Source organism: Chryseobacterium sp. MEBOG06, from assembly GCF_021869765.1.
In the GTDB taxonomy this organism is placed as follows: Bacteria; Bacteroidota; Bacteroidia; order Flavobacteriales; family Weeksellaceae; genus Chryseobacterium.
The window spans coordinates 3,343,462-3,458,804 of the sequence record NZ_CP084580.1 but is presented as its reverse complement, the minus strand read 5'-3'; the positions used below and the strand labels follow the sequence as shown (position 1 = coordinate 3,458,804).

The 115,343-nt window shown below is 34.4% G+C and carries 109 protein-coding genes and 2 pseudogenes (2 of these 111 only partly in view); 69 read left to right on the top strand and 42 right to left on the bottom strand.

What is annotated here, in order from left to right; translation table 11 throughout:
• A protein-coding gene (locus tag LF887_RS15915; RefSeq protein ID WP_236855231.1) for a thiamine pyrophosphate-dependent enzyme crosses the window boundary here: on the top strand, positions 1-962 show its 3' end. 1,471 nt of this gene lie to the left of the window's left edge; the window shows 962 of its 2,433 coding nt (coding positions 1,472-2,433); its start codon lies off the left edge, out of view; it ends in the stop codon at positions 960-962.
• Between the two features lie 133 nt (positions 963-1,095).
• Here the strand turns inward: LF887_RS15915 and LF887_RS15910 are convergent, their stop codons facing one another.
• The 3 genes from LF887_RS15910 to LF887_RS15900 form a co-directional block, all read right to left on the bottom strand.
• A complete protein-coding gene (locus LF887_RS15910) occupies positions 1,096-1,476 on the bottom strand; it encodes a carboxymuconolactone decarboxylase family protein (RefSeq protein WP_236855230.1) in 381 nt (126 codons plus the stop codon).
• Between the two features lie 100 nt (positions 1,477-1,576).
• Positions 1,577-2,185, bottom strand: a complete 609-nt coding sequence (locus tag LF887_RS15905) for a hypothetical protein (protein WP_236855229.1) — start codon at positions 2,183-2,185, stop codon at positions 1,577-1,579.
• A gap of 91 nt (positions 2,186-2,276) precedes the next feature.
• Entirely contained in the window at positions 2,277-2,660 is a 384-nt protein-coding gene (locus LF887_RS15900; RefSeq protein WP_236855228.1) for a winged helix-turn-helix transcriptional regulator, read from the bottom strand.
• Positions 2,661-2,827: 167 nt separating this feature from the next.
• On the opposite strand from LF887_RS15900, the gene LF887_RS15895 reads away from it, so the two are divergent.
• The gene (locus tag LF887_RS15895; RefSeq protein ID WP_236855227.1) at positions 2,828-3,889 is read left to right on the top strand and encodes an NADH:flavin oxidoreductase; all 1,062 of its coding nucleotides are present in this window, start codon (positions 2,828-2,830) and stop codon (positions 3,887-3,889) included.
• 185 nt (positions 3,890-4,074) lie between these two features.
• On the opposite strand, the gene LF887_RS15890 is transcribed toward LF887_RS15895, so the two are convergent.
• Together LF887_RS15890 and LF887_RS15885 are read right to left on the bottom strand one after the other, a co-directional pair.
• On the bottom strand, positions 4,075-4,236 hold the full coding sequence (locus LF887_RS15890; protein WP_236855226.1) for a bacteriocin-like protein: 162 nt from the start codon (positions 4,234-4,236) through the stop codon (positions 4,075-4,077).
• Positions 4,237-4,434: 198 nt separating this feature from the next.
• The gene (locus LF887_RS15885) at positions 4,435-5,637 is read right to left on the bottom strand and encodes an aminopeptidase C (RefSeq protein ID WP_236855225.1); all 1,203 of its coding nucleotides are present in this window, start codon (positions 5,635-5,637) and stop codon (positions 4,435-4,437) included.
• A 166-nt stretch (positions 5,638-5,803) separates the two neighbouring features.
• Between LF887_RS15885 and LF887_RS15880 the strand changes: the two genes are divergently transcribed.
• The 11 genes from LF887_RS15880 to LF887_RS15830 all read left to right on the top strand — a co-directional run bounded on the left by LF887_RS15880 (position 5,804) and on the right by LF887_RS15830 (position 20,257).
• On the top strand, positions 5,804-6,322 hold the full coding sequence (locus LF887_RS15880) for an RNA polymerase sigma factor (RefSeq protein WP_236855224.1): 519 nt from the start codon (positions 5,804-5,806) through the stop codon (positions 6,320-6,322).
• 12 nt (positions 6,323-6,334) lie between these two features.
• Positions 6,335-8,716, top strand: a complete 2,382-nt coding sequence (locus LF887_RS15875; protein ID WP_236855223.1) for a vWA domain-containing protein — start codon at positions 6,335-6,337, stop codon at positions 8,714-8,716.
• Between the two features lie 64 nt (positions 8,717-8,780).
• Entirely contained in the window at positions 8,781-11,549 is a 2,769-nt protein-coding gene (locus LF887_RS15870; protein ID WP_236855222.1) for a hypothetical protein, read from the top strand.
• 3 nt (positions 11,550-11,552) lie between these two features.
• Entirely contained in the window at positions 11,553-16,070 is a 4,518-nt protein-coding gene (locus LF887_RS15865) for a TonB-dependent receptor plug domain-containing protein (RefSeq protein ID WP_236855221.1), read from the top strand.
• 156 nt (positions 16,071-16,226) lie between these two features.
• The gene (locus LF887_RS15860) at positions 16,227-16,730 is read left to right on the top strand and encodes a GbsR/MarR family transcriptional regulator (protein ID WP_236855220.1); all 504 of its coding nucleotides are present in this window, start codon (positions 16,227-16,229) and stop codon (positions 16,728-16,730) included.
• Positions 16,731-16,806: 76 nt separating this feature from the next.
• Complete coding sequence (locus tag LF887_RS15855; protein ID WP_236855219.1) at positions 16,807-17,151, top strand: hypothetical protein; 345 nt, start codon at positions 16,807-16,809, stop codon at positions 17,149-17,151.
• 7 nt (positions 17,152-17,158) lie between these two features.
• Complete coding sequence (locus LF887_RS15850; protein ID WP_236855218.1) at positions 17,159-17,560, top strand: hypothetical protein; 402 nt, start codon at positions 17,159-17,161, stop codon at positions 17,558-17,560.
• Between the two features lie 77 nt (positions 17,561-17,637).
• Positions 17,638-18,009, top strand: coding sequence for a hypothetical protein (locus tag LF887_RS15845; protein WP_236855217.1), 372 nt, complete (start codon positions 17,638-17,640; stop codon positions 18,007-18,009).
• 108 nt (positions 18,010-18,117) lie between these two features.
• On the top strand, positions 18,118-18,594 hold the full coding sequence (locus tag LF887_RS15840) for an SRPBCC family protein (protein WP_236855216.1): 477 nt from the start codon (positions 18,118-18,120) through the stop codon (positions 18,592-18,594).
• 17 nt (positions 18,595-18,611) lie between these two features.
• Positions 18,612-19,316, top strand: coding sequence for a YqjF family protein (locus tag LF887_RS15835; RefSeq protein WP_236855215.1), 705 nt, complete (start codon positions 18,612-18,614; stop codon positions 19,314-19,316).
• Positions 19,317-19,357: 41 nt separating this feature from the next.
• Positions 19,358-20,257 (top strand): TIGR01777 family oxidoreductase, encoded by a 900-nt coding sequence (locus LF887_RS15830; RefSeq protein ID WP_236855214.1) that lies wholly within the window; start codon positions 19,358-19,360, stop codon positions 20,255-20,257.
• A gap of 179 nt (positions 20,258-20,436) precedes the next feature.
• On the opposite strand, the gene LF887_RS15825 is transcribed toward LF887_RS15830, so the two are convergent.
• The 3 genes from LF887_RS15825 to LF887_RS15815 form a co-directional block, all read right to left on the bottom strand.
• Positions 20,437-20,910 carry a hypothetical protein gene (locus LF887_RS15825; RefSeq protein ID WP_236855213.1) on the bottom strand — a complete coding sequence of 158 codons (474 nt, stop codon included), beginning with the start codon at positions 20,908-20,910 and terminating at the stop codon, positions 20,437-20,439.
• A 217-nt stretch (positions 20,911-21,127) separates the two neighbouring features.
• Positions 21,128-21,319 carry a hypothetical protein gene (locus LF887_RS15820; protein WP_236855212.1) on the bottom strand — a complete coding sequence of 64 codons (192 nt, stop codon included), beginning with the start codon at positions 21,317-21,319 and terminating at the stop codon, positions 21,128-21,130.
• Between the two features lie 92 nt (positions 21,320-21,411).
• Complete coding sequence (locus LF887_RS15815; protein ID WP_236855211.1) at positions 21,412-21,786, bottom strand: hypothetical protein; 375 nt, start codon at positions 21,784-21,786, stop codon at positions 21,412-21,414.
• Positions 21,787-22,019: 233 nt separating this feature from the next.
• On the opposite strand from LF887_RS15815, the gene LF887_RS15810 reads away from it, so the two are divergent.
• From LF887_RS15810 to LF887_RS15795, 4 genes are all read left to right on the top strand, one after another.
• Positions 22,020-22,283 carry a hypothetical protein gene (locus LF887_RS15810; RefSeq protein ID WP_236855210.1) on the top strand — a complete coding sequence of 88 codons (264 nt, stop codon included), beginning with the start codon at positions 22,020-22,022 and terminating at the stop codon, positions 22,281-22,283.
• A gap of 227 nt (positions 22,284-22,510) precedes the next feature.
• Positions 22,511-23,899: a dihydrolipoyl dehydrogenase gene (gene lpdA / locus LF887_RS15805; protein WP_236855209.1), complete on the top strand. Its 1,389-nt coding sequence runs from the start codon at positions 22,511-22,513 to the stop codon at positions 23,897-23,899.
• A gap of 63 nt (positions 23,900-23,962) precedes the next feature.
• The gene (locus tag LF887_RS15800; protein WP_236855207.1) at positions 23,963-24,553 is read left to right on the top strand and encodes a hypothetical protein; all 591 of its coding nucleotides are present in this window, start codon (positions 23,963-23,965) and stop codon (positions 24,551-24,553) included.
• Positions 24,554-24,713: 160 nt separating this feature from the next.
• Positions 24,714-25,514, top strand: coding sequence for a patatin-like phospholipase family protein (locus LF887_RS15795; RefSeq protein ID WP_236855206.1), 801 nt, complete (start codon positions 24,714-24,716; stop codon positions 25,512-25,514).
• A gap of 89 nt (positions 25,515-25,603) precedes the next feature.
• Here LF887_RS15795 and LF887_RS15790 read toward each other — a convergent pair whose 3' ends face one another.
• From LF887_RS15790 to LF887_RS15770, 5 genes are all read right to left on the bottom strand, one after another.
• A complete protein-coding gene (locus LF887_RS15790) occupies positions 25,604-26,044 on the bottom strand; it encodes a hypothetical protein (RefSeq protein ID WP_236855205.1) in 441 nt (146 codons plus the stop codon).
• Positions 26,045-26,256: 212 nt separating this feature from the next.
• Complete coding sequence (locus LF887_RS15785) at positions 26,257-26,961, bottom strand: ABC transporter ATP-binding protein (RefSeq protein ID WP_236855204.1); 705 nt, start codon at positions 26,959-26,961, stop codon at positions 26,257-26,259.
• A gap of 80 nt (positions 26,962-27,041) precedes the next feature.
• Positions 27,042-27,608 (bottom strand): hypothetical protein, encoded by a 567-nt coding sequence (locus LF887_RS15780; RefSeq protein WP_236855203.1) that lies wholly within the window; start codon positions 27,606-27,608, stop codon positions 27,042-27,044.
• Positions 27,609-27,982: 374 nt separating this feature from the next.
• Positions 27,983-28,678, bottom strand: coding sequence for a LytR/AlgR family response regulator transcription factor (locus tag LF887_RS15775; RefSeq protein WP_236855202.1), 696 nt, complete (start codon positions 28,676-28,678; stop codon positions 27,983-27,985).
• On the bottom strand, positions 28,671-29,732 hold the full coding sequence (locus LF887_RS15770; RefSeq protein ID WP_236855201.1) for a sensor histidine kinase: 1,062 nt from the start codon (positions 29,730-29,732) through the stop codon (positions 28,671-28,673). The genes LF887_RS15775 and LF887_RS15770 overlap by 8 nt, the downstream gene beginning before the upstream one ends.
• A gap of 185 nt (positions 29,733-29,917) precedes the next feature.
• Here LF887_RS15770 and LF887_RS15765 point away from each other — a divergent pair, with 185 nt between their 5' ends.
• Positions 29,918-31,048, top strand: a complete 1,131-nt coding sequence (locus LF887_RS15765) for an acyltransferase family protein (RefSeq protein WP_236855200.1) — start codon at positions 29,918-29,920, stop codon at positions 31,046-31,048.
• 153 nt (positions 31,049-31,201) lie between these two features.
• Here LF887_RS15765 and LF887_RS15760 read toward each other — a convergent pair whose 3' ends face one another.
• Entirely contained in the window at positions 31,202-32,239 is a 1,038-nt protein-coding gene (locus LF887_RS15760) for a serine hydrolase domain-containing protein (RefSeq protein WP_236855199.1), read from the bottom strand.
• Between the two features lie 3 nt (positions 32,240-32,242).
• Positions 32,243-33,133: a class A beta-lactamase gene (gene bla / locus LF887_RS15755; RefSeq protein WP_236855198.1), complete on the bottom strand. Its 891-nt coding sequence runs from the start codon at positions 33,131-33,133 to the stop codon at positions 32,243-32,245.
• 255 nt (positions 33,134-33,388) lie between these two features.
• On the opposite strand from bla, the gene LF887_RS15750 reads away from it, so the two are divergent.
• Positions 33,389-34,708 (top strand): retropepsin-like aspartic protease, encoded by a 1,320-nt coding sequence (locus tag LF887_RS15750; RefSeq protein WP_236855197.1) that lies wholly within the window; start codon positions 33,389-33,391, stop codon positions 34,706-34,708.
• Between the two features lie 153 nt (positions 34,709-34,861).
• Here LF887_RS15750 and LF887_RS15745 read toward each other — a convergent pair whose 3' ends face one another.
• The 3 genes from LF887_RS15745 to LF887_RS15735 all read right to left on the bottom strand — a co-directional run bounded on the left by LF887_RS15745 (position 34,862) and on the right by LF887_RS15735 (position 39,645).
• Positions 34,862-36,325 carry a RagB/SusD family nutrient uptake outer membrane protein gene (locus LF887_RS15745; protein WP_236855196.1) on the bottom strand — a complete coding sequence of 488 codons (1,464 nt, stop codon included), beginning with the start codon at positions 36,323-36,325 and terminating at the stop codon, positions 34,862-34,864.
• Positions 36,326-36,334: 9 nt separating this feature from the next.
• The gene (locus tag LF887_RS15740; RefSeq protein WP_236855195.1) at positions 36,335-39,289 is read right to left on the bottom strand and encodes a SusC/RagA family TonB-linked outer membrane protein; all 2,955 of its coding nucleotides are present in this window, start codon (positions 39,287-39,289) and stop codon (positions 36,335-36,337) included.
• 200 nt (positions 39,290-39,489) lie between these two features.
• Entirely contained in the window at positions 39,490-39,645 is a 156-nt protein-coding gene (locus LF887_RS15735) for a hypothetical protein (protein ID WP_236855194.1), read from the bottom strand.
• Between the two features lie 377 nt (positions 39,646-40,022).
• On the opposite strand from LF887_RS15735, the gene LF887_RS15730 reads away from it, so the two are divergent.
• From LF887_RS15730 to LF887_RS15720, 3 genes are all read left to right on the top strand, one after another.
• Positions 40,023-40,928 (top strand): SDR family oxidoreductase, encoded by a 906-nt coding sequence (locus LF887_RS15730; protein ID WP_236855193.1) that lies wholly within the window; start codon positions 40,023-40,025, stop codon positions 40,926-40,928.
• A gap of 54 nt (positions 40,929-40,982) precedes the next feature.
• Entirely contained in the window at positions 40,983-41,906 is a 924-nt protein-coding gene (locus tag LF887_RS15725) for an AraC family transcriptional regulator (protein ID WP_236855192.1), read from the top strand.
• A gap of 247 nt (positions 41,907-42,153) precedes the next feature.
• Positions 42,154-43,662 (top strand): adenosine kinase, encoded by a 1,509-nt coding sequence (locus LF887_RS15720; RefSeq protein WP_236855191.1) that lies wholly within the window; start codon positions 42,154-42,156, stop codon positions 43,660-43,662.
• Between the two features lie 138 nt (positions 43,663-43,800).
• On the opposite strand, the gene LF887_RS15715 is transcribed toward LF887_RS15720, so the two are convergent.
• The 3 genes from LF887_RS15715 to LF887_RS15705 are packed head-to-tail and all read right to left on the bottom strand — an operon-like array spanning position 43,801 to position 46,333.
• On the bottom strand, positions 43,801-44,355 hold the full coding sequence (locus LF887_RS15715) for a cysteine hydrolase family protein (protein ID WP_236855190.1): 555 nt from the start codon (positions 44,353-44,355) through the stop codon (positions 43,801-43,803).
• A gap of 18 nt (positions 44,356-44,373) precedes the next feature.
• Positions 44,374-45,660 (bottom strand): MFS transporter, encoded by a 1,287-nt coding sequence (locus tag LF887_RS15710; RefSeq protein ID WP_236855189.1) that lies wholly within the window; start codon positions 45,658-45,660, stop codon positions 44,374-44,376.
• A gap of 58 nt (positions 45,661-45,718) precedes the next feature.
• Positions 45,719-46,333, bottom strand: coding sequence for a TetR/AcrR family transcriptional regulator (locus LF887_RS15705; RefSeq protein WP_236855188.1), 615 nt, complete (start codon positions 46,331-46,333; stop codon positions 45,719-45,721).
• Positions 46,334-46,987: 654 nt separating this feature from the next.
• Here LF887_RS15705 and LF887_RS15700 point away from each other — a divergent pair.
• Positions 46,988-48,049: a 3-oxoacyl-ACP synthase III family protein gene (locus LF887_RS15700; protein ID WP_236855187.1), complete on the top strand. Its 1,062-nt coding sequence runs from the start codon at positions 46,988-46,990 to the stop codon at positions 48,047-48,049.
• Between the two features lie 2 nt (positions 48,050-48,051).
• Here LF887_RS15700 and LF887_RS15695 read toward each other — a convergent pair whose 3' ends face one another.
• Entirely contained in the window at positions 48,052-49,029 is a 978-nt protein-coding gene (locus LF887_RS15695) for a beta-1,6-N-acetylglucosaminyltransferase (protein WP_236855186.1), read from the bottom strand.
• A 426-nt stretch (positions 49,030-49,455) separates the two neighbouring features.
• Between LF887_RS15695 and LF887_RS15690 the strand changes: the two genes are divergently transcribed.
• The 3 genes from LF887_RS15690 to LF887_RS15680 are packed head-to-tail and all read left to right on the top strand — an operon-like array spanning position 49,456 to position 50,919.
• Positions 49,456-50,247 carry a DEAD/DEAH box helicase gene (locus tag LF887_RS15690; protein WP_236855185.1) on the top strand — a complete coding sequence of 264 codons (792 nt, stop codon included), beginning with the start codon at positions 49,456-49,458 and terminating at the stop codon, positions 50,245-50,247.
• A gap of 18 nt (positions 50,248-50,265) precedes the next feature.
• On the top strand, positions 50,266-50,697 hold the full coding sequence (locus LF887_RS15685; RefSeq protein WP_236855184.1) for a cold shock domain-containing protein: 432 nt from the start codon (positions 50,266-50,268) through the stop codon (positions 50,695-50,697).
• Between the two features lie 27 nt (positions 50,698-50,724).
• Positions 50,725-50,919 (top strand): cold-shock protein, encoded by a 195-nt coding sequence (locus tag LF887_RS15680; RefSeq protein ID WP_236855183.1) that lies wholly within the window; start codon positions 50,725-50,727, stop codon positions 50,917-50,919.
• 314 nt (positions 50,920-51,233) lie between these two features.
• Here LF887_RS15680 and LF887_RS15675 read toward each other — a convergent pair whose 3' ends face one another.
• The 7 genes from LF887_RS15675 to LF887_RS15645 all read right to left on the bottom strand — a co-directional run bounded on the left by LF887_RS15675 (position 51,234) and on the right by LF887_RS15645 (position 55,477).
• The gene (locus LF887_RS15675; protein WP_236855182.1) at positions 51,234-51,587 is read right to left on the bottom strand and encodes a hypothetical protein; all 354 of its coding nucleotides are present in this window, start codon (positions 51,585-51,587) and stop codon (positions 51,234-51,236) included.
• A gap of 52 nt (positions 51,588-51,639) precedes the next feature.
• Positions 51,640-51,810 carry a hypothetical protein gene (locus LF887_RS15670; RefSeq protein ID WP_236855181.1) on the bottom strand — a complete coding sequence of 57 codons (171 nt, stop codon included), beginning with the start codon at positions 51,808-51,810 and terminating at the stop codon, positions 51,640-51,642.
• A gap of 107 nt (positions 51,811-51,917) precedes the next feature.
• The gene (locus LF887_RS15665; RefSeq protein ID WP_236855180.1) at positions 51,918-52,361 is read right to left on the bottom strand and encodes a hypothetical protein; all 444 of its coding nucleotides are present in this window, start codon (positions 52,359-52,361) and stop codon (positions 51,918-51,920) included.
• 100 nt (positions 52,362-52,461) lie between these two features.
• Positions 52,462-53,361 (bottom strand): IS3 family transposase, encoded by a 900-nt coding sequence (locus LF887_RS15660; RefSeq protein WP_236859468.1) that lies wholly within the window; start codon positions 53,359-53,361, stop codon positions 52,462-52,464.
• A gap of 20 nt (positions 53,362-53,381) precedes the next feature.
• On the bottom strand, positions 53,382-53,648 hold the full coding sequence (locus tag LF887_RS15655) for a transposase (RefSeq protein WP_236855179.1): 267 nt from the start codon (positions 53,646-53,648) through the stop codon (positions 53,382-53,384).
• Between the two features lie 287 nt (positions 53,649-53,935).
• A complete protein-coding gene (locus LF887_RS15650; protein ID WP_236855178.1) occupies positions 53,936-54,208 on the bottom strand; it encodes a hypothetical protein in 273 nt (90 codons plus the stop codon).
• A 6-nt stretch (positions 54,209-54,214) separates the two neighbouring features.
• On the bottom strand, positions 54,215-55,477 hold the full coding sequence (locus LF887_RS15645) for a hypothetical protein (RefSeq protein ID WP_236855177.1): 1,263 nt from the start codon (positions 55,475-55,477) through the stop codon (positions 54,215-54,217).
• Between the two features lie 166 nt (positions 55,478-55,643).
• Here LF887_RS15645 and LF887_RS24270 point away from each other — a divergent pair.
• A pseudogene (locus LF887_RS24270) lies at positions 55,644-55,880 on the top strand (transposase); the annotation flags it as partial.
• Between the two features lie 48 nt (positions 55,881-55,928).
• Entirely contained in the window at positions 55,929-56,459 is a 531-nt protein-coding gene (locus tag LF887_RS15635; RefSeq protein ID WP_236859512.1) for a transposase, read from the top strand.
• Between the two features lie 57 nt (positions 56,460-56,516).
• Here LF887_RS15635 and LF887_RS15630 read toward each other — a convergent pair whose 3' ends face one another.
• The 12 genes from LF887_RS15630 to LF887_RS15580 all read right to left on the bottom strand — a co-directional run bounded on the left by LF887_RS15630 (position 56,517) and on the right by LF887_RS15580 (position 67,242).
• Positions 56,517-56,948 (bottom strand): hypothetical protein, encoded by a 432-nt coding sequence (locus tag LF887_RS15630; protein WP_236855176.1) that lies wholly within the window; start codon positions 56,946-56,948, stop codon positions 56,517-56,519.
• A gap of 333 nt (positions 56,949-57,281) precedes the next feature.
• A complete protein-coding gene (locus LF887_RS15625; protein WP_236855175.1) occupies positions 57,282-57,563 on the bottom strand; it encodes a hypothetical protein in 282 nt (93 codons plus the stop codon).
• A complete protein-coding gene (locus LF887_RS24450; RefSeq protein WP_410681165.1) occupies positions 57,563-57,703 on the bottom strand; it encodes a deaminase domain-containing protein in 141 nt (46 codons plus the stop codon). Before LF887_RS24450 ends, LF887_RS15625 begins: the two co-directional genes overlap by 1 nt.
• Before the next feature lie 412 nt (positions 57,704-58,115).
• Complete coding sequence (locus LF887_RS15620; RefSeq protein ID WP_236855174.1) at positions 58,116-58,406, bottom strand: hypothetical protein; 291 nt, start codon at positions 58,404-58,406, stop codon at positions 58,116-58,118.
• A 323-nt stretch (positions 58,407-58,729) separates the two neighbouring features.
• Positions 58,730-59,281: a hypothetical protein gene (locus LF887_RS15615; RefSeq protein ID WP_236855173.1), complete on the bottom strand. Its 552-nt coding sequence runs from the start codon at positions 59,279-59,281 to the stop codon at positions 58,730-58,732.
• On the bottom strand, positions 59,278-59,763 hold the full coding sequence (locus LF887_RS15610; RefSeq protein WP_236855172.1) for a hypothetical protein: 486 nt from the start codon (positions 59,761-59,763) through the stop codon (positions 59,278-59,280). The genes LF887_RS15615 and LF887_RS15610 overlap by 4 nt, the downstream gene beginning before the upstream one ends.
• Positions 59,764-59,835: 72 nt before the next feature.
• Complete coding sequence (locus tag LF887_RS15605; protein ID WP_236855171.1) at positions 59,836-60,288, bottom strand: hypothetical protein; 453 nt, start codon at positions 60,286-60,288, stop codon at positions 59,836-59,838.
• 110 nt (positions 60,289-60,398) lie between these two features.
• Complete coding sequence (locus LF887_RS15600; RefSeq protein ID WP_236855170.1) at positions 60,399-60,854, bottom strand: hypothetical protein; 456 nt, start codon at positions 60,852-60,854, stop codon at positions 60,399-60,401.
• Positions 60,855-63,785 carry a peptidoglycan-binding domain-containing protein gene (locus LF887_RS15595; RefSeq protein ID WP_236855169.1) on the bottom strand — a complete coding sequence of 977 codons (2,931 nt, stop codon included), beginning with the start codon at positions 63,783-63,785 and terminating at the stop codon, positions 60,855-60,857.
• 42 nt (positions 63,786-63,827) lie between these two features.
• Positions 63,828-65,273 carry an ATP-binding protein gene (locus LF887_RS15590; protein WP_236855168.1) on the bottom strand — a complete coding sequence of 482 codons (1,446 nt, stop codon included), beginning with the start codon at positions 65,271-65,273 and terminating at the stop codon, positions 63,828-63,830.
• 132 nt (positions 65,274-65,405) lie between these two features.
• Positions 65,406-66,875: a contractile injection system tape measure protein gene (locus tag LF887_RS15585; protein WP_236855167.1), complete on the bottom strand. Its 1,470-nt coding sequence runs from the start codon at positions 66,873-66,875 to the stop codon at positions 65,406-65,408.
• Positions 66,876-66,921: 46 nt separating this feature from the next.
• Positions 66,922-67,242 carry a hypothetical protein gene (locus LF887_RS15580; protein WP_236855166.1) on the bottom strand — a complete coding sequence of 107 codons (321 nt, stop codon included), beginning with the start codon at positions 67,240-67,242 and terminating at the stop codon, positions 66,922-66,924.
• Positions 67,243-67,708: 466 nt separating this feature from the next.
• Here LF887_RS15580 and LF887_RS15575 point away from each other — a divergent pair, with 466 nt between their 5' ends.
• From LF887_RS15575 to LF887_RS15495, 17 genes are all read left to right on the top strand, one after another.
• Positions 67,709-68,293 (top strand): DUF4255 domain-containing protein, encoded by a 585-nt coding sequence (locus tag LF887_RS15575; RefSeq protein WP_236855165.1) that lies wholly within the window; start codon positions 67,709-67,711, stop codon positions 68,291-68,293.
• A gap of 40 nt (positions 68,294-68,333) precedes the next feature.
• Positions 68,334-70,058, top strand: a complete 1,725-nt coding sequence (locus tag LF887_RS15570; RefSeq protein WP_236855164.1) for a phage tail sheath family protein — start codon at positions 68,334-68,336, stop codon at positions 70,056-70,058.
• 78 nt (positions 70,059-70,136) lie between these two features.
• Positions 70,137-71,855, top strand: coding sequence for a phage tail sheath family protein (locus LF887_RS15565; RefSeq protein ID WP_236855163.1), 1,719 nt, complete (start codon positions 70,137-70,139; stop codon positions 71,853-71,855).
• 35 nt (positions 71,856-71,890) lie between these two features.
• Positions 71,891-72,322, top strand: a complete 432-nt coding sequence (locus tag LF887_RS15560; protein ID WP_236855161.1) for a phage tail protein — start codon at positions 71,891-71,893, stop codon at positions 72,320-72,322.
• Positions 72,323-72,345: 23 nt separating this feature from the next.
• Positions 72,346-73,719: a phage tail sheath family protein gene (locus tag LF887_RS15555; protein WP_236855162.1), complete on the top strand. Its 1,374-nt coding sequence runs from the start codon at positions 72,346-72,348 to the stop codon at positions 73,717-73,719.
• Positions 73,720-73,754: 35 nt separating this feature from the next.
• Positions 73,755-74,186, top strand: coding sequence for a phage tail protein (locus LF887_RS15550; protein ID WP_236855161.1), 432 nt, complete (start codon positions 73,755-73,757; stop codon positions 74,184-74,186).
• Between the two features lie 2 nt (positions 74,187-74,188).
• Positions 74,189-74,656: a phage tail protein gene (locus LF887_RS15545; RefSeq protein ID WP_236855160.1), complete on the top strand. Its 468-nt coding sequence runs from the start codon at positions 74,189-74,191 to the stop codon at positions 74,654-74,656.
• Between the two features lie 199 nt (positions 74,657-74,855).
• The gene (locus LF887_RS15540) at positions 74,856-75,017 is read left to right on the top strand and encodes a DUF5908 family protein (protein ID WP_236855159.1); all 162 of its coding nucleotides are present in this window, start codon (positions 74,856-74,858) and stop codon (positions 75,015-75,017) included.
• Positions 75,017-75,736: a CIS tube protein gene (locus tag LF887_RS15535; protein WP_236855158.1), complete on the top strand. Its 720-nt coding sequence runs from the start codon at positions 75,017-75,019 to the stop codon at positions 75,734-75,736. The genes LF887_RS15540 and LF887_RS15535 overlap by 1 nt, the downstream gene beginning before the upstream one ends.
• Before the next feature lies 1 nt (position 75,737).
• Complete coding sequence (vgrG, locus tag LF887_RS15530; protein WP_236855157.1) at positions 75,738-77,483, top strand: type VI secretion system tip protein VgrG; 1,746 nt, start codon at positions 75,738-75,740, stop codon at positions 77,481-77,483.
• A gap of 2 nt (positions 77,484-77,485) precedes the next feature.
• Entirely contained in the window at positions 77,486-77,776 is a 291-nt protein-coding gene (locus LF887_RS15525; RefSeq protein WP_236855156.1) for a PAAR domain-containing protein, read from the top strand.
• A 143-nt stretch (positions 77,777-77,919) separates the two neighbouring features.
• Positions 77,920-78,330, top strand: coding sequence for a GPW/gp25 family protein (locus LF887_RS15520; protein ID WP_236855155.1), 411 nt, complete (start codon positions 77,920-77,922; stop codon positions 78,328-78,330).
• Between the two features lie 88 nt (positions 78,331-78,418).
• A complete protein-coding gene (locus tag LF887_RS15515; RefSeq protein WP_236855154.1) occupies positions 78,419-81,469 on the top strand; it encodes a baseplate J/gp47 family protein in 3,051 nt (1,016 codons plus the stop codon).
• A 25-nt stretch (positions 81,470-81,494) separates the two neighbouring features.
• Positions 81,495-84,326, top strand: coding sequence for a hypothetical protein (locus LF887_RS15510; RefSeq protein WP_236855153.1), 2,832 nt, complete (start codon positions 81,495-81,497; stop codon positions 84,324-84,326).
• A gap of 13 nt (positions 84,327-84,339) precedes the next feature.
• Positions 84,340-87,318: a PKD domain-containing protein gene (locus LF887_RS15505; protein WP_236855152.1), complete on the top strand. Its 2,979-nt coding sequence runs from the start codon at positions 84,340-84,342 to the stop codon at positions 87,316-87,318.
• Positions 87,319-87,419: 101 nt separating this feature from the next.
• Positions 87,420-90,572, top strand: a complete 3,153-nt coding sequence (locus LF887_RS15500; protein ID WP_236855151.1) for a PKD domain-containing protein — start codon at positions 87,420-87,422, stop codon at positions 90,570-90,572.
• A 145-nt stretch (positions 90,573-90,717) separates the two neighbouring features.
• Positions 90,718-91,614 (top strand): hypothetical protein, encoded by an 897-nt coding sequence (locus tag LF887_RS15495; protein ID WP_236855150.1) that lies wholly within the window; start codon positions 90,718-90,720, stop codon positions 91,612-91,614.
• A gap of 77 nt (positions 91,615-91,691) precedes the next feature.
• Here LF887_RS15495 and LF887_RS15490 read toward each other — a convergent pair whose 3' ends face one another.
• Entirely contained in the window at positions 91,692-92,357 is a 666-nt protein-coding gene (locus LF887_RS15490) for a S24 family peptidase (RefSeq protein ID WP_236855149.1), read from the bottom strand.
• A gap of 876 nt (positions 92,358-93,233) precedes the next feature.
• Here LF887_RS15490 and LF887_RS15485 point away from each other — a divergent pair.
• The 24 genes and pseudogenes from LF887_RS15485 to LF887_RS15375 all read left to right on the top strand — a co-directional run.
• The gene (locus LF887_RS15485) at positions 93,234-93,392 is read left to right on the top strand and encodes a hypothetical protein (RefSeq protein WP_236855148.1); all 159 of its coding nucleotides are present in this window, start codon (positions 93,234-93,236) and stop codon (positions 93,390-93,392) included.
• A gap of 406 nt (positions 93,393-93,798) precedes the next feature.
• Complete coding sequence (locus tag LF887_RS24265; protein WP_262912476.1) at positions 93,799-93,921, top strand: hypothetical protein; 123 nt, start codon at positions 93,799-93,801, stop codon at positions 93,919-93,921.
• A gap of 59 nt (positions 93,922-93,980) precedes the next feature.
• Positions 93,981-94,361: a hypothetical protein gene (locus LF887_RS15480; RefSeq protein ID WP_236855147.1), complete on the top strand. Its 381-nt coding sequence runs from the start codon at positions 93,981-93,983 to the stop codon at positions 94,359-94,361.
• A gap of 307 nt (positions 94,362-94,668) precedes the next feature.
• Complete coding sequence (locus LF887_RS15475) at positions 94,669-98,403, top strand: hypothetical protein (protein ID WP_236855146.1); 3,735 nt, start codon at positions 94,669-94,671, stop codon at positions 98,401-98,403.
• A 3-nt stretch (positions 98,404-98,406) separates the two neighbouring features.
• Complete coding sequence (locus LF887_RS15470; RefSeq protein ID WP_236855145.1) at positions 98,407-99,465, top strand: leucine-rich repeat domain-containing protein; 1,059 nt, start codon at positions 98,407-98,409, stop codon at positions 99,463-99,465.
• 643 nt (positions 99,466-100,108) lie between these two features.
• Complete coding sequence (locus LF887_RS15465; RefSeq protein ID WP_236855144.1) at positions 100,109-100,729, top strand: ankyrin repeat domain-containing protein; 621 nt, start codon at positions 100,109-100,111, stop codon at positions 100,727-100,729.
• A 191-nt stretch (positions 100,730-100,920) separates the two neighbouring features.
• Positions 100,921-101,622, top strand: a complete 702-nt coding sequence (locus tag LF887_RS15460; RefSeq protein WP_236855143.1) for a leucine-rich repeat domain-containing protein — start codon at positions 100,921-100,923, stop codon at positions 101,620-101,622.
• Positions 101,612-102,427, top strand: coding sequence for a hypothetical protein (locus LF887_RS15455; RefSeq protein WP_236855142.1), 816 nt, complete (start codon positions 101,612-101,614; stop codon positions 102,425-102,427). Before LF887_RS15460 ends, LF887_RS15455 begins: the two co-directional genes overlap by 11 nt.
• An 84-nt stretch (positions 102,428-102,511) precedes the next feature.
• Entirely contained in the window at positions 102,512-102,805 is a 294-nt protein-coding gene (locus tag LF887_RS15450; RefSeq protein ID WP_236855141.1) for a hypothetical protein, read from the top strand.
• 209 nt (positions 102,806-103,014) lie between these two features.
• A complete protein-coding gene (locus tag LF887_RS15445; RefSeq protein WP_236855140.1) occupies positions 103,015-104,073 on the top strand; it encodes a leucine-rich repeat domain-containing protein in 1,059 nt (352 codons plus the stop codon).
• A gap of 643 nt (positions 104,074-104,716) precedes the next feature.
• The gene (locus LF887_RS15440; protein ID WP_236855139.1) at positions 104,717-105,349 is read left to right on the top strand and encodes an ankyrin repeat domain-containing protein; all 633 of its coding nucleotides are present in this window, start codon (positions 104,717-104,719) and stop codon (positions 105,347-105,349) included.
• A 197-nt stretch (positions 105,350-105,546) separates the two neighbouring features.
• Positions 105,547-106,452 (top strand): leucine-rich repeat domain-containing protein, encoded by a 906-nt coding sequence (locus LF887_RS15435; RefSeq protein WP_236855138.1) that lies wholly within the window; start codon positions 105,547-105,549, stop codon positions 106,450-106,452.
• 420 nt (positions 106,453-106,872) lie between these two features.
• On the top strand, positions 106,873-107,190 hold the full coding sequence (locus tag LF887_RS15430; protein WP_236855137.1) for a hypothetical protein: 318 nt from the start codon (positions 106,873-106,875) through the stop codon (positions 107,188-107,190).
• Between the two features lie 45 nt (positions 107,191-107,235).
• Positions 107,236-107,703: a hypothetical protein gene (locus tag LF887_RS15425; RefSeq protein ID WP_236855136.1), complete on the top strand. Its 468-nt coding sequence runs from the start codon at positions 107,236-107,238 to the stop codon at positions 107,701-107,703.
• Between the two features lie 396 nt (positions 107,704-108,099).
• Positions 108,100-108,630 carry a hypothetical protein gene (locus LF887_RS15420; RefSeq protein WP_236855135.1) on the top strand — a complete coding sequence of 177 codons (531 nt, stop codon included), beginning with the start codon at positions 108,100-108,102 and terminating at the stop codon, positions 108,628-108,630.
• Between the two features lie 87 nt (positions 108,631-108,717).
• Entirely contained in the window at positions 108,718-108,855 is a 138-nt protein-coding gene (locus tag LF887_RS15415) for a hypothetical protein (protein ID WP_236855134.1), read from the top strand.
• A 49-nt stretch (positions 108,856-108,904) separates the two neighbouring features.
• Positions 108,905-109,804 (top strand): annotated as a pseudogene (locus LF887_RS15410) (class I SAM-dependent methyltransferase).
• 6 nt (positions 109,805-109,810) lie between these two features.
• Positions 109,811-110,278 carry a hypothetical protein gene (locus LF887_RS15405; RefSeq protein WP_236855133.1) on the top strand — a complete coding sequence of 156 codons (468 nt, stop codon included), beginning with the start codon at positions 109,811-109,813 and terminating at the stop codon, positions 110,276-110,278.
• Entirely contained in the window at positions 110,268-110,822 is a 555-nt protein-coding gene (locus tag LF887_RS15400) for an alpha-ketoglutarate-dependent dioxygenase AlkB (protein ID WP_054509724.1), read from the top strand. The genes LF887_RS15405 and LF887_RS15400 overlap by 11 nt, the downstream gene beginning before the upstream one ends.
• A gap of 154 nt (positions 110,823-110,976) precedes the next feature.
• On the top strand, positions 110,977-112,035 hold the full coding sequence (locus LF887_RS15395; RefSeq protein ID WP_236855132.1) for a leucine-rich repeat domain-containing protein: 1,059 nt from the start codon (positions 110,977-110,979) through the stop codon (positions 112,033-112,035).
• Between the two features lie 191 nt (positions 112,036-112,226).
• Positions 112,227-113,213, top strand: a complete 987-nt coding sequence (locus LF887_RS15390; protein WP_236855131.1) for a hypothetical protein — start codon at positions 112,227-112,229, stop codon at positions 113,211-113,213.
• A gap of 11 nt (positions 113,214-113,224) precedes the next feature.
• Positions 113,225-113,743, top strand: coding sequence for a hypothetical protein (locus tag LF887_RS15385; RefSeq protein ID WP_236855130.1), 519 nt, complete (start codon positions 113,225-113,227; stop codon positions 113,741-113,743).
• A gap of 282 nt (positions 113,744-114,025) precedes the next feature.
• Positions 114,026-114,970 (top strand): leucine-rich repeat domain-containing protein, encoded by a 945-nt coding sequence (locus LF887_RS15380; RefSeq protein WP_236855129.1) that lies wholly within the window; start codon positions 114,026-114,028, stop codon positions 114,968-114,970.
• A gap of 285 nt (positions 114,971-115,255) precedes the next feature.
• Positions 115,256-115,343 carry the 5' portion of a hypothetical protein gene (locus LF887_RS15375; protein ID WP_236855128.1) on the top strand. It continues 419 nt past the right edge of the window, so the window shows 88 of its 507 coding nt (coding positions 1-88); its start codon is at positions 115,256-115,258; its stop codon lies beyond the right edge, outside the window.

Genomic DNA, 115,343 nt, shown 5'->3' with positions numbered 1-115,343 from the left:
AAAAATACCCGGAAACATTAATCTTTGGTGAAGATGCCGGAAATATCGGTGACGTAAACCAGGGGTTGGAAGGAATGCAGGAGAAATACGGTGCATTACGTATCGCAGATACCGGAATTCGTGAAGCTACAATTCTTGGACAGGGGATTGGAATGGCAATGAGAGGGCTAAGACCCATTGCTGAAATCCAATATCTGGACTATGTTCTTTACTGTTTACAGGGAATGAGTGATGATCTGGCAACAGTACAATACAGAACCAAAGGAGGTCAGAAAGCTCCGTTGATCATCAGAACAAGAGGTCATAGATTAGAAGGAATCTGGCATTCAGGTTCGCCAATGGCAGGAATTCTAAACCTTTCAAAAGGTATTTTAGTATTGGTTCCCAGAAACCTTACAAAAGCAGCAGGATTCTACAATACAATGCTTCAGACAGACGAGCCTGCAATCATTGTAGAATGCCTGAACGGATACAGACTGAAAGAAAAACAGCCTGATAACCTGGGTGAATTCACTGTTCCTGTAGGTAAAATTGAAGTAACTAAAGAAGGTAAAGACGTTACATTAGTAACTTACGGTTCTACATGGAGAATTGTAACCGAAGCAGCTAACGAACTTGAGAAATTAGGTATTTCTGCAGAAGTGATTGATATCCAGTCATTGATTCCTTTCGATTTATCTCACGAAATTGCTGAAAGTGTTAAGAAAACGAACAGGCTAGTAGTGATTGACGAAGATGTGGAAGGTGGAACTACAGGATTTATCTTACAGCAGATCTTAGAAAAGCAGAAAGCATTCAGACATCTGGATTCAGATCCGTTGACGATCTCTGCAAATGATCACAGACCTGCGTATGCAAGTGATGGTGATTATTTCAGTAAGCCGTCTACAGACGATATGGTAGAAAAGATCTACGCTATGTTTAACGAAACAAATCCTCAGAAATATCCTGCGATATTCTAATAAGGATTAAGTATAAATACAAGAACCGCTTTCATAATCTGGAAGCGGTTCTTATTTTTATAATAATGAAATCAGCTGTACAAAGCTTTCTTGAAAATCATTCTTCTTCAGCCAATGTAATCCGCAGCTTATTTCAAGTATTTATTAAGGTAATATTGGCTGTTAATTCCACGATTTCCCTTTCTGTAAAATGCTCCTTAAGCTTTTCTTTAATTTCATACCAATCATTGCTGTTGCTGATAACGGCTTCAGCCCAACCTAAAACGAGCTTTTGTTGATGATCGAAGACTTGGGTATGTTTCCAGTCGGGAAGCCTGTTAATGATGTCCCATTCAAAACCAAAGTTGGAGAGTTCTTTCACATGATAAATGCAGCAATACGCGCACCCGTTGATTTGAGATATCCGTAACTCCACCAGAGCAATCAGTTTTTCATCAATACCGGATTTTCGTATGCTGGTATGGACCTTATACAGGTGGCCAATGGTTTCTTTAGCAATTTCTTTGTAATTCATAATGAAAATTTTCTTACAAAGTTGAAGGAGAAATCGCTCAGAAACTACATACTTAATTTTTGGTTCTATACTTACCTTTTGAAAGTATCATTACAGAATGCTAGTAAAATTGTTTTATACTTTCAATGGTTTTTGTCTCTTGATCAACAAATAAATAGACCCATCCGGCATCATGGAAAAGGTCGGAATTTTTAATTTCTATTTGCCCTAAAAAGAACAGAGGTTTGTCGTTTTTTATTAACCAGTCTGGGTTCTGGATCCATTTGGGAGGTTTAGTCTGATATTTGAAAAGCTCGGCATAACGTTGTTTAATGTACTGTTTCTGTTCAGTTTTTGAAAGTGTTTTGTCTTTAGGTAAAATGTATTTTTCAATAAATTCTGTTCCGGCATTTATGTACTTTGGGCTTGTACCGAGTAGAAGATCATACTCATCAGAATACTTTGCTGATGGAGTGACTTCAATTCCGGTTTTTGTAAGAAATAAACTGACAGTTCCCTGAGCATTTAACTTGCCGGAGACACTTTTATAATTCTGTTCAGCTAAAGATAAAAATGGAGTAGTATCCTGCAGATATGTTCCACGCCAATTAGGCTTAGGATCCGAAAGCAGCTTTTCTAAATCCTTATTGGTATAAAGCTGTTGCTCAAAGTCTTTTTCAGAAATTTTACCTCCAACAAAATCTCTTAAAATCTGTATTTCGTTTTCCATTTTCCAATGTTGTTTACCCGTAAAATTATCGTTACGCAAATATAAAATGGGTTCTTATTTATCCTGTTACTGTTTGTTAAAATAAATCTGGTTAAACATTGACAGCCTTTTGCGTCTCTTTTTTCACTATGCTGCAATCCTCAGAATATAATCCTTTTACCTGATATTTTGCTTCCCATTCTTCCAGTAAATATAAGATAGGTAAGAGTGCCAGCCCTTTTTCTGTAAGAGAATATTCTACTCTGGGAGGAAGTTCCTTAAATTCTTCACGGATAATCAGACCATCGGCTTCCATTTCACGCAGTTGATCCGTTAAAACTTTTCTGGAAATTACATTAATTCGGACTGCCAATTCTCCAAAACGTAACTTCCGGTCCTTAATAACCAGTACAATAATAGGTTTCCATTTGCTTCCCAGGGCGGCCATTGCCTTGCCCAGAGGACAGCTGTATTGCATCAATTCGTTCTTTTTCATACAGAGATATTTATTTTTTAAAGGCATATGGAACAAACGCTTCATACGTTACTTTAATGTTACTAATGTAAGTTACTGCGAAGTTACCACTATTTTTTTAATAAAAGATACAAAAACGAACTATTATTAGTTACTTTGTGTAACAATTATAAAATGCAATATTAAATATGAGCACATCATCATTATTTAAACCGTTTCAGTATAAGAATTTAGAGCTTAAAAATAGAATTGTAATGGCTCCTATGACCAGAGCACAGTCAGACAATGGAGTTCCTACACAGAATATAGCAGACTACTACGGAAGAAGAGCCGCTTCGGAAGTAGGATTGATCCTGTCAGAAGGAACTGTTATCAACAGACCCGGATCAAAAAATTTACAGAATATTCCGGATTTTTACGGAACAGAAGCTTTAAACGGCTGGAAAAATGTCATTGATACTGTACATCAGAATGGCGGGAAAATGGGCCCTCAGATCTGGCATGTAGGTGATACCAGAACGTCAGAAGATTACCCGTTGACCTCTATGGAAAAAGCTTCAGCAATGACTATTGAAGATATTCAGGATACCATTGCTCAGTTTGCGGCATCGGCAAAATCTGCAAAAGATCTTGGTTTTGACTGTCTTGAAATTCATGGTGCTCACGGATATCTTATCGACCAGTTTTTCTGGGAAGTAACCAATACAAGAACAGACGAATATGGCGGTAAAACGTTGAAAGAAAGAAGCAGATTTGCTGTTGACGTAGTTAAAGCCATCAGAGCTGCAGTAGGAGAGGACTTTACTATTATCATTCGTCTTTCACAATGGAAACAACAGGATTATAAAACTAAATTGGCCTTTACTCCTAATGAAATGGAAGATTGGTTATTACCTTTAAAAGAAGCCGGAGTAGACATTTTCCATTGCTCACAACGTCGTTTCTGGGAACCGGAATTTGAAGGCTCAGATCTAAACTTTGCAGGATGGGCTAAAAAAATTACCGGACAGCCAACTATTACAGTAGGATCTGTAGGATTAAACGGGGATTTCCTTAATTCCTTTGCCGGTGAGGGAACAGAAAAAAAAGACCTTACAGACCTGATCAGAAGACTTGATAATGAGGAATTTGATCTCGTTGCAGTAGGAAGAGCTATTCTACAGGATTACCAATGGGTAAAAAAAATCAAAGAAGGAAATACAGAAGAACTTCTTGATTTTTCAGCAGCAAGTATGGGCGTATTATTCTAATGTGAATGGGAAAGAATGAATCAGCTTCATAGTTAATTTTTTACAGCATATTGTATTCACAGGCGAAGTAAAATTGACGATTCACCATTCATATTAATCATCATAATTCACTTTATTTTATATTTAATTTTCACCTATTTATTAAAAACCGGTCTTCAGAATTTCTGAAGACCGGTTTTGTCATTTTAAAATCTACATCCGAGTTCTGCCGGTTCACAGGACCAATAAGCAGGAAATCCATCTTCAGCTTTATGACGGCAAGCAATTTGTCCGCCTTCGCAGGAAGGAGCATTTCCACCATTGATTTTTCTCAATTCTGATTTTGCTAATTTCTTTAGATTTTTCATTTTTAATAATTTGTTGGTTGTTACAAATGTAATATTTTTTTGAAATACGGCAATACTTTGCACTGAAATGTGAATATATGTAGTTGCCAGAAAATAATTACAAAAGCAAACGCGCTCCCGGAATTTCCGGGAGCGCGTTTTTAACAGATTTAAATATCTAAAACCATCATAATATAAATGGTAGAAGTGATTTATTTTTTACAGACCAATGTTCTTCGTTGGTTTCAACTGCTTAAGGATGCTCTTTGGAATTGCATTCTTGTGAACCAGAATAGCGGTTGATTTGTATTCAACATAAGGTCTTGTTACATACAGGTATCCTGCGAAGTCATTCGTTACTCCCCATGAATTTTTTACCATATAATATTCTTTGCCAGTCTGGTCTTTTGCCAAACCTACAATATGCATACCGTGGTCATCAGTGGTAGAAAGATTGTTAAGAGCTTTCTGACGCATATCTTCAGAAATGGTTTTATCCTTTTTAGGCTCTGTAAACAAAGTCTGCTTATTCTCAGCATTGATTTGATCTAAATCCATATCCGGAACATAAGCCACCCCGTTTTTGTAAGAGAAATAAGGCTCTGAAACATCAGTAGCCCAACCTACAGAATATCCTTTAGCCACTGCATTGTCAATAATTGCAGTAAGGTCTTTCATCGGAACGTTCCAGTCAGAATCATGGCTCCAGTTATCAGGAATAGGCACTACAAATTTCTGATAATAAGGATAATCTTTATAAGAAGATAATTCTACATAATCATCAGCATTGATTCCCACCACTTCTTTAGCAAAAGTTTTAGGAGTATAGTTCTTTCCTTCATAAGTGAAGGTAGAAGGTACTTTTCCCAGATATTCATCAAGAATAGCATCTACAGAATTCATCCAGTTATCAGAAAGTTTTCCTTTGGAAGATGCCTGAACAAGACTGTCAAGAGCCGTTTTCAGTTTTCCCTGCATTTCCTTGAAGTTATTGGTTGTTTGTCCGGCTTTTAATCCCGTATAAACATCCTGAGGTACCGCACCGTACTTTTTGTACATATTGATAACATCATGAAGTTCACCTCCGTCACCCCAGCTGATAGCACCTCCATTCAATACATAAAGCTTTGCTTTATCATGATAAGAATTTCTTGCTGTAAAGATTTCGGCCAGATCTACAGGTTTTTTGCCCATTCTCTGCATTTCAGATTCAAGGAAAGAGTTTCCTGAGTAGCTCCAGCAGGTTCCTGATGAACCTTGGTTTTTTACAGAAGTTGCACCAACGTCTTTTAACGTTGTGAACTGAAAATTAGCATTTTGTGAGTGGTTGTTTTTTAACTTATTGATTAAGTCATCTTGGGCAAACATCATACTTCCTGCAGACAAAACAAAAAGTAATGATGCAATTTTCGAATTTTTCATTACTATAAAAAGATTATTTGTATTAATAGTCGTTAATATTAAAGATTTGTTACAAGGGGAAAAGTTAAATCAGAAATTAAAAAAAAGTGCTATTTTACTGAAAAAGTTTCCCATGTTTCCAACCTGTTCAAAAGTTTCTGCATCTATAATGGTATAACTCCTGACTATGGAAAAAGAATTATTAATAGAATGCCAGCGCAGTGACCGCAATGCACAGCGGAAGATCTACGAGAAAATGGCCGGTAGGATGTACTCTGTCTGCAGACGTTATCTGAAAAATGACGAAGATATAGAAGAAGTATTAGCCGATACATTTTACAAAATCTTCACGAAAATCAGCCAGCTTCAGAATCCTGATACTTTTGAATCCTGGGCCAAAAAAATTGCCGTAAACGAATGTCTGCAGAAATTAAGAAGTAATAAAGCCCTGTTTATTTCCCTGGAAGATCATTTTATGGATTCCTTAGAAGGAAATACGGAATATCTTTCGTTTGAAAAAGATATTCTGAGCCTGCTGAATTTCCTTCCGGAAGGATGCAGAGCTATTTTCAACCTATTTGCCATTGAAGGCTATCCGCATAAGGAAATAGCAACGATGCTTTCCATTAGCGAAGGAACTTCAAAATCCCAGCTCAATTTTGCACGTAAAAAGCTGCAGGAACTCTTAGTGAATCAAAACATTTAAACTTTTACAAAAATGGAAAATAATCATATAGATCAGCAATTCAATGAAGCCTCAAAGTTTTCAGAAGAACCTACTGTTTTCCCTGGTTTTGAAAAAGTATGGGAAAGCATTGAAAAAAAATTAGATAAAAAAGAAGAGAAAAAGAAAACTATTCCTTTTTGGCTTCCTTATAGCGTGGCAGCAAGCTTAATCATTGGCCTTGGAGCTTTTTACTTTTTGAATAAAAAGGATTCTACAGAACTTTTAAAGCCTGTAATAGCAGATAATACAAGTGTAAATGGCCATGTTACAAGTACAGATATTATAAAAATAGATAGCATTACGAAACAGAATATTCAGAAAGTTAAAAAGAAAACGGAGCCTATTATAGAAAAATTGGCAGTTAATAAGAGATTTGTTCCCGCTCCGTTAAGAATTCCTGCTCCTCAGCCTGTAGCTCCACAGCCTATTGTTGAACGTGATTTTGAAACTCCTGATTATCAGGAGAGAAAAATTGAAGAAGTTGTCATTGTGGGGTATAATAAGACAAGCACTAAGTCTTCAACAGCAGCGAACACCATCGTAAATAATGTACCACAGCCTACCGTTTATAGCTCATTACAAGGAACTGTATCAGGAATACAAATAACAGCTTCTGCCGGAGGAGATCGGAATAAGAGTGCCATCAACAGTTTAAATTCAGGTTATTTTAATAATAGTGAAATAGTCATCAGAGGAATATCTTCTATAAAGCCGGAAAATATGCCTTTATATGTCATAAATGGAAAAATTGAAGAGGCTGACTACTTTAGAAGTTTAAATCCTAACACAATTAAAAGTCTGAATATCTTAAAAGGAGATTCAGCTACAGCAATATACGGAAGTAAGGCTGCACACGGAGTAATTATAGTAAAGACTCAAAAGCTTTCAAGGAAGGAAAGGAAAAGGATGGAAAAACTTCAGGAAGAAAGCAATAAACAGAAGCAAATTTCACCTGTAACCAACAATGAAAGTTATGATACTTTTGTTGAAAACCCTTTTGAACTGACCTACAGTCAGCCGTTATCTACATTTTCTATTGATGTTGATAATGCCTCTTATTCCAATATCAGAAGAATGATCAATAACGGACAGGCTGTCAATAAAGACGCTGTAAGGATCGAAGAGATGGTTAATTACTTTAAATATGCTTATCCCCAGCCAAAAAATGGAGAGCCATTTTCAATAAACACCGAGTATAATGAGGCTCCATGGAATCCAAACCATAAACTGTTAAAAATAGGGCTTCAGGGTAAAATCCTGCAGACGGATCAGCTTCCTGCATCGAACCTTGTTTTCCTTATTGATGTTTCAGGCTCTATGAATGCCGAAAATAAGCTGCCATTGCTGAAATCTTCTTTGAAAGTTCTGTTAAACCAGCTTCGGCCTAAAGATAAAGTAGGAATTGTAGTATACGCAGGAAGTGCCGGAATGGTGCTGCCATCTACCTCAGCGGGAGAGAAAGAAAAGATTATGCAGGCACTGAACAATCTTCAGGGAGGAGGAAGTACAGCAGGAGGAGAAGGCATTGAGCTGGCCTATAAAATGGCTCAGGAAAATTTTGTAAATAATGGAAATAATCGTGTTATCATTGCCACGGACGGAGATTTCAACGTAGGAGCCTCTGCCACATCAGATCTTAAAACACTTATTGAGGATAAAAGAAAATCCGGAGTTTTCTTAACCTGTTTAGGCTTTGGAATGGGCAATTATAAAGATAATACCCTGGAAACCCTTGCGGATAAAGGAAACGGTAACTATGCTTATATTGATAATATGCAAGAAGCCAATAAATTTCTTGGGAAAGAATTTGCAGGAAGTATGTATGCAATTGCCAAAGATGTGAAAATTCAGATTGAATTCAATCCGGAGTATGTACAATCGTATCGTCTGATTGGCTATGAAAACAGAAAACTGAGAAACGAAGATTTTGTAAATGATAAAATTGATGCCGGAGAATTGGGAAGCGGTCATACCGTCACAGCTTTGTATGAGATTATTCCGGACAATATAAAATCTGACTTTACCCCAAAAGGCAACAACTTGAAATATATTCAAAATACTCATTCAAAAGAATTTGGAGATGAACTGGCTACCATAAAATTCAGATATAAAAAGCCTGATGAGGATAAAAGTCGGGAGATTACCGAGAGTATTAAAAATGTTGATTACAAGCTGTCTTCAGCAAGTCCTGATTTTAAATTTGCTTCTTCAGTAGCATGGTTTGGATTGGTATTAAGAAATTCTCAACTGATTATGAAAAAGAATCTTTCGGATATTGAGAATCTGGCCAGGCAGGGTAAGAATAAGGATGAAGAAGGCTATCGCTCAGAATTTCTCAGACTGATAGAGACTTATAAAACACTTCAAAAATAATCTTTAAAAAAAGAAATTTCCCCGGAAATTTCTTTTTTTATATTTTTAAGCATACTAATCACCAATGAAAAAGAATTATTTGCTGTTATTGCCTTTTACCATTACCGTATTAAAGGCACAAAATTCACAACTTTATTATTCAGGAAAATTTTTAACGACAAAAGATAAGGAACAGAATTTTTTAAAAGTACAGAATAAGAATAGTGGGATTTATGAACTGACTGATGAAAAAGGATTTGCGATCATTGCTGCTAAACCTTATGATACTCTGGTGTGGAATCAAGGGAAAAATATGTATGTTGTTCCCTCTTATCAATTGAGAGAATTAAAGAATATACTGGAAGACCAGACGGAAAAGAAGCTGGTGGAAAATATTTATAGTAAAACCTACGACAGTCTGACTTCAAAAGAAACCAGCGATCATTTTAGCATAGAAAAAACAAAAGCAACTCTAAGTAAAAGATCGGACAAAGACTTTTATAAAATAAGAATAGTGAAGCAGAGAAATGACAGTGTTTATACTCTGAAAAATATTAATCAAAGAACCTTCGTGCTGAATGGAAGCTTTACCACTTCTTTTGATGTTAAAAGCAGAAATGCTATTCCCCACATCCAAAATAAGTACGTACAAGGAAGATCAGAAAACGGATCTCTGATCTGGAGGGGGCCTGAAACCAATGAAATGTTCAGTTTTGGGCCTGATGTTTCTATATTGGGATTTAATGGTGTGCCCTACGAGTACGATCAGAATGGAAGATTACTTCATTGGGTTAATGGGCTTCAACACGCACGGAATTATAACAACAACCTTTTTAAAACAACCGTAGGATACAGCAATCAGCTTAATGTTAATGCTTTTATAAAAGATGGATATAAAGAGAAAGTTCGCCTTTCATTGAATCTTGGTCAGCAGAAAAACCAGATGTATTTTATAGATCAATACGATATTGCTTCCAGTTTTAAAGCTAAGCTGAATACAGAATTTAAGGGATATTTGATAGATGTCGCTTTTAATTATGAAGAAGATAAAGCAACAAATACAAATAGAATAGGATTATTCAACAGAGCTTATCAGAACTCGCTGCTGACTCCGGTTTCTTTTTCCAATAATCAGCAGATCTTATTAAGTAATGGTTCACAAAGAAGTTACAGCAAATACGCTGATAACCCGTTATACCTTTTTACGCAGGATAGCAAATACCATTATCAGAGTGATCAAAGACAGTTTAGCCTGAATGCAGTCAAAACATGGGACGATTTTAAACTGAACCTCAGCCAGTCTTATGAAAACAACAATGTCTGGAATGTAGATCAGTATAAACCTACCACATATGGTTTTAGTAATGGATTACGGAATGAAAGGACACAAAATAACAGTTTGTACTATTCTAATATTCTCGGAATTTATACATTGGGAGATTATCATTTTAAAAATGTTTTCAGTCTGAATTTTATTTTAAATGACAGACGATCGGATGTTTCTCATAGTTTGACGGCTAGAGAATACCTTTATCAGAGAACTTCACAGGATCATATTTTTAATTATAATATGGAAATCCGAAACTATGATTTTGGAACAGGCCTTAATATTGGTAACTCATTTTATATCTCCAATACCTCTCTTAAAAATAATTACTGGCTTCCGAAAGCAAATGTTTATTTAAAGTTTAGTGACATTTTTGACTGGAATAATTTCAGCTTCAAAATGTTGGGAAGCTACACCCAACTAAGCTCGGAGCCGGAAATCACAAGATCATATGCTTCTTATGCCACCACTTTGCTGAATGCAGAAAATTACTATCGGTATTTCCCAATACAGGAAGTTGAAAGTTTCAAAGGCTTATCTAATATCAATACCCGGGAATGGAAAGTTGGCGGAAAATTGAATTTGGGTTATAATATAAGTCTGGAAGGAGAGTATTTCAACAAAAAGATAACTGATGATCTGTTTCCCGTATATGAAGAAAATCAGTTGAAGCTAAAGAATATGGCTGATCATACTTATAGCGGCTATGAATTCAATTTCGCATATGATCGGTTACGTTTGGGGTATGAGTTTTATACAGTCAACAAAATTTCATTTTTCAAATACAGAGATATTGTTGACAGGATTTCTCCGGGGTATCAGAATCTTGCTCTTTCAGGTTTTAAGGATATCTACAAAACGCTGGCTGAAGGGCAGGCCCTTGGAGCTGTAATGGGTAGTTATTTTGAGCGGAATGCACATGGGCAAATAATTATTGATAACTCAGGATTCCCCGAAAAGGCGGCAGGAATGAAGATCATTGCAGATCCTACACCAGATTTCGTTATGAAGTTTAATCATAACCTAACCTATAAAAACTTTTCTTTGGATATCAACTGGGAATGGAAAAAAGGAGGTCAGTTGTGGAACGGAACCCAGGCTGTTCTCGATTATTATGGGCGTTCATACGAATCCGGAGAAGAAAGGAATATCAAAAATTATGTTTTCCAGGGAGTTCATGCTAATGGAACTATCAATCAGATTCCTGTAGATTTTTATGATACTAACCAGAATATTCAGGAAAACAGATGGTCGAGATACGGCTATTTGGGAATCGCAGAAAATTATATCCAGAAAGCAGATTATATAAGAATTAATAATATTTCACTGTCAGTCAATTTTCCTATTAACAATCGAAAGCAGTTTCTAAAACTTAGTTTTTATGTAAATAATATACTGCTTTGGCAGGCTAATAAAGGGGTAGACCCCAATCAGAGTTTTTATGATGCAGACTATGGAAGAGGATTGGATTTTTTCAACCTTCCTTCCTTTAAAACATTTGGCAGCATTGTTTCATTCAAATTTTAACCTATGAATCTTAACCTTAAATCATATATCATCCTGTTAAACGTACTGCTTTCAACTGTGGTTTTTAAAGCTCAGCAATCTTTTCGGGACTTTGAAAAAGAGAAAACATATATTCAGACCAACCATGTTTTTTATAAACCGGGAGAAGGAATGTATTTTAAAATATACGTTATAAAAGGAGAAAATAACCTTCCGGCAGAAGACAGCAGAATTGTTAACCTGGAAATTATTGAGCCTAACGGGAGCATTTTAAAAAAATTAAAATACGAGATTACTAATGGATATGCCCAGGGATATTTCTACTTTGATGAAGATATGAAAGGCGGTATTTATAAGTTCCGGGCATATACGAATTGGATGCAGAACGAAGATGGGAAAAATGCTTTTGAAAAAGAAATTAATCTCCAAAAAATCGTGTCTCCCAGAATTCTAATGAAGCTTGATTTTCCTAAAAAGGGCTATGGACCCGGGGATGAAGTGTCAGCAAACTTTTCTATGCGAAGCCTGAGTAACCTGCCAATCCCTTTTTATGAAGCTGAGTATACGGTGATGCATAACGGAGAAATGGTTTCAGAAGGGAAATTCACCACCGATAAAGAAGGTAAAAAACTTTTGAAATTTAAGCTTCCGGAATCTTTGAAATCATCTGATGCACTCTTGAATATTAAAGTGAATTTTGATGGATTTACAGAATCTGTTTTCAGAAATATTCCTGTTGTTCTGAATAATCTGGACGTAAAATTGATGCCCGAAGGAGGAACCTTCATCAACGGAATAGAACAGAATATTGCCTTTAAGATTCTTGACGAATTTGAAAAACCCGTAGATGCAGTATTAGGTATTTACAATCAGGACAATGAAAAAATAAAAGAAGTTCCGGCTTATAATTTCGGGATGGGAAATTTTCTTTTTACCCCAAAAAAAGGTGAGAACTATTATGCAAAGGTTATAAAGCCGGAAAATATAGCCGGAACTTATCTTTTACCTTCTGCTCAGGATGATGGAGTGATTCTGAACATCAAAAAGGAAAATAAAAACCTGATATTGACAATTGTATCTACTCAGGAAAAGAGTATCGTACTAAAAGGAAGATTCCGTGGAAAAGAAGTCTTTGGCAAAGTGCTTTTGCTAAAAAAGGGAACCAGTCAATTTAATTTACCTGAAAAAGACTTTCCAGTTGGAATCTGTAGCTTTACGGTATTGGAAAATGACGCTCCTGTGGCAGAACGTATTGTTTTTACCAATAAAAGTACTCAGCTAAAGATTAAAGTAAAGCCAGTGAAGCAATATTATCTGCCCAGAGAAAAAGTAGAGCTGGACATCGAAACCACTGATGAAAATAACAAGCCCGTTACTGCTAATCTTGGACTCAGTGTAGTGGATGATAAACTATGGACCTATGCTGATGATAAGCAAAATAATATCGTTTCATGGTTTCTCATAGATTCCGAATTGAAAGGAAAAATTGAAAAACCACAGTTCTATTTTGACTCTAAAGAAGACAAAGCCGAGAAAAGTCTGGATCTTGTTATGCTGACAAATGGATACAGGTACTTTGAACTTACTCGCGAAGTCATTAAAACAAACAAGTACCAATATCTTCCCGAAAAAAAGAATACCGTCTATGGAATAGTAGAGGATGAAAATAAAAAACCTGTGGCATCAGATGTTTTTCTTGTAGATGTTTCTGGTAGCAGGATTCTTAAACAGGTAACTGCAGAAAATGGGAAGTTTTATTTTTCAGATTTAGATGGAAACAGTTCGTATAAGATCATTGCTAAATCTTTCCAACCTAAAAATAAAGTGACGGTAAGGTTTTTATCCTATAATTTGGACATTAACCCTTTAATAAAACAAAAGCTTACAAATATAAATGTAGAGGAGATCATAAAGGAAGCTGAGCTAAAAGAAGAATCAAAGACAGAAAACAGACACAATATCCAGCAGCTGAATCAGCTCAACAAAGGAAGATATGACACAATAAAAAATCAACGTATTGAAGAAGTAGTTGTTACGGGATATTCTATGGTGAGTAAAGATAAAAATGCAACAGCATCCGTCACTATAACGTCTCCTTCAGAAATTCAGAACCCAAACGTAGCCTCATTATTAAGCGGAAAAGTAGCAGGATTGATAATAACACCTGCTGGGCAGGCAGGTGCTAATGCACAGATAAGAATCAGAGGTGAAGGTTCAGTGGCCAATAAAACCCCACTATTTATTGTTGACGGAATTCCGGTAGAAAATTTTAATACCATCATAAATCCAAATGACATCAGCAGTATTACAGTTCTTAAAGATGCTGCTGCTACGGCCGTTTACGGAAGCAGAGCCGTGAATGGAGTAGTGATTGTGAATTCTTTTAGGAATAGTACCTCACAAATCCAGTTTGATATCACTCCGAAATCCTATTTTGCAGTACAAGAAATTCCTTATGCTCGTCTTATATTATATTCTGCAGCAAGGAAATTTGCTTACCCCGAATATAAAACAACCAATACTTCCTATCGCTTTGATTACAGAGAATCACTTTATTGGAATCCTGTAGTAGAAACCGACAAGAATGGAAAGGCAAAAGTTGAATTTTATAACTCCGATGCCACTTCCACATTCAGGATCATGACAGAAGGGGTCTCCGCATCAGGACTGTTGGGTAAAGACGAAACTACTTATTCAGCGCAGAGCCTCATCTCATTGGATGCTAAAATCCCACAGTATCTGACAAGAACAGATCAGATGACGATTCCTGTTGTCATTAAAAATAATTCTCCGGAAACTAAAATAATGAAGATGAATGTGATTGTTCCGAATGATGTAAAACTGATAGAAGCAGACAGTCTTATTACCTTGAAACCCCTGGAATCAGGAAGATTATTTGTCAGAATACAGACGGATGAGGTCGTGAATTCTAATATTCAGTTTACGGTGAGATCAGGTGATTTCAGAGAAACGATGATACTTCCGTTTAAAGTAGAAGAGAAAGGTTTTCCTCATCACTATTCTATTATCAATAATAAAACTGAAGATCTGAAAATCAATATTCCAGAGTATATCAACGGAAGTCTCCATTCGTCTTATTATATATATCAGAATAGAGCCTTACAGATGTTTGAAGATCTCGAAAGATTGAAAAGAGAACCTTACGGATGTTTTGAGCAGCTTTCTTCAACGGTTTATCCTAATATTTTCATTTTGGATTATTTAAAATCAATAAAAAAAATAGATACTAATACCGAGAATCTGGTGATTAAGAATATGAAAAAAGGATTTCAGAAAATGTTGAGTTACAAAAACAAGGACGGAGGTTTCGGGTATTTTAATAGCACAGCATCAGATATAACACTTTCTGCATTCGCATTATTGGTGTTTACAGATTTAAAAAAGCATGTAATCACAGATCCTAAACTGATAGAGGGACTTTCCGCATTTATTTTGTCAAAGAAAAATGCAAACGGATTATTTGAGGTAAGAAAAGAATATGAATCGAAAAACACCTATTCTGAGCATTCCTGGTCCAGAAATATGTACATTATTTATGCTTTGTCTAAACTAGGCTTCAAGAATGAACTTGAAGATTCTTTTAAAGTAATGATGAAAAGGGCTTTGGCTACTAAAGATTCTTATCAATTGGCTTTGCTTGCCAATGCTTCTGCCAACCTCGGAAAGCATCAGGAATATGATAATCTGATGACCATTCTGAATAAACAATATGAAACCCAAAGTATAAAACCTGAAATTACTTTTACCGGTTCGGGAGGCTTTTCTGCTGTTGCGGAAACACTTTCATTATACATTATGGCCCTTCAGAAAGATGGTAAGATTAACCAGTTAAAAATAGCTGAAGTTGTAGATAAACTGATTGGTTATAACGGATATTACGGGTTTGGTTCTACACAGGCAACAAGTCTGGCAATTCAGGCACTCACTGATTTTTACTCAAAAAATGAAAAATTGTATGGAAATGAAAGCCCGGTGATTATTATCAACAAAGCCAATGTATTCTCTGATATAAGTATTTCTTCGGCCTATAAATCAGGAGAAAACGAGATCGGTGTACATTATCCATCCCAGAAAGGACTTCCTTATAAACTGGAATATCAATATTACACATTACAGGCTCCAGAAAGTAAAGTGATCCCCCTGACACTGGAAACAAAGCTTAAATCTAAGCTTGCCAGGGTAGGAGAGACCAACAGAATGACCATTACCATTACAAATAAGATAAACGGTCAGCTGCCAATGACTATAGCCAAGATTGGTATTCCTGCAGGGCTCACATTGCAAAATGCTTTCCTGAAAGATCTGATTGATAAGAAGCAGATTTCTTACTACGAGATTTTTGACAATTATCTGGTACTGTATTGGGAGCATATGGATGCTGAGGAAGCAAAAACGATCAATCTTGATCTCAAAGTAGAATTTTCCGGAACCTATACCGGAAAGTCCAGCAATGCCTATTTATATTATATGCCTGAAGAAAAATACTGGAACCAGGGAATTTCAGTCAGCATTGAACCCTGAAAATTTCTGAAATTCATTAAATATTATACTTTAAAACATAATCAAAACAGGCTTTCTCAGGAAGGTCTGTTTTATTTTGAAAATAAACTTTCAAAAATTATTGAAAATTCAAAAAATATAATTACATTTGTTTCAGAAATCTAAAAGACATCTACAATGCAACTTTCAGAAGCAAAAGAAAAATATATTCAGACCTGGGGAACCTTTGCTACCAATTGGGGAATCAACCGGACAATGGCACAGGTACATGCTCTGCTTTTGGCAAGTGGCAAGCCGCTTTCTACCGATGAGGTGATGGAACAACTGGAGATATCAAGAGGAAATGCCAATATGAATCTTCGTGCTTTGATAGACTGGGGAATTGTAAGAAAAGAATTTGTAAAAGGAGATCGGAAAGAATATTTTGTAGCAGAAAAAGATGTATGGTATCTCTTCAAACAGATTACCAAAGAACGCAGAAAAAGAGAAATTGAACCTGTTATCTCTTTCCTTGAAGACTTAAAGAATATTGAAGATAATGATTCAGAAGAAGCAAAGGAATTTATCAAGCTTATGAATGATTTCAGCTCTGTCACCGGGAAGATCAACAATATCATGGATCTGGCGATAAAAAGTGATGATCATTGGTTGGTAGGGAAGATTACCAACTTATTGAAATAAAGAATAGAATAGGATGAAAATCCTTTTTTATTTGAATTTAATTTTCAAAAATTACTGAAAATATAATATTTATAAAATGTTCAATATTGTTTCGTATTTACTTTTCCTCAGTATCAGTTCGTATATCACAATTGATGTGGGAAGAAGGTGTTACCAGGCAGGAAAAGCTTATCTGAAATATCTGCTTCATGATGAAAATCTTTGTCTTACGATCAACAGGGTACTTCTGGGAGGTTATTACCTGTTGAATTTGGGCTATATCGCAGCAAGCCTGAGTACCTGGACGAAAATCAATACGATGCAGGAGGTCATAGGTATAACAGCAGTACGCATAGGAAGCATTTTATTGATTCTTTGTGCATTGCATTATGTGAACATTTTCATCCTTTACTTTTTGAGAAAAAAAATAACCTTAAAATAATACTATCATGACAACTGCAATTTTAACTACGGCGTACAATTTTTCTGCGTACATGATCTACCTGCCACTTGTAATCATGCTTACTGTTTTGGTTTCTCAGTTTCTGTTTAAAAACTCAAAGACCTTTATGATTGATATTTTTCATCAGAAGGAAGATATCGCTATGGCTACAAACTCACTTTTTAAAATAGGATTCTATCTGTTGAATATAGGTTTTGCTCTATGCATTATTGAGTTTGCCCAAATTGAAACAGTAGAAAGGCTGGTGGTAGCTTTAAGTAAAAAAATAGGAGGCTTTTCAATTTATCTCGGAGTGATGATGCTTTTGAACCTGTTCTTATTCCTGAAAGGTCGTAAACATGCTTTGAAAAAAGAAATACCAATCAAATATGAAAACTTTGATATTTAAAATCTGGATGTATTTTACTTTCAGATCTAAAAACAAACGAACCCGTGGAGATTTTTTAACCTTTTAAAGTAAACCGGATGAAAATCTTTTCAAAATATGATTATTACATTCAGTTGTTTTTTCTGATAACAGGACTTCTTGGGACTATAGTGAGCGGCTTGGAAGGATGGATGATGTTTTACTTTATTGTAGGAATTCCTCAGCTTATCAGTTTTATCATCAAAATTCGGCTTAAAGTAAAAATATCACCGCTTTTTCTGATCTATGGAATGACCATAATGCCCGTTTGGATTTCCTTACTCCTACTGCAAATAATAGGAATTGATCATAAAATAATGGAGATACCCGGGGGGCTTGTTATAATGGCATTTTTCTACAGTCCTTTTATGGCTTTATTCTATGTGATCGAAAGTCATAATCTATATAAATCCTTAAACACAGACCAATGAAAAATAAACTGTCCAAAATGTATTTATCCTGAGACCGAAATAAGAATTTCTGATAACTTCCCTATTCCAGGTCCAAGTCTTCTAAACTGATAAAAAAAATTAAAAGAAATGTCAACAATCTATTTAAACACCCTTATCAAAGCAGATATTCACTATGTTTTTGATCTGGCAAGAAATATTGATCTGCATCAGCAGTCAACTGCAAAAACAAATGAAAAAGCAATCGCCGGACGTACCTCAGGCCTGATTGAAAAAAATGAAACCGTCACCTGGAGAGCAAAACATCTGGGAGTGTATCAGAATCTCACTACAAAAATTGTCAGTATGGAGGCTCCCAATCAATTTACAGATGAAATGCAGAAGGGAGCTTTTAAATCGCTCAAGCATCAGCACATTTTTAAATCTGTAAACGGAAAAACCCTGATGACCGATGTCTTTGAATTTGAATCTCCATTGGGAATAATAGGAAAGCTTTTTAATGCTCTTTTTCTTACGGATTATCTTAGAAAATTCCTGTTACAAAGAAATGAATTAATAAAAGCCGTTGCAGAATCTTCTACTCATGAGGGGATAGCAATTTTTTAATCTAAAAAACAAGTATTATGAATTTTTTACGGGCAGAATGGAGAAAATTGGCCATTGCCAATTACGAAATTGATCCTGGATTATTAATGAAATACCTTCCTGAAGGTACAGAGATTGATTTTTATAAAGGAAAATGCTACGTCAGTTTAGTGGGATTCATGTTTTTGAATACGAAACTGTTAGGCTTTCCCATTCCTTTTCACCGGAATTTTGAAGAGGTCAATCTAAGATTTTATGTAAAGAAAAAAGAAAATGAAAGATGGAAAAGAGGAGTGGTATTTATCAAGGAAATAGTTCCGAAACCTGCATTAAGTCTGGTAGCAAACTCTGTATACAAAGAAAATTATCATACCATGCCGATGAAGAATAGTATTATGGAGAAGGATGAGGAGCTGCTGATCAAATACTCGTGGAAGGATAAAAGCTGGTATTCTATTCAGATCACAGCTGAAAAGAAAGCTCAGGCAATGAAAGCAGATTCAGAATTTGAATTTATCACAGAACATTACTGGGGTTTTACCAAAACAAAAAGCACAACTTCAGAATATGAAGTCTGCCATCCGAAATGGGATTGCTATTTCGTAAAAGACCATCAGTTGGATATTGATTTTCAGAAGATCTATGGAAATGATTTTGATTGTCTGAACCGTCAGGAACCTGTTTCAGTAATGCTGGCAGAAGGTTCTGAAATTCAGGTGAAAAAAAAGAAACATATAGTGTAAAACAGGAAATTTCTATTCTCAAACCTTCAAATTATTAAACAATGAAAATAATCATAGCCGGAGGAACCGGATTTCTTGGCGGAAACCTTGAAAAATACTTTACAGAAAAAGGAAATCAGGTATATATTCTGACCAGAAAACCGATGCGTAAAAATGAAATCTCCTGGAATGCAGAAACCATAGGAGATTGGAAAAAGACCCTTGAAAATGCAGATGTGCTGATCAATCTCACCGGAAAATCTGTGGATTGCCGGTATCATGATAAAAACAAACAGGAAATTTTCTCTTCAAGAATCAACAGTACTAAAGTTTTGCAGGAAGCAGTAAATGAATGTTTAAACCCGCCAAAGATCTGGATGAATGCCAGCTCAGCAACCATTTATGTACATTCCGAAAAACATCTGAATACAGAAGAAAACGGAATTATCGGAGACGACTTTTCAATGAATATATGCAAAAGCTGGGAGAACGAATTTTTTAAAACCGAAAATCAGGGCATAAGAAAAGCAGCTCTTCGTACTTCTATTGTTCTTGGAAATAACGGAGGTGCTTTTCCAAAACTGAAAATGATTACCAAACTGGGCTTAGGAGGAAAACAAGGAAGAGGAGACCAGATGGTAAGCTGGATTCATATCAGTGATTTCTGTAAAGCGATAGAATGGATTATTCAAAATGAACATATTTCAGGGCCTATCAATGTAACTGCTCCTGAACCTTTATCAAACGGATCTATGATGCAGAAATTAAGAAAAGCATTAAAAAGATCTTTTGGGCTGGATGCTCCGGTTTGGCAGCTGGAAATAGCCTCCCTGTTTCTGGGAACAGAAACAGAACTGCTCTTAAAAAGCCGTAATGTTTACCCTGAAAAACTGATAAAGAGCGAATTCCGGTTTTCTTATCTGGATTTTGATAAAGCCCTTGTTAACCTGCTGAACCCCTAAGTTTGTAAAAAATTCGAAGAATACCGAATCAGTAAAGACCATTTTCATATGCTCATAGTCCAAAGGCTGCCTGCTCTTGTCGTTATGTTTTATTTGCTCAGTGCTGTTTTCGCCGTTTTTAATTAAAGAAAAAGAGCAGAAGAAATCTGCTCTTTGTTAAATGTATTTTTTATATGACGTTAATATTTTCTTGCTAACAGAACATTCAGCAGGAATGTTCCTGTCCAGTTACTGTTATTGGCTCCATTACTTCCTATAAAGTCAATACGTGCAACAGACACCGTAAGCCTCGTTCTTCCTGCAGTCCCGTTATTGGCAAGACTTACAAAAGAGGCGGTAAATACATCAGGAAAACTTGAATTATTTCCTGCAGTAAGGATGGGATACATATTGGCTACATTAAAAGGGGTCCCCTGATATTCATAAACAAGAGTCATTCTGCTGGCATTGGAATAGCCTGCTGTATGTGCATTGTCCACTGAGGTTTTACTGATGATCCACCACCTGTCGGGGGCAATACCGGTATCATAAGTAGCATTGGCATGGTTGGTCCAGTCCGTAACCGGGGAAGTTCCCAGCCCATGAGGCGGAATAGAAAGCTGTGTTCCGTATATTTCTACATTACTCGGTTTAGGAAGAACCGTAAAAGACAAATCCCATGTTCCTGCAGTCGTATTGCTGTTGTTAACAACCTCAGCATATGCTCCTGTAGGAATCAGAAAAGATGAAACCGGAGTATTGTCAATTCTTAATGTATTGCCACTGGATGCCTGAAGGGTAATTCCGAAAGCAGAAATATTTTTAATCTTATAAATTCTTCCCGTATAACTTGTTGTCCCGGTTCCGACGACAGGGAGGGTGAATGTAGCATTAGCTGCTCCATTGTAGGTAATGTAGTGATCCGTTGCCTGAAATCGTGTAGGCTGGGGTGGTCACTTCACTGTAGCCTGCTCTTAATGAGCCGTTGACAGCAAGTGTACTGTTGGGAGTAGTGGTATTAATACCTACTTGTGCATTTATGAATACACCTCCAAATAAAAGAATTGAAATGTACTTTCTCATTTTATTTTGTTTAAATGGTTTATTGTGAAATTATAAAAAAGCGTAAGTTTTGTGTAAATCTACTCTCTGTGATATTTTTTTATTTGTAAACTTTATATCAATCTGCAGGGTACTTCTAAATCTTCAGTAAGATAATAACTGCAGCACAAACGATGATAACCATCAGCAATAATAAGGTCATGCTCACCCCTTACCAGTAAGATGGGAGAAAGCTTTTTGTTTTTCTCTACCTTTTTTAGATTTTCCTTCACATGAATGTTTGTTTCTGGAAGCAAAGGGAGCCTGCTGGCTCTTAGGATATCTTTAGATTTTTTGGAGATGGTAGCGGCTTTTTTTAATTTTCCAACAAGCTTTTGTGCCTGATCGGGTTCAAAAATAAGCTCAAGGTAATCAAGAGCGGCCGGGAAATCATGATCTTCAGGTTCTTTTAACCAAATTTTATCTCGGGTAAGTAAATTTTTTTTCATGAGTGCTTGTATAGAGGTGAAATAAGTAATAAAAGTATGAAAAAATAGTTCATAATCAATACTTTAAATGTTAAAATTGTATGTTGTGAATTTCTTTTTTAAAGATTGTAAATGGAAGAAAGATCTCTTTTTTTATGAATATTGGTACGATATGTGTACATTGAGATATAAACCAGAATGAATTTAATTGATAATAAATATTTGATTGAAATCATTCAAAAAATATGAACATTATGAAAAAGTTATTTATTTCAACATTACTGTTATTAGGTTTATCCGCGAATGTTTTTGCTCAGAAACATCCACCGGTTCCGCCACACCCGTCAAAGAGCGAGTTGGTTAATATTAAAATGCAGGAGCTTACCAAAAAGTATAATACTGAGAAAAAACTGATCCTTAATCATCCGCTTGCTACCAAACAGATGAAGAGAGACCAGATGAAGGCTTTAAATAACAGATATCAAACTGAAAAACGATTGCTTCAAAAGGCTAAATAATACAGAATTATTGCGGGTATTAAAATTAGAAAAGACAATTTTATCATTTGTAATTTTAAGGAATTTTCAAAATAAAATAAATAATATTGAAAGAGAGTGCGTATCGTGCTCTCTTCTCTTGTTTTAAATTAAATAAAAACACCTTGTTGTTGCATTTTAAGATCGGTTGGCAGAAACATAAAACATCCAATATTTTTCCTTAAATTCGCATAAAAATTTTTAAAGTAATGAATTACGATATTATTGTCATTGGAAGTGGTCCTGGTGGATATGTTACTGCGATCAGAGCAGCACAGTTGGGTTTCAAAACCGCAATTATCGAGAAAGAAAACTTAGGAGGAATTTGCTTGAACTGGGGATGTATTCCAACTAAAGCTTTATTGAAATCAGCTCAGGTTTTTCATTATATCAACCATGCTGAAGATTATGGATTGAATAAAGTGGAGGCAAGCTTTGAATTCCCGAATGTGATCCAGAGAAGCCGTGGAGTTGCCAGCAAAATGAGCAAAGGAATCGAATTCTTAATGAAAAAGAATAAGATTGACGTAATTCTTGGTACTGCAAAAGTACAGAAAGGTAAAAAAGTTTCTGTTACAGATAAAGAAGGAAAAGTAACTGAATATTCAGGAAGCCACATTATCATTGCTACAGGAGCTCGTTCAAGAGAATTGCCAAACTTACCGCAGGATGGTAAAAAAGTAATCGGATACAGACAGGCATTGTCTCTTCCTGAGCAGCCAAAATCTATGATTGTTGTAGGTTCTGGAGCTATTGGAGTAGAATTTGCTGATTTCTATAATACAATGGGAACAAAAGTAACTGTTGTTGAATTTATGCCAAATATCGTTCCTGTAGAGGATGAGGAAGTTTCTAAGCACTTAGAAAAATCTCTGAAAAAATCAGGAATTGAAATTATGACCAATGCGTCTGTAGAAAGCGTTGATACAAGTGGCGAAGGTGTAAAAGCTAACGTGAAAACGGCTAACGGAAACATCACGCTGGAGGCTGATATGTTATTATCTGCTGTAGGTATTGCTGCAAACATCGAGAACATCGGACTGGAAGAAGTAGGTATTCAGACAGATAAAGGAAGAGTACTGGTAAACGAGTGGTATGAAACTTCTGCACCGGGTTACTATGCAATCGGAGATATCATTCCTACTCAGGCATTAGCTCACGTTGCTTCTGCTGAAGGAATCACTTGTGTAGAAAAAATCAAAGGAATGCACGTTGAGAAGATCGACTATGGCAATATCCCTGGATGTACTTACTGTCACCCTGAAGTAGCTTCTGTAGGTCTTACTGAGAAGCAGGCTAAAGAAAAAGGATACGAAATCAAAGTTGGTAAATTCCCTCTTTCTGCAAGTGGTAAAGCAACTGCTAACGGGAATACAGACGGGTTTATCAAAGTAATTTTCGATGCTAAATATGGTGAATGGTTAGGATGCCACATGATTGGAGAAGGAGTAACGGATATGGTAGCTGAGGCTGTTGTAGCAAGAAAACTTGAAACTACAGGTCATGAGATTATCAAGTCTATCCACCCGCACCCAACTGTTTCAGAAGCCATCATGGAAGCAGCAGCAGCAGCTTATGGTGAAGTGATCCACATTTAATTAAATGTAAAGAAATATAAATAATGAAAGCTCAGATTTATCTGAGCTTTTTTAAATATTATTATGAAAAAAATTATCTTTTTATTCGCATTCTTTTGTTTTATGCTAGGTTTTTCTCAGGAAAATGTGGATAAAGGATATTTTCCGGTAAAATATATCCTGAAAAGCTCAAGTGATACAATAAAAGCTAAAGTCAGGAATATAGGTAAGTTTACAAACAAAAAGTATTCTTTTGCTACCATTGTATTCAAAATGAAAATACGTGATAATGCCGGAAATGAGACCTGGATACAACCAAGTGATGTAAAATACATCAAAATTACTGACGAGAATAATATAAATCATGAATATTATGCTTCTTCAGATAAACTGCCAAAAGATCAAGGTTTAGTTGAAATAATATATGAAGGAAATAATATAAATTGGTATAGAAGTTTTTATAACTCGGCTCTTAGTATCGGTCTTGAAATCAGAGAGCATGTTATTGATAAAAGTAAAAAAAAGATTTATGGTTTTACTGACCTGTCTAAAAGTGTTTTTAAAAAGATATTTAAGGACTATCCTGATTTGATTGAAAAACTTGAATCAGCAAAAACAGAGAAAGATTGTATCAATCTTCTACAGCTATATGATGCTAAGATTGATAAAATTTAATTACATATAAACCACATATTCTACCTGTGGTTTTTTTTAGTTCTTGTAAATCCACTCTTCATATTTAATGATAAATTTATTTATGTTAAAAATAATGTAAAATCAGCGTATTTAAAAAAAATAATCCGATTATATCGTCTTGTTTTCTTACATTTATTCTATGAATTTTGAGAAAGTCGGACTTGTTTTATCAGGAGGTGGTACTAAAGGAATCGCCCATGCAGGAGTATTAAAATTCTTGAATGAAAAAGGAGTAGCCGTAGATATCCTTTCTTGTTGCAGTGCAGGATCTATTGTAGGATGCCTTCATGCCATCGGAAAGACTCCGGAAGAAATCCTTGATTTTTTCAATTCGGTTTATTTTTTCAACTGGAAACATTTTGCATTTAACCAGCCGGGGCTGGTATCTTCCATCATTTTCAGAAACTATCTAAAACCTATTTTTCATGATATGAAACTGGGAGATCTGGATATTGAAGTGAAAATTGTAGCCACAGAACTGGTTTCGGGGACTCAGAAGATTTTCGATAAAGATTTCGAAATTGTAGATGCTATTATTGCTTCTTGCTCTATTCCCGGTATCACAACTCCTTATATTATAGGAGATGAAATGTACTGTGATGGGGGAGTCCTGAATAATTTCCCTGCCGATATTATCAGAGAGACCTGTGATAAGCTGATTGGGGTATTTGTTTCCCCTCCCAATGATGCAAAGATTAAAGACCTGAACTCAATCAAAGCCATTGTTTCCCGTTCTTACGACCTTCTTTCCTACAGGATTGAAAAAGTGAAGTTTGATTATTGTGACTGGTTTATTTCCTCTCAGGAATTATCTACTTACGGAACTTTTGAACGGGGAAAAGACCGTTTGGAACAGATTTTTAATATCGGTTACAAAGCTGCGGATGAAAGTTATGAAGGCAGTGGTTTCCTTACAGAATTAAAACAAGCCGGAACATAAAAAAATCCTGTATCAATACAGGATTCTATTCTTTATTACAATCAGTTTACTGAAAGATTTTTGATACGGTTGGTGGGTATTATTATATTCTATTTTTTAACCACATATCCGTCCTGACGTACAATTTCGTTATCGTTAACATCGCTTACAACTAATGTGTATGGTGCTTTCTTCGCAGAATCTGTCAGATAATTTCTCCAGATCTGGTATGTATGACCTTCATTACTGAAAGAGAAATAATAATTACCTCCTGACCCGTCCGGGATCAGTTCTCCGTCACCTATGATCATGCTTGGTTTGCTGGTGATATTGGCATTGGCATTCCAGGCCTGGTAAAGGTATTTTCCGTTGGGCTGCTTATCAATTCGTATCTTGAACTTTTTGGTTTTAATAATTACGGTCTTTGGTACTTTTTGAAAAGTAGAAGAAGTAATAAAACGGTCCGGTGTTGAATCATGCGGAACTTCTTTGGCATATGCTAAAGAAAACTGAGCTAAGCAGAAAGTTCCTAATAAAAGATGCTTGATCATATTAATCGGTTATTGGTTTAACATTGAAAGCTAATCAAATATGGAGCCATTATAAAATCAGTACTTTAACTGACTTATATTCAATTTATTGAGATTATAGGTGTTCCGGGTTATCGCTGATTCAACAGATTTCGAAGGTCTTTTATAAAATATTAAAAAAGAATAACAAAGGGTGTAGAAAACCATTTCTTTGTTATTCTGTGTAAAACTTTTTATTTTGTAGCAGCTGTATAGCTTGCAAAAGCCTCTTCCAGGCTTTCAAACCTTCCCTTAAATTCATCAATAGGGCAGTCCTGAAGAATATTTCCCTGATGAATAAGAATAACCCTTGAGCAAAGCGCTTCCACTTCCTGCATAATGTGAGTAGATAATAAAACCGTTTTTTGCTGGCCAATTTCTTTGATCACATTTCTGATTTCTATAATCTGATTGGGATCCAGCCCATTGGTAGGTTCATCCAGAATCAAAAGGTCTGGTTCATGAATAATGGCCTGTGCCAATCCTACACGTTGTTTGTATCCTTTGGAAAGCTGACCGATTTTCTTTGATTTTTCAGGAGTAATTCCTACCAGTTCAATCACCTCATCTACTCTGGATTCTGAGATTTTGTGAATATTAGCTACAAACTGAAGGTATTCTTTTATATACATTTCCAGATACAGTGGATTGTTTTCGGGAAGAAATCCAATTTTCTTCTTGCTTTCAATCTCATGATCGGAAATATTTAAACCGTTAAAGATGATTTCTCCCTGATCAATCTTCAACGCTCCTACAATGGATTTCATCAGGGTTGATTTTCCTGCTCCGTTTGGGCCCAGAAGACCGATGATTTCATTTTTATCAATAGATATGTTGATGGTGTCAAGAGCAGTTTGTTCACCAAATTTTTTGGTTAGATTGATTATCTGAAGCGGCATAATTTTTAATATCTTTCTGCAAAAATAAAATAAAAAAACTCATCCGCTGGAATGAGTTTCGTAATATTTATAAATTATAATTATTTTCTTGATTTTTTTCCATTTCCAACACCGGATCCTGAATTAGTACCAGAGGAAGTATTAGAGCCTGATTTGGCGGGTACATTATGATTAATGGCGGCCGGCTTATCATACAATGCCGATTTTCCGTTTGTTTTTCCGAATACTTTGTCAACCTGTTTTTGGTTTAAAAACTGTGATTTACCAACATATTTTCGGTTTTTATTAATTATCTGGATAAACTGTACCGTTTGCTGGCCGTAGTTTTTCTCGTAGTGAAGTTCAATAATATCATTAGGAAGTTCCAGGACTATATTTTCATCAGGAACAGATATAAAGCCATCCATAATTAGCTTATAAAGTCCAGATACATCTCCATTCAGATTTTGAAATGAAAAAGATCTGATCGTATTCAGGTTACTGGTATTCAGATCCTGGTAATTGATAGTAAATTTGTCTTCCTTTTTATATAAACCAACAGAATTATCTTTACCGATTTCCACCAAACTTTCATTTTTCAAGACTTTAATCTGCGAGAAAACTGAAATACTGAACATACATGTAATAAGTAGAATTATTTTTCTCATGGAATGAATTTTAATGTTTTATAAATTTGGTGCACATAAACTTACTAATAAAAATGCTAAAAAGCAATTTTATTCGTTGTGGCAAAAATAGCATTTTTTTTTAATATTTATAAGAGAGTATCAGCTAACATCATGTACTTTACTGCTGTTGCAACGGATTGTAAATCATTTGATTATTTCATTTTTGTAAAATGTTCTTTAGAAAATGACCGTAGAAAATTAAAAAAATTAATGCGCTGTAATGCGTTGAAAAACAGATCTCAATATCACTCACAGAGAAGTGATATTAAGAAATGTTAAAAATAAATATTAAAAATAATAGTCTTGAAATTGGTTGCAGGATTATTTTATTGTTAAATGGTTTGTATACAGTTTTATAGAAGTTTATTCTTTAAAATAACAGAGGTAAAAGAATCATATTCTTTTTTATAACTTCGTCCGACAGGAATTTCATATCGTCCGAGAAATATTTCATGAGTACTGAAAGCGGTGACACACTCCGTATTGATGATGAAAGACCTGTGAACTCTTACAAATCCCTTGTCTGAAAGTGCTGCTTCGAGATTCGCTAACTTACTTTTAGATATAATGCTTTCCTGATTAGCCAGAACTATTTTCACATCGTTTCCCTGACTTTCAAAATAAACGATTTCTGAAAGAGAAAGTTTCTTGTGGATTCCTTCAGTTTTAATGATCATAAAATCATCTTTCACATCAGATGTATTTCTCAGTATACGTTCTACCGATCTGAAGAAGCGTTCAAAAGTGATGGGTTTCAAAAGATAATCTACAGCTTCGAGCTCAAAACCTTCAATTGCAAAATCACGATAAGCGGTGGTGAAAATAGTTCTTGGTTTCTGAGGTAGAGATTTTAGAAAATCGATTCCGTTGAGATGAGGCATCTGAATATCCAGAAACATAAGTTCCACTGCCTGGTTTTGAAGAACTTTATAAGCTTCCAATGCATTTGTTGCTTTTCCAATCAGTTTTAAACTATCAATTTTGGAAATATGATTTTCCAGTAATGATGCCGCCAGTGGCTCGTCGTCTACAATAATGCAGTTAATCATGTTGTGAAGGAGTGATTATTTCAACCTTAAAAATATGGTTTTTGTGGGAGATATTGAACTCAAAATTTTCCAGATAATGATGCTGCAACTGTTTTTTTATATTTTGAAGTCCGATTCCTTTTTCATTGGTATTCTGAGTTCCGGTATCATTGTTTTCAATTTTAAAAACAGAATATTTTTCATTCGTTTCTACTTCGATCTTTATTTCGGTAGGTTCTGAGCTTTTTCCTGCACCGTGTTTAAACGCATTTTCTACTAGAGTAAGATAAAGAAGGGGAGGTACGGTATTGGAAGAATGGAGTGTTATCTGTCTGCTTATTTTCAATCTTTCGTCATGATACCGGAGACTTTCCAATGCTATATAATGATCAATAATCGCCAGTTCGTCAGAAATGGGAACCCATTTTTTCTGACCTTTATACAGAATATAGTCCAAAATATCGGAAAGCTGGCTGATAGACTGTGAAGTTTTATCAGAATGGCTTAGTGACAGTGAATAAATATTATTCAGGGTGTTGAACAGAAAGTGAGGATGGAGCTGTGACTTCAGCGACTTTAATTCAAGTTCAGTTTTCTCTTTCAGCAATCTGATAGTACGTTCTTTTTCATCTTTATAACGGATAATAAACATGATAGAAATAAATATAAATGCCCCGCTGATAATGGGAAATGTGTAATGAAATAAAAGATACCTGATATCTGTTACAATACTGATAAAGCTGTCTTTCTGTTCATTGATGAAAAAAGGTTCGGCTATATGAACAATAAAGACTCTGTTGATAACCGAAAAAAGGTACAGACTGGCGATAAGAGAGAGCGTAAACTCAATATACTTTTTGCGATCCAGAAAATGACGAATAAGGACATAGTAAATAAAGTTGGCCCCTATAATCTGAAAAATCCAGTGGCAGAAATTATAAATTGCCATTTCCCTGACACTCCCGTCACTATACTCACCATACGTTCTTCCGATCCCGAATAGAAATAAAGCAGGCCAGAATAATAACTGAAAATATAGATATTGTCTGATGTGAGTTTCTTGTCCGGTTTTCATGATGATCAAAAATATAAAAACTTAGAATACAATACATAAAAATTCTGTGAAAGGTAATGAAATCAAGGCAGACAGCGTTATTATGTATGCAGGCAGTCTTTTTTACAGTTGGCACCTTATCATGTACTTTCCGGATCGTGAGGTGGAAAATGGGATGTAAATAGACAATATTTGCAGGAAAAAATATGATAACAGATCGTTCAGAAAGACTTTATGGATTGGACCACCTGAGAACTGCCGCTATTTTATTGGTATTAATGTACCATTACAGGGCATTTAATCATCCTTTATGGATTGATAATGTTGGGAAATTCGGATGGACAGGGGTTGACCTTTTTTTTGTTTTAAGCGGTTTCCTGATCTCCGGTCAGTTATTTAAAGAAATTGATAAAAAGGGAAAACTTCATTTAAAAACGTTTTATATAAAGCGTTTTTTTAGAATTATTCCGGCTTATTTTTTTACGCTTTTCCTGTATTTTACATTTCCTTTTTTCAGGGAAAAGGAGGCCCTGTCTTCTGTATGGAAATTTGTGACTTTTACGCAGAACTATGGATTAAACGTCATTGATAAGGGGACGTTCTCTCATGCTTGGTCATTGTGTATTGAAGAACAATTTTATCTTGCTCTTCCTGTGGTTCTTCTTATTCTGGCCAGAACCGGTTTACTTAAGTACCTTACTGTTTTGATCATATCAGCAATTATTTTTTCAATGATTTCAAGATTCATCATATGGAATGAATATATTGCTCCCGCAGAAAATGGTTCGCTGGCTTTTTGGCGTTTATGGTATATGAAGATTTATTATCCCACTCATACCAGGCTGGATGGGATTGGAGTAGGAGTATTGATTGGTTACTTAATGCAATTTTCATCAGTATTTAAAAGAATCGTTCATAATAACGGAAACCAATTTTTCTTTTTGGGACTATTGTTGTTATGCACATCATTTTGGGTGTGCAATGACCAGGTTTCAAAAGGAGCATCTATAATTGGATTTACAATGGTAGCAGTAAGTTATGGGATTATTGTAATGTCTGCTGTTTCCAAATCATCATTTCTATATCGGTCAGAGTCTTATATCACGGCACAGTTAGCAGCTTTATCTTATGCTGTTTATCTTTCTCATAAAGGAATTATTCATATTGTGCAGAAAATATTGGATCAGCGTGATATTCAAACTTCAGATAACGTATGCATTATCATTTGTCTGGTGGCTTGTTTTTCAGGGGGGCTATTGTACAGATTTCTGATTGAAAAGCCTTTTTCCCTAATTAAGACTAAAATACTCACGGCAAAGAATAAGCAGGATCAATAACAAAAAGTACTGCACCCGCAGTTTTAAATAAAATTCTAAGATAGAGATAAAAATCCTTTTTAATCTGTGGGAAAATCATATCGTACCCTGAAATAATAACAGAGACAGCTTCAGAAATAGAGGCTGTCTCTTTATGATGTTTATTAAACGTTATTATTTCGAAGTAATGCTTTTCAATACCACATTTTTGATTGCTGCTTCCTGAAAACTCCAGTTTCCCCTGTTTTCCGGCATTTGGTTTTCAAGAATGATCAAAGCTGTATCTGTAGAAGGGAAGTAGACATTCAGACTGGTAAAGCCATCGCCAAGTCCGGTAACTCCATAATAAGTGAGACCTGCTTCTTTGATGATTCTCACATTGTACCCAAATCCCATACTTTCTTTCCCGAAAACATTGTGCTGAGAGGTAGTGGAAGGAGTGAGCATCTGTTTCTGAAATTCCGGGGAAAGAAGCTTTCCTTTAAAAAGTGCCTCATCCCATTTTACAAGGTCCTGTACGGTAGAAATTACACCTGCCGCAGGTGCAAGGTCATCATTTAAGAATGTTTCTTTTACTTTTTCAAAATGGTTATTCTCACTTTTATAGCCAGGAACTAGAGATTGACTATTTCTGCTGTTATAAATAAATGTGCTGTTCATGTCTAATTTTTTGAAAAGTAAACCTGCCAGTTCTTTAAAACTTTTCCCGGTTGTATTTTTAAGAATATCCCCTAAAAGCATATAAGAAAGGTTTCCGTACTTGAATTGTGAACCCGCTTTGAAAGCTGCAGGTTTGTGAATGTCTGAAATACCATGAGTATGGTTGAGGAGATGATGCACCGTAACGGAGTCTGCCCATGACTGGGTAAGAGACGGCAGATATTTCTTTATGGGCGTATGGAGATCCAGTTTTCCCCGCTCTGCAGCCTGTAAAACCAAAACGGCAGTAATCTGCTTTGAGTTTGACATGATTTCAAACTGATCATCTGTTTTCAAAGGTATCTTTTTTTTTAAATCCCTGTAGCCATTGGATTTCATATATTTTATTTTCCCTTTTTGAGAAACCAGAACAACTCCGTTGAATTTTAAAGGAAAAGAAGCAGTGATAATACTATCGATCTTGCGGGTATAAGTGTCTTTCTTTTGTGCATTGACAGCTGTAGACAGTAAAACGGAGAGTGTAACTGTGAAGAATAATTTTTTTTTAATCATAGTTTATTTTTTATTGTAATAGTCATAGGCCGCTTTAGCAATTTCGGCAATAATAGCTTCTGCATTTTCAAATTTTTCGTAGGTATTATGAACGAAAACGGCAACATATATTCTCCTGTTGTATGAAAGTTCAATAATTCCAAAATCATTCACTGCGCCTGTCATTCCGGCATCATTAGTAAAGGAAGTTCCTGTTCTGTGAGCTACTTTCACCTCTTTCGGAAGTTTGCCTTTAAGCCTTTTCATTCCTGCTATGTTATTGAGCATAGCAGTATAAAGCCATTGAGAATGCTCTTTGTTTACGATTTTTCCGTTATAAAATTCCTGCAGTAAACGGATGGATTCATTAGGGGTAATCGTATTGATAAACTGAGACTCCCAGTTTTTATGCATAGCCTCTTCATCATTCTTAATGACCATATTTTTACTGTCAATGAACTGTTGAACATACTGAGGCCCGCCAATCAGTCTTAGCAGAATATCTGTTAAATTATTATCACTGTAGGAAACGATCCATTTCAAGGCCTCTTCCAGTGTGATTTCTATATTTCCGTCAGGATATTTTTCTTTGAACGGACTCCAGGTATCTTCCAGAAGTTCTTCTTTTTTGATCAATAATTTTTGTTGCATAGAAAGTTCGCCTTTCTCTATTTTGTGCAGAACTGCCAGTGCAATCGGAAACTTCACTGTACTCAGCATAGGGTAGGATTTGCTGCCATTGATTTGTATGATATCCCTGTTGGAAATACCAATAATTGATACCCCCACATCTGCTTTCTTGTTTGAGAGAATAGTCTCAATTGTTTTTGTTAGTTCCGGACGTTTATTTTTCTGAGAAAAAAGGGGCAGGCTTGAAAGTGTGATGAGTAGTGTGAAAATAATTTTCTTTGTCATTTGGTGAGTGGTTATTTCGAATGTTTTTTAGTTTTCCAAATATAAGTTTTTCCAACACTTGTTTGATGAAGTATGCCGGCTATCTCCTCCTGTTTTTAAATGATTTCTATTGAAATAAAAAGAAAGCGACGCCTGTAGTTCCGTTATTTTTCATAAGAATAAAGAATCGATTTGTTTTTAAAATCATAGTTTAATGATATTTAATAAATTAGCCGATAGAACGGTAGGTTCAAACTTAAAAAAACGAATACAATCATGATGAAAGATTTCAATAGTAATATCCAAAAAAGGAAAACATTTTTAAGATCAGAATCATTTCTGAGGACAGTATTGATATTGGTTCTACTGTGCATATCAGCTGTTGGTTTTGCACAGAGCCATAGTTCAGCATTTAATGTGATGTATAAGCAGGTGAAAGTAAAGAATTTTTTCAAAGCAAGGGATCTGTTTGCAGGAAATAAGAAAGAGTTACCGATAGCATATCAGTACTTTATGGAAGCAGTTCTTGATAATGCATTTAATAAGCCTGAAGAATCTAATCAGAAAATTTCACAATTGCTCACTTTGAAAACCAGCATTCCTGACTCACTGATGTTTAAATTATGGCGTATCCGGGAAGATAACAGCATGAAGCAATATAACTATTCAGAAGCGAAAAGGGCAGTGCAGACGACCCTTCAAAAATATGACTATCTGCTTACAGATGAAGAAAGAAAAGACCTGAAAAACAATCTGAAAATCTGGATCGTTCTGGAAAATAAGCCTCCTCAAAAAATTACCATGAATGGGGGTACCCGCCTGAAAATGGTAAAGGATGTTGCAGGCTTAAAAAACCTTAAAGTAAAGGTTGTAGAAGATTCCATGAACTTTATTTTTGATACGGGAGCCAATATTTCCACTATTTCTGCCAGTACGGCCAGCCGCCTGAAGATAAATGTGATTCCTGCTGATATCGAAGTAGATGCCATTACTGGTATTGCCGTCAAAGCAGATCTTGCCGTTTGTGAAAAAATGACTTTTGGAAATATAATAGCGGAAAATGTGGTATTTCTTGTATTCGCAGATGATGCACTCAGCTTTCCGCAAATTAATTATCAGATCAATGGCGTTCTTGGATTTCCTGTGATTGAGGCTTTAAGAGAAGTACAATTAACGCAGGACGATTATTTTATAGTACCCAATACAGAAACAAAAATAAACAGCCCGTCCAATATGGCAATGGATGGGTTAACTCCTCTTATTTTCATGGATGGGCGACATTTCAGCTTTGATACAGGTTCAGACTATACAATCCTGTATGCTCCCTTTTATCAGGAAAATAAAAAGAAAATAGATATGAAGTACAGGCTCGGGGCAGTCACTATGGGAGGGGCAGGCGGAAAAATTGAATATCCGGGATTTAAGGTGAATTATACCTTTCATATATTAGGGAAAGAAATTCCTCTGAAAAATATCAATCTGTTAACAACTAAAATCAACGAGAAAACTGTTTATGGAAACATCGGTCAGGATGTGATCCGCCAATTCAGTAAGATGACATTGAATTTTAATCAGATGTTTATTAAGTTTGATTAAAAAGCTGATCGAGCTTAATTTCAACGGGTAGATGGAGTGGTTTAAACAGAAGCTCATTGATAAATCACAAACGAGGCTGTCTCATTTCCGGGACAGCCTCGTTATCAAAATATATTAAAATTGTCGTGCTTTTCAGCGAAGGTTTTTCTTTATCTAGTCATTCTGTTTGATTTGTGGGTTATTATTAATTTCTTTATTAGGAATCTGGAATTTGAATTTATCCGGAGTAAGGTTAAATCTTCCAAAAGTATGATTGGTCCCTGTGTAAACTCTTTCCAATGGAATGTTTAATCTTTTCATATCAAACCAGGCGTATCCTTCTCCCCAAAGCTCTATTCTTTTCTGCAGGATAATTTCATTGATGAGTTCATTGCCGGTTTTTGAAGATAATAAGTAGTTTTTATCCCTTTTAGCGGTGATTTCGAACAATACCTGTCTGGCTTCAGCCTCTCTTCCCTGTCTGGCAAGCGCTTCAGCTTCTATATAATAAAGGGAAGATGCTCGGATATAGATATAATCACCTTCAAAAAGAGTAGGATCCTTAAACTTCCAGCTCACATAGGGAGGATAGTTCTTTGTTTTTGCGTTAAAAGTATACTGGGCATTCTGACTGCCATTGAAAACCTTTTTACGATAATCTGTTTCCGGAATCGCTTCGTAAAGACGCTTGTCGATCAGCTTACGGATTTGTGCAGCTCCGGCATACCCTTCATTGGTATTATCAAACATAGAAAAGAAAGATGCATAATAATTTCCGATACTCATTGTCGAAATCGTATTATGGAATCCCCATATTACCTCAGGATTGTTGATATTGGAAAACCCTGTAGTGGTGTATTCATTTTCAGTCATCAGAGCGATACCCTGTCTGCTTTCCTCAGCATACTTTACGGCTTTCACATAATCTCCTGTCTGCAAAAAGACCTCAGCAGCGATTGCTTTAGCTGTTCTCTGATCGATCTGGGCTCTGGATGGGCGCGCATAGCTATCCAGAAGCACAACAGACTCTTCAATATCTCTGGATATCTGTGTGTAAACTTCTGATACCGTAGATCTGGGAAGCCCCTGACTTGGATTGCTGGCGGTAAGAACCAAAGGTAATCCGGGGTCAGACTGATGTCCTTTATAATCATTGGCATAAAACCGAACGAGATAGAAATAAGAATAAGCCCTCAGTGCAAGAAGCTGCCCTTTGATCGCTCTGTTTTTTGTACTTGTATCTTGCTGCAGATCATCAAGGAGTTTGTTGATCATAAATATTCTTGCATAAAAAGTAGTCCATACAATCTCTGAAGCAGAGTTACTGGCATTGGTTGCTTCATAATTGTAAAACATTCCCAAATGCTGGTTCGTAGACTGTATTACATCATTAGACATCAGATCAGCTCCTGCCTTTACAGCCATTATCCCAAAATCTGAGTGAGAAGTAGTTCCTCCGGCTCCGTTGCTGCGAAGATCCAGGTAAATCCCACCGAGAATTTTTTCAGGCTTGGACTGATCATCATTCAGCTGTTCACCCGATATATCTCCTTCTGGAAGTGTATTCAGATCACTGGCACAGCTCTGGGTAATGATGCCGATGGCTATAGCTGCTATAAAATATTTTATTTTTTTCATTGTACTCTTTTAAAATGTTAATTTGAAACCTACAGAAACGCTTGATAATAGAGAATATCTGTATGGATCTGATACTCCGGTTAAAGAAGTCCGTGGATCATAGCCCTTTCTTTTGGACCATAGATAAAGGTTGTTTCCGGAAACATATATTTTTAAGCCCGATAAACCTGCCTGCTGCGAAAAGCTTTCGGGGAGCTGATAAGAGAAGGTTACATCCTGAAGACTTATATAATCTGATTTGATAAGATAAAGCGTTGAGTTGCCATTTTGATTGGTAGAAGTAAGGTCCACTCTTGGTAAAGCTGCATTTGGATTCTCCGGAGTCCACGTCTTATTCAAATCCGTAGAATAGTTGGAGCCGTAAGTGTCAGAATGGAATAAGCTTCTGTAAATATCATCATAACCATAGCCGCCAAACTGATAGGCAAAATTAACAGACACATTAAATCTCTTATAAGTAACATCCGTTCCAAATCCACCATAAACCTTTGGAATAGCTGATTTTCCGGTATTGTAATCCGTAGCTTCCTTATAATTATTGGTAATGGTTTTTTCTTCCTTTTGGGTTGCCGGATTGATTGTGGTACGGTACCACAAGGCATCTCCGTTCTGAGGGTTTACCCCAGCAAATTCTTTTAAATAATAAGTATATCGGTCCCCTCCCTCGGTGAGGATAAACAGCCCGCTAACAAGACCCGTATTTCTTTGTTCGGCTGGTAATCTGGTAATTTTATTTTTATAATGTGTTGCATTTGCGTAGAAACTCCACTGAATCTGCTCATTGCGGAGAATATCTACATTAATATTAGCCTGAACTCCCCGGTTAGTCATATCCCCAATATTTCCATACTTTACATAAGAACCTGCATTAGAAGGAGGAAGTGGCAGAGTATAAATCATATCCGAGACCTTTCGTTCAAAATAGTCGGCATTTAAGTTTATTCTGTTATTTAAAAGGGAAATTTCAAATCCTGCATTCAGGTTTTTCGATGTTTCCCACTTTAAATCTTTATTTCCTTGTTTTTTCAGCGATAAAACCGGTTTGCCATCACCGAAATTGTTGATTCCATAGATGTCCTGATACGCATAATAATCTCTGTTAGACCCGTCAAGTAGGATGTTGTCATTTCCCTGCTGTCCGTAAGAAGCCTTTAATTTCAAAGAATTGATTACACTATTATCTTTAAGAAATTCCTCTTTCGCTACATTCCATGCTAATCCCAGTCCATAAAAATTTCCCCATCTGCTTTGCGGAGAAAATACAGAAGATCCATCTCTACGAATATTGGCATTAAAGAAATATTTTCCGTCATAATTATAGAGTAATCTTGAGAAATAACCTTCTACAGCATATTCATACCCGTTTCCGGATAAATCCGTTATTTTTACTGCATTATCAAAAGATGTTGAATTCGGTAATAGAAGCTGCTGCTTTGATCCGGAGAAGCCTTCGTTTTTTATTTTATTTAATTCATGACCAACAAGAATATTGAAATTATGCTTAGCCAGTTTCTTCTGATACGTAAGCAATTGCTGATGGTTCAATGTATATCTGAATGAAGAGCCCTGTGAAATGGTGCCCCCCACAGAAGAGGAAGTTCCCCCTTCTGTATTTCCAAACTGAAGGTTTTTTACATTTTCCAGATAAGCTCCGAAATTGTATGTGAAATCCAGCCCTTTTATAATTTCATAATTTAAGCCAAGGTTAATATTGGTGATATTACTTGTAGTCTGAGATTTATCCTTTTGAAGGTTTCCCACGGGATTTTCAAAAACGGCATAAGATCTTGTTGATCCGTTAGGTCCCTGCCCATCACCATAATCATACAATGCATTTCCGTGATTATCATACAGCCTTTGGTAATTGTTATCTCTCAGATAAACCGGATAAAAAGGAGCTATATTTCTGGCAAACTGGAAAGGATTGGAAAACCCTCCCGTTTCTCCAAAGTCCTGCTTACTATAAGTATAGGAGAGCGCACTCGTCAATTTTAATTTTGACGTGATAGAGTAGTCAACGTTCGATCTGATTCCAAACCTTTCAAATCCGGAAGAGATAAGATATCCTTTATCGTCAAGGTAATTAAGGGACGTGTATGACTTTACCTGGTCACCATTAGCATTAATTCCCACCGTAGCTTCTCTCCTTAATGCAGGCTTGAAAAGAAGTTTTTTCCAATTGTCCTGATACAGTAGCTGAGCATCCGGATTGAAAGAACCGTCTTTCCCGATAAGGTTGCTAAACGGGATATTATAAGCATTATAACCAAGTTTTCCCAGGGCAGAAATTCCCTCCTCATGAGGAGATGTTCCGGAAGGTATAGCTCCCGGTTGTGTCAATCTTGCCACTTCGCCTATTCTGGCTCTGTTGTAGTAGGCAGTATAATAGTCCTGTGGAGAGGTATAAACGGAGTAATCATCGATAGATCTGAAGTTTACTCCAGTTCTTATATCAGCTTCCACACTCAGCCCTTTGTTTTTCCCTCTTTTGGTATTCACAATAATTACCCCATTCGCTCCGCGGGAACCGTATAAAGCGTTGGAAGAAGCATCTTCAAGGAAAGAAATACTTTCAATATCGGATGCAGCAATACTGTTTAGATTTCCGCTGTAGGGAATCCCGTCCAATACAATTAGAGGATCACTTGAGGCATTGATAGAGCCTATTCCTCTCATTCTGATGATGGGCTGCGAGCCAGGCTGTCCCGAAGAAATCACCTGTACTCCGGCTACTTTTCCTCCAATTCCCTGAAGGATATTTCCGTTTTGAAGGCTGGACAGGTCTTTGGCTTTTAATGATTGTACCGATCCGGTTATTTCTTCTTTTTTCTGCTTTCCAAAGGCGACCACCACTACTTCTTTTATAGAGGTTTCCCTGGAAAGGCTGTCTTTACTTTGTGCAAAGCCGTATTCCGCGAATAGGAGTAAAGCCAATACACCAAGTTTGCATTGTTTCTTTTTCATTATATTAATCTAGGTTTAAAGTTGAATTGTGTATTACTGCTGATCCTGCTGATTAAGAAACAGGAAGTCCCTGCCTCCTTTTTCAGGGAGGATGTATGAGAGACAACATGTTAAAATTTACAGGAGGTATACCCGGATAAAATAGGCCTTGCGTTAAGCGGCTTTAATTCCTACAGTAATGGATGTATGTCTTCGAAAGGTTATAACATCATCATCATTTTGCACATCATATCAAAACACATATTCTGAGAAGTAATGTTGTGCTGTGAAAAGGCATATTCTGCACAACGCTTTTGTTGAGCAGGTTTTTCAGCCATGGTGTTGCATAGGTAAGAATCAAAGTAGTTCTTATTCATGAGAATAAAATTTATGTTTTTTTTAACTGTGTCAAAAGTATTTAATAAATCATAAAACCTTATTAGCAGGATGTATGAGATATATCATATAAGTCTACTGTTTTAGTAGGGTAATTGGATTTAATGATTGCTGGTATTTTTAAATAATTGATTATTAGTATTTTATGTTTGTTTTAAAATTGTAATAAAATTTTATAAAGAATCATTTTAGGCAGGAAATAAAATTTAACAATTAAAGTCTATTGTTTTTGTAGACTTTTTATTTATTTTATAAACCCAATATCTAAAACTTGCTGTTTTTGGTTAAATGGAGGATAGATCCGGCTACTTATGCTGTACAAGTATTTCGGAATTTTACATCAACAAAAAATAAAGAAATGAATATTGTTTTAACAGGTTCCATTGGGAACATAGGGAAACCGCTTACACAAGAACTTGTACATAAAGGACATTCGGTAACGGTGATCAGCAGTAATGAAGATCGGCGGGCTGCTATTGAAGCATTTGGAGCAAAAGCCTCGATAGGCAGCATGTTTGATGTTGATTTTCTTACAGAAACATTCACAGGTGCAGATATCGTTTATTTGATGGAAACGATGGAAGCCGCAGGGGATCTGTTTGATAAGAATATCGATTTTATCGGAGCGATCAGTAAAATTGGTGAGAATTACAAAACAGCGGTTGAGCGTTCGGGAATAAAAAATATCATCCACCTCAGCAGTATCGGTGCGCATACGGATAAAGGAACGGGTATTATAGTCTTCCATCATCATGTAGAACAGATTCTGAAGCAGCTTCCGGAAGAGGTGTCCATCAAATTTATTCGCCCTGTCGGCATTTATTTCAATATGTTTTCATTCGTTGATACTATAAAAAATAAAGGAGCTATTATCTCCAATTGGGGTGGTGATAAAAAAGAGCCCTGGGTTTCACCATTGGATATTGCCGAAGTGGTAGCGGAGGAATTTGAAAAACCATTTGAAGGAAGGTCTGTACGTTACGTAGCCAGTGATGAGGTTTCACCCAATGAAATCGCAAAGGTTCTGGGGGAATCAATAGGGCAGGAGGGCCTTCAATGGAAGGTTGTTTCAGATGATGAATTACTGAAAAACTGGCTTGAGATCGGCTTCAATGAGCAGGTTGCAAAAGGTTTTGTAGAAACTCAGGCAAGTCAGAGAACCGGATTACTGTATGAAGACTATAATCAGCATACTCCTGTTTTGGGTAGAGTAAAACTTACTGATTTTGCTAAGGAGTTTGCCGCTTTTTATACAAACAGATAGGCAGGGTTTCCAGGAAATATCAATTAATGGAGAACAATTTGTAACTTTATAGTTATGGAACAAAGGGGTACAAAAAGATTAAAAAGCATCACTGAATTTCACCGTTCAAGAGGACTCCCATATCCTGAACATCCTCTGATTAGTGTTATTGACTATAGTACGGTGCAAAGACCTGATGATATTGGTGATGTTAACTGGGTGTTTGATTTTTATATGATTTCTTTAAAAATAGGAATCAATGGAAAATTAAAATATGGTCAGCAGCAATATGATTTCGATGAGGGAACGATGTTTTTCATTGCTCCTCATCAGGTTTTCAGAATTGAAGGAACTTCGGGTTCTCAGCTGGAACAATCCGGTTGGATGCTGCTCATACATCCAGATTTTTTTTGGAACAGCCCTCTTGCGAAAAGCATTAAGAAATATGATTTTTTTGGCTATTCCGTGAATGAAGCTTTGTTTCTATCAAAAAAGGAAGAACATACCATCAATGGAATTATAGAAAATATTCAACAGGAGTATCATGCTAATATTGATAAATTCAGTCAGAATATTATTATTTCCTGTCTTGATACATTGCTTAACTATTCAGAAAGATTTTACGAACGGCAGTTTATCACAAGAAAAATTCCACATCATAAAATACTGAACCGTCTTGAAGATTTACTGACTACTTATTTTAAAGATGATGATCTTATTTTAAAGAAATTGCCCTCGGTACAGTATGTTGCAGATGAGCTACATGTGTCTCCCAACTATTTAAGCCGGCTGCTTACTGCAATTGCCGGGCAGAGTACCCAGCAGTTTATTCATGATAAATTAATTGAAAAAGCCAAAGAAAGACTTTCTACAACAGATTTGTCGATCAGTGAAATTGCTTATGGATTAGGTTTTGAGTATCCGCAGTCATTTACAAAACTTTTTAAAAATAAAACCAGTCTGTCCCCATTGGAATTTAGAAATTCTTTTCATCAGTAAAGAATATGATAAACCGGATTATTTGAATCCCAGTAAAAACAGCATCATTCAACCTAATGATGCTGTTTTGCATATTGTCAGAATGTTGTATCCAATTTTTTTCCAGGGAATTATTTTGATTGGGAAGTTATTTTTTAAAAAAAATGATCATATTTTTGAAATAGGTTTATTTTGCACATTTTTTGCTTCAATGAACTACTTTTAAAACGATTAAACATAATCGACCTTAAAAAATACGCCTCATATTATGATGAAAAGATATATCACCTATGTTTTACTTCTTGGATCACCCTTATACTGGAGCCAAAATAAAACAGCTGAAAGGTCCACTTACCAGCAGAAGTGGCTGCTGGCAGAGAAGGAGAATGAAGAAACTGCTTTTGATGCTGATCTGCAGCTATCTGATGCTGAAAAAACATTGGATAAAAAATTATTGCAGATGCGGAAGCAATTTCTCAGTGAAACAGAAAAACAAAAAATACCTATATATAACAGTTCTTTTAATGAAATTAAACCACTGATAGAAAAGAGCAAGTTATTTGAGGTGTTTCAGTCGATGCCTAAAGGCGGCTTACTGCATACCCACAGTGGTGGAATAACCGATGTGAAATGGGTGATTTCAACAGCAAGAAAATATAATGAATGTTATGTTTTCGATCAGAAAGATAATAGTCAGTATATTTTTGGACAGCTGGCTTTCTTTGAAAAAGGGAAAGTACCTGAGGGGTTTGTCAATCTCGACAAGAAACTGGCTTCGAATCCTGATTTTGAGAAAGAATTACAGAATCTTCTTATTCTGAAGCGAGATAATCTATGTACATATACGGATTATTGGATTGAGTTTGAAAAACGTTTCAAAAGAATCAGTCTGTTGCTGCCGTACCGTCCATTCTTTAAAGAATATTATCTGAAAGGCTTTCAGGATTTGGTAAAGGATAAAGTACAGCATGTTGAAATCCGGTTTATCTTTGATGAGCTCTATGATTTCCAGCATGGAAAATATCCGTTGAAGACTTCGATCACAGATTTGCAGGATGTTCTTAAAGAGCTTCATAAGTCGGACCCTCAGTTCAGTTTAAAATTGATCTATTCCAGTTTCAAGTTTTTAGATCCTGAAAATATTGAAAAACAGCTCGAAATAGCATTTGAACTTAAAAAAGAATTTCCTGATATGATTTCAGGTTTTGATCTTGTGGCAGATGAAGCTGCCGGAAACAGTATCTATTCTTTCCAGAAGAATTGGGCAAAACTGGACCAGCTCACTAGAAAGTATGGGGTCGAAATGCCGCTTTTCCTTCATGCAGGCGAAAGTACTTCTGTTCTGAATAAAAATGTTCTGGATATTGGGCTGCTGAACAACCAAAGGATTGGCCATGGTCTCAATCTGATCTACTTCCCAAAAACAATGGAACTGATCAGAAAACAGCATAAATTGGTTGAGGTAAGTCCCATCAGTAATCAGGTTTTAGGGTATGTGAGTGATATGAGAAATCACCCTGCTAGAGTATTATTAAGCAACGGAATACAATGTTCCATTAATAGTGACGACCCTTCTGTCTATGGATATGAAGGTCTTAGCTATGATTTTTGGGTAGCTTTTGTATACTGGGAGCTGGATGTGAAAGCACTTAAAAAGCTGGTCTTCAATTCGGTTAATTATTCTTCTATGAATGAAACTGAAAAAAAGAAAGCGATAACTTACCTGAATAAGCAATGGGACGACTTTATTCAGAAAGCAAATGCGAAGTTGAATTGATCCGGATTGCATTCTAATAAATGGTGCTCCTTTTCAGATAAAGGAAGATTGATAAAAATAAATTTGACCCAGAGAATAAAATTGAAAAACAGGAGTGATGTGCTCCTGTTTTTTTATGAAATAACGTCAGTTATTTTTTTATGAGATCCATTGATTTAATGAAATGACATCTGCCTGCTTAGGAAATACTTTATTCATAAGGAGCTCATGTACTTCATGCTCACTGTCTGCACAGCAGTCTTCAATCACGGTCAGCTGGTAATCTTTGTCGGCAGCTTCTCTCAATGTTGAAAGAACAACACCGCTGGTTGATATTCCTGTTAATATCAGATGTTCAGCCTCCAGACCTCTGAGTACAACTTCCAGGTCACTTCCTGTGAAAGCGCTGAAGCGTTTTTTGGTAATCACAATGTCCTGTTCCTGAGGAGAAAGATCCGGACAGATAGCGGTCCATTCTTGCATATTAACATGGGCCATATGTTCTTTTACCGCTGAAAAGGACTTGTTGTTTTTACTGATTTCAGGCATACCCTGTCTGAAACCCACCACAACATAAATAACCGGAATTTGTTTTTCCCGTGCCGTTTTAATGGCTTGTGCCGTATCGGAAATTAATTGCGTTGAATCTGGCAATAAGCTAATAATTGATGACTGCATGTCCATCACTAATAATACCTTCTTTGTTTTTTCCATTTTTATTCTTTTTGTTGATTATGTTTTATTGATAAATAATTCTTCAGATTTTTCTAATAATTGGGGATCAGGCGGTGCATTTTTCTTTTTCTTAATCAAAATATTCCGAAATGCGAAGGCAATACCCAAGCCGGCAATTCCCTCCAAAAGTAACGTATTGGGAGCTCCTATTTTCTCAGAAACAAACCCGATAAGAAGACTTCCCAGCGGAAGCATTCCAAATATAGCCGTTAATAAAATACTGATCGCTCTGGAACGCATTTCCGGTGCAGCCTCAGACTGAACAATAATATTACAGGTTGTAAACTGGGCAACGCCTCCGAAACCTGTAACCGCTGCAAAGAACATAGCCAGCATAAAGTTGCTTGTATAAGAAAAACCAATAAGGCCTACACTCAGAATGACTGTACTTCCAATCAATATTTTTCTCATGGAAACATTCTCTTTTAAAGAAGCGAGAATAATGGTCCCCAATACCGCTCCCGCACCGATAAAACTGGATATATAACCGAAAGTTTTGGCATCGCCGTTAAATATTTCTTTTGCATATACAGGAGTAAGGGTGTCGTAAGGAAGTACTATTAATCCAGTGACACTCAGCATGACAATTACCCAGCCAATGGAAGATTCTTTTTTGATGTATCTGAAACCTTCTGTAAGTTCTTTTAATACACTTTGTTTCACTTTATTTTGGATAGGCTGCATTTTGGGCATCTTCATCATAGAAATAGAGACCATTACTGCTGCAAAACTTGCTGCATTCAGAAGAAAACAGATACCGGCTCCAAATTGTTGTAAGATAATCCCGGAAAGGGCAGGGCCCAGCAATTTGGCAAGACTTGCCATAGCAGCACTTAATGAAAGAGCACTTTGCAGATCTGCGGGGTCATGCACCACTTCATTGATCAGGGACTGTCTTGCAGGAACATCGTATGCGTTGATAACTCCGAGGAGTACACTTAAACCAAGAATCAACCATACATTTTGATGACCAGTCATTACCAGTGCAGCAAGTAAAACGGATTGAATCAAAGAGGCAATCTGCGTAATATTAATAATCTTAAACCGGTTGTGCCGATCCGCTGCCACTCCGCCCAATGCAGAAAACAAGAATGAAGGAAACTGCTCTGCAAAGATGGACAGTCCAAGCATAAATGCAGAATGGGTCATACTGTATACTACCCAGACAACAGCGGTACGCTGCATCCATGTTCCAAATTGTGATACGGAACGTCCAAAGAAATACAGAGTATAATTATTACTCTGGAAGGCTCTGAAGGTACTGATCGTATTTAATTTTTTCATATTCATAAAAAACAATTTGACAAATATTGTAGAAATGTCAAAATTATGGTAAAAAATTTTACATGAGCCATTTAACGGTCATGGAAGTCAGAATGTTCACCGTAGTTTCCAAATCATCAAAACTGTTCTTTAGAAGCATTTCCCGTTTAATTCCTCTGATGCTGCTCTGTAAAATAAAAATAACGGTGTCCTGTTCTTCAGAAGTAAGAGAACGGGTTTCTTTTTTACTGATACTTTCTGACAGAGCTTTTCCAAGAATAAACTTTTCTGCTTCCATCAGATGCTGATGTACCACTTCTATTACCTGAGAATACCTTGATTTTTCTTCAGCATTCATCCCAGCCTCCAGTGCTGTAAAAAAAGGCTTCCTGCTTTCGGAGGTTTTCACCTTGGTATGGCAGAAGGCTCTTATTTTTTCTTCTAATGTCAGTTGCTGGTCCATTGCATTTCCAATTTCGGCAGCGACTTCTTTTATCAGAGAATTCAATACAGCCTGAAATACCTCGTCACGGTTTTTATAATAGTAATAAATAGAGGTTCTGCTTTTACCAATGGCTTTGGAAATATCATCCATTGTTACTTTTTTGAAACCATACTTCATATACAGGTCTGAAGCAGCGTTAAGTATCTGCTCCGAAAGTTGATCCTGTTCGTTTTGTATGGATGAAAACATAAGTCTGGATTATCTGAGTGCAAATTTAAAATATTTTTGACAAAAAAACAAATTTTGTCAAAATGTACATTGTTCTTTTATCATTGCACTCCATTCCACGGACTTATTTTTATTTGTTTTTAAAGATCCGGTTTGAATGGTTATAAAGCAAACTTTTTACACGTACTTTATGAAAATGCATCTGGGATATAGAGGGTTAATGAACTTCAGTCAGAAAAAATAATGTTGCTCCGTATATCCTATCGGGCACTTATTACAATAAAGGGAAAGATGAGTTATCATCAGGAAATGCATGTGATACACGACTCAATACAAGTTGTCAAAAATAAGTAATTTTTTTAGTATTATTAATTTTTAATAGTCTATCTTTAGCCACAGAAATAGAATTTATAAAAAAAATACAAACTTCTTATATTTATTATATTCTCAGGTTGTACTTTATATTTCTATTGTCCTCTTACGGAGGAATTTAATGAAACCATATTAATTGTTTTATATTCAATGTCTTGATTTATTATTAATGAACATTTAAGTTAGATCAGTTATATGTTCATTGGCCTCTTGTTAACTGCAGGAGGTTTTGTTTAAATAGATTGATCACTACAGTCATTTATACAAATTTATATAGTAAACATTAGAAAATCCATAGTAAGGATGACAAGTAAAATTATAGGGGTAGGTAATTATATACCATCAGAAACGATAACTAATTTATTTTTTGATCAACATATTTTTCTAAATGCTGAGGGAAGTGTATTAAAGGATGATAATGCTTCAATTACCAGTAAGTTACAGAAGATAACGGGTATTGAAGAAAGGCGGTATGCTACTACCCGGCAGGTTACTTCTGACCTTGGATTAATGGCGGCTCTGGCTGCTATTGAAGATTCAGGAATTGATCCTGAAACTTTGGATTATATCATATTTGCCCATAATTTTGGAGATGTCCGTTTTGGTACTATTCAGTCTGATATGGTTCCCAGTCTTGCTGCAAGAGTAAAACATTCTCTGAAAATCAAGAATAATTTCTGCGTTGCTTATGATCTGTTATTTGGATGCCCCGGCTGGATAGAAGGAGTAATACAGGCAAATGCATTTATTAAATCGGGTATTGCTAAACGATGTTTGGTGATTGGTGGGGAAACTCTTTCCCGTGTTGTTGATATTCATGACAGAGACAGTATGATTTATGCTGACGGAGCCGGAGCGGTTATTCTGGAAGTGAATGAGAAAGATGATTCCGGTATAAAATCCCATTTATCAGCTTCCCATACACTCAATGAAAAAGACTATCTGTTCTTTGGGAAATCTTATAATAACGAGCACTGCCCTGATACGAAGTATATCAAAATGGATGGAAGAAAGATCTATGAATTTGCTCTTTCCAACGTACCGGATGCTATGAAGAAGTGCCTGGATAATAGCGGATATTCTATTGATCAACTGGATAAAATCATCATTCATCAGGCTAATGAAAAAATGGATGAGGCCATTGTAAACAGATTTTATCAATTGTACCAGACTCCTGTCCCTTCTGATATTATGCCTATGGTCATCAAGAAATTGGGGAACAGCAGTGTAGCTACTATACCTTCCCTGCTTTCAATGATTCTGAAAGACGAATTGGATTTACATAAGATTCAGAAAGGGGATATTGTTTTATTTGCTTCTGTAGGGGCTGGAATGAATATCAATGCGATTGTCTATAAATTTTAAGATCAATTACTTTGGCGGTTATTGATCTTGAGTTCCCGTTCAACTTCATCAATATTGGGTAAAGCGAGATCATAGCTTTCACTGATATATTTCAGGATGCTCTCATCAGTTTTATTATTTATTTTTCTGATGAATAGAGAATTTCCGGATTTTAAAGTATCAATAAATTGATTGATGTTTTGTGCCTTGTTGAAAAAAAAGGTTTCAATAACTGCTCTTTTGTCATCATTGACAATGACATCATTAAAATCAGTATTCATAAGGACAGTCTGAAAGAAGGATTCAGCGGGTAAAAGCGTATGAAGGTAATAGTTTTCAAAATCCAGCACTCTTATGTTGTTGGTTATGAAGACACAGGTTTCTCTTGTAAAGATGAACCATTTGCCTCCAATATAAGGAGTTACCCCTCTCATAAATTCTCTTTTATAGATAAGGGAAGATATTTTGTAAGATAATTCTGTGAAATGATTTTGTATTCTCTTCAGGGTATCCGGTCTGTAAAATTTCTGATCGTAATAAAAAAGATAATTTCTGCCTTTATTGGCGCCAAGAAATTTACGGATGATGTTTTGAGATTTAAGAGGAGCGTCTTCACCGCTTAAATTAATAAAATAATCCCACTCAGGGCTTACATTAAGTAGAAATTCCATCGCATTAAGTTCTGCCTGGATCATGCTGAAGCCTCCCTGGATAATATTCATACTTTCCAGAATATATACATTGGGAAACTGTATCAGAAAGAGCTGTATCTCTTCCGTAGTTGCTGCTTTTGCTTTCCGGTCGATATGGATAAGGTAGAACTGATCTCTTGTATAGATCTTCTGAAACATTTCTTTAAAGGCTTCCGGTTTATGATGGATCATAATGAAGTAAGCAATCTTTACATGAGGAGAATCTGACCTTAAAGCTTGCGTACGGGGTTGTGTCTGGGGAGAAGAAGACTGCATAATTCCGGATTTTAAATCATCGGCTGTGTGCAAACAATTTTATTGACGTGCGAAAGCTACAAATAATTTTTTGATAATCAGTTGATTAAAACTGGTTTTGTTTGGTTATTTTATTGTATATTTGCATTGCATTTATAAAATAGGTTTCTGCCTTTGCTATTCTGTAATAGTTTAAAATCACCATTTTTTCTTTCAGTTTTGCTTTTTCAGCCGCCCAATTTTTAACCTTGATTTCATAGGTGGAAAATACAGGTTACTAAAATCCTACTTTACAAATAGGAATGATACGTCATTACTGACCCCTCGATACTATTTAAATAATAGACATTGGCGGAGGTAAAGCAAGAGCAAAATGATGAATAGAAAATAACTTTCTTTATTTATCCTTTATAATACACCAATTCAAACCTACCAGCAGTGGGTTTGTTACAAAATACCGGAAATCCGGAAAATATTATAATGAGTTTTAAAAATTTAAATTTAATCAATCCCATTATCCGTGCTGCTACAGAGGCCGGATATTCTAAACCAACGGAGATACAGTACGCTGCAATTCCGTCTATTTTGGAAGGGAAGGATATAATAGGATGTGCACAGACAGGAACTGGAAAGACGGCCGCATTTGCAATGCCTATTCTGCAGTTATTGAAAAGACATACTCCGGATCATAAAGAAATACGAACTTTAATACTCACTCCAACAAGAGAACTGACTATAAAAATAGAAGATAACTTTAGGCTGTACAGCAAGTATCTGCCATTATCACAACTATCTGTTTTCGGAGGAGTTTCAGCTGGAAGCCAGCTTGCTGCGCTGAGAAAAAGAGTAGACATTCTTGTGGCAACTCCGGGAAGACTTTTAGATTTGGTGAATCAGAGACATATTGACCTTTCTAAAATCGAAATACTGGTAGTGGATGACGCAGACAGAATGTTTGATCTGGGATTGGTAAATGATGTAAAAAAGATTTTGAAACTGGTACCTGTAAAAAGACAGACCTTATTCTTTTCTGCAACAATATCGGTAGCCCTTCGGAAGTTTGCAGACAGCCTGCTGAACAAGCCCGTAGATGTTACTGAAACTCCGGTTCCCCAGGCTTACGTTCACAGAATTGGAAGAACAGAAAGAGTAATCGTCAAGGGGATTGCTGTTTCAGTTTGTGATGATGAGGTACACCCGGCTGTAAAGAATATCCAAAATCTGATAGGATTTGCAATGCCTGAAGTAAAAGAATATAGACCAACAAAGTAATTAAAATCAAAATAATACATGGGAGACTCTTTCTCTAAAAAAGAAAATTTTAAGAAAAAAGTTCAAAAACGCAAAGAAAAAACGCTAAGACGGGAAGACCGTAAAACCAATAATAATAAAGGTAAGGATCTTAGCGATATGTTTGTCTATGTAGATGCCTATGGAAGGTTGACTTCAACTCCTCCAGAGCAGCTTCTAGAACAAGTAGATATCAGCAAAATTCAGCTTGGAGCGGCTCCAATTCCTGAAGAAGAGACTGTAAAATCAGGTATCGTTACATTTTTCAGTGAAAAAGGATACGGTTTTATTACCGAAGACAGTACAAAAGAAAATGTGTTTTTCCACAATAATGATTGTACTGAGATCATAAAGAAAGGGAATAAAGTCTCTTTTGAAAAAGAAAGATCTCCAAAAGGTTTTTCTGCAGTCAAGATCAAATTAATAAGATAATAACAACAATTTTTAATAATAATTACAATGCAAGAAGGCACCGTAAAATTTTTCAATGAAGCAAAAGGCTTCGGATTTATTTCTCCATCAGATGGAAGCAAAGACATTTTTGTACATTCTTCAGGATTAGTTTCAAGAGGAATCCGTGAAAACGATAAAGTAGTTTTTGATGTACAAAAAAGTGATAAAGGTTTAAACGCTGTTAACGTAAAGTTAGCATAATCCAGATCTTTCTTGCAGATATGATCACAAAATCCTGTCTGCAATCCAAATCACATCAATGATATTCATAAAAATCAAAATCCATACACTTTTTTAGTATTTGGGTATATTGTTTGAAAGAAAATTGATGTAAGTAACATTATTTTCTATTATGTTCATTAACCTTTCACTTTTGTGAAAGGTTTTTTGATTTTTAAAATAAGACTGAATCCTTTCTTGTGGTTTGTAGACATTAGCTGTTTGAAATAAAATCTCCGAAGTCGGAAACTTCGGAGATTTGGTTTTATCTTAAATATTTTCTCGTTGTGTAATTGTTAAGAAAAATATTCTTCATCTCTAATTTTCCATTTTTCTATATCTTCTAAGGATATAGCAGGCTCTACAATAATATGTTTTTTTAGATAGCGTCCCTCAAAAAAGGTTTTGCCTCTTGGTTCTATCAGACTTTTTCTTAGAATTCCTTTTATAATACTTTGTTTGTCAGGATCCGTAATATCCTCTTCCGAAAACTCATTGATCATTTCTTCTGAGAAAGCCCTGATCATTTCATAGTATTCTTTTAATGGTTCTAATGGCTCATCAGGGTCAAAATATCTACGAGTAGGTACAAGATAAACATAAAAAGAGCGAATAATATAATCTTCTCCTACTTCTAATAATTGAGGCATGAAGACATGGTCTTTTATTTTATGATGTTCATCAATATACTTTAATACAGCCTCATATAATTGAATGTACTCGGAGGAGTTCAGGGGTAAGTGCGCCATCTAGGAATCTTATTACTTTATCAATATTGCCTTGTGTATCAAGATGAGAATATAATGTGCCAAATTCGCTACTCAACATTCTATTAAATACTTCTTTTTTATTTAATTCTTCAAAGTTTTTCATTGTAATTTTATTTATTGCTTCTGCTTAAAAAAAAATCTCCGAAGTCAAGAAGCTTCGGAGAGAAATTTATAACTACCAGGTTAAGTGTTGACTAGTTCAGTAAATTACTAATCTACAATATATAAAGATTTACCTTCAAATATAATGTGATCACTATTAATGGTGATCTTTTCTAAATTTTTAAGTAAATATATTTCTTTATTATTTACACTATAATCATCTATAAATTCATCTAATATTATAAATATAAAATAGCCACTAATAATCTGTATCTTTTGATCACTTTTCAGATTCATAAACATATTAAAATCAGGATAATTTTCTGCTCCGTCATACATAGGTGTAAAATCATTATCTATTTCATCATCTTTGATATATTCTTCTAGAAAAGAATCATATTTTGGTTTTATCTTACTTATAAAATCATTTATACTGATTAATATTCTATATTCATTATAGTCTACATGCGGATTCAGTCTGCCAAAATCTATTTGTAAATAGTTAATTCTTTTTATACTTATTTCATTATTGTTTATATATACTTTATTCATAGCATTATTGTTTAGTGTAATTGTAATCTCACCATGTCTATGCACATTCAAAAGTAGAGTTTTTGGTTAATAATTTATTGTTGTTGTAATCTCACCATGTCTATGCACATTCAAAAGTAGAGTTTTTGGTTAATAATTTATTGTTGTCGTTGTAATAATTTTGTTGGAATGTGGGAAACTCCATAGCCTGAGCTTGGGTGAGTTTTCCATATTTCAATAAAAAATCCCTTGGTGTAAGATATTGGAGAGCCTTGTGTGGGCGCTCATTATTATACATCCACATCCAGATTTGTGCATAATTTCTCATCTGTTTTATGTTCTCAAAGAGATAGACATCTAAGAATTCTGTACGGAAAGTTCTGTTGAATCTTTCTACCAAAGAGTTTTGTGTCGGTTTTCCAGGTTGAATATAATGAAGGGTAATTTCATTTTTACCGCACCAATCTTTTAATTTTTCTGCAATAAACTCCGGACCATTATCAACTCTTATTTTTTCCGGTTTTCCGCGCCAGTCGATCAGTTGTTCTAGTTGAGAAACTACCCGCGCAGAAGGTAAACTGGTGTCAATCGTAATATTCAAAATTTCTCTGTTAAAATCATCAATGATATTCAAGCTTCTGACGCTTTTACCATTCTCTAAAGTGTCATGCATAAAGTCCATACTCCACGTTACATTCGGATAAATCGGTCGAAGCAAAGGTTCTTTTACCCGTGCCGGAAGACGTTTTTTTCGCTTGCTTCTTAAATTCAGTTTCATCGATTTATAAATCCTGTAAACCCGTTTATGATTCCACCAAAATCCCAAGTTTCTTAAACGGTGGTACATCGTCCAAAACCCCCATGTTTGGTGTTGCTCAGCAAGGAAAAACAGCTCATCCCGAATCTTGTCGTCTTCATTGTTCTGCTTCTTTTTATAGTAAAATACCGAACTGCCTATAATGAAAAGTCTACACGCATTCCGAGTGCTTATTCCGTGTTCTGATCCGGAATAAACAACCAGTTCCCGTTTCTCGGAAGGTGTTAAAACTTTTTTGCAATCACATCTTTCATCACAACATTTTCCAACGTAAGTTCAGCTACGATTTTTTTGTACTGCGAAAGTTCCTTTTCAAGTTCCTTCATTTTAGAGAGTTGCTGCACATCCAATCCACCATATTTACTCTTCCAGTTGTAAAAGGTCGGTTGGCTGATACCGTAATCCCTGCAAATCTCATTGACTGTTTTACCCTGATTTTGTTCAGATAAAATCTTGATGATCTGAACTTCTGAAAATTTACTGTTTTTCATAGTATTCCAAATTTAAAAACTATATTTTTAAGTGCTATAGTTTTTAGGGAAGATTACAATAGCACATCTATTATTGCTATTTTTTTGTTTTTAAGTGATCAATATATGTTCGCAGAATTTTTATTAAGCTTTTTTAAAATTTCTTGCTCAAAAGTACTTATAAAGATGATTTTTTTGAAAAAGTAATGGAAAATAAAAACCAGAGCAGAAATAAATTTGCTCTTGTTTAATTATTTATTTTTAGCCTTTAATTTGTAATTTGTATCCCTATTTCAGGACTAGTCAAATTATTTTTCCAATACCTTTGCGAAAATAATATTTGCTTCATACAAAGATTCAAAGCTTCCTATGCGCATTATGTATAAAAGAAGGGCTGTTGGGGTCTCTTTTTCTTTTAATATATTAAGTTCTTTTACTAAATCATCTTCCGAAGTTATTTCATTAAATATCCTTTCAATTAAATTAATGTTAGTGTGAATAGGATTTAAGCCCTCTAATACATCTTCAAGTCTTTTATTATTAATCTTTTTTATTCCGTTTTCTATTTTTATATCTATCATAAATATTTATTTAAAAAATTTCACTGTTATTGCTGTATATGGAGGATTACTTGGTTTTATTTCAGTAACAAGGGCTTTTGTGAATCCATGCTCTAATGCTCTTTTTCCTGTCCAAGTTTCAAAGGCTGCTTCTCTCAAAAATAAACCATTTTTTACGACTTTATTAAAATCTATTAAGTTATCACTATTTGCAACCCAAAGCCCTTTGATTCCATCAAAGTCTATTTTATTTAATTTTAAATGCTCTATTAAAGAATTAAATACATCTTTTCCTCTTATTTTAGTAGCCAATCCCTTTCTATATATTGCAAACTCTAAATATCTATCTTTTATAATTACAAAACCTATTTGTTCTTTAGTAGATAAATCATTAAATATATATGTCGTTTTATCTAAAGTAATCTCACAATCTTTAGGAAGGTATTTATTTAACTTTCCTAATTCTTCTGTAACTTTTAGTTTATTTCCATCTTCAAACGCTTGTTTTAGGATTAGCTTTTCCTCAGCTGATAAATGATCAAAGTTATCAATAATTTTCATTGCTTTGAGTTGCAATACAAAATTTTCAAAATTTATAGCTCCTTTTTTTATTGCATAGTAAGCAACTTTGGTTAATTGTGGAAGTGCATTGAAATTCACACCCATATTGGCAGTAGCGATCTCAATACGAGTAGTGTGTAAAGCCAATTTTAATTTAGCTTCTATCTCTGCTTGTTTTAAAATATTTTGTTGTACTTTTCTTTTAAGCCCCTTAATTTTAAATAAATCATTTTCTAAGGTGTCTAATGCTTTTGTAGTATTTTTAGCTTTATTAAAAGCTGTAGCCGCTTTAGCAATAGGTTTAGCCGCTTTTAGTACAGAGATTAATGCTCCAGAATCTAATGCAACACCTGCAATAGCTATTACTACCCAAGCCAAACTTGGATCATCAGAGAGTAAACCTAAGTCGTGAAACTCTTTATTATTTTTATATTCGTTTATAGTTTCATAGGCGATATCTATACTCATAGCTAAAGACAAAGCACCTCCTGCAATTACCACCGGAGTAGCTGCTCCCCAAGTAGCTGCTATAAGAGCGGCAGCAAAAATACCTTTAGCAATAGCTAATAATGCCTTTTTCCCACTTAATTGATCACGTTTTGTTTGGATAATGCTGTTATAAATGCTACCCTCTTTAATTTTTTGTCTTGCATAAGATAACCTATATAGTTTGTCCAGTTCATAAATACTTTCTGTTTTTTCTTGTAGATTATTAATAACATTATCCACACTTTGGGTTTGTGAAATAATATAATTATGCAGAAATACTTTTAAATCTTTTGTATTAGTAATTTTAGCAAAGGCTTTTTTATCAAAGAAGTTGTTTAAACTTATTTTGGAAAAAAAGTTCCGAGAAAATTAGCAATTTTGGATTGCAATTTAAAAGACTAATAATCTGGAACTCATTAGCAAAGATAAAATAGAGAAATGGATTTTACCCCATTTAAGCAAAGGGAAAAGAGGATTTTCTACGAAGTTTGACTTGGTAAAAATAATTCAGACCATTATAAAACGGCTGAAAACTGGTTGCCAATGGCGGGAAATTTCGTTAAAGGACTATTTCGGGGAAGAAAAAATAAGCTGGCAAAATGTGTATTATTTTTTTAATAAATGGAGCAAGGATGGCAGCTTCAGGAATATTTGGATTCATCTTTTGAATCGTAACAAGAGGATGTTGGATATGTCGTGTACTCAGCTTGACGGAAGCCAAACCCGATGTAGAATGGGCGGAGAATCAACAGGATATCAAAGCAGAAAATCGGCGAAAACCAGCAATATAATTTTCCTTTGCGACAATCGTGGTCAAATGATTTCGATGGGAAATCCCAGAAGCGGAAATCATCATGATTTATATGAAATAGAAGATGTTATGGGCGAGATTATTGAAATTTTATCCGAAGCGGAAATTTCTCATAAGGGTCTTTTTTTGAATGCAGATTCGGGATTTGACAGTGAAAATTTAAGACAGAAATTAGAAATGGAGGAAATAATGGGTAACATCAAAACTAATCCCCGAAATGGAAAAACAGGAAATAATGATTACTATTTTGATGAAAAATTGTACAAAAGCAGATTTAAAATAGAGCAGGCAAATGCCTGGTTAGATGGCTTCAAGTCTTTGTTGATAAGATTTGAAACGCTGGATATTACTTGGAAGAATCTGCACTTTTTGGCGTTTTCCTTAAGACTAATCAAAAAATTAAAAGTTTAAACAACTTCAATGTAAAGATTTTTTTTTCTTTTAAAAAAGCTAGGGTACTAAAATGGTTTATTGATTTAATATATTTTTAGGAATATAATCTATTGGATTTGCATACTTTCCGATCCAAGTTGTATCTGGTAAATAGGTTTCTACTTCAATATAGTCGAATATACTTATATACTCTTTTTTATCAAAATCAATGAAAAATGTAATTCCAGCATATTCTTCTGTGAAATTTTTAATAATACTGTTTGCTTCTGATACAGAAACTTGATCTTCAGAAATAGACCCGAAAAAAGAAAATAATTTATCATCAGTTACATTTAATGCACCATTTCTAAAATTTTGACGAGAAATGTCCTGTAATATTGATGGACTGTATTTTTCATAATTTAGAATCCACCATGCGATTGGCATCAAGTAAAATTGATATTTATCATTATGTTTTATGCAGCCTAATATATAATTTTCATCTAATCTTTGTTCTATACTTTTCATACAATTCAATTTATGGTTGTTCATCTTTAATATTTTTATTCTCTTTCAGTACGTTTTTACCTTGGCACCTCATTACCTGCTATTGCTTTTTCGAGTTGAGGAGCTACCTTATCATCTTTGGTTAACTTTCATGCCTTCTCAAAAGCACTTTTTACTACAAGTATTTCTTTTTAGGATTCATTCAGTTTATCAATGACATCAAATCCTGGGATTGGCTTGGGAATAGATAGTTCAATATTCTTGTGTTTGAATAAAACTCTCCGAATTCTCCCGACTTTGAAGAGTTGAGGGTAATCGTTCGATCTTAACAAGATTATATACACCCCTCAGTATTTAATCGAATCGATATTTTTCATCTTCCTTTGGAGGTAATGGATATTTTAAATAGTCTAATGAATATTTTTCTTTTTGAGATAATTCATTTTGTATTTCTCCAAGCCGAAATGAATATTTAAAAATTAACTCTCTACTCGTATCCTTAAAATCGATTTCCACAAAAGGTATACCTTCTTTAACTTCTGCATATGTACAAATTTCTGTATTGTTTTGATTATTAAACCAATGAGTGAATTGTATAACTGCAATATCTGCATAAAAAGGGCTGTTTATTTTCATTATTTCATATTTTTAATTCCGTCAACAAAATTAAATCTAATATGTGGGAACATTTTGCTAAAGTCTTGTATCACACCTTGACAAGAAATGCAATAAGATAATTCTGATGCAATTGTAATTTTCCCTTTACTATTTAATATATACTTCTCCTTTTTTCACATCTAAGTTATTGGCAATTTTACTTAACTCAAAATATTCAGTATCAAATTCTCTACTCCAGCATCAGCAGTATTTATATTTCCATTCTTATCGACTTTATATGATTCAAATAATTCTTCTCCTTCATATTTCTTTCTGCTTACAACAAAATCAGAAGAATTAAATTTCAGCCCAACTATTTCTCCTTCAATATAAGCTAAATTTATTTTTTCAAATCTTTGTGTTTCTAAGACTAGTTTTTCTTCTGAAAATTGTTTTTTAAGAATGTACTTTTTATTTTCTCGGCATTCTTTGAAAGTTCTTTTTGCTTTTATATACTCTGAGCTAATTTTTCTGTTTCTTCCAGCAAAATTTTTACCTTTGTAAGATCATTATGTTATTGCTTTTTAAAGTTCAAATTAAGGTTCTTGCATAAAAAAGGATAGCTTTTAAGGCTATCCGTAAGAATCTAATATCATTTTTTAATTGATTCAATAAATCTTTTTGATAATCATCTAAATCTTTGTAATTCGTTTCTGATAAAATCAATATTTCCTTAGCTTCAATCAAAGTGAGTTCAGGAAATAACTCACGTAATTTAACCACAGAATTCATTGGGCTATTGTTTTCTATTAGCTCATTAAAGATTGTTAAAACATTTTTCCCATCTTTCTTTAATTTTATATATTTTTCTTTTGTATCCATTATGTTCTATTTATCTTTAAATTTTTTTACAAATAATTCCATTTTTTCTCCAGGGTTGCCACCTATACTTACAGGGACATCCACAATTTTCTTTTCAAACCCCATTCTTTTAACCATAGCTAAGACATCTGGGTTTATTATTGTAGAACCTCCTAATTCTACATTAGATATATTTAATGATTTAGCAATATTATAAGATTTCTTCCTGAATTCAAGGAATGATTTAAGAGCTAGTCGGGAGACTTTGGAGAATAGGATAGATGAAATTTTTCTCTATTCATTTTTTTCATATACTAAATTCTATAGGGAAAATATATATGATTTTATTTTTTATTTTTTAAATAATTATTAGTCGTGTTAAAAAAAGTTAAGAAAGAATTAATGCTACTTATTAGCTCACTTTTGTTTACGCCTATTTCATAAATTTTGGAACCACATAATTTATTCCAATATTTAAATTTAATCAAATCATTTTCGATAACGTAAAAAATCATTATATCATCAAAGAAAAAGCTACTGAATATATTGCCTGTCCTAAAATAGTTTCTATCAAAAAAAATTGCATTTTCTGTCTTCTTTTCTTCTGTTTCTTCAATGTTGATACTATCCATAAAAATCTCCCACTCTTTCCAATATAGTAAAATTGATTCATCTGCTATATAAAACAAATCATTTTTAATTATTTCATTTGCTTCTAACCTTATTTTAAGATATTCAAAATCAACAAAAAGATATGCTAAATTAGCCTCTTCATTATTTGACAAGTTCTGATTATGTATTGTGAAATTTAGCCTTCCAAAAATATTATCAAAAGAAATATTCTGTGACAGTTCAACTTCTAATTTTATGCTTTTAGAATTATATATATTTATCATTTTAATTTATCTTTAAAGTATTTTATTAGTCTTCTTTTTGTTGCCTCATCTATTCCTTGTACTCCTCTAGCTCCATTTTGACTTCCAGCCCAATGAGCTATTCCATTATTATCCACTTGAAACTGATGTATTTTTCCTGCATTGTCAATGCTATACCAGGTTTTGGGCATTCCTATTCCTTGTTTAGTTTCCAAATTAGAAAAACCAGGTATAGCTCTTTTCCATAGTTCTTCATGATTTTCAGGAATAGCTTCAGTTTTGCTTCCTCCACCTCTAAAATTAGGACTTTTTGGGTCATGATGTCCAGGGTTTTCATACTTAGGTTTTTTCCCATTATAGAAACGTCCAGTATAGTTCTTTTCTTCTAGCAAACTCTTTACCTTCGCAAGATCATTATCAGCTACTGCTTTTTCGAGTTCAAGAGCTAACTTATCATCTTTAGCTAAAGTTTTTGCCTTTTCAAAAGCATTTTTAGCTAACACTAAATCTTCAGGATTCAGCCAGCTTTGCTTATTATTTTGGCTAATTTTAAATAATTATTTATTCATTACCCGTTAAGAAAAATATTCTTCATCTCTAATTTTCCATTTTTCTATATCTTCTATGGATATAGCAGGCTCTACAATAATATGTTTTTTTAGATAGCGTCCTTCAAAAAAAGTTTTGCCTCTTGGTTCTATCAGACTTTTTCTTAGAATTCTTTTTATAATGCTTTCTTTGTCAGGATCCGTAATATCCTCTTCCGAAAACTCATTGATCATTTCTTCTGAGAAAGCCCTGATCATTTCATAGTATTCTTTTAATGGTTCTAATGGTTCATCAGGGTCAAAATATCTACGAGTAGGTACAAGATAAACATAAAAAGGGCGAATGATATAATCTTCTCCTACTTCTAATAATTGAGGCATTAAGACATGGTCTTTTATTTTATGATGTTCATCAATATACTCTAATACAGCCTCATATAATTGAATGTACTGGGAGGAGTTCAGGGGTAAGTTCACCATCCAAATGACGTATAATAATATCATTTCCACCAGAAACATTATCATTAAAATACATCGTTCCAAATTTGCTTCCTAAAAATCTTAATAGGGGTTCCGTTTTTTTTATTTCTTCAAAAGTTTTCATTTTTAGATTCTTGATCCTTGGGAGGTTTACTTATAAGATCATAACCATTTTGCCCAGAGAAATGATCCAAATGATTCTTTGAATAGGTATAAGGGGCATTTAATGCTTCTCCAAATTCACTAAATAAAAGCATATCGGGAAATTCTTTAAAAAAAGCTTTTAAAAAAATTATAATAAGATTTTGCTCTGTTGAGAAGTCTATAGTTAGTAAACAACCATAATTTTTTATAAAATTTTCATTTTTAATAGTTTCTTTGAAATATTCTTTATTTAGTCCTCCAAACTCTATTTGTTCAAAATTGTCTACATTAGCTTTAGTTAGAATAGGATCATTTTCATCATTAAAGAAAGAGGCGTTTATATTTTTAGCGATATCCGAAATTTTTGTTAAAATTTCATCTTTTTCAATATACTTTTTATTAATTATAAATACTGTCTCCATTTATTTTAAGTTTTTAATTTGGTTTAAATCTGTTATAACTATTACTCCTTTATCTTGCAGTTGTTTTAATATTGGATGGGATATGTCTGTGTTTTTTCCAAAGTTCTTAATTACCAAAACTACTTGTCTGTTTTTGATATTAATATATTTAATATTTTTTTGGTTCAAATACTTATCAAATTGATTTAAAAACTTATAAGATCCATCGGGCGTTTTTGTTGTTAATGTATTATGACTAATACTTTCCTTACATTCAATAATATATTTAGAGCTACCAACATCAATATCTCCAGCAATGTTTTTTACAGTTCCGTTTTCAATGATTTTAAATTCATTAGCAAAATCTGTTATTTCATCATATTTACTCAATTCCCGCGCAACTTCTCCTTCCCAGTTTTTACCTGAATTTTGGCTTTTAAATGCAGCATCAATCGATTTTTCTAAATCTTTCTCTCGAATATTTGTCCATCTCAGTTCCGTTCCCGCTTGATTGGTAACGTTCCAGAATTTCGCTGTTTCATCTAATCTAGGTATTTGTTTTCCTGCTTCTTCAAAAGTTTTCTTAAGCAAAGATAATTCTTCAGGTGAAAGTTTTTTTATTTCTTTAATTATTTTTGCTGCTTGTAATTCTATCAAAAATTTTTCGAAGTTTAGCATACCGCTTTTTAAGTACTTAATAGCTATTGGTACCAGCTTACTGGCAAACTCTGGATTTACCATCATATTAACAGTAAACATACTGTTTTTAGCAGCTTTTAAAGCTTCTTTCATTTCACCTTTTAATACAGCCTGTTTTATAATGTTTTTGTGTACTCTGTCTTCAAGTCCCTTTATTTTAGATAAATCGTTTTCAAGAATGCGTAATGCTTTTATAGTATCTTCAGCTTCGTTAAAAGCTGTAGCTGCCTTAGCAATAGGTTTAGCCGCTTGTAGTAAAGATTTTAATGCTCCAGCATCTAATGCAACACCTGCAATGGCTATTACTACCCAAACCAAACTTGGATCATCTGTTAATAAACCTACATCATGGAACTCTTTGTTATTTTTATACTCGTTGATGGTTTCGTAGGCGATATCAATACTCATTGCTAAAGATAAAGCACCACCAGCAATAACCACTGGAGTGGCAGCTCCCCAAGTTGCCGCTATAAGGGCTGCAGCAAAGATACCTTGACAAATAGCTAATAATATTTTTTGATTACTTAGTTTAGTATGTTTTTTTGTAATAATGCTATCGTAAATAGTCCCTTTTTCAAGACGTTGTTTTGAATAAGAAGCTTGGAATAATTTGTCAAGTTCATAAATGTGTTCGGGCTTTTCTTGTATATTATTGATCACACTATCCACGTTTTTGGTTTGTGAAATAATATATTTGTACAGAAATGCTTTTAGATCTTTTTTATTGGTGATTTTAGCAAGTGATTCCTTATCAAATTTATCATCTCTAACTAATGGTGTGTATTCGTATAAAGATAGTATAGTAGTATTACCTTGCGTTTCTTTTTGGTTGGCTTCAGCTATCATTCTATTGCCGGAATCTTTTTGATCCTGATTAGGTTTATCTGCAAAACTCATTCTAACCGCCTTTTTAGCCGTCTTAGCGTCCTCAAAGTTTTGTTTAGCTCCCGATTTTATAATACTATTTAATAGGCTGTTTAAGAAAACATCATCATCTAGTTTTTTTTCTTCTTCATATAAAGTATGTTTATAATGTTGTAGCATTTCTACACCAATACGGACGGTTTCGGTTTCAAAGGCAGTTTCATATCTCTTTATAAAATTTTTAAATTCATCAATCCCTCCTCTAAATCCGTTAGTAATTAAATCGTTGGTTAGTTTTTTCTTAACAGGTTCATACTCTGTACTTATATAAGTTACAGAAGTACCCACGCTAGAAGTATGGGTTATGGTTGGAGATAGTTTAGTAAAAGCTATGTATTGTTTGTATAGTTCTTCTAAACCATAAAGTTTGGTTTTTATAGTTTCTAATTCATCATTATTTTTAATATTTTTATTACGGGTTTCTATATATGCTTTAAGCGACTCTTCGATAACTTTCAAATCAGTTGTTTCCTCCGAAACTTTACTCTTATAATCAGCTATTTCTTCATCAGATAACTGCTTTAATAGATCGAGGATACGCGTATTCTGAATGTAATCGGCGGTACTTGTTGCGTCTCTGATAAATTGTTTTTTGTCTGGTGATAGCGTTTCTGTTTCTTTTTCTATATTATTTTCTTTTGCAGATATCTTATAGTTTACAGACGCTCCTTTGGCAACCATATTTTTAACTTCTTCATCAGTAAATTTTGGATTCCATTTCAGATGGCGGGTTATGTTCATCTTAAACTCAGCAAAGTGATTGAGATCTTCATCTGTCTGAATTAATTTGCCATTAAATTTTTGATTTTTTGCTATAACAATAGTATGAGTAATCGAGTCATCATCTTTAGAATTACTGGTTTTAGGTTTTTCCAATGTTGAAGACAAAGTAATATTACCGTTATCCTTTTTATCTTTAAATTTTGCCAACTCTCCATCCATTTTCAATAAAGTTTCCTTATCAAAAACTCCAGAGCCTGTAAGACCATTCTTTCGTTGGAAGTTGATGAGGGCAATCTTTGTATTATTGCCAAAAGAATTTCCGTTTTCAGTGACTTTGTGTCCTAATAAATTGAGCGCCTTATTGAGCGCCAATACATGCAGCCCGCTGTCCAAAAGCTGTATTCTGGCTGAGCCTCTTTCTACTTTATTAAATGCTCTGTTTCTAAAAGGATCGTATGTTATTTGGGTAACTTCTGTTTTTGCGAGGGAAATTTTAGCATCCTGACTGTTGATTTTTTCATATTTTTTTTCATCCTCTTTATTATCTGTAGTTTGCGTTTCGGACCTGTTTGTCCTGGGCGCAAATGTTTTTTGATGTCTGCTCATGTTGTTGGTTATTAGATATTTTCATTGAGATGTGTTAAAGGTTTATTCTGATTTTTGTACAAATGCGCTGAGGCGGGACTGATTTTTTCCAAAAGCCTTTTCGTTTTCTATCATCAGATAAGTGCTTATTAATGAATGAGTAATAATGGTTTCATTACGATCATATATTGCCATCGTTACATTTTTCATAATGTTGCGGATATTAGCACCGGTATAAGAATATTCTTTGGCTAAATGTTTTAAAAGCTCGTCACTTTCAAAGGTTGTATTCTTGGGCAGATAATGTTTCCAAAGTGCTTCCCTGGTGGCTTCTGTCGGACGTATTACATTTACAGATACATCTATACGGCGTTTGAAAGCATCATCCATATTATTTTCAAAATTGGAGGCAAGGATTGTTAATCCGTCGAATTTTTCTATTCGCTGCAATAAATAAGATACTTCCTGGTTGGCATAGCGGTCATGAGCATCTTTTACATCAGAACGTTTTCCAAACAAAGCGTCCGCCTCATCGAAAAACAGCATGCAGTTTTTACCCTGCAGTCTGTTGAATAGTACTTCAAGATTCTTCTCAGTTTCACCAATGTATTTACTCACCACCTGGGAGAGATCTACATGATACATATCAATACCATAAGTGTTGGCAAGTATTCCTGCCAGCATCGTTTTTCCTGTTCCCGGTGCACCGTAGAATAGGGCCATGAAACCCGGTTTAAAACTGTGTTCCCCATTTTTAAAAAAGCCGCTTTCCAATGCTTTGATATAATGTCCAATGGGTTTGATCTGTTCTCTTACATTATTTTCCAAAATAATATCATCCATGGTCAGATCAGACTTGTAAAGCTTCCCCGGAAAGTACGAACCGTGATCTAAGTGTGGCTTTTGACCTGACAAAAAATAGTTTAGATAAGCAGTGTCCAATTCAATCTTTGCATGAATAAACTCCGTTGCAGAACGATTGTAAATAATGTCATTTTTCAGTAATACACTGCCGTTTATCAGTTGGGCACTATACTGCGACCACAAGGACAAATCCTTACCGGCAAGCAAAAAAAGTGAAGTTTGAAAAGTTGGCTTAAAACTTCGGTTACTCTTACTGTATTCGCCGCCTGCTTCAATAGCAAATGCATTGCTGCTTTCTTCTATCTGTACGAATGTTTTTAGCACTGACGGATAATGAGCTGAGGCAACCCCCAGCGCTAAAATTACTCTGTCTATTGCTGTCAGCTGGTGGGTGTTTATCGTAACCGAGTAGGGTGATTCATCATTTATCGTTGGGGGTTCAGGCACTTCATAAGCAGTATCCTCATCCTCTAAAAACAATTCTGTGCAACGCATTTCAATAAGCAATTGCAACCATTTCATTTCTTCGTTTAAAGCATTATGATTTACTTCAGTGGCTTGAAAAAAGTGATTAATTCCTTCCGTTTTTTCATTAACTTTTGTCTTTGCCAATGATTTTTGTTCATGATTAGTTAGAGATTTCATAATTGTATTTTGAGTTGCTTGTGTTAAAATTGGATGGTAAGGCTGGAGAAATACCGGAAAATATTTTTCTTAAAATAGAAAATAATTCTAGAGTAGATTTTGTAGTGTATGAACCAATCAATAAAAAATTGATTACCAGTTCACAAATATGAATTTTTCCTGCCATGGCAGTTTAAAAAGACCAATACCCCAGGAAAGTTTATCAAGTAAAATATCCTGCGCCTTTCGTTCTATGGTAAGGGTGTAATCAAAATCGGTAACTACTAATTTTCCCGACCGTTGGAAAAATTCGTTTTGTAATAATCCCGATGATGATTTTCTCATTGGATTCCAGTTGTGCAGAACACTTTCTATAACATTTTTAGCCTGTGTTTTATGCTTACGCGAAAGTTTAATATGTCTGTTAATCGATTGATTCATCGGAATGTTACATAAGAATTTCTCGAAAATCATGTCGTGTTCAGGAGCATTTGTTTTTCCGGTAGCAATATAATGTAACAAATGTGCACCTAATTCAGGGTCAGTGAGCTGTTGGGTTTCCGGATGAATAAGATCACAATGTTCAAAAAAGGTTTTAATGAATGGGTGTATCAGAATAAGGCCGGCATTTTGAACATATTGCCCATCATTCAGGTGTGGGTTAGCATGCTCTGAAATATTTTCCTTCTGAATCTTTTCTGCTGAATCTTTTGTACCTTCCGGAGTATCAGTAGTATTGTTTTCGAAGCTTTCAATAATCTCATCTTCTTGAATAAAGGGGAATATTTTAGCGACTGCTTTCCATTTCTGAGAGCTGTTTTTTGTTGGTGACTGAACCTTTGCTGGTGATTGACCCTTTGCTGCTACTGTTGCTACTTTTGTAATCTGTTGCAGAAGGTATTCCCGAAGGTTATTAGTTGAAGAGCCCAAATGTTTTGATAATACATCCAGAACTAAACGCCATATGATAAGTCTTTCAGTATTATTAAGCTTAGATATGAGACTGATGACTTCGACCTGCAGGTTGATTTTTAACGCCTTATTTTTTATAACTGTCAGACATAATTGGGCAATCTGCGCATTTGAAAATTGATTGATAATTCGATCCTGAACATGTGGTTTAGACAAAAGGGGAATCATACTTTGGGAGAAGTTATCAGCCAGAATCAGATGATCAAATGCGGCTGGCTCCATAAAAGAAGTCTCTTTTTTGTCCGAATTCCACCAGGGCATATATCCCTTTTCTAAAAAATAGACAAAAGTTTGCACCATCTTTTCCTGATTGTCAATCAGATATGCCTTAGAATCAATTTCTGTTGTTTGATCTGAACCTATAACCGGGTTAATGACTTCTGAAAGTTCTTCTTTAAAAAGTCGAGCAATATTTTCTTTTAATTCAGCATTTAGCGAACTGCTTTTTACATCCAGATCCAATTCTAACCGAGGAATTTGGAGGGTATGGCCGACTAATTGATGCTCCAAAGTATTGATGTACTTCTCTATTTCCGGAAAAACATCCATAGACAAAAAACTGTTAATATCCTCTTTTAGGCTAAATGCTTTTTCTTTGTTGTTAACTGTGATTTCCACAAAGACTTTCTGAATTATATGATCTTGCATCATACTAAATAGGTTTTAATTATACAATATAGAGAGTGTTCAAAGGATTTTACTTCTGATCGAATTCTCCTCCCCAAAAACCTGCAGGGCAAAGACTTAACTTTGATTTTTGTTTTGCACTCAGTCTGCATCCGCAACCTCTTATAAAGCCATCTTTTGGATAGTCTATAACTTCCAGTGTGTCTGGGTTAAGCCATTTCATGGCGTTGCAATTATTACCGTTTTTTAAAGGGCATGCGTTACAAATTTGTTCTCTTAAAGAGAAAATCAGTTCTTCGTTTTGATCAGCTACGCCCATTTTCGAGCGCAATTCATTGAAATGGCCGCCAATGATTTCATTGCGCTTGCCAAAAAGTTTTTTGATATTCATGTTATTAAATTTTAAAAATTATTGGGGTCAAAATTAGAAGATGAAAAGGCATTTTGCGAATTATAAGGACGCTCTATTCTGTCTTTGCAGTAAAAGGCAAAATTGTTTCCCGATTAAATGGAGGTTGCTGTTTTTAGAAATTACAGGGTATAAAAAGACATCACTTTCAAGTGAGAGTAGAGGGAAGTATGCCGTAGTATTTGAAGATTTATTTTTCAAATGGCAATTATTCTCCGGATAAGATTATTTGCTATGTGTATAGAGAAAGTCTTAGAGCTAAATTTTTATTTTTCAAAAAAAACATTCAATGGTTTGATTATGATGGTTTTATTCTTTTGTTTTTTTATTTTTTTTTCGAAAAATAAAAATTCGATTTACTGCAAAGACTGTATTGAGAGCTCCAAATATTTGTCTTTTGAGGAGGGGGGATTGTATGTTTGCACCACAATAACTAAGAACAGAAATTATGATTAATAATGTATTAACAGTTTTACAAAATAAGCTAAATGAGCCAAATGGTTTATATAACCCAATTTTTCCTAATGAAGTAGAAATCGCTGTTGTAGGTGATATCGCAAAACATGATGACGAAGACTCTCGGCTTAGCGACAAGGTAATAATTACTCTTTTAAGTGTTGAGGAAGAATCAACATTGAAAAATAGATCAAGATACCAGCAGGTAGTGGTAGAATCTCAACCGACCCGATATGACAAGGAGAGTGCTCCGGCTTATTTAAACCTTTATGTAATGATCGCAGCCAACAGAAGTATGTATAACAAAGGGTTGCTGAATATCTCGAAAGTTATTGAAATATTTCAAGCAAATAATGTATTAGAATATATTGGATCCAATCAAGAAGATAATTTTAAGTTCAGAATTGAATTGCATTCTATCCCCTTTGATCAGCTAAGTTATATCTGGGGATTATTAGGTGGGAAGATCATGCCGTCTGTCTTATATAAAATCAGTGTAATAAAAATTGTAGCTAAAGAGACAAAACCTGTTGAACTGATTAATGACGTTAATATACAAAGTATTAAAGTTAATTAACCATAAAATAAAAACTAATAACCTTTTCAAATTTTTTAACATGTTAAATCTAACAACACCGGGAGTTTCTATTGAAGAAATTACAAAACTTCCTTATTCTGTTGCATTAGCAGAAACAGCCATACCTGTGTTTATAGGGTATACTGAGCTAATACCTGATCAATATAAAAATGCTTTTAAAATCGGTTCTCTTTTGGAATATGAACGCTCTTTCGGGGGACCAAAAAAAGAGGGCATTCAGCTAAAAGAGGTAAAAGATAAAGGGGTGGCTCTAATACCACCTCCGGTACAATTTCTAATGTACTATTCACTTCAAATGTATTTTGCGAATGGCGGGGGGCCTTGCTATATTATTTCTGCAGGAAAATACCCTTCAACAGGAGAAGTACAGCTGTCTGCACTGGAGACAGGGGTACAGATGATTGACTATATAAAAGAACCAAGTCTTATTATTCTCCCTGATGCGATCTCGCTAGCTAATGAAGAAGATTTTTATACAATCTCCAATCAGGTAATTGAGAAAGCAAAAGTAAAGACAGAAAATAGATTTGCTATACTGGATACCTATTACGGAAACTCTGTAAAGGGATCCAATGATCTTACTACTATTGATATCTTTAGAAATAAAGTGAATTCAACCAGTCATGCTGCAGCCTATTTCCCACATTTAAAAACTATTTTGAACTATTCTTTTGATGAGAATAAAACACCAATTGTACATAAAGGTTTACAGGAGCCTAAGCAGGAAAGCTCTGTTTTTTATAAAGGGGAGATAGCGGCTTTAAGTGAACTGCAAAACTTAGCAAACATGGAAATTTCAGGTGGATCTCCTGATCCTTTTATACTTGCTGATTTCTTAGGACAGGCTATTGCCATTGCAGAAGAAATTAATGAATCCGCTGATGCGGTATCTCATGGAAAATCAAGTTTAATTCTGGCAATTAATGAATCAAAAGCTGTGTTAGAAGCTATATATGATGGAACAATTGATGATTTTACTGTTCCTGATGATTTGGATGAAAGCGCGCCTGCTTTCAGTGGGGAATTTGAAGCGCTAAAGTCTGCAATTGTTGATGTGAAAGACGAAGAAGGAGAGGCAAATGGTATTACCCTTAAAAATTTAGAGTCCTCAAATTCTGCATTATACAATCAGGTGAAGAAAGAAATACAGTCGTTGAAAGTTGTTTTACCCCCATCATCTGCAATGGCTGGTGTATACAACAGGGTAGACAGTATAAGAGGGGTGTGGAAAGCTCCCGCCAACGTAGGTTTTAATTATGTAGTTGCTCCCACAGAAAAAATTTCAGATCAGGAACAGGCAAAACTACATATAGATGATACAGGAAAATCAATCAATGCAATTAGAACTTTTACAGGAAAAGGGACATTAGTATGGGGAGCCAGAACGCTGGACGGAATGGACAAAAAAGATGGGAAAGACAATGAATGGAAGTATGTGAATGTACGTCGCTATTATAATATGCTAAAGCAAGCGATAAGTAAAACACTTCATGAATTTATTGACGAACCCAATATACGACCTACCTGGTTACAGGCAAAAGCTACTCTTGAAAATTTTCTTAACCAGCAATGGATGGAAGGTGCATTGGCAGGGATTACACCAAAAGAAGCTTATTTTGTTGAAGTAGGTGCAGATGAAGATGAAACTAAAACCAAAACGATGAGTGTAACGGTAAAAGTAGCATTAGCACGACCGGCGGAATTTATTATATTACGTTTTTCACACCAATTACAAGAATCTTAGAAATTACAATCAATCACGAATATATATTCGAAGTTCAGCTTCGAAGAATAATTAATATTAACATTAAATTTTTTAAAAATGAATTACAAAACCCCTGGAGCTTACGTGGAGGAACAGTCTACATTTCCACCTTCCGTAGCACAAGTTGAAACAGCTATTCCAGCTTTTATCGGATATACCGAATTAGGACCCCAAAATAAACCAACAAGAATCTCTTCTATGCTGGAGTATGAGCAACTTTTTGGACATGCTAAGCCGGAACCTTTAGCTGTAGCTTTTAGAGATGGCGTTGCAACAGCAGTGCAGACTAAAGTAAACGATTTTAAAATGTACTATGCGATGCAAATGTATTTTGCCAATGGAGGTGGTGCATGTTATATTGTTTCTGTAGGACCTGAAGGGTATCCTGCATCCGTAAATACTGTAGAATTACAGGCAGGTCTTGACTTATTAAAAAAAGAGGACGAACCAACTCTTATCGTTTTCCCTGATCTTCAGGATTTAGTTCCTGCTGCTTCAGATATTGCTGCTGCTGCCAAAGCTTCTGAAGCCTCAGAAAGTAATGAAACTTTTGCCACTATTGCAAAAACTGCCTCAAAAGCTGTTGCAGATGCTGCAAATTCTGCCGGTCCAACTATACAGCATATTATAGATGCTACTGTTGCAAAAGCCAATACTTACAAAATTACCAATCCTAATGATGCTAATGAAGTTGCTGCAGCTCAGGCAGCTCAGGTAGTTGTAGAAGCAGGTAAAGCTGCTGCTGCAGTTCCAAATGCTCAGGTGGCTGACGTTAAGATTGATATACAAATTGCTGCATCTAAGTTTGATTCAGTATGGAGTAGTGCTAAAAGTGTTGCAGAGAGTACTGCTGATTTTAAAACGTCACTGGTTTCCAGAGCCGGTGATCAGGATACAATCACTAAAGCCTACAATTTATATAATAAAGCTTTAGATCAGGCAGAATTATTAAAAGACAGGTTTGTCATTATGGATGTCCTGGGAGATGATGCTACCTTTAGAAATGAAGTGTCTGCTTCAGGTCTAAAATATGGAGCAGCCTATCATCCTAAATTGAAAACAGTTCTAAGTTATGATTTCAAAGATGATAAAGTACCGGTTACTGGTGTATATGGTAGCAGAAATTTAGCTGATTTAAAAGCAAATCATTCAGAGTTGTATAATCAGGCTAAGCAAGCTATTGAATCTAAACAGGTGATTCTTGCTCCATCCTCAGCAATGGCGGGAGTTTACGCCAAGGTAGACAGTACTGCCGGAGTATTTAAATCACCAGCTAACGTTGGTCTTAACTATGTTGTGGCTCCAACCGTAAAAATTACTACTAAGGAGCAGGATCTTCTTAACGTAGATACTACGTATGGAAAATCAATTAACGTTATCAGAACTTTCACAGGAAAAGGGACATTGGTTTGGGGAGCAAGAACGCTGGACGGAAACAGCAATGAATGGAAATATGTATCCGTACGTCGTTTCTTCAGCATGGTAGAAGAATCTGTGAAAAAAGCAACAGAGCGTTTCGTATTTGAACCGAATACAGCGAATACATGGGTTCGTGTACAGACCATGATCGAGAATTTCCTTGATCAGCAGTGGAGAGACGGAGCATTGGCAGGGAGCAAACCGGAAGAAGCTTATTACGTAAGTGTTGGTCTGAACAAAACAATGTCCGCTCAGGATATTTTAGAAGGAAGAATGAACATCGAGATCGGAATGGCAGCCGTACGTCCGGCTGAATTTATCGTGCTTCGTTTTTCACACAAATTACAGGAAGCATAAAATAACTTAAATAACAACAAAAATATAAATACATTATGAGTACATATCCATTAGTAAAGTTTGCCTTTGAAGTAGATTGGGGCGGAACAAAAGTAGGTTTCCAGGAAGTAAGCGGTCTAAACGTTGAAGCCGGTTTAATTGAATACAGACACGGAGCAAGTCCTGACTTTAGTAAAATCAAAATGCCCGGACTGAAAGTTTTCAGTAACATCACTTTAAAGAGAGGAACTTTCAAAAAGGACAATGAGTTTTTTAACTGGTTTCAGACTACTCAGCTTAATACCGTAGAGCGCAGAACCATTACAATTTCCCTTTTAGATGAGAACGGAGAGCCTGCAGTGACCTGGAAAGTAAAAAATGCATTCCCGCTTAAATTACAATCTACAGATCTTAAAGCTGAAGGTAATGAGGTGGCTATTGAAACCTTAGAACTTGCACACGAAGGATTAACTATTGAAAATAACTAATATTAATTTAAAATTTTAAAAAAATGAGTTACAAAACACCAGGAGTCTACGTTGAGGAAATTGCAACATTCCCACCATCAGTAGCACAAGTAGAAACGGCTATCCCGGCTTTTGTTGGGTACACAGATAAAGGGCCTAGAAATGAACCAACAAGAATCTCTTCTATGTTGGAATATAAAACAATTTTTGGAGAAGCATTGCCTGAAGCTTTCAAGATTAACATCAATGGTAATTCTCTTGAAACTGAGGTCGCTCTAAGTCCTTTCAAAATGTATTATGCGATGCAAATGTATTTTGCCAATGGCGGCGGACCATGTTATATCGTTTCTGTAGGAGTAAAAACAGTAGGTTTTCCAACTAAAGTAGAATTAGCTGAATTGGAAAAAGGTCTTGCGACTCTGGAAAAAGAAGACGAACCAACCCTTATTGTTTTCCCGGATGCTGAAGGTTTGGATGCGAATATCTATAGTTTTTATGAATCTGCTTTAGATCATGCTGAACTTATGAAAGACAGATTTGTGATCATGGATGTTGTAGGTGATGATTCTACTACAGGTGCTGATTTTAGAGCAGTTATTAATTTTAGAGAAGGTGTAGACGCTGGGCCAAGCGGTGAGCGTTTAAAATATGGTGCAGCTTATTACCCAAAACTAGAAACAATCTTAAGCTATAATTTTGATGAGAAGGAGGTTGAAATCAGCAGCCCTCAATCAGATTTTACTTTAAGAAATGAAGATGCTACCTATTTATCTGATTTAAAAAAGAGCGATTCAGATTTGTATAACAGAGCTAAAAAACTGATTGAATCTAAACGAGTAGTATTGGCACCATCATCAGCAATGGCGGGAGTTTACGCTAAGGTAGACAGTACTGCGGGAGTATTTAAAGCACCAGCTAATGTAGGTCTTAACTATGTAGTAGCTCCAACTGTAAAAATCTCTCATGAAGATCAGGATAAACTGAATGTGGATCCAGCTGCTGGAAAATCAATTAACGCAATCAGAACTTTCACAGGAAAAGGGACATTGGTTTGGGGAGCAAGAACGCTGGACGGAAACAGCAATGAATGGAAATATGTATCCGTACGTCGTTTCTTCAGCATGGTAGAAGAATCTGTGAAAAAAGCAACAGAGCGTTTCGTATTTGAACCGAATACAGCGAATACATGGGTTCGTGTACAGACCATGATCGAGAATTTCCTTGATCAGCAGTGGAGAGACGGAGCATTGGCAGGGAGCAAACCGGAAGAAGCTTATTACGTAAGTGTTGGTCTGAACAAAACAATGTCCGCTCAGGATATTTTAGAAGGAAGAATGAACATCGAGATCGGAATGGCAGCCGTACGTCCGGCTGAATTTATTGTGCTTCGTTTTTCACACAAATTACAGGAAGCATAAAATAACTTAAATAATAACAAAAATATAAATACATTATGAGTACATATCCATTAGTAAAGTTTGCCTTTGAAGTAGATTGGGGCGGAACAAAAGTAGGTTTCCAGGAAGTAAGCGGTTTAAACGTTGAAGCCGGTTTAATTGAATACAGACACGGAGCGAGTCCTGACTTTAGTAAAATCAAGATGCCCGGCCTGAAAGTTTTCAGTAACATCACTTTAAAGAGAGGAACTTTCAAAAAGGACAATGAGTTTTTTAACTGGTTTCAGACTACTCAGCTTAATACCGTAGAGCGCAGAACCATTACAATTTCCCTTTTAGATGAGAACGGAGAGCCTGCAGTGACCTGGAAAGTAAAAAATGCATTTCCGCTTAAATTACAATCTACAGATCTTAAAGCTGAAGGTAATGAGGTGGCTATTGAAACCCTGGAACTTGCACATGAAGGATTAACTATTGAAAATAACTAATCATGGCTCTTTTATATCCTCCAACTAGTTTCTCTTTTATTGTTAATGGGATTTCAACAACAGAGGGTATTGACTCCAGATTTCAGTCTGTATCTGGTTTATCAACAGAAATTACAACTGAAGAATACGCCGAAGGAGGTGAAAACAGATTTAGCCATCAGCTTCCTTTGCGGCCAAAATATCCAAATTTAGTTCTTAAGCGTGGATTAATCGTAAGTTCCGGATTGATAAGCTGGTGTAGAAACGCTATGGAAAACTTCGAATTTGAACCCAGAAACCTCATCATTACCCTTTCAGGAGGACTTCAGTCTACAGCACCTTTAATGGTATGGAATGTAGTTGGGGCTTATCCTGTAAAATGGGAAGTTTCAGAATTCAACGCAGAAGAAAGCAAACTTGCTATAGAAACCATAGAACTGAAATACAGATATTTCACAATACCCTCATCGTTAGCAAGCTTAGGCTTGTAATTTCTAAATCAAATCTAAGCACATACCGGTGTGTTAGCTTAAAGATAACATTCAGCAAAATTTTTCAGATAAAAGGAAAAAGATTGGTCTATAACAAGACTGAACACACTCCTTATGTGCTTAGATTTTTTTAAATAAATACGTTAAATAATTGGTTTTAAGTTTTTTACGTATTGATAAATAATTAAAAACAAACGAAATGCCAATAGAAATAAAAGAACTTTACATTAAAATAAATGTGGACGAAAAAGCAGCAGCAACCACAACTGCCACATCGGTAGATGAAGCGCAAATCATGCGGGCAATCAGCGAAAGTGTAGAGCAGGTAGTCAATATAGAACAACGTAAAAAAGAAAGATAATGGCAGGAGAAATAAAAAAAGTAACTATAGGAACATATGAGGATTCTACCTATGGAAGAATAATTAGTAGTGATGCTTTTGTACCTCTTATTAATCCAACGGGATTTTCTTTTACACGTAGGAATGATTTCAATAGCGAGCAAGAAAATGGAGCAACAGCATCCGATCCAAAATTTGTTAAGGCCGGTCCGCCGTCTTTACAATTGGAATTTTTATTTGATGGTACGGGAGTAACAGAATCTAATCCAGGTAATAAGCTTATCAATAAAATTAAAGGGAAATTATTTGAAAAAGAAGCAGTAACAGACCAATTGTATAAATTTTATGAAGCGACTGGGGCGTATGATGGTACCATTCATAAACCACATAACGTCATTGTTATTTGGGGAAAATTTGAATTTAAAGGAATTCTTAATGAATTTACAATAGATTATAAATTATTTAATAATAATGGGACTCCATTAAGAGCGATCGGAAAAGCAACTTTCGTTGGGGCAATCAGCAATGAACTTGCTGCAAAAACGGTGAAAAAAAATTCTCCAGACCTTACCCACAAAAGAACAGTACAGGATGGAGATACATTACCCTTAATGACCGAAAGAATTTATGGAGACTCCAAATACTATCTGGAAGTCGCTAAAGTAAATGGAATCATCAATTTTAGACAGTTAACACCAGGGCAAGATCTGTTCTTTCCGCCTATAGAAAAAGTTTCATAATATGAATAATAGCGGATACATAAAAACAGCGAAAAACCCGGATTTAATAACTTTTAAAGTGATGTCCGGAGGTAAAGAACTGCCAGGCAAATATGGTGTGAAAAGCATTGTCGTGGAAAAAGAAGTCAACAGAATTCCTTATGCCCGCATCGTAATTTTAGACGGAAGTGTGCCGGAACAAGACTTTAAATTAAGCAATGAAGAGCTGTTAATTCCCGGAAAAGAAATTGAGATCACTGCCGGATACCATTCTGAAGAAGAAACCATTTTTAAAGGAGTTGTTGTAAAGCATAACATTAAAATCAGAAGTGGAGCATCTTATCTCATCGTAGAATGCAGAGATAAGGCTGTGAAAATGACCTTAGGAAGGAAAAGCAAATATTTCTACGAAAGTAAAGACAGTGATATCATTGAAGAGCTTATTGGTAACAGCGGGCTTACTGCTGATGTAGAAGCCTCTTCAAATTCACATAAAGAACTCGTTCAGTACCAAGCGTCGGATTGGGATTTTATGTTAACCAGAGCACAGGCCAATGGCAAACTGTGTTTTGTTGAAGATGGAACCATCAAAGTTGCTAAACCTGATTTTAGCGGAAAAGAGGTAGAAACCGTTGTTTACGGATCATCTGTACACGAATTTGACGGAGAGATTGATGCAAGAGATCAATTCAGTAAAATTATTGCCAAAACATGGAGTTATACCGACCAGGAACTGACAGAAGTTGAAGCTCAGGACCCGGCAATTAATCTCAATGGGAATCTTTCATCGGGAGATTTAGCAGACGTTTTTGGAATTGAAGATTTACAACTTAAACATGGTGGAAATCTTACTCAGGGTGAACTGCAGGAATGGAGCGATGCAAAAGCAACTTTCCAACAGTTAGCAAAAACAAGAGGAAGAGTAAAATTTCAGGGCATTCCATCCGTTAAACCGGGAGTTTCATTAGCACTACAAGGAGTAGGAAACCGATTTAACGGAAAAATATACATAACAGGTGTTCGTCACGAAATAGCCGAAGGAAATTGGTTGGTTGACGCACAATTCGGACTTTCTCCCACATGGTTCTCAGAAACTTATGATATAAGCGAAATGCCTGGTTCAGGAATTATTCCTGCAATTAGCGGATTACATATTGGTGTTGTATCACAATTGGAATCTGATCCGGATGGCGAAGACAGAATTTTAGTACAAATTCCAATCATTAACAACGAAGAGGAGGGCATTTGGGCACGGGTTGCCACCCTTGATGCAGGAGAAAACAGAGGTTCATTTTTCAGACCGGAAATCGGAGATGAGGTAATCATCGGATTTATTAATGATGATCCCAATGACGCAGTTGTGCTGGGAATGTTAAACAGCAGTGCAAAACCGGCTCCTATTGTAGCTTCTGATGATAATAATGAAAAGGGATTTGTAACCCGAAGCGAAATGAAAATGATCTTCAATGATGATAAAATTTCATACACCCTTGAAACACCAAAAGGCAAAAAAATCATTGTAGATGAAGATGCTGATGTTATTACCATTAAAGATGACCATTCCAATATTCTTACGCTTAATAAAGAGGGTATCAGTATGGAAAGTGGTAAAGACATCAAGATCAAAGCAAAAGGAGATATTAATCTGGAAGGAACCAATATCAATGTAAAGGCAAGCGCCCAGCTAAAAGCAGAAGGAAGTTCGGGCTCTGAACTTAAATCGGGAGCAGTAACAGTAGTGAAAGGGTCCCAAGTTAAAATCAATTAATCATGAAACCCGCAGCAAGAATTACAGATATGCATACCTGTCCTATGGTGACGGGAACTGTTCCACATGTTGGAGGCCCTATAATACCTGCAGGAGAACCTACTGTACTTATCGGGGGGAAGCCTGCAGCCAGAGTGGGAGACAAAGCAGTATGCACAGGACCTTTGGATACCATTGCATCAGGATCTTCAAGTGTCATGATAGGCGGAAAACCTGCCGCAAGAATGGGCGATTCTACAGCGCATGGAGGCGTGATAACCGCAGGTGAAGCTACTGTTTTAATAGGGGGGTAATATAAAGATAAGGTTTTGAACCTCTTAATACATATTATCTGTCTGAAAGTAAAAATGTAAAACATCAATAACAAGACCGTTAAAATAACTGAAACTCTATGTTACAGATGCAAGATGTTACAATTATATATAACAAATAACGTATGAAAATAAATACAGATTTTTTAGGAATAGGCTGGAGCTTCCCGCCTGAGTTTAATGAGACTGAAGGAAAACTGGCAATGACCACTGATGTAGAAGACATCAATAATAGTCTTCTTATTTTGTTATCAACACGTCCTGGTGAACGTGTCATGTTCCCTAACTACGGATGTGACCTGCAGGAAATGCTCTTTAAACCTCTGGACTTAACGCTGATCACCCAGATGACAGGGATCATTGAACGTGCTATTTTATATCATGAGCCCAGAATAAACATTTTAAGTATTGATATTGATACCCAGGATGAACTTGAGGGAGAAGTTTTGATACAAATTGACTACGAAGTAAGAAATACGAACACAAGAAGCAATATTGTTTTTCCTTTTTATAAAGGAGAAGCTACTGAAATATAATGAATGACGGGATGTCTGTAGCCATTTTGAATACTACCAAACATTACATGAGTATTGCATCTGACCATAGAAAGATAAATATAAACAAATGAAAAAAACAGATACATTTTCACATTATCGTGAAGGAAAATCACAAATGCAGCGCTTTTTAGCAGAACTAGATCCTGGTAATCTTGAATTACACGATTTCGATTTGTTTGATTGGCTATTATTCGCAAATAATTTTGCTAACCGTGTAAACTATTTTAATAAAGATAATAATACAAAACCACAAGGAAATTGGGGAAACTTCTTCCTGGGTGATGATACCAAAGCGATCCCGCGCAGAGAAAGCGTTGAGTATAAAAGTATGAAAAAACAGGTTACAGATCTTATGTCCCAGTTTGAACAGGATAGCAGTCTGACCCCCCATCTGACCTTATTTGTTTGCTTTTTAAAATTATTAGACTTCTCAAAAAAGGCCTTCAATAACCTGACGAAAAGACATTTGGATTTCTATTATAATGAAATACTTCAGATTGAGAAAAATGATGCTAAGTCAGATAAAACCTATGTGATTTTTGAATTGGCGAAAAAAGCAATTCAGGAAAGAATTCCGGACGGTACATTACTGGATGGAGGTAAAGATATTAACGGCAAAAAAAGGGTTTACAAAACAAACGAAGAGCTTGTTGCCAATCAGGCAAAAGTAGTTGTGATTAAAAGTTTTTTAAACGATGTTGAAAAGAGAGAACTGAAAATGGCCCCTATAGCCAACTCTGCTGACGGTCTGGGAGATAAACTGCCGGAAGACAGTAGTTATTGGTGGCCGTTTGGATATAATTCTGACGAAACAATCTCAGATAAATCTATTTACAAAGAACTTCCGAAAGCAAAACTGGGATTTTCGGTAGCTTCATCATTGTTTGATTTGAAAGAAGGAGAACGAACAATAAATTTTAAAATTGATTTTGAAAAAAATTCTACGCAAAGACTGGAAGGTATTTCAGATGAAGTTATTCAAAACAATATCAAAGTGCTTTGTAGTGGAGAACAAGGATGGTTTTTAGGAGTCGGTTTAAAATGTATCCAAAACATAGAGAGTCAATTAGAACTTTCTTTCACATTACCCAAAGATTTCCCTGCAGTTGTAAAGTATGATAAGAAAGTACATGGAGAAAAGTTTCAAACCAATTTTCCTGTTGTAAGGTTGATAATCGAAGGTAAAGAATACTACGATATTTATGAAGCTCTTTCAGAAAAACTGGTAAAAAACATTGACATAGCAGTTGATGTAAAAGGAATAAAATCGGTTCAGATAGAAAATGATAATAATACTTTAAATGCTGAAAAACCATATTATCCATTCACGGCACAACCTGTTAAAGGATCTAATTTTTACATTAAATGTCCTGAAATGTTTTCCAAAAAATGGCTGAATGCTGACATTACCATCAACTGGAAAAATACACCAGATTCAATTACAGATTTGTACAACGCTTATGTCATTCAACCAAATCAGAATATCAGCGTAAAAGAATTTGAAGGATTAAAAAATTCATCTATTGTCCGTTCTGACGCTTATTTCAGAGCAGATACTGCATTACTGGAAAAAGAAGTTTGGTCTGAGAAAGACAGAGCTATTGAGTTGTTCAAAAAAGTAGAAAACGACTACAAAACTCAATTTTCTATCTATAATTCGAGTAATGAATCGGGAACGAGTGAAGCGATCAGATTAACGCTGAACCAGTCGTCTTTACAGGATGTTTATCCTAAATTGTACACATTAGCATTATCTAGTGATCCGGCAGCCAGAAAGCCCGTTCCGAATGAACCGTATATTCCTTTTGCTGAAGATATTGAACTGAATTACAGCGCAAGAGAAAGCGCATATTCTTACCTCAGCAAAGGTGTTAATGGGGAAGCATCAAAAAGCAAAGGAGTAGAAGTGTATCATGAAGATGCATTCGGACAGTATGAAAAAGAAGTTGATACAAAAAGCATTGTTCCGGTACATCAAAATGGAGGCGAACTATACATCGGACTGGAAGCAATGCCTCAGGCAACAGTTTCTTTACTGATTCAAATGCTGGAGGGAAGTGAAAACCCTTTAGCGAAAACGTTCGCAGAAAAAGAATTTATCGAATGGAGCATTCTTTCAAAAAATACATGGATTGATCTTTCTGACAATTTATTGAAAAACGAATCCAGGAAATTTTTAGAATCCGGTATTGTAAAGTTTAAAATTCCTAAAGATATCAGCACAAGTAACACAAGGTTTACAGACGGACTAGTTTGGATCAGAGCCAAATCAAGAAGAAGCTATGATGCGGTATGTAAAATTCAGGGAATTTATACTCAGGCTGTTTTAGCGACATTCCAAAATCAGGATAATGATCTTTCGCATTTAAATAATGGTTTGGAAGCCGAGACCATTGCAAAACTGATTACCAGGGTTCCACAGGTGAAGTCGGTCCATCAGCCTTATAATTCGTTTGACGGGAAATATAAAGAATCCGATCCTGAGTTTTACAGACGTGTGAGTGAAAGATTAAGACATAAGCACAGAGCGATTACCCAATGGGATTATGAGCAGTTGGTATTGCAGGAATTTCCGGAAGTTTTTAAGGTAAAATGTCTCAATCATACTTCTGAAAATTCATACATGGCTCCAGGGCATATAACCCTGATGGTAGTACCGAATATTAAAGATAAAAATGCTTTTGACATCTATCAGCCCAGAGTAAGCAGAGCGAGTCTGAATAAAATTCAAAATTATGTAAATGAATTAAATACGATGCATGTTAAAGCGCAGGTAATTAATCCGAACTATAAAGAAGCAAAAGTAGAAATAAAGGTCAAATTCTTTGAACAGTATGATGAAACATTTTATACCAGACAATTAGACGAAGATATTAAAAAATACATATCGCCATGGGCTTTTACAGACTCTAAAGATATTGATTTTAATGTGGAACTTAATGTAAATCATATGATTAACTACCTTGAGCAGCTGTATTATGTGGATTATATCGATGAGATTAAAATATTGGTGAATAATATTTTACAAAGACAATCCTTAATTGAAGTAGACCCGAAATCGATTTTAGTTTCTGCTAAACAGCATAAAGTTACCATTACAGATCAAGTATGTATTTAATAATAAATAAGAAGAAAACATAATCATGTCAGAAAACAAACATATTAGTATATCAAAAAAAATAGAGACTGAGGATCAGACAGATTTTCACTTTCTACGCAAAACAGGTATTGAATACATAGAGAAGTTAGGAGGAAAGCTATGGACCGATTACAACTCTCATGATCCGGGTATTACCACTTTAGAAGTTTTAAGCTATGCCATAACAGATCTTGGTATGAGAATGAACCTGAACATGGAGGATATTCTGGCTTCTACCGAGAAAGAGAATGATATTCATACCCAGTTTTTAAAAGCTACAGAAATTCTGCCTTCAAGACCTTTGACCGAACTTGACTATAGAAAATTATTTATAGATATCAATATGGTGGCTGGTCATAAAAGACCTATCCGTAACTGTTGGTTAGTTCCTAAAAATGAAGCGTTGTACGTTGATTGCAAAACCGGAAAATTAGACTTTAAACCTATTGGAGACAAGACACAAAGCTTTACCGTGAAAGGGCTGTATGATCTGTATGTAGATTATGCCGAGAATATTAATACCGAAGGTGCCGGGTGCGAAAAATCTAACATCAATATTAAAATATTAGACCGTTACCATGCCAATAGAAGCCTTTGTGAAGATTTAGCTGAAATTAAAGAAGTTGAAACCCAAAAAGTCGCTGTATGTGCCCGTATTGGTCTGGTAAACAAAGCTGATGAAGAATTGGTACACGCCAAAGTACTAAAAGCGGTCAATAACTATTTATCTCCGGAGGTTCATTTCTACTCACTGAAGCAAATGCTCGAAAAAGGGTTGACTACAGATCAGATTTTTGAAGGACCACTTTTAGATAATGGCTTTATAGATTCTAAAGAGCTTGAAAATAGTCAGTTAAGGAGAGAAGTCCGCCTTTCTGATATCGTCAGTGAAATCATGAAAATTGATGGTATCAAAGAAATTCATGAAATTTCCATTGCAGGTTGCGACAGTGTAATCAAACAAAATAATGATTGGCTGATCTGCATTGAAAAAGGCAGAAAACCGGAATTGTGTGAGCTAAGCTCATTCAGCTACAGTAAAGGTTCCCTTCCGCTAAATATCAATGAGAAAAAAGTTCAGGATTACTTATTAACTCTTCAAAGAGAAGAAGATGTACTTAGGGAAGATGCCAAACAAAATAAAGAATTGATTCTGCCTCAGGGAACGTCATATGATATCGCCAACTATGCTACTATTTTAAATGAATTTCCGGATACTTATGGAGTTGGAATGTCAGGTATCATAGGAAATGTAACTCCCGAAAGAGAAGCTCTGGCAAAACAATTAAAAGGGTATTTATTGTTTTTCGATCAGATCCTTGCCGGTTATTTCAAGCATCTTGAAAAAGTAAAAGAAGTATTAAGCGTTAATGGTCACTTAAAAAGAACCTTTTTTACACAAGCTCTTAAAAATATTAAAGGTTTTGATGAATTGGTTTCCAGATATGATACAGAAAGTGATGACAATCTTACAGATTCACTATATGAAGAGCTGGATAACAGTGTAGAACGCCGGAATGAAGTTCTGGACCACCTGATCTCACGTTTTGCAGAAACATTCAGCGACTATACGTTCCTGATGAAGTCATTGTATGGAAAATCTACCGATGAAATTGTCTTAAGAAACAAAGAAAACTTTCTGAAAGAATATACCTCATTAAGTAAAGACAGAGGGATGGGGTATAATTACACTTTGTTTTCGGATTCAGATCTGTGGAATACCCGTAATATTTCCGGAGCACAGAAGAGAATTGCCCGTTTGCTGGGAATTAAAGATTATACCCAGAGGAATCTATCCCAATCGCCGGTCTCCATCATTAAAACAAAAGATAGTGATGATAAAGATATCTACTCATGGAAGATAAAAGACGGGATTGGTAATATTATGTTATCCTCTGTAAACACCTATAAAATTGAGTATGCTGCAACCAAAAATTTAAATGAAGCCGTATATCAGACTATTCAGATAGATGAGGAAGACCTTGAAAATGCATTAAAGAAACTGGATGAGAAAAAACCCCAGGATACTTTAAAAATGCTAAAAGAATGTAATGAAAATTTTTGCTTTATCGGAAATATAAAGATCCGTGTTTCATTGGGAGGGAACCTCTATTTTGAAATTGTAGATGATACCGATCAGCAAAACGTGATTGCCACCCACAAAAAAACGAATCCTTATCTGTCACTGGGAGAAATGAAAGATGGAATCAGGGATATTGTGAAGTATTTTAAATATGATTTTACAGAAGAAGGTATTTTCCTTGTAGAGCATTTATTACTGAAGCCAACCACTAAAGATTATAAACTCATGGGGGGCATTGGATGCATGTCGATAGAAAATACTTTTAAAGTAATGTATGATCTGGAAGAAAGTAATTCTACTGTAAATCCGATAAAATATTCTGAAGCCTTCATGTCATCCTGTGAAGAAGGCTGCGAAATAGATGTTTTTGATCCTTACTCTTACCGTGTAAGCGTTGTTCTTCCCGGATTTGCTTATCGCTTCCAGGATCCTGATTTCAGACGTTATGCCGAAACCGTTATCAGACAGGAAATTCCAGCCCATGTTTTAGCAAAAATCTGCTGGGTGGGTGATAGGCTGAGTGAAAAACAAACCGCTCAGAACGATTTGGCTGAATTTGAAGTTGCTTTTAAAAAATACCTTTCAGATAAATCAAAAAACAATATTGTCAATCTTGGAAACAGCATTATGGATCTATTGACGGCTCTTACCCATCTGAATAATATCTACCGACCGGGAAGACTTCTGGACTGTGAAATGAATGACAATGATAGCCTGGATGGAAAAATCATATTAGGACAATCAAACTTATAAAAATTGAAAAACAATGAATGCTAAATTAGAGAATATAACAACCCAATATAGAAAGTTCAACGAAAACCAAGCGTTAACAGAAGGGCAATTAAACGAATTTTTAGACTATTTCGAAGACCAGGACAGACTTTCGAGAACCCGTTTGAGTGGAGTGGGAGTAGCGTGTGGTTTTCAATCCACGTACACGGATTTGGTCTTGCAGCCTCAGGCTGAGACAAAAAAACCTGGCACCGGAGATCTGGAACTTGAACTTAATACTATCATCATTACACAAGGTGCCGGAGTTACCACAGACGGAGACTTAATAACGCTTCGCCAGCCAAGTGTTAAGCCATTGGAGACTACTGTAAACTTCAATGCTGCTACCTATAAATATTTTAGAAATTATACTGATGAAGTAGGATATGAGCATTTCCGTATCGGAGGGCATCAAATTCCTCTTTTAGAACTGGTTACACAAGCGCAGTATACTCAGTTAAAAGACAAGGGTGCTTACGTTGCAGATTTTAAACATACAAAAGAAATCGGCAGCATATATGATAAAGTGATGATTCTGTATCTGGAAAGCTACTCCAATGAAGAGACGCCGTGTCAGGATGCTGACTGTGACAATACCGGAGCAGAGCAGGTTTCTAATCTTAAAGTACTCTTGGCAGATTCAGCATCTGTATCAGGGCTGATGACAAAAGGAGATGCCAAAGATACGATCTATAAGGCTCATAATGCTTATGAAGAACTGTTTGATCATTTACCCAAAATAGAGGCTAAAAGAGTTATTCTGGACCCTGCCGTTAAAACAGCAACAGAATTAAGATCCAGATTTCAAAATGCTACCAGTACTTTTGCGCAGCTAAGCGATGGCTTTAGCGCTATTGCAGATACTTTTAAGGTAAGCATTAATCTGGGGGGAGAAACACTCTTAGATAGATTAAAGTCTTTATTGGCTCCTACATCCAGAATCCTTGCCGATTATCAATATAGGTATGACTTACTGAAGGATTTAATTGATACATACAATGAAATAAAAGGATTGATCCTGCATCTTAACGCGGAGTGCTGCCCGGATATAGCTTCTTTCCCTAAACACCTTTTGCTGGGCCATGTGGGAGCGGTATCCGAATTAGGAAAATATATGCCTTATCGTCACGGTTTTTATAATTCACCCATCAATACCACGGATGATGAAAACTACGAAAGAGTTGTAATGCTTGCTAATCGTTTCATTCAAAAAATTAACGGATTTCAATCCTATACCGGAGCTGTTAAAATTACTCCTTCCAATCTTTATGTGAGATTGGGTGATAAAGCAATACCTTACTACTATAATGTAGACAAACCATTATTGACTCAATGGAACTTTGAAAAAACAAAAACGGACAGAGAAACGTATAATCTAAGCTACCATACCATTAATCTGGCAAGCGAAGACTATGTTCAGAATCCATTGAATTATAACATTGATAACAACGATTTTTATAGAATTGAAGGACACTTAGGACAACCTTACAAAACAGCTCTGCAAAATATCAATGATCTAAAAGCACAATACGGATTAGCTTTTGATGTGATTGCGCTGGTCCTGAATAAAGACGGAAAATCCGAAGGCGAAACACCTGCCAAAGAAAAAACGGTATCCATAGAAGACCTCAGAAAACAATTGACTGCAATTTCCAGTGATATCAGCAATCAGAAAGGCGGTACACAAAATACTTTACTGAACATCTCTAGGCTGGATGATAAATTAAAATTACTGAACCAGGCTGAATTCTCAAAAGAAGGATCATCAGACGGTGTTACTGTAGTAAAACAAGATCCTAAAAAAGGAGATGTGGTAAGCGAAATTTTAAGTGACTTTTTAGAGCGAAAATCAGGCTTGGAGCATGTGGCTGGGGTAGAACCGGGAGGAACTTTTGTTTTAATTTACAATAATGAAACAGATAACCAGGTTCTTGCAGACTTCTCATTGCCTTACTTGTGCTGTTCTAAGAAAGAACCTGTATTCCTGGTGTTACCAGACAGCAGACTGTGTCAGAAAGACGCTCCGGTTGCGATGACAGTGGTTCCTGAAAACGGGGAGGTGAAAGCATTTGTGAATGGTGTTCAGATTCCGGCAATTACACAAACCGCAGGTCAGAGCTTCTTCAATCCTGGCCTGGTAGCTTCAACCTATCTGAATCAGGCCATTAAATTTACCGTTAATGATGATGCTGTGGAGCCCCAGATGATTGTCTATGAAAATCCGGAAATTACATCCGTAGCTTCAGGTAAGGTAACTTATGAGAAACCTACGACAAATCCAAATACAACAAATCCGAATGCATCAGTTGAATTTAATGTAGTTGGAAACTTTGCAGGACTTACGTTTACATGGGACTTCAATGACGGAAGCCAGATTGTTCAGAACGAAGCACCGGCAAATCTGAAAACCCACGTGTACAAACTGATTGCCGGGCAGGAAGATACTTTCAACCCGACACTTACAGTAACAAATGCTAACGGATGTAGCACAGTCTACAGATTAAAACCATTAAAATTAGTAGGACAAACTACCATTGCTTGTTTAACGGGGATGAGGGTGCTTATTCAGTATATAGATGCAAAACAGGGAAATCACACTTGTAATGAAGCTACATTTAATTTGAAAGGAAACGGAATTATCATAGGCGGCAGCCCGAATGGAAATGTTTTCTTAAGCAATACTTACGAAAGTAATGATAAGAAGAACTATCCTGCAGGATATGATAAAGATACCTATAGAGGACCTGATAGAGCGAGTGAAATTATCATAAATAAAGATGAAGCTCAGCAGATCGCAGACAAATCACCGGACGGATTTATCTCCTTCTCTCTTGAATGTGCATTAACCCGTTGCCATACAGGAGTTGCCTGGACCCAGATATTCCTTGCTGATAGTAAAGTTCCGATTTATGACGGTTATCCACAGAATAATTTCTTATCAATTAACCCTTGTACAGGTGAAACAAGAAAATAATTCCAGAAAGGAGAAACAATTTAATAATAACTCCATAGGCGGAAATACCGTCTGTGGAGTCTATTAAATAACCTTAATGAATCATTAAAAAATTAACAATAATGAATAATCAATTAAGTAATATAGCAGTCCAATACCGTAAATTCAGTAAAGGGCAATACATAGAATATACTCAGTTCAACGAGTTTTTGGATTTTTTTGAAGACCAGGACCGTTTGTCCAGAGTCATGCTGCAGGGAGTAGGGGTTGTATGCGGTTTTAAACCAAAACTTATTTATACCAATAAACTGCTGAACAGTATACAGCTTTCTCAGGGAACAGCTATAACAACGGACGGTGATCTGCTTACTCTGAGCAATACAAGTGAAGTGAGTAAGGAGTTGTATATAAGTGATTTGAAAACCATTAACATAGAAAACAAAGACTACACTCATTTTAAAGTCTATGATAACTTCAAAGTAAATTATCCTGCCTTTTATGATAAGGATATCCACCAGATTGATCTATGGGAATTGGCAACAGATCAGGATGCCAGTTCTGACTTTCAGCCTGTTAGTAATCTTTCAAATGTAGAAGATAAATACCTGTTACTGTATTTAGAAGATTATGAGAGAGATGTTAAACCTTGTAGAGGTGTTGATTGTGATAATCACGGCGTTCAGCAAATTAGAAATCTGAAAGTATTGGTTACCACCGCAAAAGGAATTTCCAATATGATCGGAGAAGACCTTATTTCTATACCTGGTGTAACTCAGCCTGTCAGAAAAGACCTCATGCAGCGTCATCCATTGTTTATTGATGATATTTTGAAGCCGGCAAGGCAGGAACGTGTCATTGTAGAACGGCTTATCTTAAATAATAACAGTGAAAAACAATTTTCTGTCTCCAATTTAAGAGATTTATATATCAATGCATTGGATAAATACGGGTATGGTGAACCTCTTTTTAAAAAAATAGAAGCCATTTCCCGGATAATGGGAACTTCAACAGCTTACTATCCGGCTTTCAAAAATACAATAGATAAGTTTCTTTCCCAGCAATCAGGGTTTCAGTATGCTTATGATGTTGTAAAGGACCTGGCAGATACCTATTCTGAAATTATAAAATTGCTTCCTAAAGCATTTACAAAGGATCTTCCTGATTTACCTTCTTTTCCGAAACACATCATGCTTGGGAAACTAACTCCAGGCAGACAGTTGGATTTTTCGAGACATCAGTTTTACAATTCCCCTGTTCTGGATGATGACAAAGCAACACAAAGAGTGAAAGTACTAATCGAGCGGTTTGTTCAGCAGGCAGCAAATTTTAAGTATTCGGATGATATTGAAATTGAAATTGGAACGGGGGCTGAAATTAAACCGGGGATTAAAATCATTCCGTCACAAAAATTAAACCCTCTTAGCAATAAAGCAATCCCTTTTTACTATAAGATTTACGATAACTTCCTGAAAGTATGGAATTTTGATAAAACAAGTAACCGCTCATTTAAAGATAATCTGGGATATGATACAGGCCTGCTGTCATCAGAAGCTCACATAAAAGAACCTTTAAATTTTGATATAGATAAAAATTCCTTTTATAATATAGAAGGGCACCAGGGAATGAATTATCAGTCTGCGTTTGATCAGATCAGGCAAATCAGAGATCAACAGCAGCTGGGATTTGATATTATGCTTTTGTCGTTAGATAAATTAGTAAATAACAAAGACTTGTCAAAAGCTTATTTCAATGAATATGTAGAAAAGAATCCCGGATTGGAGCATAAAGGTGGAGTTGAACGTGGAGGTACCTTTGTAATGGTTTATGCCAATATAGGAAAATATACAGCAGTGATTGCCGATTTTTCACTTCCGTATATATGCTGTACCCCAAAAACTGAAGTAAAATTAAGCTTACCAAGTACTGTTATCTGTGCTGAAGCCCATCCTGTACCTTTCACCGTAATCCCTGTGAATGGAGAAGTTAAAGCGAATGTCAATGCAGATTTAAATGGAGGTGTGGAAATAACCAACGGACAATATTTCTTTAATCCGAAAAACGTACATCAAAGTTTACGTGGTAAGGAAATCTCCTTTACTGTAAATGGAAAACCTACTAATTGCAGTATTAAAGTTATTACACAACCGGAAGTAGAAATAAAGGTTGATCATGTCTTCTATCCTGAAAAAGGCTCAGTAGCAACGACAGTAAATATGCTTGTTACCGGTGAACACTTTAAAGACTATACCTATAGCTGGGATTTCTGGGATAATGGAAGCTTTATACCTCTGAAGCCGGATGAAGATGGAAATGTTAATTATACGTACTATAATCTGGTACCAACAAGAATTCCGACAATAAAGGTGAAAGTGAACGGCAGCGGATGTACTCAGGATATTGCAGTAAGAGATTGGCATGATGCTCCGGTTCAGTTAAGTTTGCCAAAAAATGTTATTTGTTCGACATCTCCTTCCATTCCTTTTACAGTATCACCTGCAGGTGGAATTGTAGAAGCTGATATCGGTAATGGGGTAGAAATAGTCAATGGAAAATATGTCTTTAATCCGCAAAAAGTAGATGAAAGTTTACATAATAAGATCATTAACTTTACTGTAGACAGTAAGTCAACTGTGTGCAGTATTAAGGTTATTACGCAGCCTGCGGTTACTGTAGGGATTCAATCTGTTGACTTTCCAAACGGTGATCCAACGCAGGCAACAGTAAACTTTATAGTTTCCGGGCCAGGCTTTACCAATTATACTTACAGTGTGAATGGCAGTACAGATCCACTGAAACCCGGAACAGATGGAAAAATGAGTTACAAATTGAAAAATCTGGACCCAAAAGGAAATCCAGCGATCGATATAGTTGCAAGTAACGGCATATGTACTCAAACCATCACTATAAACAATTGGTATAAACCTCCCACAGTCCCGACAGTTGTCATAAAAGATATTGACTTCTCAAGAGGAGTGAACTGCTGTGAAATTGCTCTACCTGCTATTAAAGCGGATGCAGGAAAAGATCAATATTTCAGTCTGTCTAATGGCTCATCTTTTGAATTAGCAGGAGTAGGTGAAGGGGCTAAAAACCTTACTTACTCATGGCTTCAGATAAGCGGCTCTACTCAGGCTCTGCTCACTTTTGAACCAAATAAACCTAATGTAAAGATTTCCAATTTAACTTATGATACTTATCAATTGCGGTTTATCGTTTTTGATGCTGACAGTGACGCATTTGATTTCGACGAGGTGGCTATAGTGGTGGACAAATAATCACAATTCTGTATCCGGTAATTACAATATATGTAAAGCCTTCCGGATAGAGATGCTGTAAGGGGTGATCTCAGCTATAGAAAAGTGTCTGATCATCCCTTAATACCAATAAAAAATATAAAAACAACAATAAAAACATAATATAATGGCAGAAGCACAATGTAAGATTTCATTTAGAATAGATTATACATCTTCCTTGCCCATAGAAAAGGCAACTGCATACTACCAGCTCCAGGAGCCGGGAAGCCAGGCTGTGGAACATAAGATATTGCCGGTGCCTGGTAATAATGATATGGTAAGTCTTCCCGATATTCAAACGCCGGGTACTTATGATCTCACTGTAAAATTAGAAGTAGGGGGTGTCAGTACCCAAAGCACAAGTGCTTTTCAAATAGGAAAGTGCAGCTCTTCATCCTGTAAAACTCCAACCATTGGTAAAATCGTTGTGGAAAAGGATGGCCAGATCATAATACACTATTCACCAGATAACGCAAACCTTGTTACATTAGAATATCAGATAGCAACAGACCCTCAATTTGAAAATATTATCTATTCAATGAGTGGCTTTGGTTATATTTCGCCTGAAAAGGTTAATATGAATGTGGCAAAGATTCCGGATAATAAGCTTTTATACATAAGAATAAGAAAATATTGTTCTCAGAATGAAATTTCAGAATGGTCAGAAGTTGTTGATTTTCAATCCGGTGAATGGAAGGGGTTTTTAGACGTCAATTGTTTGGCTAAAGATGACGATTGGGAGAGGGATATTTGTTTTGGAACAAGCGGTTACGCCTGGAAGACACAGGTAACTTTAAGTACCCCTGAACCCAAAGTAGGAAGTTTCATTTATTTGAGTAATGGTATGCTTGCCACGACAGATAATTTAAAAATTTTTGCTCAAAGTGAATATGTAATTGATAGATTCATTGGCCGTGGAATCATTTGGATAAGGTTCGCAAAGTTTACTCCGGATTTAGTATATGTGGTAAAACCGGAGAGCGCTGAAATAACTGGTATCTTAGGTTCTAGATGTCCGCTGTAATATGACTTCGTATCCATAAATACCCCAATAAAATCCTCAGCTTTTGAGGATTTTATTCACTCAGGCTGTTCGCCTGTTTATCTTCTGTTATTTTTACGTCTTGTACTGATAATATTAAAAAGCTTCGCAACATCCTTTAGGTGGATATCGAAATCTTCATAATATTCATTCAGAGAATGAAGGGTGATAACGCCTCTTTCCACATCATGGTTGATGATTCTCTTTACCAGAATTCCTTTCTCTTTGTGAACGATGACAAAATCCCACTTGTCATAATGCAGCTTGCTCATCCAGTAATCCTGTCTGATGTTTCTGCACAGAATAATATCACCTTCAAGGTAGCTTTCGTATGAACCGTTGTCCATACTGTCTCCTTTCACTTCAAAACACATGTATTCACCCCGGTGTTCTACATCATCAGTAAAAGGAATTGTTGGTAAACTTTCTATATATTCTTCATCTGCAAACCTACTCAAGTAGCCAGCTTGTGCATACTGATTAGCAAGCGGAACATTCATGATTTTTAAATCTGAAAAAACAACAGGGGACGCACCATCATTATTAACTTCCTTTTGCTGTTTTAAAAGGAGGTTAGTGATAAAATAAGCCGTCGTTTCCGGTATTTTTCGTTCGCCTTTTTCCCAATATTGTACGGCTCTGGTTCCAACGCCTATAGATTTTGCTATATCAGCCTGCTTCATGTTTAGTTTCTTCCTGATTTCTTTGAATTCTAAATAGTTCATTTTGATATGTTTATACTTTATTTTTGTAAAAAATAAGAAAAATGTTCTTTTTTTATTTTGAAAAGCGAACATTGTTCGTATATTTGTTTCGTTATTAAAACGGAACAGTGCAAATATACAAAATTATATTGATAATTTAATGTGATTTCTATATTTAAAAGCTTTTTTAAAATCTATTATTTGTTTAAAATCAGTTTGTTATATTTAGTTTTTGTTACAGAGCAGTTTTGCGGTTAAATTTTATTCTAACAAACGATAATTAAAATTAAAATATTTTTCAACTCATTGTGAGTGCTAAAATTGCGCTTTTTTCTGTCTGTTGTATGATTTATGTTCGTTTTTATTGTGTTTTTTAATGAAAAAAATACGTTTATAAAAAAGATGAAAAGAATGATTAAATTATTTTTTTTAAGAACATAAAATAAGGTTGAGAATGTAAATAAATATTACTGTTTAACATATGAAATATCGATTAATTGTAGTTATCAGTAGGATATTAATACATTCTGAAAAGCAAATGAAATTGTTTTTAAATAGTATTTAAAATCAGAACACAATGCTGCGCTCTTTTTACAAACAGACACTAAATGTAAATACCGGCTATTTAACTGTTTATAAAGCATTGCTTCCTTATAAGCATCCATAGTATTATTTACAAATAATAACATTTAAATGAAAGGAGCTAGGGTATTTCTATTGAAAATACCTGATATCAACTTCTAAAAAAACCAAAAATATTGTATTGGACAATCTGTTCAAAGGCTTAAGTGATGCCTTTGGGTGGTTTATCGGCTCAATTAAAAAATGAAAATTAAGAAATAAGAAGGCCTGTCCCGTTCAAAAAAAAAATTAAAAAAAACTTTTAACCACAAGAAAATGAAACGTAGTAAAGAATTAGTCGAGAAAAGAAAGGATTTTGTCATTGAATACGTAAGACGTAATCAAAGCAAGCAGATGAAAGTGATTGTAACCGAGCTCACAGAAATGTTGTTCTTGTCCGAAAGAACGATATATAACATTATTCTTCAGGCATAATGAAACATAGTTCAGTATTTACATTCAGTACAGTGCGTCACTGCACTTTAGTAAAATAATCTTTTATAGCTGACAGACACTCCATGAAGCAGATCTTGAAATTATACATTCTAAAGAAGATAGAAAAGGATTCAAAGTGATTACACAATCTCCAGCAGCCCCATCAATCAGATTAATCAATGGGCTGTCCCCAATATCTCTCTCAAATTTAATTTTTTAGGTAAAATACTAAGGTGAAAAACGGTTTTTGCTTTTTAGTTCCATTGCTGTAGGTGCTCTATGAACCTGAAAGGAAAAACCGTCTGATCTTGGATTGTCTCAAAGACTAAAAAACAATTGTTCACTTAAAAAAATTAGAAACCATGAAAAAAAAGAAAAGAAAAAAAAGAAAAAAGATAAAGAAAAATTGAAAAAACCTCGTAAAGACATCAGTGCTCTTATTGACGAATTAGCCTATCTGAATGAAAATGAAAACATTCGGAAAAGCAAAAGGTTTTTAGATGATATGTACATGCTGGATCAAGAATAATCAGGCATCTGAAAACGGTAAGAAAATTAAATTTTTTAATAAATAATATATAAGAAAAAATGAATTTGGATAGTATAAAAGCACTGCTGATCGGAACTGCAATAGCATTTTCAGGAGGATTATTGAGAGTGCTGGTCTCTATACAGAACAAGGAGAAAAAGCAGCCATGGGAACATTTGGTTACATTAACAATAGTGGTGATTGTTGGCTTTACAATGAGTTATCTGATGAATAAAGCGGATGCAGACGACAAATGGTACTCAACAGGAGTTCTTTTTGTGCTTGGCTACGGTTATGATAAATTCCTGAAAATGATTACAACCAATCTGCCCAACTGGATAGATCAAGCAGTGAACCTTTTTATTGAAAATCGATATGGAGGTAAGATAGATAGACCGTCTGATCGAGAAGAAGACAAAAAAGATGATGTGATCCAATAGAAAATTTGGTAATCACTGCAACTACAGAATCCATCACTTAAAAAGCTGGTAATTCTTCCGGAAAAGGATGAATTTTGAACTTGAAAACTTTAAAACCTGAACATTCAAAAAACAAGAGAACAAAAGCTGAAAGTGGTTCAGTATTGCCTGTTTCTCGTCATAAAGCTGAACACCATCTCAGTTGAATTCTTAAAATTCCCCCCACACGGTCTGATCTTTCAGATTCAGCAGGCATCATATAAAGCACAACGTTTTTAGTTGTGCTTTGTATGTCTTTTAAAACAATATGAAATAAAAAACTAAGTCAATGAAAGCAGCAAAACCTGTAGAAAAAGACAATAAAGCCCACCACAGCCAAATCAAAAAGCAAAGGCCAAAAGAACCGGTGGTGGTACCTCTATCTGAGGCAGCAGTGGCTAATGTACAGACACTAAAGTCTGGAGACTCATCCGTTAAAAATGGATTGGCAAATGCTAATATTAGTGAAGTCAGTCTCAGCGGTCGTATTCCGATGGTTCATGGTTCGCAAACCATTTATGATCAAGGCGCAGAAGTAATGCATGGCAGATTCCAGGAGAGTTTAAGCAAAACCGGCGATATCAACCATCCTGATACTCAAAAGATGGAGAAAGGATATATAGCAGCCTTGAATACCAGCCAGGCACAGAATTATAATGATGTTAAATCAGGTGCAGCGTCAAAAATACTTGAGGGGCAGGCTATGGTTCATCAAGAAAGTAAAAAAATTAAAGAAACAAATCCGCTGGTAAAATCTTCAGAGAAAAAGGGGGAAACAAATAAAGCAGATGTTACCACTGCAGATAAATCTCAAGAAGTAAATCCGGACAAAGCAGAAGTAATGAATACCGAAGCTAAAACGTCAGCAGATGCTAACAGTAATCCTGCATTTACAGCATTAAGCGGAAAAATAAGTAATACAGCTAAGCTGCAGAAACAACATGAGCCATCAGGCAAAGCAACAAATGATGCACAAGCTGCTGCACCATCACCTGCCAACGAACGTCAGAGTATGGCGCAGGCAAGCCAGGTGAATACCATGGCTGAAAAGGAACCAGGACTCTTCAAGAAAGAGGATTTCAAAGCTTTGCTAAGTGAAAAAATACACAGCATCAGGCTTCCGAAAAATGAAGAGCAGGCAGATGAATTTGAAAAATACAACAATATACAGGAAGTCAATCAAAAGGCAGTGGGTGATGTTAAAAAAGAGAAGAATGCAGCCTCTAATGATATTGCTTCTGCAACCGCTACACCACCTAATACCGCTGCACAGCCTGTTCGTGCCGTTGCAAAAATGCCGACACAAAATGTAGGTGCTGCTCCAGGTACGCCAAGTGTAGCCAATGCGATGCCGGTGAAAAGAAATGCAGCAAGCGTAGAACAACCTATTAAGGAGCAGACGGCAAGTATCGACAGCGAAATGAAAGCCAATGGAGTTACCGATACGATGTTAGCAAAATCTAATGAGCCTACGTTTACGGAGGCTTTGGCCCAAAAGAATAAAGCCAAAACCCAAAGCGTTGCAGCCACTCAACAGTTCAGAACCAATGAAAATAAAGAATTGTCTAAAACGCGTAATGACGCACAAACACAAGCGGCACATCACATTAGTGGAATGCATGGTGCAAGAAAAGGCGGACTGGGCAATGTACAGGGTGAACAAAAGCAAACCTCAGGCAAAGACAGCCAGAAACGAAAAGAAATAGCCGATCATATTAATGGGATCTATCTTACTTCCAAAAACGATGTGGACGGTATTTTAAATAGTCTGGACAAATCGGTGGCAGAAAAATTTGATAATGGCAGCAAAGAAGCTAAAAAGGCATTTGAAGTCCATGTCGATAAAGAAATGAAGGCCTATAAAAAGAAACGGTATGGGGATGCATATGCAAAATACGGAGCTTTAGTGGCGGCTGGGAAATGGTTATGGGACAAAGCTACAGGCTTGCCTAAAGAGGTCAACAAATTTTTTGACAGTGGTAAGGACTTGTACATTAAAGTCATGGATAAATTTATTGACCAAATCGCAACCCATGTTACCACTCAGCTTAATGCAGCCAAAACCAGAATTGCTAAAGGTAAAAAAGATGTACAGACTTATGTCAACAGTTTATCGCCAAGTTTAAGAAAAATTGGAAAAGATGCCATTGCAGAAATTCAAAGCAAATTCAATGCACTGGAAGAAAGCGTAAACAGTAAAAAAGATGCATTAATTGATGTATTGGCTAAAAAATATGCAGACAATATAACAAGTATTGATACGAGAATTGCAGATTTAAAGACACAGAATAGCGGATGGGTTAATCAGGCACTTGATGTCCTTAAAACCAGTGTATTTGCTGTTATTATTGAAATTAAAAATACGCTTACCAATTTACTATCCGGTGTTATCAGCGCCATTCAGGTTATTATCATGGATCCGATAGGGTTTTTCAAAAATCTTATTGCCGGAGTTTCGCAAGGATTTACTAACTTCGGAACCAACATTTGGAATCACCTTAAAACAGGTTTCTTCGGATGGCTGACCGGGGCCATGAAAGGTATTTCTTTAACAATGCCGGAAGATGTATTCTCTTTAAAAGGAGTATTCTCTATTACCACACAGGTGCTTGGTTTAACATGGAACGGTATTAGAGCGATCGGTTCTAAAGTGATAGGAGAACCTGTAATGAAAGTACTTGAGACCGCTTCTGAAAAAGGTCTTGAAATAGTGCAAGTTGTCCGTAAAGAAGGTGCTACGGGACTTTGGGGATATCTAAAAGACCAGTTTGCCGACCTTAAAGCGACTGTAATGGATGCCATAATGGATATCGTTCAAACACAGGTTATACAAGCGGGAATAAAATGGGTGATGGGCTTGCTGACTCCGGTAGGAGCATTTATAAAAGCGGCAATGGCCATTATAGATGTGGTGAAATTCTTCATCCAGCGGGCAGCACAAATTATGGAGCTGGTAAAAGCCTTTACCGATAGTATAAAAGCAATTGCCAGCGGAAATGTAGGCGCAGTGGCCAAATCAATAGAAAATGCATTAGGCAGAGCTGTTCCTGTGCTGATTGGCTTTTTAGCTTCATTACTGGGAATTGGAGGGTTAGCAGATAAAGTATTGGGTGTTATCCGAAAAATACGCCAGCGTATTGAGAATGCAATTGTGAAGTTCTGGAACTTTGTGAAAGGGAAGGCTAAAGGATTGCTTGGGAAGATTGGTGTTGGTGGCAAGAAAGATAAGAAGGAGAAAAAAGGAGAAGATCTTCGTAGTACTGAAGAAAAGAAAAGGGATTTACATGAAGGAGTAAAAGAAGGTACAGAACTGTTAAAAGATAAAAGCTTAACCCCAGAAGAAAGGGAGAAACGTTTAGAAAATATAAAGCAAACTTATGAACTAAAAGAATTAAGGATTGTTACAGAAAAAACTGACCGAACGGGAATATGGGCTTATATATTTGGTAAAGTTAACCCAGATGAAAAAGGAACAGTATTAAAAATGGCAGACGGTGAGGAGGTTCCGTTACTACCACATCAGGCAGCTATAATAAGAGAAGAACTATTATATAAAGGAAAGAAAATACAACATTTTAGAGCTATTCTACCAACGGGATTAATGCTGGACCTTGTTGCAAGAGGTAATCGTAATATTGAAATAACTATAAATAAGAGTAACGTTACAGTAGTTAATGTACAAACTCCTAAAAGAAATGGTTATGGTGCTGAAATAAGAGGTTTAGATCCTAAAACGTATTTAGAAAAGCAATATATTATAATAAATGTAAGAGAAGATTTGGTTGCAAAAATTAATGCTTCAAGAATAACTGATTATCAGGATTTATATAACGATGAGGATTATAATGTGGGAGAAGTGGATTGTTTTTCATTTGCAATGTTTATTTTAAAGGGAGAGTTACATGGAGACATGAAACCTAAACCTGAAGGAGAAGATAATGAAGCAAGATTCTCAGATTTACTATTAGAGCAGGAGGAAAAGGAAAGAGCAAACCGATATATAAATAGGAAAAAAAGAAGATAATATATGACAGATTTTATAAAAAAACTAGAAAAAGAATTTAACACTCAAATTGTTTATTCCAAAGAACACATCTGGAAAAATTATTATGATGTTGATAATGATGGAAATATTACAACACTTTATTTAAATAAGATTGATTTAAAAGATCTTGATACTTTATTGCCTGTTGCTCACAGTTTGATTAATCTCGGGGTTTTAAATTGTAATATAAAAACTTTGGTAACATTAAAATCATTTACTCGATTGGAAGTTTTAAGCTTAAGGCAAAATAAATTATATGGTTCTGCATTTGAAGATTTAAGTTATTTGAAAAAGCTGAAAAAACTAGATTTAAGAGGAACAAATGTTAAGGATACATCATCACTCGGTAGTCTTAATAATTTGGAGATGTTGTTTATAGGCGGAAATGATGTGATTAATGAGGTAAAAGGGCTGGAAGGTTTAAAATCACTATATCATTTAGATGTGTCTAACAGCTGCATTAATAGTATTGAGAATATCTGTGCAAATGAAAATATTCGTGTATTGGATTTAAAAGGCACTTATTTGGAAAAGATTACGCATTTGGAGAGATTTCCTAATTTGGAAAGTCTTAATCTGGATGGTACTTTGGTAGAAAAAATTGAAGGATTAGAAACCTCGAAAAATCTTAAAGAACTTTTTATTTCTACATGGCGGATAAAGCGTATCGAAGGTTTGGAAAACCTAACAAAATTGGAAGTTTTGGATTTATATTTGAACGAAATTTCAAAAATAGAAGGATTGGATAATTTAACCAATTTAAAATGGTTGAGTCTTAATAGTAATAAAATAACCAAAGTTGAAAATTTAGACAATCTGACAAACCTTGAACTTTTATTACTGGAAGCCAATGAGCCAATTACTTATTTTGATACTGCATTTTTTCACAATTTAGTTTCAGAATGTTATATATACATGCGCGACATGATGGACATAGAAAGAATTCAAACGGATGCACCCGAAAATGTAAAAATCAATTATGATGACGATTATCGATGGCCTACATCATTGTATCGTGCTCCCAGAGAGGTTTTTGAATAACCTTTATTTAAAATAGTATTCGAAAGATAAATAATTAAAAAGCTTTTACAGCGAAACTTCTAATTGAAGTTTCGCTTTTTCTTTTAATAAAACTCACTCTTCCGCAAATATAAATGACAGTTTTATTTTAATGATCCAACATAAAAGAATAATCAATACTTTTGAATACATCAAGTAAACAAAAAATAATAATCCATTAAAATCTTAAAACCATGAAAAAACCACTATTCATTCTCTCCCTTCTGTTCAGAAGCGCACAAACTATAGAATCCGGAAGTCACAGGGTAAAGTACTAACTATAAACCTGTTTGAAATTATTTGAAAAATGAGTTTCCAGAAAATTAGCAATTTAAAAGTCAAAGAAAAAGAATAAAAATAAATGAAGCTATGGAAAATATTGAGAAAGCTATGATTCAGCTTTTATGAAACAGATTTACTAAAATATTGTTTTCAGGAGATGTTCCCCTGCTGCCGCATGAATCCCTTCGTTTGGCATTTTTACTATCCAAGATTTCTCAATAAGTTTTTTATCTTTATAAAAAACATACTTGATGAGTTATGATTACAAAAGCTAAAACCTTATTGAATCAAGGTTAGTTTTAGGAGCGGAAGTGGAAGGCTCTTAATCGTTAAAAATAAATATATGAAAAACAATGAATACATCATAAACATAATATCAAGTAAAAATATTGATGCTTTAAAAGAATGGATAAATAATGGTGGTGATGCAAAGACTATAATTGATGATGAAAGTTTAATACAATATATCATAGATGAAATTGAAGATGAAGACGTAGATATTTATGTTAAAATGATAGAGATTTTAATAGAAAATGGTGCAGATGTAAATTATTTTGATGAAGCATATAATGCTCCTGTCTTTCAGACAATATATTTAAATAAACCAAAAGTTCTAAAGCTAATTTTAGAAAAAGGGGCTAATATAGATCTTGTTGGGGAGGAACGTGAGACACCACTGACAAAAGCTTCTTTAAATCAAAATGTTGGGCTGATGAAGTTATTATTACCTTATGCACATCAAGATCTTATTAATAAACCTGGGTCTTATCATGCAAAAACACCTTTAGGATTGGCATTTTATTTTGGAAACTTAGAAATGATAGAATTACTGCTAAAATACAAAGCAGATGCTTATGTAAATGATGGAGAAGGTTATTTAACCATTGAGAATATTCAGGAAGATATTGATGAGGATCTGAAAAAGAAAATTTTTGATCTTATAGAACAGTATAAAGCCAAGTAAAAAGCTTTTAAGAGGGTGTCTCAAAAGGTAAATTAACGCTCTGAGAATCTCCTAAATGAAGGAGTCCGAGAGAGGGGGTACTTTTGAGACAGCCTCTTTTTATTAAAGGATTATCTTTAAGTTTTTAAACTGGAAACTTTAAAATATCAATTAATGATTTGAAGATTTAAAAAAAGGCAGAAATACAAACCATGACAGATTTTATAAAAAAATTAGAAGAAGAATTTAATACTCAAATTATCTATTCCAAAGACCACATCTGGGAAAATTATTATGATGTGGATAAAGATGGAAAGATTATAACATTATTTTTACGTTATGTTGATTTAAATAAACTTGATGTATTATTGCCCATAGCGGAAAGTTTGGTTAATCTAGCTGTTATCGATTGTAAAATTAAAACCTTAAGAGGATTAAAATCGTTTACCCGCTTAGAAGCATTAAGCTTGCGTCTGAATAATTTACATAGCTCCACAATGGGATATTTAAGACATTTGAAAAATCTAAAAAAACTGGATTTAAGAGGTACAAATCTTAAAGATACTTCACATGTTAGTAGCCTTACGAATTTGGAGATGTTATTCATAGGTGGTAACTCACAAATTAGAGATAATATTAAAAGTATAATTGGAAAGTTTAATACAGAAACCAGATTAAGTGCTACAAATAAGGAGCTATATCCCAATCATTTTGGGCAATTAAAAATTGATAATCCTACTAATTCATATTTTAATCTGAACAAACTAGAGTTTATTAATAAAATTAGACAAGATTTATTTCCTTATACCTCTGCTGAAGGTGGGATTGAAAAAATACAATTACAAAACGCGATACAGGAATTAGAAGTTACAAATGGAAAAGGGACATTTAAAATTAATAAAAATGAATGGTAATAAAATAAATAATGTAAGTGAATATTGGAATCACATGGATTTTGATGTTTCTGCATTCACGATTAAATGGAACACAAAAGAATCACAAATACTTTTGGAAGACAAAACCTCAGATTTTATTTGCTCATATATTCTTTTGGCTTTTAAATATGGTATTCTGTTACCTCATAATATTACTGAATTAACTAACCTAAAACAGATGGTTAATGAAATAGATGTTAAAAGTGAATCAATAAATTCTCCTATTTGGAAAAAGTTTAATTATTTATATAACTATAACAATAATCTGCTATATCACTCATTATTATTTGTCCAAAAGGAAAATTATGAAGAAATTTTTGCTGAAAAAATTGGCAATGCAGATTTATTACTTACCTATAATGATATTTTAAATACGAATGATAATATTTATGCGGAACCGGTTACAATAGTATTCTTTAAAAATTATTTTTATATTACGTTTAACGCTGATGCTTTTTTTGACACGCTAAATAACAAGAAAACAAATGGTGTGCTTGATAATTCGGAAACAGCTTATTTAAATACACCAAGACTCAATAGTTTTTTAAGAGATTTTATTATACTGTGTTTTGAGTATGAAGCTACGGATTTCGAATTTGAAAAATTAGAATACGATAATATTTCCGAACAAGGAATACTATTTGACAATAAAATAGTTTATTACGAAGATATATACGATTTATTACCTGAAGAGCATAAATATAAACCATTTAAGCAAATACAGGTAGAATTGGATGATACCAATTATAAGAAATACATTGAAAGCAAAAAAGAAACTAAATAAATCTCTTCAGTGCCGCACGATACATTCGTGCGGTTTTTATTTTTAATCATTTTTTGATGCTATACCAATTGAAGACGTCGAAAAATGTTAAATGATATACAAGAAGCGCCTAACTTAGGAAATATTGAATACATAATTCCTTTTAGTAAAATAAGTATCAACTTTATAGTTAATAATCCTTTTAATATGAATTATATAATGATAAGTGCAGAGGATTTTGTTATTGAAAAATCAAGGCTAGAATTTTATTATTTTATATTGGAAATACATTTTAGATTTAATTTATTACATACAATAGGAGGTTGGGGATTAGGACACTATTTAGAAGAGATAAGGCGAAATATTTATCCCTTAAAATATGAGCTTCTAATATCTTAAAAATACCAGCATAGATTGAAAATTTTCTGAATATCCGTACACTGGAGTATTCAACTTTAAGAAAGTTAACCATAAAAGAGTATCAAAACTTAATGTCTATAATAAATCTAAAAATGTAGCGTAAAGAGTATGTTGATTTTGTTTCAAAATAATTTAAACTATTGATAGTTAATGACTTGAATATATTAAAAAAGACAGAAATTAAAACCATGACAGATTTTATAAAAAAAATAGAGAAAGAGTTTAATACTCAAATTATTCGTTCCAATAAGCACATCTGGGAAAATTATTATGATGTAGATAAAGATGGCAATATCATAACACTTTATTTAGATGAGATTGATTTAAAAGATATTGATATTTTATTGCCTATTGCACACAGTTTGGTTAATCTGGCGGTTTTAGATTGCAATATCAGAACTTTAATAACATTAAAATCATTTACTCAATTGGAAATCTTAAGCTTAAGGCAAAATAATTTATATGATTCCACACTTGAACATTTAAGTTATTTGAAAAAGTTAAAAAAACTTGATTTAAGAGGAACAAATCTTACGGATACATCATCACTCGGCACTCTTAATAATTTAGAGATGTTGTTTATTGGTGGAAGTGACCATCTTGATGAGATTAAAGGCTTGGAAGGTTTAAAATCACTATATCATTTAGATGTGTCTAACAGCTGTATTAATAGTATTGAGAGCATCTGTACAAATGAAAATATTCGTGTACTGAATTTAAAAGGCACTAATTTGAAAAAAATTACGCATTTGGAGAGATTTCCTAATTTGGAAAGTCTTAACCTGGATGGTACTTTAGTAGAAAAAATTGAAGGATTAGAAACCTCGAAAAATCTTAAAGAACTTTTTATTTCTACATGGCGGATAAAGCGTATCGAAGGCTTGGAAAACTTAACCAAATTGGAAGTTTTGGATTTATATTTGAACGAAATTTCAAAAATAGAAGGATTGGATAATTTAACCAATTTAAAATGGTTGAGTCTTAATAGTAATAAAATAACCAAAGTTGAAAATTTAGACAATCTGACAAACCTTGAACTTTTATTACTGGAAGCCAATGAGCCAATTACTTATTTTGATACTGCATTTTTTCACAATTTAGTTTCAGAATGTTATATATACATGCGCGACATGATGGACATAGAAAGAATTCAAACGGATGCACCCGAAAATGTAAAAATCAATTATGATGACGATTATCGATGGCCTACATCATTGTATCGTGCTCCCAGAGAGGTTTTTGAATAACCTTTATTTAAAATAGTATTCGAAAGATAAATAATTAAAAAGCTTTTACAGCGAAACTTCTAATTGAAGTTTCGCTTTTTCTTTTAATAAAACTCACTCTTCCGCAAATATAAATGACAGTTTTATTTTAATGATCCAACATAAAAGAATAATCAATACTTTTGAATACATCAAGTAAACAAAAAATAATAATCCATTAAAATCTTAAAACCATGAAAAAACCACTATTCATTCTCTCCCTTCTGTTCAGAAGCGCACAAACTATAGAATCCGGAAGTCACAGGGTAAAGTACTAACTATAAACCTGTTTGAAATTATTTGAAAAATGAGTTTCCAGAAAATTAGCAATTTAAAAGTCAAAGAAAAAGAATAAAAATAAATGAAGCTATGGAAAATATTGAGAAAGCTATGATTCAGATTTTATGAAACAGATTTACTAAAATATTGTTTTCAGGAGATGTTCCCCTGCTGCCGCATGAATCCCTTCGTTTGGCATTTTTACTATCCAAGATTTCTCAATAAGTTTTTTATCTTTATAAAAAACATACTTGATGAGTTATGATTACAAAAGCTAAAACCTTATTGAATCAAGGTTAGTTTTAGGAGCGGAAGTGGAAGGCTCTTAATCGTTAAAAATAAATATATGAAAAACAATGAATACATCATAAACATAATATCAAGTAAAAATATTGATGCTTTAAAAGAATGGATAAATAATGGTGGTGATGCAAAGACTATAATTGATGGTCCTTATTATAAAGAGAGTTTAATACAATATATCATAGATGAGATTGAAGATGAAGACGAGGATACTTATGTAACAATGATAGAGGTTTTAATAGAAAATGGAGCAGACGTAAATTATTTTCATGAAGCTTATAATGCTCCCGTCTTTCAGACAATATATTTAAATAAACCAAAAGTTCTAAAGTTGATTTTGGAAAAAGGAGCTAAAATAGATATTGTAGGGGAAGAACGTGAGACACCACTCACAAAAACTTCTTTAAATCAGAATGTTGAGCTGATGAAATTATTATTACCTTATGCAAATAAAGATCTTATCAATAAATCTGGGTCTTTTCAGGCGAAAACACCTTTAGGATTGGCATTTTATTTTGGAAATCTGGAGATGATAGAATTATTGCTGAAGTATAAAGCAGATCCTTATGTAAATGATGGAGAGGGTTATTTAACTATTGAAAATATTCCAAAAGATATTGATGAAGAATTGAAAAAGAAAATATTTAATCTTATAGAAAAGTATAAAGCTAAGTAAAAAGCTTTTAAAGCGAAAACCTCAATTTGAAGTTTCGCTTTTTTATTAAAAGTTTATCTTTCAAACAGAGAAGTAACAAAACAAACACCGGAGAATTTTTTTCTAGAATATTTAAAACAATAAATTAGCCTGAGATTTAAAACCAAATCCTGAAGTCGATAATAATGATGACCGATTTGAAGATTTAAACTAAAACCATGACAGATTTTATAAAAAAACTAGAAAAAGATTTTGATACTCAAATTATACATTCCAACGAACATATCTGGGAAAATTATTATGAGATGGATAAAGATGGGAATATTAAAACATTATATTTAAATGAGGTTGATTTAAAGGATATCGGTATATTATTACCAATAGCAGACAGTCTTGTTAAATTAGCTCTTCCATACTGCAATGTGAAAATGTTACGTCCCTTAAATGCTTTTTCACGGTTAGAAACATTAGATTTAACCGGTAATAAATTACCGGAAAAATCATTTAGGTATTTAGGAGATTTAAAAAGTTTGAAAAATCTGGATTTGGGAGCAACTAAACTTAAAGACACTTCTTTGTTGGGTGATTTAATTAATCTGGAAATATTATATATTAGTTGCAATCCGTATCTAGAAGTAAATGGTTTGGAACATTTAAAGTTCTTACAGCGGTTAGATGTCAGCCTGACTGAAATTGATCATATAAAAAAGATAAATGTTAATGAAAATATCCGCTCTTTAAATATTGGAGAAACTAATATTAAAAGAATAACTGATCTGGAGCGTTTTCCCTATTTGGAAGAATTGAGAATAAATGGAAGTAGGGTAGGCAAAATTGAAGGTTTGGATACCTTACACAATCTCAAACAACTTCTTATTTCGGCAAATCATGTAGAAGAAATTGAAGGTTTGGAAAGTTTGAAAAATTTAGAAGTATTAGACTTAAGCCATAATGAAATTTCAAAAATAAAAGGATTGGATAATCTGAAAAACTTAAGAAAATTAAATTTAAATGAAAATAAGATCACCAAAGTTGAGAATTTAGATCATCTTATTAATCTGGAGTTTTTGACTTTTGAGATCAATAAAATTAAGGAGTTTGATGCTTCTTTTTATCTAATTTAGTTTCCGAATGTTTTATTTCTCTATGTTTTACAGGAAATTATATTAAAGAGATTAAAGATGTTCCAAAGAATGTTACCCTCAAATTTGAAGCGGATCATTATGTACCAAGAATATTACCTATTTCAAATAATTTGTTTCGATAATATAATAAGAGCCCTGTTTTTACAGGGCTCTTTTACGCTCAAAACTTGCCCCTGCTGCTGTAGTCTCAACCGATTTAGATACCTTCAAAAATATAGTTTTTCATTAAAGAAGAAAGCTCACGTCAGGTATATATCTTAAGAAAGCAAGGTTTGGATTGTATAATCTGACCCTTTTTAATGATAAAACACCTATTGGTTGACTTGTGTTATTTCATTGATGAAAGCTACGGGAGAATTAATAAATACTTACCCTAATATTCTGTTTAAATTTGTAACAATGCAAGAAACTTTAGGATTTAATAAAAATGATGCAAGTACTAAAGTAGAAAAAAGTAAAAGAAAAATGATGGAAATACATAAAATTACACAAGCAAATAGAGTACAAGTGCACTATGAACAAACTACTTATGTATTAGGAGAAGATGTACCTAATCATAAAAATTATAAGACTAAAGTTCCTGTCGTGATTTTTAATGCTACTGATGGAATAATGACAGTATATCAAATAAAACCAGCTGGCCAGACTACTACAAGGGATATTGTAATTGCTCTAGGTAACGGTGAGTTTAATGGTAAACTCAAAGATGTTTTATAAGAATAATAATATAATTGGGTTAATTATTTTAAATAATAAAATAATATGGCAATAGGTATAATACAAGTAGATTTACATAAATCTGAATCAGGATATTATTATCTTGATACACAAAAAATGATTGACCAATATCTGTTGGGAGATCATTCTTTAGAAACAATTAGCGCATTAATAAAAGAACTAATAGACGATGAACTTCCGTTTTTTGCAGAAGAGGAATTTCCTTACACAGAATTAACTAGATGTGATTACACTGTTATTTCCGAAGATATCTTTATTAAGTTACAACAAAATAAAATATTACCTCCTGAATTAGACTACTCTTCAGCTATGTATGTAAATTTTAAATATGGAAATAATGAGTTTATACATCCAAAAGGAGAAAACAATTATTTGCATTCAAATATGCCATGTATGGTTTATTTTCAAAATAACATAGTTACATTTTTTATTCTTGATGAAGATGGAGATGCTTATTTTTCATACCCTTTGAGTTATGATGATTTAAAATAAGATACTTATTGAAGTAATAAAATCTTGATAAAAAAAATATCTTAAGTAGAAAGTAGAACTAGGCAATTAAAAGTATTAAGATTCAAGACTCTGCAAAACTAAAAGATGCTTGCAGAGTCTTTTTAGTTTAGTAAAGGTCATATAATAAGAATGAACGCTTTTAGAACAAAAATTATAATTGTATGTGAAATGTAAAAGCTTATTTTTATTGTAGCTCTTCATAATTTTTCGGGGAAATTCAATTCTATTATTATCTAAGCGAATTGGAAAACGATATAATAAGAAAAGGGCAAAAATGAAACTATAGAAGAAAATCTTGATCCTAGATTGAAAAAATGGTTACTCGAAAAGGGGGTAACAGAAATACGAGAAGGTAAATAATATAAGAAATAAAAAATGAGTTATTTTAACGGTACATTACTATTATTAAAAGAAAAAAAAGATCCAAAATTATTTATATTGGACTTTAATGAAAAATTAAAATCTATAAATGTTTTACTTCAAAAAAGTGATTCTGAAATAGTCGTTTTTAATGATAGCCGAAATGAAGAAGAAAAAGAACCAATTTGGCTAGATAAATTAATGACAGATGAGGATGTAATAAATTTAGTTTACTCGTGGAAAGGCTTGGGTTTACTTACATATAGACATCCGGATTTTAAATTTGAAATGTATATTAATTATTTGACATGGGATGATAAGTATGTTGATGGTTTTAAGGTCTCCTTTGCTCGAAAAGATACTGTATTTGAAGATGATAGGCACAAAGAACTTATAGCTAAAATATCTAAGTTTGTTGATTATGAGTATGTTGTCGGAGATGTTAATGAGGAATCTCAAAATTATATAAGTATGGAAGAAAGTTTAGATGAAATAAAACAACATATTTTGAAAAATTCTTTTGAAATTGACAGTAGAACTTGGTAAATAAAAACAAAAATCATATGGCTCCGATAAGTTTTCAGCTTTGCGGAGCTTTTTCTTTAAAAAGTTTAAACAGGTTTATTTATAAAAATGGAGCTGATAAAACCATTTACCGATAGTATAAAAGGAAATGTGGGGGTGGAAACCAAATTGATAGAAAACGCATTGGGAAGAGCAGTTCCTGTACTGATTGGCTTTTTAGCCTCGTTATTGGGAATTGGCAGATAAAGTACTGGGCGTTATCCGAAAAATACGCCAGCGTATTGAAAATGCAATTGTGAAGTTCTGGAACTTTGTGAAAGGGAAGGCTAAAGGATTGCTTGGGAAGATTGGTGTTGGCAGCAAGAAAGATAAGAAGGAGAAAAAGGGAGAAGACCTTCGTACTACTGAAGAAAAGAAAAGGGATTTAGACGATGCATTATCAGAATCTCATACGTTATTAAAATCAGGTGTGGACCAAGCTGCAATAGAATGTAAACTACATGATATTAAAAACAGATATAAATTAAAGGAGTTAAAAATTGTAGTAGATAAAAAAGTTGAAAAAGGAATAAAGGTTCATGTACATGGTGAGGTAAACCCTAAAAAATATACTCCTACAGAAATTTTAAAAGCAGATGATTTTAATCCTAGTGAAGGAAATAAAATACTTTTGGTTGGAGAGGCTAACTTTAGTTTTTCGTTAAGTTTAGCTAAGACTTTAGCTATTCAAAACAGAATGATTGCTACATCTTATGATTCTTAAGATACAAAATATAAGGATAGGGACAAAAATATTAAGGAACATAACAAACTAGGAACTGTAATAGAATATAATATAGATGCTACAAGTATGAGTTATGAACCTAATTATTTTGAAATAATTGTTTTTAACTTTCCATGGGTAAAAGAAGAAACAAGGGGAGGTACAACAAATAATAAGATTTTACTAAAAAGCTTTTTTAAAGAAGCGGATAGAGTAGTAAAAAAAGGAGGAAAGGTTATTGTAAGCTTTGCAGATAATAGATATGTAGGTAGGTGGAAACCGGAAGAACAGACTAATAACTTTGTTTTAGAGTCTAAGAAATTGTTTGATAGTAAAAATTTTCCAGGATATGAACATAAAATGACGCAAAAAGATAGATCTGCAGGTTCAATGGAAGACGGGAAAGGTGTAACTTTAATTTTTAAAAAATAAAATATTATGATTAATAAGATCATTGAGGTAGATAACCTTATAAAAGATATAGCTACAAAATATAATGTTAAAACTGGAAATGAAAAAAGAATAAAACATCTTTGGAAAGATGAAACAATCACTATAATGAAAGATGCCGAATTTATAAATGATGATGCCTATTTTTATTTTTTAAGTGAATATGGAGGATGTAATATTTACGGTAATGACTTTGATATTGGTATTTTTGGCTTTGATGATTGGTTGAATCCAAGTCTTCTTACATCTCCCTTACTTAATAAATCAAATATATATATATTAGCAGATCTTATGTTTCATAGTAAAGACGAAATTACTTTTTATGGTTATCATGCAACGCAAAAAGATGAAGATTCGGTATGGTTTTCTAATGAATTGGAATCTGGATATAAACCTATTTATAAAAATTTCATAGACTTTTTAAGATATATTTTAACCATTGAAGATGAAGAATAATATTATAACTGGGCTTGCTTATCAAGATGATTTTTTAAGTATTGAAGAAGAGAGTTTAATTGTGTCAGAAATAGATAATGCGATCTGGGATACAAATTTGAAGCGGAGAGTTCAGCATTATGGATATATTTATGATTACAAGAAAAAAAATATTGATCAAGATTTAAAAATAGGCAAGCTACCCGATTGGCTTATTTCATTGGAGGGAAAAATTAAAAAGAATTTTAATCTTAAAAATTCTTTTGATCAGGTTATTATCAATGAATATGAACCTGGACAAGGAATATCAAACCATATAGATTGTATACCCTGTTTTGAAGATATAATAATTTCCGTGAGTCTGTTATCTTCTTGTGTCATGCAATTTTCAAAAGATCAGGAAAAGCATGAGTTACTTTTAAATCCTCGAAGCATTTTGTTATTAAATGGAGATGCGAGATATAATTGGAAACATGGTATAAAAGCAGTAAAAAATGATAAGTGGTTAAATACTATAATTCCTCGAGAAAGAAGGATATCTATAACTTTTAGAAAAATAAAATAAAAAATAGGGATATTTGAAAAGTTTAATAAAAAAGCGAAACTTCTACTAGAAGTTTCGCTTTTTTATTAAAGGATTATCTTTAAGTTTTTAAACTGGAAACTTTAAAATATCAATTAATGATTTGAAGATTTAAAAAAAGGCAGAAATACAAACCATGACAGATTTTATAAAAAAATTAGAAGAAGAATTTAATACTCAAATTATCTATTCCAAAGACCACATCTGGGAAAATTATTATGATGTGGATAAAGATGGAAAGATTATAACATTATTTTTACGTTATGTTGATTTAAATAAACTTGATGTATTATTGCCCATAGCGGAAAGTTTGGTTAATCTAGCTGTTATCGATTGTAAAATTAAAACCTTAAGAGGATTAAAATCGTTTACCCGCTTAGAAGCATTAAGCTTGCGTCTGAATAATTTACATAGCTCCACAATGGGACATTTAAGACATTTGAAAAATCTAAAAAAACTGGATTTAAGAGGTACAAATCTTAAAGATACTTCACATGTTAGTAGCCTTACGAATTTGGAGATGTTATTCATTGGTGGTAGTGACCGTCTCTATGAAGTAAAAGGCTTGGAAGGTTTAAAATCTTTATATCATTTAGATGCGTCTTATTGTAGAATTAATAATATTGAGAACATCTGCGCAAATGAAAATATTCGTTCATTAAAATTAGAAGGAACTAAAATAAAAAATATAACACATCTGGAGCGATTTCCTAATTTGGAAAGCTTTAATGTAGATTGTACTTCGATAGAAAAAATTGAAGGATTAGAAAATTCTAAAAATCTTAAAAGACTTTTTATTTCTACTTGGAGGATAAAGCGCATCGAAGGCTTGGAAAATTTATCCAAATTGGAGGTTTTGGATTTAAATTTGAACGAAATTTCAAAAATAGAAGGATTAGATAATTTAACCCATTTAAAACGGTTGAATCTTAATGAAAATCATATAACTAAAGTTGAGAATTTGGATAATCTGATAAATCTTGAACTTTTGTTACTGGAAGCCAATAAACCAATTACTTATTTTGATACAATGTTTTTCAATAATTTAGTTTCAGACTGTTATATATACATGCGTAGCGAAAAGGATATTGAAAAGATTCAAGCTATTGCACCCGAAAATGTTAAAATTAATTATGACGATGATTATCGTTGGCCTACATCATTGTATAGTGGTCCCAGAGGTATTTTTGAATAACCTTTATTTACAATAGTATTCGAAAGATAAATAATTAAAAAGCATTTAAAGCGAAACTTCTACTGGAAGTTTCCCCTGCTGCCGCACGAATCCCTTCGTGTGGCATTTTTATTATCCAAGATTTTCTCAAAAGTTTTTATCTTTATAAAAATGGAGCTGATAAAACCATTTACCGATAGTATCAAAAGCTATTGCCAGCGGAAAATGTAGCCAAATCAATAGAAAATGCTTTGGGAAGAGCAATTCCTGTACTGATTGGCTTTTTAGCCTCGTTATTGGGAATTGGCGGATTGGCAGATAAAGTACTGGGCGTTATCCGAAAAATACGCCAGCGTATTGAAAATGCGATTGTCAAGTTCTGGAACTTTGTGAAAGGGAAGGCTAAAGGATTGCTTGGGAAGATTGGAGTTAGTGGTAAGAAAGATAAGAAGGAGAAAAAAGGAGAAGATCTACGCAGTACTGAAGAAAAGAAAAGGGATTTAGATGAAGGGGTAAAAGAAGGTACGCAACTGTTAAATGATCATAATTTAACCGCAAAGGAAGGAGAAAATCGCTTAAAAACCATAAAGCAAACTTATGAGTTAAAAGAACTTAAAATTGTTACAGATAAAGTTGAAAAAGATAAAGCAATTGTTCATATCCATGGTGAAGTGAACCCTTATTTAGATGGAAATAGGACTGTAGTTGACTTTAAAAAAAATTCACCAGAATTAACTAATGCTGAAATAGCAATTGTGGTTAAGCTCCCTGGTGGACAAGAGGTGATTGACAAAATGAATAGGGCATCAAGTGACGATAAATTTAATTATATTGCGGAAGCTAGAACTGCATTAGATGCTTTAGAAAGCGGTCAAGAGAATATTGTTTTGGAGAAAAAACTATTCAATTCGAAAAAGCAATTAATCACAGCAATTGATTTAGTTAGTAATGATGAAATGATTGAGGTTAAAAGTGGGGTACTTTTAAATGATGAAAAATTGTCAGGAAGAGCTTTTACACAATTTTCAAGATATATAGGTTTCTTTAAAGGCTCAATGAAATTTTTTGACGAGAAAGGAGATAGAGTTATGCCTCCAAGTAAATTTATTTATCAATTTAGTGAACCTAAGGTTAATGACAAATTAGTAAAATGGTTATTAGAAAAAGGAGTTACTGAAATTAGATATGGTAAAAATTAAAAATAAATAAAATGGCAAGTTATAATACAACTTTAATATTATTAGATGAAAGAAAAGATACTAAAAATTTTTTATTTCTTTTTCATGAACAATTGAAAAGCTTAGGCATATTAATAGAAAAAGAGAATAGTTTTTTGGTTTATAATAATAAAAAAAATGATATAGAACCATCTCCTATTGAGCTTACAGAAGATATTAGCGATTTTGAAATTATTAATTTATTATCTCAATGGAAAGGACTTGGAATACTTGAATATTCTCATGCAGATATTGAGTTTATTTTTAGTATTAACTATCTTTCATGGGATGGTGTACATATAGAAGGGATTGATATCACGGCTATTGATTCATTTCTCTTGGATGATAGTATTTCAAAAAAGTTTAATAATATGATTTTTAAAATAATAAAATTTTTAAATTATGAGATTGTTGTTGGCAACATTAGTAATTTAGACTTGACTGAAGATTTAGAGTCTATAAAAAAAATCATTGAAAAAAAATCATTTGAAATTGATAGTAGAAATTGGTAAATAAAAAATAAAGTAACAGACTCCGCAATTGACTCTTGGTCTTGAGGAGTTTTTTTAATTTTGGCTATTACAGGATAATTCACAAAAACTATGTTATGCTATATAACCGAAATTTGATTGTACTTGAAAAATAGAAACCTAATTTTCTTGTTGAAAAGAAGATAAGAATATGACAGATTTTATAAAAAATTAGAAGAAGAATTTAACACTCAAATTATCTATTCCAAAGACCACATCTGGGAAAATTATTATGATGTAGATAAAGATGGCAATATCATAACATTGTATCTAGATGATATTGATCTAAAAAAACTTGATGTACTCCTACCTATAGCAGACAGTTTGGTTAATCTTGCTGTTGTAAAATGCAATATCAAAACCATAGGAGCTTTAAAGTCGTTTAGCCGTTTAGAATCATTAAGCTTGAGACTTAATAGTTTGCACGGATCCACATTGAGTCATTTAAGCCATCTAAAAAGACTTAAAAGATTGGACTTATGTGGAACAAACATTCAGGATACATCACCACTTGAAAGTCTTACTCATTTGGAGGAATTGTATATTGGTAGTAGTAGCCGCCTTTATGAAGTGAATGGTTTGGAAGGTTTAAAATCCTTACACCATTTAGATACATCTTATAGCAGAATTGATAGTATTGAGAAGGTTAGAGTAAATGAAAATATTCAATCATTAAATTTAGAAGGAACTAAAATAAAAAAGATAACACATTTAGAACAATTTCCTAATTTACAAAGCCTCAATCTAGAAAGTACTTTAGTCGAAAAAATCGAAGGAATGGATACATTAAAAAATCTTAAAGAGTTTTTAATTTCTACATATCGTATAAAACGTATTGAGGGCTTGGAAAGCTTGACGGGCTTGGAAGTTCTAGATTTAAATTTTAATAAAATATCAAAAATTGAAGGATTGGATAATTTAACCAATTTGAAACGATTGAGCCTTAATGAAAATCAAATAACCAGAGTTGAGAATTTGGACAATCTTATAAATCTTGAAATTTTATTGCTGGAGACTCATACTACTGTTACCTATTTTGATACTTCATTTTTTCATAATTTAATTTCAGAATGTCATATTTATATACATGATATACATGATGTTAAGGCGGTTCAAGCCGCAGCGCCTAATAATGTTAAGATTAATTTTGACAATGATTATCCTTATTTTACAACATTGTATCGCCACCCTACAGGCATTTTTGAATGATCTTTGTTTAAATAGTATCCAAAAAATAAATTAAAAAGCTTTTAAAGCGAAACTTCCAATAGAAGTTTCGCTTTTTTATTAAAGGATTATCTTTAAGCTCTCAAACTGAGAAATTTCAAAATAACACACTATTACTGTCGTATATAGAGATGGCTCTGAATCAAAACCAGATAGAATAAGAATAAGAATAAGAATAAGAAAAAATAAAAAAGGTAATACATTTCACGGTTTCCCAATTGATAGTAATTCAGCAGGTGACCTTTCTAGAAATAAATTATAAAAATTATGTTTAAAATAGAATTTAATAAAACAATAGAATTAGGAGTAATAGATATAGAAGATGCATCTGTCAGTGAAGCAATTTGGTCAACTT

Excerpts from the sequence above, each read along its gene's own strand:
- LF887_RS15910 (WP_236855230.1), bottom strand. The coding sequence starts at position 1,476 with ATGAATTACAAAGAAATTGCTAAAGAAACCATTGGCCACCTGTATAAG.
- LF887_RS15905 (WP_236855229.1), bottom strand. The coding sequence starts at position 2,185 with ATGGAAAACGAAATACAGATTTTAAGAGATTTTGTTGGAGGTAAAATT.
- LF887_RS15900 (WP_236855228.1), bottom strand. The coding sequence starts at position 2,660 with ATGAAAAAGAACGAATTGATGCAATACAGCTGTCCTCTGGGCAAGGCA.
- LF887_RS15895 (WP_236855227.1), top strand. The coding sequence starts at position 2,828 with ATGAGCACATCATCATTATTTAAACCGTTTCAGTATAAGAATTTAGAG.
- LF887_RS15890 (WP_236855226.1), bottom strand. The coding sequence starts at position 4,236 with ATGAAAAATCTAAAGAAATTAGCAAAATCAGAATTGAGAAAAATCAAT.
- LF887_RS15885 (WP_236855225.1), bottom strand. The coding sequence starts at position 5,637 with ATGAAAAATTCGAAAATTGCATCATTACTTTTTGTTTTGTCTGCAGGA.
- LF887_RS15880 (WP_236855224.1), top strand. The coding sequence starts at position 5,804 with ATGGAAAAAGAATTATTAATAGAATGCCAGCGCAGTGACCGCAATGCA.
- LF887_RS15875 (WP_236855223.1), top strand. The coding sequence starts at position 6,335 with ATGGAAAATAATCATATAGATCAGCAATTCAATGAAGCCTCAAAGTTT.
- LF887_RS15870 (WP_236855222.1), top strand. The coding sequence starts at position 8,781 with ATGAAAAAGAATTATTTGCTGTTATTGCCTTTTACCATTACCGTATTA.
- LF887_RS15865 (WP_236855221.1), top strand. The coding sequence starts at position 11,553 with ATGAATCTTAACCTTAAATCATATATCATCCTGTTAAACGTACTGCTT.
- LF887_RS15860 (WP_236855220.1), top strand. The coding sequence starts at position 16,227 with ATGCAACTTTCAGAAGCAAAAGAAAAATATATTCAGACCTGGGGAACC.
- LF887_RS15855 (WP_236855219.1), top strand. The coding sequence starts at position 16,807 with ATGTTCAATATTGTTTCGTATTTACTTTTCCTCAGTATCAGTTCGTAT.
- LF887_RS15850 (WP_236855218.1), top strand. The coding sequence starts at position 17,159 with ATGACAACTGCAATTTTAACTACGGCGTACAATTTTTCTGCGTACATG.
- LF887_RS15845 (WP_236855217.1), top strand. The coding sequence starts at position 17,638 with ATGAAAATCTTTTCAAAATATGATTATTACATTCAGTTGTTTTTTCTG.
- LF887_RS15840 (WP_236855216.1), top strand. The coding sequence starts at position 18,118 with ATGTCAACAATCTATTTAAACACCCTTATCAAAGCAGATATTCACTAT.
- LF887_RS15835 (WP_236855215.1), top strand. The coding sequence starts at position 18,612 with ATGAATTTTTTACGGGCAGAATGGAGAAAATTGGCCATTGCCAATTAC.
- LF887_RS15830 (WP_236855214.1), top strand. The coding sequence starts at position 19,358 with ATGAAAATAATCATAGCCGGAGGAACCGGATTTCTTGGCGGAAACCTT.
- LF887_RS15820 (WP_236855212.1), bottom strand. The coding sequence starts at position 21,319 with ATGAGAAAGTACATTTCAATTCTTTTATTTGGAGGTGTATTCATAAAT.
- LF887_RS15815 (WP_236855211.1), bottom strand. The coding sequence starts at position 21,786 with ATGAAAAAAAATTTACTTACCCGAGATAAAATTTGGTTAAAAGAACCT.
- LF887_RS15810 (WP_236855210.1), top strand. The coding sequence starts at position 22,020 with ATGAAAAAGTTATTTATTTCAACATTACTGTTATTAGGTTTATCCGCG.
- lpdA (WP_236855209.1), top strand. The coding sequence starts at position 22,511 with ATGAATTACGATATTATTGTCATTGGAAGTGGTCCTGGTGGATATGTT.
- LF887_RS15800 (WP_236855207.1), top strand. The coding sequence starts at position 23,963 with ATGAAAAAAATTATCTTTTTATTCGCATTCTTTTGTTTTATGCTAGGT.
- LF887_RS15795 (WP_236855206.1), top strand. The coding sequence starts at position 24,714 with ATGAATTTTGAGAAAGTCGGACTTGTTTTATCAGGAGGTGGTACTAAA.
- LF887_RS15790 (WP_236855205.1), bottom strand. The coding sequence starts at position 26,044 with ATGATCAAGCATCTTTTATTAGGAACTTTCTGCTTAGCTCAGTTTTCT.
- LF887_RS15785 (WP_236855204.1), bottom strand. The coding sequence starts at position 26,961 with ATGCCGCTTCAGATAATCAATCTAACCAAAAAATTTGGTGAACAAACT.
- LF887_RS15780 (WP_236855203.1), bottom strand. The coding sequence starts at position 27,608 with ATGAGAAAAATAATTCTACTTATTACATGTATGTTCAGTATTTCAGTT.
- LF887_RS15775 (WP_236855202.1), bottom strand. The coding sequence starts at position 28,678 with ATGATTAACTGCATTATTGTAGACGACGAGCCACTGGCGGCATCATTA.
- LF887_RS15770 (WP_236855201.1), bottom strand. The coding sequence starts at position 29,732 with ATGAAAACCGGACAAGAAACTCACATCAGACAATATCTATATTTTCAG.
- LF887_RS15765 (WP_236855200.1), top strand. The coding sequence starts at position 29,918 with ATGATAACAGATCGTTCAGAAAGACTTTATGGATTGGACCACCTGAGA.
- LF887_RS15760 (WP_236855199.1), bottom strand. The coding sequence starts at position 32,239 with ATGATTAAAAAAAAATTATTCTTCACAGTTACACTCTCCGTTTTACTG.
- bla (WP_236855198.1), bottom strand. The coding sequence starts at position 33,133 with ATGACAAAGAAAATTATTTTCACACTACTCATCACACTTTCAAGCCTG.
- LF887_RS15750 (WP_236855197.1), top strand. The coding sequence starts at position 33,389 with ATGATGAAAGATTTCAATAGTAATATCCAAAAAAGGAAAACATTTTTA.
- LF887_RS15745 (WP_236855196.1), bottom strand. The coding sequence starts at position 36,325 with ATGAAAAAAATAAAATATTTTATAGCAGCTATAGCCATCGGCATCATT.
- LF887_RS15740 (WP_236855195.1), bottom strand. The coding sequence starts at position 39,289 with ATGAAAAAGAAACAATGCAAACTTGGTGTATTGGCTTTACTCCTATTC.
- LF887_RS15735 (WP_236855194.1), bottom strand. The coding sequence starts at position 39,645 with ATGAATAAGAACTACTTTGATTCTTACCTATGCAACACCATGGCTGAA.
- LF887_RS15730 (WP_236855193.1), top strand. The coding sequence starts at position 40,023 with ATGAATATTGTTTTAACAGGTTCCATTGGGAACATAGGGAAACCGCTT.
- LF887_RS15725 (WP_236855192.1), top strand. The coding sequence starts at position 40,983 with ATGGAACAAAGGGGTACAAAAAGATTAAAAAGCATCACTGAATTTCAC.
- LF887_RS15720 (WP_236855191.1), top strand. The coding sequence starts at position 42,154 with ATGATGAAAAGATATATCACCTATGTTTTACTTCTTGGATCACCCTTA.
- LF887_RS15715 (WP_236855190.1), bottom strand. The coding sequence starts at position 44,355 with ATGGAAAAAACAAAGAAGGTATTATTAGTGATGGACATGCAGTCATCA.
- LF887_RS15710 (WP_236855189.1), bottom strand. The coding sequence starts at position 45,660 with ATGAAAAAATTAAATACGATCAGTACCTTCAGAGCCTTCCAGAGTAAT.
- LF887_RS15705 (WP_236855188.1), bottom strand. The coding sequence starts at position 46,333 with ATGTTTTCATCCATACAAAACGAACAGGATCAACTTTCGGAGCAGATA.
- LF887_RS15700 (WP_236855187.1), top strand. The coding sequence starts at position 46,988 with ATGACAAGTAAAATTATAGGGGTAGGTAATTATATACCATCAGAAACG.
- LF887_RS15690 (WP_236855185.1), top strand. The coding sequence starts at position 49,456 with ATGAGTTTTAAAAATTTAAATTTAATCAATCCCATTATCCGTGCTGCT.
- LF887_RS15685 (WP_236855184.1), top strand. The coding sequence starts at position 50,266 with ATGGGAGACTCTTTCTCTAAAAAAGAAAATTTTAAGAAAAAAGTTCAA.
- LF887_RS15680 (WP_236855183.1), top strand. The coding sequence starts at position 50,725 with ATGCAAGAAGGCACCGTAAAATTTTTCAATGAAGCAAAAGGCTTCGGA.
- LF887_RS15675 (WP_236855182.1), bottom strand. The coding sequence starts at position 51,587 with ATGCCTCAATTATTAGAAGTAGGAGAAGATTATATTATTCGCTCTTTT.
- LF887_RS15670 (WP_236855181.1), bottom strand. The coding sequence starts at position 51,810 with ATGAAAAACTTTGAAGAATTAAATAAAAAAGAAGTATTTAATAGAATG.
- LF887_RS15665 (WP_236855180.1), bottom strand. The coding sequence starts at position 52,361 with ATGAATAAAGTATATATAAACAATAATGAAATAAGTATAAAAAGAATT.
- LF887_RS15655 (WP_236855179.1), bottom strand. The coding sequence starts at position 53,648 with ATGAAAAACAGTAAATTTTCAGAAGTTCAGATCATCAAGATTTTATCT.
- LF887_RS15650 (WP_236855178.1), bottom strand. The coding sequence starts at position 54,208 with ATGATAGATATAAAAATAGAAAACGGAATAAAAAAGATTAATAATAAA.
- LF887_RS15635 (WP_236859512.1), top strand. The coding sequence starts at position 55,929 with ATGTCGTGTACTCAGCTTGACGGAAGCCAAACCCGATGTAGAATGGGC.
- LF887_RS15630 (WP_236855176.1), bottom strand. The coding sequence starts at position 56,948 with ATGAAAAGTATAGAACAAAGATTAGATGAAAATTATATATTAGGCTGC.
- LF887_RS15625 (WP_236855175.1), bottom strand. The coding sequence starts at position 57,563 with ATGAAAATAAACAGCCCTTTTTATGCAGATATTGCAGTTATACAATTC.
- LF887_RS15620 (WP_236855174.1), bottom strand. The coding sequence starts at position 58,406 with ATGGATACAAAAGAAAAATATATAAAATTAAAGAAAGATGGGAAAAAT.
- LF887_RS15615 (WP_236855173.1), bottom strand. The coding sequence starts at position 59,281 with ATGATAAATATATATAATTCTAAAAGCATAAAATTAGAAGTTGAACTG.
- LF887_RS15605 (WP_236855171.1), bottom strand. The coding sequence starts at position 60,288 with ATGGTGAACTTACCCCTGAACTCCTCCCAGTACATTCAATTATATGAG.
- LF887_RS15600 (WP_236855170.1), bottom strand. The coding sequence starts at position 60,854 with ATGGAGACAGTATTTATAATTAATAAAAAGTATATTGAAAAAGATGAA.
- LF887_RS15595 (WP_236855169.1), bottom strand. The coding sequence starts at position 63,785 with ATGAGCAGACATCAAAAAACATTTGCGCCCAGGACAAACAGGTCCGAA.
- LF887_RS15590 (WP_236855168.1), bottom strand. The coding sequence starts at position 65,273 with ATGAAATCTCTAACTAATCATGAACAAAAATCATTGGCAAAGACAAAA.
- LF887_RS15585 (WP_236855167.1), bottom strand. The coding sequence starts at position 66,875 with ATGATGCAAGATCATATAATTCAGAAAGTCTTTGTGGAAATCACAGTT.
- LF887_RS15580 (WP_236855166.1), bottom strand. The coding sequence starts at position 67,242 with ATGAATATCAAAAAACTTTTTGGCAAGCGCAATGAAATCATTGGCGGC.
- LF887_RS15575 (WP_236855165.1), top strand. The coding sequence starts at position 67,709 with ATGATTAATAATGTATTAACAGTTTTACAAAATAAGCTAAATGAGCCA.
- LF887_RS15570 (WP_236855164.1), top strand. The coding sequence starts at position 68,334 with ATGTTAAATCTAACAACACCGGGAGTTTCTATTGAAGAAATTACAAAA.
- LF887_RS15565 (WP_236855163.1), top strand. The coding sequence starts at position 70,137 with ATGAATTACAAAACCCCTGGAGCTTACGTGGAGGAACAGTCTACATTT.
- LF887_RS15560 (WP_236855161.1), top strand. The coding sequence starts at position 71,891 with ATGAGTACATATCCATTAGTAAAGTTTGCCTTTGAAGTAGATTGGGGC.
- LF887_RS15555 (WP_236855162.1), top strand. The coding sequence starts at position 72,346 with ATGAGTTACAAAACACCAGGAGTCTACGTTGAGGAAATTGCAACATTC.
- LF887_RS15550 (WP_236855161.1), top strand. The coding sequence starts at position 73,755 with ATGAGTACATATCCATTAGTAAAGTTTGCCTTTGAAGTAGATTGGGGC.
- LF887_RS15545 (WP_236855160.1), top strand. The coding sequence starts at position 74,189 with ATGGCTCTTTTATATCCTCCAACTAGTTTCTCTTTTATTGTTAATGGG.
- LF887_RS15540 (WP_236855159.1), top strand. The coding sequence starts at position 74,856 with ATGCCAATAGAAATAAAAGAACTTTACATTAAAATAAATGTGGACGAA.
- LF887_RS15535 (WP_236855158.1), top strand. The coding sequence starts at position 75,017 with ATGGCAGGAGAAATAAAAAAAGTAACTATAGGAACATATGAGGATTCT.
- vgrG (WP_236855157.1), top strand. The coding sequence starts at position 75,738 with ATGAATAATAGCGGATACATAAAAACAGCGAAAAACCCGGATTTAATA.
- LF887_RS15525 (WP_236855156.1), top strand. The coding sequence starts at position 77,486 with ATGAAACCCGCAGCAAGAATTACAGATATGCATACCTGTCCTATGGTG.
- LF887_RS15520 (WP_236855155.1), top strand. The coding sequence starts at position 77,920 with ATGAAAATAAATACAGATTTTTTAGGAATAGGCTGGAGCTTCCCGCCT.
- LF887_RS15515 (WP_236855154.1), top strand. The coding sequence starts at position 78,419 with ATGAAAAAAACAGATACATTTTCACATTATCGTGAAGGAAAATCACAA.
- LF887_RS15510 (WP_236855153.1), top strand. The coding sequence starts at position 81,495 with ATGTCAGAAAACAAACATATTAGTATATCAAAAAAAATAGAGACTGAG.
- LF887_RS15505 (WP_236855152.1), top strand. The coding sequence starts at position 84,340 with ATGAATGCTAAATTAGAGAATATAACAACCCAATATAGAAAGTTCAAC.
- LF887_RS15500 (WP_236855151.1), top strand. The coding sequence starts at position 87,420 with ATGAATAATCAATTAAGTAATATAGCAGTCCAATACCGTAAATTCAGT.
- LF887_RS15495 (WP_236855150.1), top strand. The coding sequence starts at position 90,718 with ATGGCAGAAGCACAATGTAAGATTTCATTTAGAATAGATTATACATCT.
- LF887_RS15490 (WP_236855149.1), bottom strand. The coding sequence starts at position 92,357 with ATGAACTATTTAGAATTCAAAGAAATCAGGAAGAAACTAAACATGAAG.
- LF887_RS15485 (WP_236855148.1), top strand. The coding sequence starts at position 93,234 with ATGAAACGTAGTAAAGAATTAGTCGAGAAAAGAAAGGATTTTGTCATT.
- LF887_RS15480 (WP_236855147.1), top strand. The coding sequence starts at position 93,981 with ATGAATTTGGATAGTATAAAAGCACTGCTGATCGGAACTGCAATAGCA.
- LF887_RS15475 (WP_236855146.1), top strand. The coding sequence starts at position 94,669 with ATGAAAGCAGCAAAACCTGTAGAAAAAGACAATAAAGCCCACCACAGC.
- LF887_RS15470 (WP_236855145.1), top strand. The coding sequence starts at position 98,407 with ATGACAGATTTTATAAAAAAACTAGAAAAAGAATTTAACACTCAAATT.
- LF887_RS15465 (WP_236855144.1), top strand. The coding sequence starts at position 100,109 with ATGAAAAACAATGAATACATCATAAACATAATATCAAGTAAAAATATT.
- LF887_RS15460 (WP_236855143.1), top strand. The coding sequence starts at position 100,921 with ATGACAGATTTTATAAAAAAATTAGAAGAAGAATTTAATACTCAAATT.
- LF887_RS15455 (WP_236855142.1), top strand. The coding sequence starts at position 101,612 with ATGAATGGTAATAAAATAAATAATGTAAGTGAATATTGGAATCACATG.
- LF887_RS15450 (WP_236855141.1), top strand. The coding sequence starts at position 102,512 with ATGTTAAATGATATACAAGAAGCGCCTAACTTAGGAAATATTGAATAC.
- LF887_RS15445 (WP_236855140.1), top strand. The coding sequence starts at position 103,015 with ATGACAGATTTTATAAAAAAAATAGAGAAAGAGTTTAATACTCAAATT.
- LF887_RS15440 (WP_236855139.1), top strand. The coding sequence starts at position 104,717 with ATGAAAAACAATGAATACATCATAAACATAATATCAAGTAAAAATATT.
- LF887_RS15435 (WP_236855138.1), top strand. The coding sequence starts at position 105,547 with ATGACAGATTTTATAAAAAAACTAGAAAAAGATTTTGATACTCAAATT.
- LF887_RS15430 (WP_236855137.1), top strand. The coding sequence starts at position 106,873 with ATGCAAGAAACTTTAGGATTTAATAAAAATGATGCAAGTACTAAAGTA.
- LF887_RS15425 (WP_236855136.1), top strand. The coding sequence starts at position 107,236 with ATGGCAATAGGTATAATACAAGTAGATTTACATAAATCTGAATCAGGA.
- LF887_RS15420 (WP_236855135.1), top strand. The coding sequence starts at position 108,100 with ATGAGTTATTTTAACGGTACATTACTATTATTAAAAGAAAAAAAAGAT.
- LF887_RS15415 (WP_236855134.1), top strand. The coding sequence starts at position 108,718 with ATGGAGCTGATAAAACCATTTACCGATAGTATAAAAGGAAATGTGGGG.
- LF887_RS15405 (WP_236855133.1), top strand. The coding sequence starts at position 109,811 with ATGATTAATAAGATCATTGAGGTAGATAACCTTATAAAAGATATAGCT.
- LF887_RS15400 (WP_054509724.1), top strand. The coding sequence starts at position 110,268 with ATGAAGAATAATATTATAACTGGGCTTGCTTATCAAGATGATTTTTTA.
- LF887_RS15395 (WP_236855132.1), top strand. The coding sequence starts at position 110,977 with ATGACAGATTTTATAAAAAAATTAGAAGAAGAATTTAATACTCAAATT.
- LF887_RS15385 (WP_236855130.1), top strand. The coding sequence starts at position 113,225 with ATGGCAAGTTATAATACAACTTTAATATTATTAGATGAAAGAAAAGAT.